Source organism: Polynucleobacter sphagniphilus, from assembly GCF_001953355.1.
Taxonomy (GTDB): domain Bacteria; phylum Pseudomonadota; class Gammaproteobacteria; order Burkholderiales; family Burkholderiaceae; genus Polynucleobacter; species Polynucleobacter sphagniphilus.
This window is the reverse complement of sequence record NZ_MPIY01000003.1, coordinates 1-114,341: the sequence shown is the minus strand read 5'-3', so window position 1 is coordinate 114,341 and position 114,341 is coordinate 1. Positions and strand designations below refer to the sequence as shown.

115 protein-coding genes and 3 pseudogenes (1 of these 118 running past the window's edge) are annotated in these 114,341 nt (G+C 46.0%); 45 read left to right on the top strand and 73 right to left on the bottom strand.

Annotated elements, in window-relative coordinates; translation table 11 throughout:
• The 6 genes and pseudogenes from hemF to rng all read left to right on the top strand — a co-directional run.
• Nucleotides 1-381 carry the 3' portion of an oxygen-dependent coproporphyrinogen oxidase gene (hemF, locus tag BOQ04_RS04265; protein WP_076023833.1) on the top strand. It extends 531 nt beyond the left edge of the window, so the window shows 381 of its 912 coding nt (coding positions 532-912); its start codon lies off the left edge, out of view; it ends in the stop codon at nt 379-381.
• A gap of 1 nt (nt 382) precedes the next feature.
• Nucleotides 383-1,073: pseudogene (gene nadD, locus BOQ04_RS04260) on the top strand (nicotinate (nicotinamide) nucleotide adenylyltransferase).
• Between the two features lie 38 nt (nt 1,074-1,111).
• Nucleotides 1,112-1,504 (top strand): annotated as a pseudogene (gene rsfS / locus BOQ04_RS04255) (ribosome silencing factor); the annotation flags it as partial.
• A 43-nt stretch (nt 1,505-1,547) separates the two neighbouring features.
• Complete coding sequence (gene rlmH / locus BOQ04_RS04250) at nt 1,548-1,991, top strand: 23S rRNA (pseudouridine(1915)-N(3))-methyltransferase RlmH (protein WP_076023542.1); 444 nt, start codon at nt 1,548-1,550, stop codon at nt 1,989-1,991.
• Entirely contained in the window at nt 1,984-2,613 is a 630-nt protein-coding gene (locus BOQ04_RS04245) for a Maf family protein (protein ID WP_198929281.1), read from the top strand. Before rlmH ends, BOQ04_RS04245 begins: the two co-directional genes overlap by 8 nt.
• A complete protein-coding gene (gene rng / locus BOQ04_RS04240; protein ID WP_076023541.1) occupies nt 2,610-4,073 on the top strand; it encodes a ribonuclease G in 1,464 nt (487 codons plus the stop codon). The genes BOQ04_RS04245 and rng overlap by 4 nt, the downstream gene beginning before the upstream one ends.
• Here rng and msbA read toward each other — a convergent pair.
• Nucleotides 4,070-5,833, bottom strand: coding sequence for a lipid A export permease/ATP-binding protein MsbA (msbA, locus tag BOQ04_RS04235; protein WP_076023831.1), 1,764 nt, complete (start codon nt 5,831-5,833; stop codon nt 4,070-4,072). The two genes, rng and msbA, sit on opposite strands and share 4 nt — an antisense overlap.
• Before the next feature lie 10 nt (nt 5,834-5,843).
• Between msbA and BOQ04_RS04230 the strand changes: the two genes are divergently transcribed.
• From BOQ04_RS04230 to BOQ04_RS04220, 3 genes are read left to right on the top strand one after another with little or no spacing between them, the layout of a single operon-like run.
• On the top strand, nt 5,844-6,605 hold the full coding sequence (locus tag BOQ04_RS04230; protein WP_076023540.1) for a glycosyltransferase family 2 protein: 762 nt from the start codon (nt 5,844-5,846) through the stop codon (nt 6,603-6,605).
• Nucleotides 6,575-7,384 (top strand): glycosyltransferase family 2 protein, encoded by an 810-nt coding sequence (locus tag BOQ04_RS04225; protein ID WP_233126632.1) that lies wholly within the window; start codon nt 6,575-6,577, stop codon nt 7,382-7,384. Before BOQ04_RS04230 ends, BOQ04_RS04225 begins: the two co-directional genes overlap by 31 nt.
• Before the next feature lie 10 nt (nt 7,385-7,394).
• Complete coding sequence (locus BOQ04_RS04220) at nt 7,395-8,561, top strand: glycosyltransferase family 9 protein (RefSeq protein ID WP_076023538.1); 1,167 nt, start codon at nt 7,395-7,397, stop codon at nt 8,559-8,561.
• On the opposite strand, the gene dnaE is transcribed toward BOQ04_RS04220, so the two are convergent.
• Nucleotides 8,558-12,187: a DNA polymerase III subunit alpha gene (dnaE, locus tag BOQ04_RS04215; RefSeq protein ID WP_076023537.1), complete on the bottom strand. Its 3,630-nt coding sequence runs from the start codon at nt 12,185-12,187 to the stop codon at nt 8,558-8,560. The two genes, BOQ04_RS04220 and dnaE, sit on opposite strands and share 4 nt — an antisense overlap.
• A gap of 3 nt (nt 12,188-12,190) precedes the next feature.
• Here dnaE and gluQRS point away from each other — a divergent pair, with 3 nt between their 5' ends.
• Complete coding sequence (gene gluQRS, locus BOQ04_RS04210; protein WP_076023536.1) at nt 12,191-13,159, top strand: tRNA glutamyl-Q(34) synthetase GluQRS; 969 nt, start codon at nt 12,191-12,193, stop codon at nt 13,157-13,159.
• Here the strand turns inward: gluQRS and BOQ04_RS04205 are convergent.
• Nucleotides 13,146-14,543: a DEAD/DEAH box helicase gene (locus BOQ04_RS04205; protein WP_076023535.1), complete on the bottom strand. Its 1,398-nt coding sequence runs from the start codon at nt 14,541-14,543 to the stop codon at nt 13,146-13,148. The genes gluQRS and BOQ04_RS04205 overlap by 14 nt on opposite strands.
• A 6-nt stretch (nt 14,544-14,549) precedes the next feature.
• Nucleotides 14,550-14,957, bottom strand: a complete 408-nt coding sequence (locus BOQ04_RS04200) for a GlcG/HbpS family heme-binding protein (protein ID WP_076023534.1) — start codon at nt 14,955-14,957, stop codon at nt 14,550-14,552.
• Between the two features lie 92 nt (nt 14,958-15,049).
• On the opposite strand from BOQ04_RS04200, the gene BOQ04_RS04195 reads away from it, so the two are divergent.
• Nucleotides 15,050-15,991, top strand: coding sequence for an ABC transporter ATP-binding protein (locus BOQ04_RS04195; protein ID WP_076023533.1), 942 nt, complete (start codon nt 15,050-15,052; stop codon nt 15,989-15,991).
• Nucleotides 15,981-16,748, top strand: a complete 768-nt coding sequence (locus BOQ04_RS04190; protein WP_076023830.1) for an ABC transporter permease — start codon at nt 15,981-15,983, stop codon at nt 16,746-16,748. Before BOQ04_RS04195 ends, BOQ04_RS04190 begins: the two co-directional genes overlap by 11 nt.
• A gap of 30 nt (nt 16,749-16,778) precedes the next feature.
• Here BOQ04_RS04190 and BOQ04_RS04185 read toward each other — a convergent pair whose 3' ends face one another.
• The 3 genes from BOQ04_RS04185 to BOQ04_RS04175 form a co-directional block, all read right to left on the bottom strand.
• Nucleotides 16,779-17,720 (bottom strand): 2-keto-3-deoxygluconate permease, encoded by a 942-nt coding sequence (locus BOQ04_RS04185; protein ID WP_076023532.1) that lies wholly within the window; start codon nt 17,718-17,720, stop codon nt 16,779-16,781.
• A 252-nt stretch (nt 17,721-17,972) separates the two neighbouring features.
• Nucleotides 17,973-18,875 (bottom strand): 2-hydroxy-3-oxopropionate reductase, encoded by a 903-nt coding sequence (gene glxR / locus BOQ04_RS04180; protein ID WP_425338950.1) that lies wholly within the window; start codon nt 18,873-18,875, stop codon nt 17,973-17,975.
• Between the two features lie 45 nt (nt 18,876-18,920).
• Nucleotides 18,921-20,336: a short-chain fatty acid transporter gene (locus BOQ04_RS04175; RefSeq protein WP_076023530.1), complete on the bottom strand. Its 1,416-nt coding sequence runs from the start codon at nt 20,334-20,336 to the stop codon at nt 18,921-18,923.
• A gap of 235 nt (nt 20,337-20,571) precedes the next feature.
• Between BOQ04_RS04175 and BOQ04_RS04170 the strand changes: the two genes are divergently transcribed.
• The 5 genes from BOQ04_RS04170 (at nt 20,572) to BOQ04_RS04150 (ending at nt 26,233) form a co-directional block, all read left to right on the top strand.
• Nucleotides 20,572-21,360, top strand: a complete 789-nt coding sequence (locus BOQ04_RS04170; protein ID WP_076023529.1) for an ABC transporter ATP-binding protein — start codon at nt 20,572-20,574, stop codon at nt 21,358-21,360.
• A gap of 136 nt (nt 21,361-21,496) precedes the next feature.
• Nucleotides 21,497-22,174 (top strand): ABC transporter permease, encoded by a 678-nt coding sequence (locus BOQ04_RS04165; protein ID WP_076023528.1) that lies wholly within the window; start codon nt 21,497-21,499, stop codon nt 22,172-22,174.
• 27 nt (nt 22,175-22,201) lie between these two features.
• Complete coding sequence (locus BOQ04_RS04160) at nt 22,202-23,176, top strand: ABC transporter substrate-binding protein (protein ID WP_076023527.1); 975 nt, start codon at nt 22,202-22,204, stop codon at nt 23,174-23,176.
• 59 nt (nt 23,177-23,235) lie between these two features.
• Entirely contained in the window at nt 23,236-24,537 is a 1,302-nt protein-coding gene (locus BOQ04_RS04155; RefSeq protein WP_076023526.1) for an amidase, read from the top strand.
• Between the two features lie 97 nt (nt 24,538-24,634).
• Nucleotides 24,635-26,233 (top strand): gamma-glutamyltransferase family protein, encoded by a 1,599-nt coding sequence (locus BOQ04_RS04150; RefSeq protein WP_076023525.1) that lies wholly within the window; start codon nt 24,635-24,637, stop codon nt 26,231-26,233.
• Between the two features lie 80 nt (nt 26,234-26,313).
• On the opposite strand, the gene oxlT is transcribed toward BOQ04_RS04150, so the two are convergent.
• Nucleotides 26,314-27,582 (bottom strand): oxalate/formate MFS antiporter, encoded by a 1,269-nt coding sequence (gene oxlT, locus BOQ04_RS04145; RefSeq protein ID WP_076023524.1) that lies wholly within the window; start codon nt 27,580-27,582, stop codon nt 26,314-26,316.
• A 166-nt stretch (nt 27,583-27,748) separates the two neighbouring features.
• On the opposite strand from oxlT, the gene BOQ04_RS04140 reads away from it, so the two are divergent.
• A complete protein-coding gene (locus tag BOQ04_RS04140; RefSeq protein ID WP_076023523.1) occupies nt 27,749-28,450 on the top strand; it encodes a haloacid dehalogenase type II in 702 nt (233 codons plus the stop codon).
• Between the two features lies 1 nt (nt 28,451).
• On the opposite strand, the gene BOQ04_RS04135 is transcribed toward BOQ04_RS04140, so the two are convergent.
• On the bottom strand, nt 28,452-30,026 hold the full coding sequence (locus BOQ04_RS04135; RefSeq protein ID WP_076023522.1) for an MFS transporter: 1,575 nt from the start codon (nt 30,024-30,026) through the stop codon (nt 28,452-28,454).
• Between the two features lie 126 nt (nt 30,027-30,152).
• On the opposite strand from BOQ04_RS04135, the gene BOQ04_RS04130 reads away from it, so the two are divergent.
• Nucleotides 30,153-31,415, top strand: a complete 1,263-nt coding sequence (locus BOQ04_RS04130) for a peptidase U32 family protein (protein ID WP_076023521.1) — start codon at nt 30,153-30,155, stop codon at nt 31,413-31,415.
• A 7-nt stretch (nt 31,416-31,422) separates the two neighbouring features.
• Here the strand turns inward: BOQ04_RS04130 and BOQ04_RS04125 are convergent, their stop codons facing one another.
• Nucleotides 31,423-32,307 (bottom strand): cation diffusion facilitator family transporter, encoded by an 885-nt coding sequence (locus BOQ04_RS04125; protein WP_233126631.1) that lies wholly within the window; start codon nt 32,305-32,307, stop codon nt 31,423-31,425.
• Nucleotides 32,308-32,462: 155 nt separating this feature from the next.
• Between BOQ04_RS04125 and BOQ04_RS04120 the strand changes: the two genes are divergently transcribed.
• The 5 genes from BOQ04_RS04120 (at nt 32,463) to BOQ04_RS04100 (ending at nt 41,140) form a co-directional block, all read left to right on the top strand.
• Nucleotides 32,463-33,728 carry an MFS transporter gene (locus BOQ04_RS04120; RefSeq protein ID WP_076023519.1) on the top strand — a complete coding sequence of 422 codons (1,266 nt, stop codon included), beginning with the start codon at nt 32,463-32,465 and terminating at the stop codon, nt 33,726-33,728.
• Between the two features lie 146 nt (nt 33,729-33,874).
• The gene (locus BOQ04_RS04115) at nt 33,875-37,270 is read left to right on the top strand and encodes a transglutaminase family protein (protein ID WP_076023518.1); all 3,396 of its coding nucleotides are present in this window, start codon (nt 33,875-33,877) and stop codon (nt 37,268-37,270) included.
• Nucleotides 37,271-37,281: 11 nt separating this feature from the next.
• The gene (locus tag BOQ04_RS04110; RefSeq protein WP_083657510.1) at nt 37,282-39,885 is read left to right on the top strand and encodes a circularly permuted type 2 ATP-grasp protein; all 2,604 of its coding nucleotides are present in this window, start codon (nt 37,282-37,284) and stop codon (nt 39,883-39,885) included.
• A gap of 8 nt (nt 39,886-39,893) precedes the next feature.
• Entirely contained in the window at nt 39,894-40,814 is a 921-nt protein-coding gene (locus BOQ04_RS04105) for a transglutaminase family protein (protein ID WP_076023517.1), read from the top strand.
• A gap of 98 nt (nt 40,815-40,912) precedes the next feature.
• Nucleotides 40,913-41,140 carry a hypothetical protein gene (locus BOQ04_RS04100; RefSeq protein ID WP_076023516.1) on the top strand — a complete coding sequence of 76 codons (228 nt, stop codon included), beginning with the start codon at nt 40,913-40,915 and terminating at the stop codon, nt 41,138-41,140.
• Nucleotides 41,141-41,183: 43 nt separating this feature from the next.
• Here BOQ04_RS04100 and BOQ04_RS04095 read toward each other — a convergent pair whose 3' ends face one another.
• Nucleotides 41,184-41,999 (bottom strand): foldase protein PrsA, encoded by an 816-nt coding sequence (locus tag BOQ04_RS04095; RefSeq protein WP_076023515.1) that lies wholly within the window; start codon nt 41,997-41,999, stop codon nt 41,184-41,186.
• Nucleotides 42,000-42,094: 95 nt separating this feature from the next.
• Between BOQ04_RS04095 and BOQ04_RS04090 the strand changes: the two genes are divergently transcribed.
• On the top strand, nt 42,095-42,715 hold the full coding sequence (locus BOQ04_RS04090; protein WP_076023514.1) for an SOS response-associated peptidase: 621 nt from the start codon (nt 42,095-42,097) through the stop codon (nt 42,713-42,715).
• 63 nt (nt 42,716-42,778) lie between these two features.
• Here the strand turns inward: BOQ04_RS04090 and BOQ04_RS04085 are convergent, their stop codons facing one another.
• Nucleotides 42,779-44,119: a dicarboxylate/amino acid:cation symporter gene (locus tag BOQ04_RS04085; RefSeq protein ID WP_076023513.1), complete on the bottom strand. Its 1,341-nt coding sequence runs from the start codon at nt 44,117-44,119 to the stop codon at nt 42,779-42,781.
• Between the two features lie 193 nt (nt 44,120-44,312).
• Between BOQ04_RS04085 and BOQ04_RS04080 the strand changes: the two genes are divergently transcribed.
• Nucleotides 44,313-44,525: a hypothetical protein gene (locus BOQ04_RS04080; RefSeq protein WP_076023828.1), complete on the top strand. Its 213-nt coding sequence runs from the start codon at nt 44,313-44,315 to the stop codon at nt 44,523-44,525.
• A 15-nt stretch (nt 44,526-44,540) separates the two neighbouring features.
• Here BOQ04_RS04080 and BOQ04_RS04075 read toward each other — a convergent pair whose 3' ends face one another.
• Nucleotides 44,541-45,266 (bottom strand): pseudouridine synthase, encoded by a 726-nt coding sequence (locus tag BOQ04_RS04075; RefSeq protein ID WP_076023512.1) that lies wholly within the window; start codon nt 45,264-45,266, stop codon nt 44,541-44,543.
• An 88-nt stretch (nt 45,267-45,354) separates the two neighbouring features.
• Here BOQ04_RS04075 and BOQ04_RS04070 point away from each other — a divergent pair, with 88 nt between their 5' ends.
• On the top strand, nt 45,355-45,909 hold the full coding sequence (locus tag BOQ04_RS04070; protein WP_233126630.1) for a DUF2889 domain-containing protein: 555 nt from the start codon (nt 45,355-45,357) through the stop codon (nt 45,907-45,909).
• Nucleotides 45,910-45,915: 6 nt separating this feature from the next.
• Here BOQ04_RS04070 and BOQ04_RS04065 read toward each other — a convergent pair whose 3' ends face one another.
• Nucleotides 45,916-46,686: an SDR family oxidoreductase gene (locus BOQ04_RS04065; protein WP_076023511.1), complete on the bottom strand. Its 771-nt coding sequence runs from the start codon at nt 46,684-46,686 to the stop codon at nt 45,916-45,918.
• A 43-nt stretch (nt 46,687-46,729) separates the two neighbouring features.
• Here BOQ04_RS04065 and BOQ04_RS04060 point away from each other — a divergent pair, with 43 nt between their 5' ends.
• A complete protein-coding gene (locus tag BOQ04_RS04060) occupies nt 46,730-47,539 on the top strand; it encodes a hypothetical protein (RefSeq protein ID WP_083657509.1) in 810 nt (269 codons plus the stop codon).
• Here BOQ04_RS04060 and BOQ04_RS04055 read toward each other — a convergent pair.
• Genes BOQ04_RS04055 through msrP form a run of 4 tightly spaced genes read right to left on the bottom strand, consistent with a single transcriptional unit; the run spans nt 47,536 to nt 50,579 of the window.
• Nucleotides 47,536-48,459 (bottom strand): MBL fold metallo-hydrolase, encoded by a 924-nt coding sequence (locus tag BOQ04_RS04055; RefSeq protein WP_076023510.1) that lies wholly within the window; start codon nt 48,457-48,459, stop codon nt 47,536-47,538. The genes BOQ04_RS04060 and BOQ04_RS04055 overlap by 4 nt on opposite strands.
• 1 nt (nt 48,460) lies before the next feature.
• Complete coding sequence (locus BOQ04_RS04050; protein WP_076023509.1) at nt 48,461-49,033, bottom strand: lipocalin family protein; 573 nt, start codon at nt 49,031-49,033, stop codon at nt 48,461-48,463.
• Nucleotides 49,030-49,614 (bottom strand): protein-methionine-sulfoxide reductase heme-binding subunit MsrQ, encoded by a 585-nt coding sequence (locus BOQ04_RS04045; RefSeq protein ID WP_076023508.1) that lies wholly within the window; start codon nt 49,612-49,614, stop codon nt 49,030-49,032. Before BOQ04_RS04045 ends, BOQ04_RS04050 begins: the two co-directional genes overlap by 4 nt.
• 29 nt (nt 49,615-49,643) lie before the next feature.
• Nucleotides 49,644-50,579 (bottom strand): protein-methionine-sulfoxide reductase catalytic subunit MsrP, encoded by a 936-nt coding sequence (msrP, locus tag BOQ04_RS04040; RefSeq protein WP_076023507.1) that lies wholly within the window; start codon nt 50,577-50,579, stop codon nt 49,644-49,646.
• Nucleotides 50,580-50,708: 129 nt separating this feature from the next.
• Here msrP and BOQ04_RS04035 point away from each other — a divergent pair, with 129 nt between their 5' ends.
• The 3 genes from BOQ04_RS04035 to BOQ04_RS04025 are packed head-to-tail and all read left to right on the top strand — an operon-like array spanning nt 50,709 to nt 52,757.
• A complete protein-coding gene (locus tag BOQ04_RS04035; protein ID WP_076023506.1) occupies nt 50,709-51,683 on the top strand; it encodes a D-2-hydroxyacid dehydrogenase family protein in 975 nt (324 codons plus the stop codon).
• A gap of 5 nt (nt 51,684-51,688) precedes the next feature.
• Complete coding sequence (locus tag BOQ04_RS04030; RefSeq protein WP_076023505.1) at nt 51,689-52,240, top strand: chromate transporter; 552 nt, start codon at nt 51,689-51,691, stop codon at nt 52,238-52,240.
• On the top strand, nt 52,233-52,757 hold the full coding sequence (locus BOQ04_RS04025) for a chromate transporter (RefSeq protein WP_076023504.1): 525 nt from the start codon (nt 52,233-52,235) through the stop codon (nt 52,755-52,757). The genes BOQ04_RS04030 and BOQ04_RS04025 overlap by 8 nt, the downstream gene beginning before the upstream one ends.
• Here the strand turns inward: BOQ04_RS04025 and ygiD are convergent.
• The 3 genes from ygiD to BOQ04_RS10705 are packed head-to-tail and all read right to left on the bottom strand — an operon-like array spanning nt 52,750 to nt 53,891.
• Nucleotides 52,750-53,529, bottom strand: coding sequence for a 4,5-DOPA-extradiol-dioxygenase (gene ygiD / locus BOQ04_RS04020; protein WP_076023503.1), 780 nt, complete (start codon nt 53,527-53,529; stop codon nt 52,750-52,752). The two genes, BOQ04_RS04025 and ygiD, sit on opposite strands and share 8 nt — an antisense overlap.
• Nucleotides 53,530-53,541: 12 nt before the next feature.
• Nucleotides 53,542-53,679, bottom strand: a complete 138-nt coding sequence (locus BOQ04_RS10795) for a hypothetical protein (protein ID WP_198929280.1) — start codon at nt 53,677-53,679, stop codon at nt 53,542-53,544.
• Between the two features lie 44 nt (nt 53,680-53,723).
• A complete protein-coding gene (locus tag BOQ04_RS10705) occupies nt 53,724-53,891 on the bottom strand; it encodes a hypothetical protein (RefSeq protein ID WP_158025475.1) in 168 nt (55 codons plus the stop codon).
• A 28-nt stretch (nt 53,892-53,919) separates the two neighbouring features.
• Between BOQ04_RS10705 and BOQ04_RS04015 the strand changes: the two genes are divergently transcribed.
• The 3 genes from BOQ04_RS04015 (at nt 53,920) to BOQ04_RS04005 (ending at nt 57,376) form a co-directional block, all read left to right on the top strand.
• Entirely contained in the window at nt 53,920-54,582 is a 663-nt protein-coding gene (locus BOQ04_RS04015; RefSeq protein ID WP_076023502.1) for a site-2 protease family protein, read from the top strand.
• A 20-nt stretch (nt 54,583-54,602) separates the two neighbouring features.
• Entirely contained in the window at nt 54,603-55,808 is a 1,206-nt protein-coding gene (locus tag BOQ04_RS04010; RefSeq protein ID WP_076023501.1) for an MFS transporter, read from the top strand.
• Between the two features lie 95 nt (nt 55,809-55,903).
• Nucleotides 55,904-57,376: a M23 family metallopeptidase gene (locus BOQ04_RS04005; protein WP_233126629.1), complete on the top strand. Its 1,473-nt coding sequence runs from the start codon at nt 55,904-55,906 to the stop codon at nt 57,374-57,376.
• A gap of 6 nt (nt 57,377-57,382) precedes the next feature.
• Here the strand turns inward: BOQ04_RS04005 and BOQ04_RS04000 are convergent, their stop codons facing one another.
• A complete protein-coding gene (locus BOQ04_RS04000) occupies nt 57,383-57,823 on the bottom strand; it encodes a universal stress protein (protein ID WP_076023499.1) in 441 nt (146 codons plus the stop codon).
• 87 nt (nt 57,824-57,910) lie between these two features.
• Between BOQ04_RS04000 and BOQ04_RS03995 the strand changes: the two genes are divergently transcribed.
• Together BOQ04_RS03995 and BOQ04_RS03990 are read left to right on the top strand one after the other, a co-directional pair.
• The gene (locus tag BOQ04_RS03995) at nt 57,911-58,312 is read left to right on the top strand and encodes a DUF2177 family protein (RefSeq protein ID WP_076023498.1); all 402 of its coding nucleotides are present in this window, start codon (nt 57,911-57,913) and stop codon (nt 58,310-58,312) included.
• A gap of 28 nt (nt 58,313-58,340) precedes the next feature.
• Nucleotides 58,341-59,984 (top strand): SulP family inorganic anion transporter, encoded by a 1,644-nt coding sequence (locus BOQ04_RS03990; RefSeq protein WP_076023497.1) that lies wholly within the window; start codon nt 58,341-58,343, stop codon nt 59,982-59,984.
• On the opposite strand, the gene BOQ04_RS03985 is transcribed toward BOQ04_RS03990, so the two are convergent.
• Nucleotides 59,958-60,677 (bottom strand): sulfite exporter TauE/SafE family protein, encoded by a 720-nt coding sequence (locus BOQ04_RS03985; protein ID WP_076023496.1) that lies wholly within the window; start codon nt 60,675-60,677, stop codon nt 59,958-59,960. The genes BOQ04_RS03990 and BOQ04_RS03985 overlap by 27 nt on opposite strands.
• 80 nt (nt 60,678-60,757) lie before the next feature.
• Between BOQ04_RS03985 and BOQ04_RS03980 the strand changes: the two genes are divergently transcribed.
• Nucleotides 60,758-61,513, top strand: coding sequence for a helix-turn-helix domain-containing protein (locus BOQ04_RS03980; protein ID WP_076023495.1), 756 nt, complete (start codon nt 60,758-60,760; stop codon nt 61,511-61,513).
• 3 nt (nt 61,514-61,516) lie between these two features.
• Here BOQ04_RS03980 and BOQ04_RS03975 read toward each other — a convergent pair whose 3' ends face one another.
• From BOQ04_RS03975 to BOQ04_RS03920, 12 genes are all read right to left on the bottom strand, one after another.
• Nucleotides 61,517-61,774, bottom strand: a complete 258-nt coding sequence (locus tag BOQ04_RS03975) for a hypothetical protein (protein ID WP_076023494.1) — start codon at nt 61,772-61,774, stop codon at nt 61,517-61,519.
• A complete protein-coding gene (locus BOQ04_RS03970; RefSeq protein WP_076023493.1) occupies nt 61,771-61,959 on the bottom strand; it encodes a FixH family protein in 189 nt (62 codons plus the stop codon). The genes BOQ04_RS03975 and BOQ04_RS03970 overlap by 4 nt, the downstream gene beginning before the upstream one ends.
• Nucleotides 61,960-61,988: 29 nt before the next feature.
• Nucleotides 61,989-63,446, bottom strand: coding sequence for a cytochrome c oxidase accessory protein CcoG (gene ccoG / locus BOQ04_RS03965; protein ID WP_076023492.1), 1,458 nt, complete (start codon nt 63,444-63,446; stop codon nt 61,989-61,991).
• The gene (ccoP, locus tag BOQ04_RS03960) at nt 63,447-64,376 is read right to left on the bottom strand and encodes a cytochrome-c oxidase, cbb3-type subunit III (protein WP_076023491.1); all 930 of its coding nucleotides are present in this window, start codon (nt 64,374-64,376) and stop codon (nt 63,447-63,449) included.
• The gene (locus BOQ04_RS03955; RefSeq protein WP_076023490.1) at nt 64,373-64,540 is read right to left on the bottom strand and encodes a cbb3-type cytochrome oxidase subunit 3; all 168 of its coding nucleotides are present in this window, start codon (nt 64,538-64,540) and stop codon (nt 64,373-64,375) included. The genes ccoP and BOQ04_RS03955 overlap by 4 nt, the downstream gene beginning before the upstream one ends.
• A gap of 21 nt (nt 64,541-64,561) precedes the next feature.
• The gene (ccoO, locus tag BOQ04_RS03950; protein ID WP_076023489.1) at nt 64,562-65,212 is read right to left on the bottom strand and encodes a cytochrome-c oxidase, cbb3-type subunit II; all 651 of its coding nucleotides are present in this window, start codon (nt 65,210-65,212) and stop codon (nt 64,562-64,564) included.
• A 13-nt stretch (nt 65,213-65,225) separates the two neighbouring features.
• Nucleotides 65,226-66,662 (bottom strand): cytochrome-c oxidase, cbb3-type subunit I, encoded by a 1,437-nt coding sequence (gene ccoN / locus BOQ04_RS03945; RefSeq protein ID WP_076023488.1) that lies wholly within the window; start codon nt 66,660-66,662, stop codon nt 65,226-65,228.
• Between the two features lie 159 nt (nt 66,663-66,821).
• Nucleotides 66,822-67,010 (bottom strand): cbb3-type cytochrome oxidase assembly protein CcoS, encoded by a 189-nt coding sequence (gene ccoS, locus BOQ04_RS03940; RefSeq protein WP_076023487.1) that lies wholly within the window; start codon nt 67,008-67,010, stop codon nt 66,822-66,824.
• 9 nt (nt 67,011-67,019) lie between these two features.
• A complete protein-coding gene (locus BOQ04_RS03935) occupies nt 67,020-69,458 on the bottom strand; it encodes a heavy metal translocating P-type ATPase (RefSeq protein WP_076023486.1) in 2,439 nt (812 codons plus the stop codon).
• Nucleotides 69,455-70,696 carry an MFS transporter gene (locus tag BOQ04_RS03930; protein WP_076023485.1) on the bottom strand — a complete coding sequence of 414 codons (1,242 nt, stop codon included), beginning with the start codon at nt 70,694-70,696 and terminating at the stop codon, nt 69,455-69,457. Before BOQ04_RS03930 ends, BOQ04_RS03935 begins: the two co-directional genes overlap by 4 nt.
• Nucleotides 70,697-70,701: 5 nt before the next feature.
• Nucleotides 70,702-71,457, bottom strand: coding sequence for a 2OG-Fe dioxygenase family protein (locus BOQ04_RS03925; RefSeq protein WP_076023484.1), 756 nt, complete (start codon nt 71,455-71,457; stop codon nt 70,702-70,704).
• A gap of 41 nt (nt 71,458-71,498) precedes the next feature.
• Nucleotides 71,499-72,836, bottom strand: coding sequence for a TAXI family TRAP transporter solute-binding subunit (locus tag BOQ04_RS03920; protein ID WP_076023483.1), 1,338 nt, complete (start codon nt 72,834-72,836; stop codon nt 71,499-71,501).
• A gap of 111 nt (nt 72,837-72,947) precedes the next feature.
• Between BOQ04_RS03920 and BOQ04_RS03915 the strand changes: the two genes are divergently transcribed.
• Nucleotides 72,948-73,709 (top strand): SDR family oxidoreductase, encoded by a 762-nt coding sequence (locus tag BOQ04_RS03915; RefSeq protein WP_076023482.1) that lies wholly within the window; start codon nt 72,948-72,950, stop codon nt 73,707-73,709.
• A gap of 35 nt (nt 73,710-73,744) precedes the next feature.
• Here the strand turns inward: BOQ04_RS03915 and ccmI are convergent, their stop codons facing one another.
• The 19 genes from ccmI to BOQ04_RS03820 form a co-directional block, all read right to left on the bottom strand.
• A complete protein-coding gene (gene ccmI, locus BOQ04_RS03910) occupies nt 73,745-74,938 on the bottom strand; it encodes a c-type cytochrome biogenesis protein CcmI (protein ID WP_076023481.1) in 1,194 nt (397 codons plus the stop codon).
• Nucleotides 74,935-75,396 carry a cytochrome c-type biogenesis protein gene (locus tag BOQ04_RS03905; protein WP_076023480.1) on the bottom strand — a complete coding sequence of 154 codons (462 nt, stop codon included), beginning with the start codon at nt 75,394-75,396 and terminating at the stop codon, nt 74,935-74,937. The genes ccmI and BOQ04_RS03905 overlap by 4 nt, the downstream gene beginning before the upstream one ends.
• A 3-nt stretch (nt 75,397-75,399) precedes the next feature.
• Nucleotides 75,400-75,930 carry a DsbE family thiol:disulfide interchange protein gene (locus BOQ04_RS03900; RefSeq protein ID WP_076023479.1) on the bottom strand — a complete coding sequence of 177 codons (531 nt, stop codon included), beginning with the start codon at nt 75,928-75,930 and terminating at the stop codon, nt 75,400-75,402.
• Between the two features lie 21 nt (nt 75,931-75,951).
• Complete coding sequence (locus BOQ04_RS03895) at nt 75,952-77,874, bottom strand: heme lyase CcmF/NrfE family subunit (protein WP_076023478.1); 1,923 nt, start codon at nt 77,872-77,874, stop codon at nt 75,952-75,954.
• Nucleotides 77,874-78,305 carry a cytochrome c maturation protein CcmE gene (ccmE, locus tag BOQ04_RS03890; protein ID WP_076023477.1) on the bottom strand — a complete coding sequence of 144 codons (432 nt, stop codon included), beginning with the start codon at nt 78,303-78,305 and terminating at the stop codon, nt 77,874-77,876. Before ccmE ends, BOQ04_RS03895 begins: the two co-directional genes overlap by 1 nt.
• On the bottom strand, nt 78,302-78,493 hold the full coding sequence (gene ccmD / locus BOQ04_RS03885) for a heme exporter protein CcmD (protein ID WP_076023476.1): 192 nt from the start codon (nt 78,491-78,493) through the stop codon (nt 78,302-78,304). Before ccmD ends, ccmE begins: the two co-directional genes overlap by 4 nt.
• Entirely contained in the window at nt 78,490-79,224 is a 735-nt protein-coding gene (gene ccmC / locus BOQ04_RS03880) for a heme ABC transporter permease CcmC (protein ID WP_233126627.1), read from the bottom strand. The genes ccmD and ccmC overlap by 4 nt, the downstream gene beginning before the upstream one ends.
• Before the next feature lie 32 nt (nt 79,225-79,256).
• Nucleotides 79,257-79,922 carry a heme exporter protein CcmB gene (gene ccmB, locus BOQ04_RS03875; RefSeq protein ID WP_076023474.1) on the bottom strand — a complete coding sequence of 222 codons (666 nt, stop codon included), beginning with the start codon at nt 79,920-79,922 and terminating at the stop codon, nt 79,257-79,259.
• Nucleotides 79,919-80,572 carry a cytochrome c biogenesis heme-transporting ATPase CcmA gene (gene ccmA / locus BOQ04_RS03870; protein WP_076023473.1) on the bottom strand — a complete coding sequence of 218 codons (654 nt, stop codon included), beginning with the start codon at nt 80,570-80,572 and terminating at the stop codon, nt 79,919-79,921. Before ccmA ends, ccmB begins: the two co-directional genes overlap by 4 nt.
• 117 nt (nt 80,573-80,689) lie before the next feature.
• On the bottom strand, nt 80,690-83,377 hold the full coding sequence (locus BOQ04_RS03865; protein WP_076023472.1) for a bifunctional acetate--CoA ligase family protein/GNAT family N-acetyltransferase: 2,688 nt from the start codon (nt 83,375-83,377) through the stop codon (nt 80,690-80,692).
• Nucleotides 83,378-83,589: 212 nt separating this feature from the next.
• Nucleotides 83,590-84,165: a YceI family protein gene (locus BOQ04_RS03860; RefSeq protein ID WP_076023471.1), complete on the bottom strand. Its 576-nt coding sequence runs from the start codon at nt 84,163-84,165 to the stop codon at nt 83,590-83,592.
• A gap of 39 nt (nt 84,166-84,204) precedes the next feature.
• Nucleotides 84,205-84,780, bottom strand: a complete 576-nt coding sequence (locus BOQ04_RS03855; RefSeq protein WP_076023470.1) for a YceI family protein — start codon at nt 84,778-84,780, stop codon at nt 84,205-84,207.
• A 1-nt stretch (nt 84,781) separates the two neighbouring features.
• Nucleotides 84,782-85,333, bottom strand: coding sequence for a cytochrome b (locus tag BOQ04_RS03850; protein ID WP_076023469.1), 552 nt, complete (start codon nt 85,331-85,333; stop codon nt 84,782-84,784).
• The gene (locus BOQ04_RS03845; RefSeq protein ID WP_076023468.1) at nt 85,333-85,887 is read right to left on the bottom strand and encodes a flavodoxin family protein; all 555 of its coding nucleotides are present in this window, start codon (nt 85,885-85,887) and stop codon (nt 85,333-85,335) included. The genes BOQ04_RS03850 and BOQ04_RS03845 overlap by 1 nt, the downstream gene beginning before the upstream one ends.
• A gap of 25 nt (nt 85,888-85,912) precedes the next feature.
• Nucleotides 85,913-86,326, bottom strand: coding sequence for a MarR family winged helix-turn-helix transcriptional regulator (locus BOQ04_RS03840; protein WP_076023467.1), 414 nt, complete (start codon nt 86,324-86,326; stop codon nt 85,913-85,915).
• 64 nt (nt 86,327-86,390) lie between these two features.
• Entirely contained in the window at nt 86,391-87,245 is an 855-nt protein-coding gene (locus BOQ04_RS03835) for a metal-dependent hydrolase (RefSeq protein WP_143742150.1), read from the bottom strand.
• A 143-nt stretch (nt 87,246-87,388) separates the two neighbouring features.
• Nucleotides 87,389-88,018: a lipid-binding SYLF domain-containing protein gene (locus BOQ04_RS03830; protein WP_143742149.1), complete on the bottom strand. Its 630-nt coding sequence runs from the start codon at nt 88,016-88,018 to the stop codon at nt 87,389-87,391.
• Between the two features lie 39 nt (nt 88,019-88,057).
• On the bottom strand, nt 88,058-88,480 hold the full coding sequence (locus tag BOQ04_RS03825; protein WP_076023464.1) for a hypothetical protein: 423 nt from the start codon (nt 88,478-88,480) through the stop codon (nt 88,058-88,060).
• 144 nt (nt 88,481-88,624) lie between these two features.
• Nucleotides 88,625-89,605 carry a quinone oxidoreductase family protein gene (locus BOQ04_RS03820; protein ID WP_076023463.1) on the bottom strand — a complete coding sequence of 327 codons (981 nt, stop codon included), beginning with the start codon at nt 89,603-89,605 and terminating at the stop codon, nt 88,625-88,627.
• A 162-nt stretch (nt 89,606-89,767) separates the two neighbouring features.
• Between BOQ04_RS03820 and BOQ04_RS03815 the strand changes: the two genes are divergently transcribed.
• Both BOQ04_RS03815 and BOQ04_RS03810 read left to right on the top strand, forming a co-directional pair.
• Complete coding sequence (locus tag BOQ04_RS03815; protein ID WP_076023462.1) at nt 89,768-91,597, top strand: putative nucleotidyltransferase substrate binding domain-containing protein; 1,830 nt, start codon at nt 89,768-89,770, stop codon at nt 91,595-91,597.
• Complete coding sequence (locus BOQ04_RS03810) at nt 91,594-92,250, top strand: 3'-5' exonuclease (protein ID WP_076023461.1); 657 nt, start codon at nt 91,594-91,596, stop codon at nt 92,248-92,250. The genes BOQ04_RS03815 and BOQ04_RS03810 overlap by 4 nt, the downstream gene beginning before the upstream one ends.
• A 74-nt stretch (nt 92,251-92,324) precedes the next feature.
• On the opposite strand, the gene BOQ04_RS03805 is transcribed toward BOQ04_RS03810, so the two are convergent.
• Both BOQ04_RS03805 and BOQ04_RS03800 read right to left on the bottom strand, forming a co-directional pair.
• Nucleotides 92,325-94,049 carry a cation acetate symporter gene (locus BOQ04_RS03805; RefSeq protein ID WP_076023460.1) on the bottom strand — a complete coding sequence of 575 codons (1,725 nt, stop codon included), beginning with the start codon at nt 94,047-94,049 and terminating at the stop codon, nt 92,325-92,327.
• Nucleotides 94,046-94,354: a DUF485 domain-containing protein gene (locus BOQ04_RS03800; RefSeq protein ID WP_076023459.1), complete on the bottom strand. Its 309-nt coding sequence runs from the start codon at nt 94,352-94,354 to the stop codon at nt 94,046-94,048. Before BOQ04_RS03800 ends, BOQ04_RS03805 begins: the two co-directional genes overlap by 4 nt.
• Before the next feature lie 167 nt (nt 94,355-94,521).
• Here BOQ04_RS03800 and BOQ04_RS03795 point away from each other — a divergent pair, with 167 nt between their 5' ends.
• Nucleotides 94,522-95,160 (top strand): response regulator transcription factor, encoded by a 639-nt coding sequence (locus BOQ04_RS03795; protein WP_076023458.1) that lies wholly within the window; start codon nt 94,522-94,524, stop codon nt 95,158-95,160.
• A gap of 12 nt (nt 95,161-95,172) precedes the next feature.
• Here the strand turns inward: BOQ04_RS03795 and panD are convergent, their stop codons facing one another.
• The 10 genes from panD to BOQ04_RS03745 all read right to left on the bottom strand — a co-directional run bounded on the left by panD (nt 95,173) and on the right by BOQ04_RS03745 (nt 104,130).
• The gene (gene panD, locus BOQ04_RS03790; protein WP_076023457.1) at nt 95,173-95,538 is read right to left on the bottom strand and encodes an aspartate 1-decarboxylase; all 366 of its coding nucleotides are present in this window, start codon (nt 95,536-95,538) and stop codon (nt 95,173-95,175) included.
• 128 nt (nt 95,539-95,666) lie between these two features.
• Entirely contained in the window at nt 95,667-96,230 is a 564-nt protein-coding gene (locus BOQ04_RS03785; RefSeq protein ID WP_076023456.1) for a phasin family protein, read from the bottom strand.
• 163 nt (nt 96,231-96,393) lie between these two features.
• Nucleotides 96,394-96,792, bottom strand: coding sequence for a COG4315 family predicted lipoprotein (locus BOQ04_RS03780; protein WP_076023455.1), 399 nt, complete (start codon nt 96,790-96,792; stop codon nt 96,394-96,396).
• Nucleotides 96,793-96,814: 22 nt separating this feature from the next.
• Nucleotides 96,815-97,354 carry an OmpA/MotB family protein gene (locus BOQ04_RS03775; RefSeq protein ID WP_076023454.1) on the bottom strand — a complete coding sequence of 180 codons (540 nt, stop codon included), beginning with the start codon at nt 97,352-97,354 and terminating at the stop codon, nt 96,815-96,817.
• Nucleotides 97,355-97,464: 110 nt separating this feature from the next.
• Nucleotides 97,465-99,177, bottom strand: coding sequence for an amidohydrolase (locus tag BOQ04_RS03770; protein ID WP_083657508.1), 1,713 nt, complete (start codon nt 99,175-99,177; stop codon nt 97,465-97,467).
• Between the two features lie 113 nt (nt 99,178-99,290).
• Entirely contained in the window at nt 99,291-99,908 is a 618-nt protein-coding gene (locus BOQ04_RS03765) for a flavin reductase family protein (RefSeq protein ID WP_076023453.1), read from the bottom strand.
• 17 nt (nt 99,909-99,925) lie between these two features.
• Nucleotides 99,926-101,377 (bottom strand): efflux transporter outer membrane subunit, encoded by a 1,452-nt coding sequence (locus BOQ04_RS03760; RefSeq protein ID WP_233126626.1) that lies wholly within the window; start codon nt 101,375-101,377, stop codon nt 99,926-99,928.
• Complete coding sequence (locus BOQ04_RS03755) at nt 101,364-102,302, bottom strand: efflux RND transporter periplasmic adaptor subunit (RefSeq protein WP_076023451.1); 939 nt, start codon at nt 102,300-102,302, stop codon at nt 101,364-101,366. The genes BOQ04_RS03760 and BOQ04_RS03755 overlap by 14 nt, the downstream gene beginning before the upstream one ends.
• A complete protein-coding gene (locus BOQ04_RS03750) occupies nt 102,292-102,993 on the bottom strand; it encodes an ABC transporter ATP-binding protein (protein ID WP_076023450.1) in 702 nt (233 codons plus the stop codon). Before BOQ04_RS03750 ends, BOQ04_RS03755 begins: the two co-directional genes overlap by 11 nt.
• Nucleotides 102,994-104,130, bottom strand: a complete 1,137-nt coding sequence (locus BOQ04_RS03745; protein WP_076023449.1) for an ABC transporter permease — start codon at nt 104,128-104,130, stop codon at nt 102,994-102,996.
• 147 nt (nt 104,131-104,277) lie between these two features.
• Between BOQ04_RS03745 and BOQ04_RS03740 the strand changes: the two genes are divergently transcribed.
• Both BOQ04_RS03740 and BOQ04_RS03735 read left to right on the top strand, forming a co-directional pair.
• Nucleotides 104,278-104,865 (top strand): chromate transporter, encoded by a 588-nt coding sequence (locus BOQ04_RS03740; protein ID WP_076023448.1) that lies wholly within the window; start codon nt 104,278-104,280, stop codon nt 104,863-104,865.
• Nucleotides 104,862-105,428, top strand: a complete 567-nt coding sequence (locus tag BOQ04_RS03735) for a chromate transporter (protein ID WP_076023447.1) — start codon at nt 104,862-104,864, stop codon at nt 105,426-105,428. The genes BOQ04_RS03740 and BOQ04_RS03735 overlap by 4 nt, the downstream gene beginning before the upstream one ends.
• Nucleotides 105,429-105,494: 66 nt before the next feature.
• Here the strand turns inward: BOQ04_RS03735 and BOQ04_RS03730 are convergent, their stop codons facing one another.
• Together BOQ04_RS03730 and BOQ04_RS03725 are read right to left on the bottom strand one after the other, a co-directional pair.
• Nucleotides 105,495-106,697 (bottom strand): DUF3300 domain-containing protein, encoded by a 1,203-nt coding sequence (locus tag BOQ04_RS03730; protein ID WP_076023446.1) that lies wholly within the window; start codon nt 106,695-106,697, stop codon nt 105,495-105,497.
• Nucleotides 106,698-106,822: 125 nt separating this feature from the next.
• Nucleotides 106,823-107,407: a hypothetical protein gene (locus BOQ04_RS03725; RefSeq protein WP_076023445.1), complete on the bottom strand. Its 585-nt coding sequence runs from the start codon at nt 107,405-107,407 to the stop codon at nt 106,823-106,825.
• 115 nt (nt 107,408-107,522) lie between these two features.
• On the opposite strand from BOQ04_RS03725, the gene BOQ04_RS03720 reads away from it, so the two are divergent.
• Nucleotides 107,523-108,881 carry an APC family permease gene (locus tag BOQ04_RS03720; protein ID WP_076023444.1) on the top strand — a complete coding sequence of 453 codons (1,359 nt, stop codon included), beginning with the start codon at nt 107,523-107,525 and terminating at the stop codon, nt 108,879-108,881.
• On the opposite strand, the gene BOQ04_RS03715 is transcribed toward BOQ04_RS03720, so the two are convergent.
• The 5 genes from BOQ04_RS03715 to BOQ04_RS03695 form a co-directional block, all read right to left on the bottom strand.
• The gene (locus BOQ04_RS03715; RefSeq protein ID WP_076023443.1) at nt 108,878-109,240 is read right to left on the bottom strand and encodes a c-type cytochrome; all 363 of its coding nucleotides are present in this window, start codon (nt 109,238-109,240) and stop codon (nt 108,878-108,880) included. The genes BOQ04_RS03720 and BOQ04_RS03715 overlap by 4 nt on opposite strands.
• 12 nt (nt 109,241-109,252) lie before the next feature.
• Nucleotides 109,253-111,022, bottom strand: a complete 1,770-nt coding sequence (locus BOQ04_RS03710) for a GMC family oxidoreductase (RefSeq protein ID WP_076023442.1) — start codon at nt 111,020-111,022, stop codon at nt 109,253-109,255.
• Between the two features lie 9 nt (nt 111,023-111,031).
• The gene (locus BOQ04_RS03705) at nt 111,032-111,757 is read right to left on the bottom strand and encodes a gluconate 2-dehydrogenase subunit 3 family protein (protein WP_076023441.1); all 726 of its coding nucleotides are present in this window, start codon (nt 111,755-111,757) and stop codon (nt 111,032-111,034) included.
• Nucleotides 111,758-111,802: 45 nt separating this feature from the next.
• Nucleotides 111,803-112,858, bottom strand: coding sequence for an alpha/beta hydrolase (locus BOQ04_RS03700; RefSeq protein ID WP_233126625.1), 1,056 nt, complete (start codon nt 112,856-112,858; stop codon nt 111,803-111,805).
• Nucleotides 112,859-113,050: 192 nt separating this feature from the next.
• Entirely contained in the window at nt 113,051-113,338 is a 288-nt protein-coding gene (locus tag BOQ04_RS03695) for a DUF2408 domain-containing protein (RefSeq protein WP_076023439.1), read from the bottom strand.
• A gap of 71 nt (nt 113,339-113,409) precedes the next feature.
• On the opposite strand from BOQ04_RS03695, the pseudogene BOQ04_RS10610 reads away from it, so the two are divergent.
• Nucleotides 113,410-114,247: pseudogene (locus BOQ04_RS10610) on the top strand (transposase); the annotation flags it as partial.
• Between the last annotated feature and the right edge of the window lie 94 nt (nt 114,248-114,341).

The window sequence follows — 114,341 nt, the reverse complement described above, 5'->3', positions numbered from 1 at the left end:
CGCGAGGAACCTCGTGGTATTGGCGGCATCTTCTTTGATGACTTTAACTCCCTTGGATTTGAAGCCAGTTTTGCGATGACACGTGCTGTTGGAGATGCATTTGTTGATGCCTATTTGCCTATCGTTGAGAAGCGCTATAAAACACCTTTTACAGCGGCAGAAAAATCATTCCAAGAATATCGTCGTGGACGATATGTGGAATACAACCTCATTTTTGATCGCGGCACTATTTTTGGGTTGCACTCTGGTGGTCGCACAGAATCTATCCTGATGTCGATGCCTCCAGTGGTCCAATGGCGCTATAACTGGCAACCTGAACCAGGAACCCCAGAAGCACGGCTATACGATTTTTATTTAAAGCCGCGTGACTGGTTAGCTTAATTTGAATACCCTGAAGAAAATTGGGATATTGGGTGGGACTTTTGATCCACCACATATTGGACACCTCAAACTTGCAACCCATTTTGCCAAACTGCTCCACTTAGATGAATTGCTGCTCATCCCGAGTGGTCAACCATGGCAAAAAAAGCGACACCATCACATCTGCTCAAGTGCGCTTTAGTTTGATTGAGGCTGCTGCCATCGATTTAGCTAGGGCTTTTCTGTATTTGAAGATTCCAACCAAAATCGGGGTAGATCGGATTGAGATTGATCGGGCTGGCCCGAGCTACGCAATCGATACCGCGCTTTCACTTAGGGAGCGTTACGGCAAAGACGCTAGCCTCATTTGGTTAATGGGGGCAGACTCCCTAATTGGGCTGCCCAGTTGGAAATCTTGGAAAGACCTGATCAATCAAGTCAATATTGCTGCAGCCAGCCGACCCCATCATGATCTACAGAAAGAATTGAGCCCAGAAATGGCGCAATTACTGAAAAACCAAGGTGCCAATGGGCTTGAGGTACTTGCAAATCAAGCATATGGCCACATATATATTGATAACAAGCTTTCGATCGATCTCTCATCTACCGAACTGAGAAATCACCTTAAAACAAGCGCTCGGACTACGGTGGCCTCCGAGCAAATCCCTGCACATGCTTTTGAAATCATCACAAATCTAGGCTTATATCAATAATCAAGCTAAGATCACCCTATAAAGATAACTGAGAAATTATGGAATTACGCAAATTACAACGTGTCATCATTGACGCACTAGAGGACGTCAAGGCGCAAGATATTCGCGTCTATGACACCACCAAATTAAGCGAGCTATTTGATCGGGTCATTATTGCCACTGGCTCTAGTAATCGCCAAACGCGCTCTTTGGCGATGTCCGTTAAAGAGGATGTGAATGCCAAGGGCGGCGAAGTCATTTCTGTTGAAGGCTTGGAAACTGGTGAATGGGTTTTGGTCGACTGCGGAGATATCGTTGTTCATATTCTGCAACCGATGCTGCGCTCATACTATCAACTTGAGGGTATGTGGGGTGCAAAACCGGTCCGAGTGAAGCTGGCTGGCGAAAAGGGCTTAGTGAAAGCAAGTGAGTCTAATGATGAGGATGACGATTAAGTCTTCTCATCTTTAGTTCCTAACTGGTTCAATTGGGCTCATGCGCTTAACAATCGTTTCCGTTGGTCATAAGATGCCAGACTGGGTGATAGCTGCTACCCATGATTACATCAAGCGCATGCCTGCCGATTGCAGCATTGAAATTAAAGAGATCAAGCCAGACTTAACGCCCGCTAAAGAGGCAATTAAAATCGCTGCGGCAATACCAAAAGGTTCACGAGTCATTGCACTTGATGAGCGCGGCAAAGATCAAACCACCCAAAATCTAGCCACTCAATTAGCGAACTGGCGACAAGAGGGTTTTGATATTACCTTCTTAATTGGTGGTGCTGATGGTTTAGATCCAAGCCTCAAGCAGACAGCGCAAGCCATGTGGCGCTTATCAAGCTTAACCTTGCCCCACGCCATGGCACGCGTTCTGTTGGTTGAGCAGCTATATCGAGCCTGGACGATTCTGCAGGGACACCCCTATCATCGTGAATAATCATTCCTTCATCTATCTCGCCTCTCAGAGTCCACGCCGGCAAGAGCTTCTCAAGCAGTTAGGGGTGCAATTTGAGATGCTGCTGCCAAGTCCCGAGGAAGATAGCGAGTCTATCGAGATACCCCTGCCCCATGAAAAAGCCCGTGACTATGTAGAACGTGTCACCTTGGCCAAAAGTACTGCGGCCTTGCAACGCTGGAAGGAGCGTCAATTACCTTGGGCCCCAATCTTATGTGCAGATACTACCGTTAGCCTGCCAGATGATCCCAAAGGAGAAATCCTAGGTAAACCAGCAGATGCATTGGATGCAGATCGCATTTTGACCATGCTCAGCGGCAAAGTACATGAAGTACTCACTGCGGTTGCGATCACGCCTGCCCTAGACTTCAAGCCACTGTGCATCGTGCAAGTTTCGAAAGTTCAATTTGCCGCGCTTTCAGAGCAGGATATAGCCACTTATATTGCCAGCGGTGAGCCATTTGGCAAGGCTGGCGCCTATGGCATTCAGGGTCTTGGGGGATCACTCATCCCCAGCATTGAAGGCAGCTATAGCGGTATTATGGGACTTCCGCTACATGAAACCAGAGAGCTACTCAATCGCGCTAAAGTGACACGCAAATGAATGAAGAGATACTGATTAACATCACCCCCCAAGAAACTCGGGTTGCACTCATTCAACAAGGCGCTGTCCAAGAATTGCAAATTGAGCGTACTCGTCAACGCGGCATCGTTGGCAATATTTATTTAGCAAAAGTAGTACGCGTTCTCCCTGGAATGCAGTCTGCTTTTATTGAGATTGGTCTCGAGCGCACTGCATTTATACATGTTGCTGACATCACCCAAAACAATCCACAGGCTCAAATAGAAAAACTGCTATTTGAAGGTCAAACTTTGCTAGTGCAAGTTTTAAAAGATCCTCTAGGGACTAAAGGCGCTAGATTAACAACCCAACTGAGTATTGCCGGCAGAAATCTAGTGTATCTCCCACCTGCTGGTAGCGATCTTGCGGTAGAAAAATATATTGGCGTATCTCAGCGCATCGATCAACCAGAAGATCGTGAGGCTATTAAGGCCCGCTTAGCGCGTTTAATGCCTCCTGATGAGAAAGGGGGTCTAATTGTGCGCACCAGCGCACAAGATGCCAGCGATAGCGAACTTGAGCATGACATGCATTACCTACGAACGACTTGGCAAAATATTCGGGCGGCAGCCAATCATCAAGCTGCACCAGCACTGCTTTACCAAGACCTCAGTCTCGCTGAGCGGGTTTTACGAGATGTCGCTGGCGAAGATACATCTCAAATTCGGGTGGACTCGGCAGAGAATTTTGAAAAGTTAAAAGCGTTTGCCACGCTCTATATGCCAAATCTTTTGGATAAATTAACCCTGCATCGTGGTGAGCGCGCCCTGTTTGATTTATTTGATGTTGATGCCGAAATCAATAAGGCGCTGGGACGTCGCGTTGATCTTAAGTCTGGCGGTTATCTCATGATTGATCAAACGGAGTCCATGACGACTGTTGACGTCAATACCGGAAGTTATGTTGGGGCACGCAATCTCGATGACACGGTCTTTAAAACCAACTTAGAAGCAGCCCAAGCAATTGCACGCCAGCTCCGTCTGCGCAACTTAGGCGGTATTATCATCATTGATTTTATTGACATGCTTGGCAAAGACTACCAAGAGTTAGTTTTACATGAACTCAAACGTAATCTAGAGCGTGATCATGCAAGAACTTCAGTCAGTGATTTTTCCGCTCTTGGTTTGGTTGAGATGACTCGCAAGCGTACCCGTGAATCGTTAGCACATATTACCTGTGAGCCTTGTTCTAGCTGCGCTGGCAAAGGCGAGGTAAAAACTGCACAAACCATCTGCTATGAGATTTTTCGAGAAATTGTCCGTGAACATCGTCAATTCAACCCGAGAGAATTTCGAATTGTGGCCGCACCCGATGTCATTGATTTATTCCTTGAAGAAGAAAATCAATTCTTAGCTCAATTAGGCGACTTTATTAATAAGCCAATCAAACTTCAATCAGAAAGTAGTTTCCGCCAAGAGCAATACGATATCGTTTTAAGTTAAGCATTCGAAAACTGGATGCGGTGCAAGTTAGCATACAAACCATCACGCCCAATCAGCTCAGCATGCGAACCGGCTTCTGCGATCTCGCCTTGCTCTAAAACCACTATTCGATTGGCATGTTCAATAGTCGACAAGCGGTGTGCAATGACTAGAGTCGTTCTGCCAACCATGAGGTGCTCTAAAGCATCCTGAACCTGACGCTCAGACTCCGAATCCAAAGCCGAAGTAGCCTCATCCAAAATTAAGATGGGTGCATCTTTATATATTGCCCTAGCAATAGCGAGACGTTGACGCTGACCGCCAGATAAACGATTACCGTTATCCCCAATCAAAGTATCTATACCTTCAGGCAGCTCCTGCATCAGGGCAGACAGATTAGCAGCCTCCAAAGCCTTGATGACACGAGCACGATCCACCCCTTCATCGCCCACTGCACCATATGCCACATTGGCTGCAATAGTGTCATTAAATAAAATCACATCCTGGCTAACAAATGCGATTTGCTTTCTGAGGTCTGACAAACGAATTTGATCCAAGGGAATACCATCTAACAAGATGCGCCCACTAGTAGGTATATAAAAACGTGGAATGAGACTTACCAGAGTTGATTTACCACCACCGGATGGGCCCACAAACGCTACTACTTCGCCCGGTTCAATTGTTAAGTTAATTTCCTTTAGCGCATCTTGTCGCCCTACTTCCTGCGCATAAGAAAATCCAACATGCTCAAATGTAATGGCACCACTAGCTTTATCCAAGCTTTGCATTGCTTGCTGCCGCCCCTCATCTTCCTCAATCGGCTCATCCATCATGGCAAAGATCATTTCTGCGGCAGTTAAGCCTCGCTGTAGTGGTTGATTGACATCAGCCAAATGTTTTAGCGGCGAAATGACTAACATCATTGCGGTAATAAAAGCTGCAAACCCACCAACAGTCGTACCTTCAGAGGTAGACTGCATCAAGGCAATCACCAAAACAATGGACAGTGCCATAGAGGCAATCAACTGTGTAATGGGTTGATTTAAACCGCCAGCTACCGCTGATTTCATGGCAAATTGGCGTAAGCGTTCAGCCTTATTCATGAAGCGCCGCATCTCATACTCTTCTGCACCATGCACTTTGACAACTTTATATCCAGCCGCAGATTCTTCAACGATATATGCAAGGTCACTGGTTAAGGTTTGCTGCTCACGATTTAGAGACCGTAGGCGACGATTAATTTTGCTCATAATGAGCGCAATGACCGGGAAAATAACCAAGACAACTAGCGTCAATTTCCAGTTCAAATAAATCAGATAACCCATTAAACCAACTACGGTGAGAGAATCGCGCACCAAACTAATCAGCATGCTGCCCATAATGGTGAGTACGTTATTCACCTCAAAAACCACTGCATTAATTAAGTTGGAAGCAGAATTTTTCTGAAAAAAGGCTGTTTTAGCGCGCAGCAAAGTATGAAACATTTGCTCTCGTAGCTTTAAAAGCACTTCATTAATCACGCGAGTTAATAAATAATTAGATAAAAATTGAGCCAAACTACGTACTAGAGCCAAGCCAACCAAAAATACCGGCACCTGCCAGAGCTTGCTATTTAATTGGCCTGTGAAGCCACGATCCAGCAAAGGCTTCATTAAGGCAGGGATGGAGGTTTCAGCGCCCGCCACCAAAGCCATAGCCAATAAAGACCCAATAATCAGGCCAATATGGGGTTTGAGGTAGGCAATTAAGCGATTTAGAGCAGTACGGTCTTGAGCATTCATATAATGAATTATGCCCACCTTATCCGTCATACTCATCACCCGCAATGAAGAGGCCAATTTAGGCGACTGTTTAGCCTCTCTAGAGGGGATTGCCCAGCAAATTGTGGTGGTAGACACCAATAGCAGCGATCGCACCCTAGAAATCGCTAAAAACCATGCTGCCGTCATCTCCAGCCCACCAGATTGGCCCGGTTTTGGACCCCAAAAGAACCGCGCCCTTGATTTGGCTAGTGGAGACTGGGTTTTATCCCTGGATGCCGATGAAAGGCTCACGCCCGCCCTCAGAGCTGAAATTCAGAGGGCTATTGCCCATAGCGCTCATGTTGACTGCTTTGCGATCCCGCGCCTGTCTTGGTATTGTGGGCGATTTATCCGCCATTCGGGCTGGAGTCCCGACTATGTGAAGCGCTTATTCAAGCGGGGTACAGCACGATTCTCCGATGACTTAGTCCATGAGCGACTAATCCCCAGCGGTCAAGTTGCGCGACTAGAAAACCCCATGCTGCATTTCAGCTTTATGAACTATTCGCAGGTTTTACAGAAAATCGACCGCTACTCGACTGCATCCGCCCAGCAAGCTTTTTTGCGCGGTAAACGAAGCAGTCCATTAAAAGCCATTCTCCATGGCGCATGGGCATTTTTTAGAACCTACTTCTTCAGAGCAGGCTTTTTAGATGGTTATCAAGGCTTGACTCTAGCGATTTCCAATGCAGAAGGTAGCTACTACCGATATATCAAAATTTGGCTTCTGCAAAACAATCAAGAATTATGAAAATCAGCATTGTTCTAGCAACATACAATCGAGTGGATGCGTTGCGATTCGTTCTTGAATCCCTTGAAACACAAAACGATCAGAATTTCGAGGTCATCATTGCTGATGATGGCTCCAAAGAAGAAACTCGTCATTTTATTGATGCCTTTAAGCTGCAAACCAAACTAACTATCAAACATGTATGGCATGAGGATTTGGGGTTTCGCCTGGCGCTGATTCGCAATCTTGCTATCGCTTCTGCATCCGGTGACTACCTGGTATTCCTAGACGGTGACTGCATAGTGCAGCCGGACTTTGTGATGCGTCATCGCCAACTCGCCAAGCCTGGTTATTTTGTTACTGGCGGCAGAGCATTGCTAAGTCAAGCCTTAACTAAAGAAGTTCTATCGTGGCCACATTGGGACTTTGGGCGATTTAATAAAGAGCTGCTACGCCACCGGGTTCATCAGGGAATCAACAAATATTTATCCTTGAGACTGAAACTAGCAGATGGTGCATGGCGCAACTACAAAAAATTTGTCTGGCGGCGTATCAAAGGCTGTAATCTGGCATGCTGGAAAAGTGATGCCCTCAAAATCTATGGCTTCGATGAAACCATGACCGGTTGGGGTCACGAGGATGCAGATTTCGTTTTTAGACTCACTAATATAGGTCTCATCAGAAAATCAGGCTCTTGGTCAACTGAAGTGCTGCATCTCTTTCACAAAATAAATGATCAATCCCAGGCTGCAGAAAATGCACGGCGTGTTCGTGAAAAAATTATGGCTAAGGTAAAGTAAGGTTATTTTCATGCCATCTATCAAGCGATTTTCTCCTTTAAAGCCTAAAAAAGTTCTATTTATTGCTACTCGGCAAATTGGGGATGTTCTCGTTACCACCCCCTTAATTAGTAAAGCACGTGAATTATGGCCAGACGCTGAATTTCATTTTTTAGGCTATCGCGGCAAGCTCGATATGCTCAAAGGCAATCCAGACATCTCAGAAATCATTGAGACTTCAGATCGCCCTGGTTTTTGTGAATATCTGCGCTTATTCAATCGCCTCTTTCAACGCTATGACTTAGCATTTGTGACGCAGCCAAGTGATCGCGCCTATGTGTATGGCTTAGTCTCTGCCTTTCACCGAGTTGGCGTACTGGGCGGACACCCCCAAGGCCTCACGGAGCAAGATAAAAGTAAAAAAAGTAAGAGTGAACAACAAAATGCTTGGAAAAAAGCGATTTGTCTAGATGTCGTTGATGTCGACTATTTCAATCAACATGTCATTGCAGAAAAATTACGTCTACTGAGTGTTTTTTATAAAGACCCTCAAGAGCTATTTAGTAAGCCAATTTCAGTGACGCCTCCATGTGGTGAGAGTATTCCACCTGACATTGCGATGCAACTACATGCTCCTTATGTAGTCGTCCATCCGGGACCGCTTACTGCTTATAAGCGCTGGCCTTTGACATATTGGCAAACTCTGATTACATGGCTTTGCGAGCAAGGCTTGCAAGTTATTTTGAGTGCTTCACCAGCCAAGCAGGACCTACAACTCAATCAGGACATCCTGTCTTTACTTGATCAAACTACTAGAGACAAGGTAACTGATACCAATGGCTCGCTCTCGATTCCGCAGGCCGGCGCACTGATTCGCAATGCTGTGCTGTACATTGGTGTAGATACCTCTATTACCCACTTGGCGGCAGCCTGTAATACCCCCACCATTGCTTTGTTTGGCGCCACTCCGCCGACGAACTTCGGACCTTGGCCAAATGGCTATATTGGGCCACAGCCATATCAACTGCGTGCGCGCTCACAAACCGTTGGAAAAATTACTGTCTTACAAGGTCCGGGGGATTGTGTGCCTTGCCGCAAAGCAGGCTGTGACGATCGGGCTGATAGTCGCAGTGCTTGTTTGGACTTATTGGAGCCGGCGCAGGTGATAACAGCAGTGAAGCTGGCTCTTCAGACTTAGTGGTACTGAACTTCCACAGCAGAGGTCCGCAGGTTACTTTGTTTATGGGACAAAATTTGATTGAGCCCATGCAAGCATGCGTCATCTGGATAAACGCGTAATTCCTCAGGGAATTGCATCAAGCACGCCCCGCCCCCGGTAGTCACTGCAGCAGCCAGTAATAAGCCCTTCACGCCATCATTGATTGCAGAGGCCCCTGGTCCAGCGGGCCCCAGTTTTGGATCACGAATGCGATTGCTCATCAAGTAGGGATTGATTTGGCTACGCAACAGCTTGAGATCGGTTGCCGAATCAATACACAGGTGCAAGTTACGGGCAAAACGCATGCGTGCCCCCGTAATATCCATGACCGCTTCTGACACAATTCGCATGCCACCCGAGAACTTATCGGGAGTAACGTTCACTTTTGCAACGAGAAGCTCATCTTCTTTAAGCCAAGAACGATTGGGTTCATACACTTCGCTATAAAGGGTGACCTCTATTGCTGCCGAGCCATCATCGATCGTAGCGATCATCATGCGACCGCGTTGCCCGGTCAACATGCGTGCCGATGTAATGATGCCAGCAATTAATTGATCCTTACCTTCAGCAATCTTTGCCAATGGCTGGCGAATAAAGTGCGCAGTCTCATCACGATATGCATCAAACATATGGCCAGTTAAACAAAGACCTAAGGCATTTTTTTCTTCTTGCAGACGTTTTTTCTCTGGCCATATAGGCTCGCGAACCAGCTCAGGCAGATGACGCTCAGCTTCACCGGCAGCCTCAAATAAACTCACCTGATGAATTGAGGCTTCCGCTTGTTCCGCAGCTTCAATGGCTCTTGCTAATGAAGCAAGCAAAGTGGACCGGATATCGTATAAATTTCCGCCAGCAGGAACAGTGTCACGATAGAGGCTATCGAATGCCCCGGCACGCATCAGCGCCTCAATTGCACGCCGATTGACTTGGCGCCGATCAACCCGAGCGCAAAAATCAAATAAATCTTTGAAGGGGCCACCAGCGTCGCGTGCTTTCACAATCGCCTCAATTGCCGCCTCACCCGTGCCACGAACGGCACCTAAACCATAACGAATATGGCTTAAAGGGCTATCAGGCGCAGCGTCGGGAGCGCGCAATGGGGTGAACTCATAGACCCCAGTATTGATGTCTGGTGAGAACACTCGAATTTGATTGGCCATGCAATCGTCATACAGAATCTTCACCTTATCGGTGTCATCCATGGCGAGTGATAAGTTGGCCGCCATAAATTCAGCGGGGTAGTACGCTTTTAACCAAGCGGTTTGATAGGCTAGTAATGCATATGCAGCAGCATGTGATTTATTAAATCCGTACCCCGCAAAACGCTCCATCAAGTCATAGATTTCATTTGCTTTGCTTTCAGTAATGCCACCTGCTTTCGCGCCATCACTAAAAATCTTACGGTGCTGAGCCATTTCTTCAGGCTTTTTCTTACCCATTGCCCGGCGCAACATGTCTGCACCGCCTAGAGAGTAGCCACCGATCATCTGAGCCATCTGCATTACCTGCTCTTGATAGACCATGATCCCGTAAGTTTCTTTCAGAACAGGCTCGATACGTGGGTCCGGATACTCGACTTTTTGACGACCATGTTTGCGCTCAATAAAGTCTGGGATGAGGTCCATCGGGCCCGGGCGGTATAAAGCCACAAGCGCAATGATGTCCTCAAACCGGTCAGGCTTGGCCTCCCGTAGCATGCCTTGCATGCCGCGACTTTCAAGCTGGAAAACTGCAACAGTGTTAGCCTTTTTCAAAACCTCAAAAGCCCCCTGATCATCGAGCGGTATTTCACCGATATTCCAATCCTTGCGATCAGTATGTAAGGCCTTAATCCAACGTTCAGCAGCCGCCAGAATGGTTAAGGTAGTTAAGCCGAGGAAGTCGAACTTCACCAAGCCAATGGCCTCCACATCATCCTTATCAAACTGACTGATTACAGAACTGCTATCTTGATCTTTGGATTCTTGAGTGTAGAGCGGACAAAAATCCGTTAGCCTGCCTGGCGCAATCAATACACCCCCAGCATGCATACCGACATTTCGGGTCATCCCCTCCAGCTGTTGCGCCAAAGATAGAAGTTGACGGACTTCATCTTCATTTTTCTCGCGCTCGGCTAATTGCTTCTCTTCCTTCTTAGCCATTTCAATGGTCATGTATTGACCTGGCTTATTGGGAACCAACTTGGCGATCCCATCAACAAAGTTATAGCCCTGTTCTAAAACACGGCCGACGTCACGGATAGCTGCCCTAGCAGCCATTGTTCCAAAAGTAGCAATCTGACTTACCGCATCTTTGCCATACTTGTCTTTAACGTACTGAATAACGCGATCGCGCCCATGCTGGCAAAAGTCAATATCAAAGTCGGGCATCGATACCCGCTCTGGATTCAGAAAGCGCTCGAACAGCAAGTTATAACGTAGTGGATCTAGATCGGTAATTCCCAGGGAGTACGCAACCAAAGATCCCGCACCAGATCCACGACCAGGGCCGACTGGTACGCCATTATTTTTGGCCCAGTTAATAAAGTCCGCCACAATTAAAAAATAACCTGGAAAACCCATTTGAGAGATCGTCTTCACCTCAAAGACCAAACGTTCGTGATAACGCCCCTCTTCCTTGGCACGCTCTTCCGGATCTAGAAAGTTGCGCTCCATGTGGCGCTTCAAGCCAATTTCAGATTGCTGCAATAAATAGTCGTCTAAGGTGATTCCTGGCGGGGTTGGAAAATCTGGCAAGCGCGGCTGCCCTAATGTCAGCGATAGATTGCAACGCTTGGCAATCTCCACAGAATTAGCCAAAGCCATTGGTAAATCAGCAAAGCGCTTTTCCATCTCTTCTTGAGACAAAAAGTATTGCTCTTCATTAAATTTCTTTTGACGACGTGGATTGCCGAGTAACTCCCCCTCAGCAATGCATACACGCGCCTCATGTGCCGTGAAATCACTTTTTTGCATAAACTGCACTGGATGGGTCGCAACAACTGGCAAATCGAGCTCACTTGCCAAATGGCAGGCTAGTTGGAGATGTTGTTCGTCTTGAGTGTGCCCACCGCGTTGAACTTCGATAAAAAATGCACCTGGAAAAAGTCCTGCCCAACGCAAAGCTGCTGTTTTGGCTTGTTCTTCTTGGCCGGCTAGTAAAGCCATACCTACATCACCCATGCGCGCACCAGACAGGGCAATCAAACCATGCGCTAAAGTTTTATTAGCCGCTTTATCCGCAGCCTTAGCAGCGGGCTCTGTAAACCAACTGGGGTGCACTTCAGCCCTACCCCGGGATTGATTTTCCAAAGAGGCTCGACTGAGAATTTGGCAGAGATTGAGATAACCCGAATGGTTTTGTACCAAAAGTAATAAGCGGTAAGGTTGATCAGGATCTTGTAGATTGCTGACCCACACATCGGCTCCGGCGATCGGTTTAATGCCACCTGAGCGAGCGGCGCTATAAAACCGCACCAAACCAAACAAGTTACTCAAATCAGTGAGCGCCAAAGCACCCATTTCGTCTTTTTGAGCCGCTGCAACTGCATCATCAATACGCACCACCCCATCCGTAATCGAAAATTCGGAGTGAACGCGTAAATGGACAAAACGGGGCAAAGACATGAGATGATTTTAGCTGTGTCTACTGATCAAAACCCTTCATCCCCAACCTACGGGTATCGCGGGCGATTTGCCCCCTCACCTACCGGGCTACTGCATGCTGGATCGCTCGCGGCCGCGCTAGGAAGTTGGTTGGATGCCCGTAAAAATCGGGGGAAATGGCTTCTCAGAATCGAGGATGTAGATCAAGCTCGTTGCATTCAAGGGGTTGATCAGGAAATCATGGCTCAACTGCAGGCTTGCGGTCTCCAATGGGACGAGGAAGTGGTCTGGCAATCCAAACGTCAAATACAGTATGAGAGCGCCTTAGAGCGCCTGAATGAGCTTAATCAACTCTACCCCTGTACTTGCTCTAGATTAACCATTGCAAAGGCTCTTGCAGCGCTGGGTAAGCCGCCTGATCGCAATCAAGAAATGGTTTATCCAAGAACCTGCCGACCTACACATATATCCCCTTATAAATTAGGGGAATTACAGCATGGTCAGTCAGCTTGGAGACTGGCCCTACCGCTAGATCTTCAGATTGAGTTTGAGGATCTTGCTCTAGGACCACAATCCCAAAACCTCAGTTCTGAAATCGGTGATTTTGTCTTGCGTCGCAGCGACGGCCTCTTTACCTACCAGTTGGCGGTAATCGTAGACGATGCTGCCCAAGGGATTACACATGTCGTGCGAGGCGAGGACTTATTAAGCAATACTGCCCGCCAAATTTATCTCCAGAACTTGCTGGGCTTGGTAACCCCCAAATACCTTCACTTACCGCTAGTGCTCGATGAGCATGGTGAAAAATTAAGCAAACAAACTAAAGCCACCCAAATTAATACGCAAGATGCCAGTCATTCATTGGCAGCGCTGCGTCAGGCAGCTGAACATTTAGGTTTATATGGACTACCAGATGGGAAGAGCATCACCATTGCCCAGTGGCTATTAGCGGCTACCCAGGCATGGGCAATCAAGCCGCTTACTTCTTTTTAAAGCCACCCAATAAGGCGCCGACTGCTGGCTTCGCTGAAACGATGCCAACCTTCTTGGGTTCGGTAACCGAACTCTGAACCGGATCATTTGACTGAGATGGCTTGGTAGCCTCGTAAGGCTTATAGAAAAATGGGTCTGAGGTTTGTCCTGGCTCTTGCTTGAAATTAGGAAGCGCTGCCACCTCCAACTTACGCTTCATTAGCTTTTCAATATCATCTAGCAAGCGTTTTTCGCTGTCATCAACCAAAGCTATGGCATCGCCCTTGCTACCAGCGCGCCCGGTTCTGCCGATACGGTGAATAAAATCTTCCGCATTAAATGGCAACTCGTGATTAATCACGCAAGGCATTGATGGGATATCCAAGCCTCGCGCTGCGACATCGGTTGCAACCAGCACCTCAATGGCGCCTGACTTAAAGGCATCTAGCGTTAAAGTGCGCTCGCCTTGGCTCTTATCACCATGAATCGCACCCGCTTTAATACCATCGCGCTCTAATGCACGGGCTAAACGGGCGCATCCCAAGCGACTGTTAGTAAAGATAATGCATTGGCGCGATAAACCTTGGCGTGTGCGAGCCTCAAGTACCTTCACAATTGCACGCTGTTTATCCGCAGAAGACACCATGTGCACTACTTGCTTAACGGTATCAGCGGCTGCATTTTGGCGAGCCACTTCTACGGTTACTGGAGTACGTAAATAGCTTTGCGCTAACTTTTTAATTTCTGGGGAGAATGTTGCTGAGAACAATAAGGTTTGACGTTGCGCAGGAATTAAATCAATGATGCGTTGCAGATCTGGCAAGAAACCCATATCTAACATGCGATCAGCTTCGTCTAAAACCAGAATCTCTACCTGGGAGAGATTGGCTACTTTAGAGCCAATGTGATCCAGTAAACGACCAGGTGTAGCAATCAGAATCTCTACACCATTGCGCAGCAAGCCAACCTGCTCTTTCATATCAACGCCACCATACACAACTGCAGTACGCAAATCGGTATGCTTTGAATAACTTGCTGCATTTTCAGCAACCTGCACAGCTAATTCGCGAGTAGGTGTGAGCACCAAAGCACGAATTGGATGGCGCGCAGGAGAGGCGCTACTACTTGCATGGCGCAAAATCTTTTGAATAATTGGGAGCACAAAGGCTGCCGTTTTGCCAGTCCCGGTTTGGGCGGCGCCCATCAGGTCGCGCCCTGTTAATACATGGGGAATTGCCTGTGCCTGAATTGGAGTGGGGGTGTTATACCCCTGCTCTGCAACCGCCTTTTGGATCAGTGGATCAAGACCAAAATCAGCAAAAGTGATTTCAGCGGGAGTATTGGCAGAGTCAATTGACTCTGCAGGTATAGCAGGGGTGTTTAGTTCAGGCGCAGTATTTGTCAAGGTAACTTACAGAATAGCCGCAAGACCCGCCTTTGCAGTGGCAGCATCCTCGGTCGATTTAACGCCGGAAACGCCGACTGCGCCGATGGTAAAACCATTTACCTCGATATTGACTCCACCCTCTAACATCCCAGAAATATGTGGGGCTGATAAGAAGGCAGTACGTCCGTTATTAATAATTTCCTCATAAACACGAGTCTCACGCTTGCCCATCGCAGCAGCGCGTGCTTTTTCTTGAGCAATATAAGCAGACACAGGAGCACAACCATCACGACGAGTTAAACCAAGTACATGGCCACCATCATCACAAACGGCAATGGTTACTGCCAAGTTATGTTCAGCTGCGTATTTATCTGCAGCAGCCAAGATTTTTTGGGCATCAGCTTGAGTTAAGTATGGTTTGGTAGCGAACATAATTTGCCTGTCTTTCCGTCTCGAAGTTTTAGAAACCTATTCATTCGCACAATAAATCAAGCAATTACAGCCTTCAGGTAATATGACCCCCAATGAATCAGATCCTATCCATTTCCCACCTATCAAAAATCTATCAGTCTGGCTTTCAGGCCCTCAAAGACATCAATCTTGAAATTGCTAAAGGCGAAATCTTTGCCCTACTTGGTCAAAATGGTGCTGGCAAAACAACCCTCATTAGCATTATTTGCGGAATTGTGAACCCTAGCTCTGGCCGAGTATTGGTTGACGGGAAGAACATCATTGGCAATTACAAAGAGGCGCGCTCCTTAATTGGTCTTGTTCCACAGGAACTGTCTACCGATTCCTTCGAAACTGTCTGGAATACCGTCGTATTTAGTCGCGGCCTATATGGTAAGCCGGCTAATCCTGCGCTCATTGAGAAGATCCTCAAAGACCTTTCACTGTGGGAGAAGCGTAATAACAAGATCATGACGCTCTCAGGCGGCATGAAGCGCCGACTCATGATTGCTAAGGCCCTATCGCACGAGCCCAAGATCCTCTTCCTAGATGAACCCACAGCTGGGGTGGACGTGAGTCTTAGACGCGATATGTGGGAATTGGTCAGAGATCTCAAAAATAACGGTACCACTGTGATTCTGACGACGCACTATATTGAAGAAGCAGAAGAGATGGCCGATCGGATTGGCATCATCCGCAAGGGTGAATTGATTTTAGTAAAAGAAAAATTAGCGTTAATGAAGCAACTCGGTAAAAAAGAACTCATACTGCAATTGCCATTTCCGCTTGAATCGATTCCCTCAGGTCTCGATATTCCTGGTCTTAGCCTTTCTACAGACAAATTCGAATTGACCTACACCTATGATGCAAATAGTGAGCAAATGGGCATAGGGGAAGTCTTACGCAGACTTTCTGAGGGTGGGATTACCTTTAAAGACCTTCATACCAAACAAAGCTCGCTTGAAGAGATCTTTGTCAATTTAGTGAATGCTGGAGCAAGTTCAAATGAATCTTAATTTTTATGGCATGCGGGCCATTTTCAAATTTGAGATGGCTAGAACCAGACGTACCCTGATGCAAAGCATCATTGCGCCAGTGATCTCCACCTCTTTGTATTTTGTAGTGTTTGGTTCAGCGATTGGTTCACGTATTAGTGAGATGGAAGGCGTTTCCTATGGCGCATTTATTGTGCCTGGCTTGATCATGCTCTCACTACTCACACAAAGTATTTCTAATGCTTCTTTTGGTATCTACTTTCCCAAATTTAGCGGCACCATCTATGAATTACTTTCTGCACCCCTATCCCCCCTAGAAATCATCATTAGCTATGTGGGTGCAGCAGCAACCAAGTCCATCATCCTGGGTCTCATTATTTTGATCACAGCAACCTTTTTTGTAAACATCAAGATAGATCACCCTATTTGGATGCTGACTTACCTTTTGCTGACTTCAGTCACCTTTAGTTTGATTGGTTTCATCATTGGTATTTGGGCTGATGGCTTCGAGAAACTTCAAGTGGTGCCCTTACTAATCATCACCCCGCTGACATTCTTGGGGGGTAGCTTTTACTCTATCTCAGTATTGCCACCATTCTGGCAAAAAGTGGCCTTGCTCAATCCAGTGGTTTACCTCATCAGCGGTTTTCGCTGGAGCTTTTATAGCATTGAGGATGTGAACCTATGGGTCAGTCTGGGAATGACTTTGAGCTTTCTAGCGGTTTCTGTCGCCGCGGTCATCTGGATATTCAAGACCGGGTATCGCCTCAAAAAATAAAGGCAAAAGCGAAACCGCTAGATCAGAACATTACTGCGCCTCTAGCTTCTTCTTATTGCGACGATAGATATAGGCCGTAAGTACCGGGGTCAGCACTGCAGTCACAATCACCGAAGCGGCCACTTGAACAGTCGCTAAAGGTGCAATTGCTGCAAAAGATGGGTCAGCCAGTGCAACTGCTTGCGGAGTGCCGGTGGCATTGCCTGCCGTGCTGGAAGCTGCGGCACCCGCTACGCCAGAGCCGCCTAATAGGCGATCAGCCAAGATGCAAACGATTCCAGTAATGACCAATACTGAGAGGCCAAGCAAGATGCCCGGCAAGCCGGCGGTCGTTACCGCTGACAAATTGATACCTTGACCCAGTGTGAAGGCCATAAAGGGAATAATGATTGGCTCATGCTTACCAAAGAAATCCCTGAGATCGCTATCTAGATTTCCAAGAATCGCTCCAGCAATAATTGGGGCAATGACCGAGAACATCGTCATCCAAGGAATGACCGCCAGGCCTGCTCCGACTAAAACTAGCATGGTTAAAAATGGTCCAGTTTCTATACTTTGTGGCACGTAAGTGCCCGCATCTTCTTTGCTACCGAAGGTGCTAGTTAGAGCAAGAAACATACCGCCATTGGTATCGTTCATGGCTGCCAATACTGCTAAGGTAGTGAGACCAACAATGTCGCCATTAAAAAAGTGGGCGATCGCCAAAGAAATAGCAATTGCGATACCGACCTTTGCAAACAAGATACCAAAACCACGTTTGAGCATCGTTGGCGCTGCATTGAGCGTCATCTTTGTGCCAACGGTAAATAGATACATCGCCAAAAAGGTTGGGTAGCCCTGATTAGTGAGAGCTTGTGTAAAACCGCCTATCTTTAAGGCATTTGGCGCAAACGTGTTGAGTAGCATGCCAATAAATAAGGGCACAACCATTAACCCGCCCGGTACTTTATTGATGGTTTGATAAATCTTCATCTCTACCTTTCTGTAGCAGCCAATAAGCCGCCCTGTCTCTCGCTGGCATGATTGCCATATGTAATTAGTTATTTTTGACTTCGTTATTACGAAAGTCGTCGAGTCATTAGATCAAGTAGAAATAAAAAAGCAATTGATTCACATCAACTCCTAGCGAAAACACCTAGGCAATAAAAAAGCCCCATCGTAGATGAGGCTCTGAACACTATTGCTGCTATTAGTGTATTGCACTGCAATAAATACACTCGGGCTTTAGTCAGCCTTTTGCCCGACTTCAAAGTTAGCCATGCCTTCTAGGGCCTTCACCATTGCAGAGTGATCCCACGCCTTACCGCCATGGGCTACGCAAGAACTAAAGAGGGCTTGGGCGGTTGCCGTATTTGGCAACGATACCCCAAGTGATCTAGCGCTCTCAAGAGCTAGATTTAAATCCTTCTGATGCAACTCAATACGGAAACCAGGATCAAACGTGCGCTTCACCATGCGTTCACCATGCACCTCCAAGATCTTGGAACTTGCAAAGCCGCCCATTAATGCTTGGCGAACCTTGGCTGGATCTGCGCCCGCTTTGGCTGCAAACAGCAGGGCTTCAGCTACTGCCTCGATATTAAGAGCAACAATAATTTGATTAGCCACTTTTGCAGTTTGACCATCGCCATTGCCACCAACTAAGTTAATGTTTTTACCCATTAACTCAAAGACAGGCTTCACTTTGTTAAATACTGCCTCATCACCACCAACCATAATTGAAAGCGTGGCATTTTGAGCACCCACTTGTCCGCCTGATACAGGCGCATCTAAGTAGTCACACCCTAATGCATTGATTTTTTTAGCAAACTCTTTAGTGGCAATCGGGGAAATTGAACTCATATCCACCACTGTCTTGCCTTTGGTGAGGCCCGCTGCCACACCATGCTCACCAAGTAATACGCGCTCCACATCTGGGGTATCAGGCAGCATCAGGAAAATAATATCCGCCTGCTTGGCAACTTCTTGTGGATTAGCACAAACAATTGCACTCGATGCTGCAATTTCTGGGGCTACTTTGCTGCGAGTGGCTACATAAACTTCATGACCCGCCTTAATCAAATGAGATGCCATTGGAGCACCCATGATGCCAAGTCCAACAAATCCTAGTTTTAATTTTTCACTCATTATTCATCTCTTTTTAATATGTATTAAATCAATATGTTTTAAGTATTAATGCATCGGTGGGATATAAGCCAAGGTGTTACCCAGCATCCACAACAAGAACAGCACCAAAGGTGTATGCACTAGCAACTGTACAAATGAGAAACCAATCACCTCACGTGCCTTGATTCCCAAGATGCCCAACAAAGGCAACATATAAAACGGATTAATCAAGTTTGGCAATGCTTCAGCAGCGTTGTAGATCTGCACAGCCCAACCCAAGTGATATTGCAAGTCATTAGCCACTTGCATGACATAAGGCGCCTCAATAATCCACTTGCCGCCACCCGATGGAATGAAGAAGCCCAGAACTGCAGAGTAAATACTCATGATGATGGCATAGCTGTCATGCGATGCAATATGCACAAAGAAATCAGAGATATGCGCAGACAAGGTATGCGCATCAACCCCTTTTACTTGGGTCATCAAAGCGGCAATCGAACCATACAAAGGAAACTGAATCAATACACCCGTAGTCGTTGGAACTGCTTTTGAAACCGCATCCAAGAAACTTCTTGGACGCCAATGCAGCAAAGCACCAACCATGATAAATAGGAAGTTATAGGTATTGAGACCAGAAATCGCCGTAATAAAAGGCTTGGTAGTGAACTCGTTATACAACCAGCCTGCAGCCAACAAGGCCAGCAAAATAATTAATAGCGGGCTGTATTCCAACCACTCCCCAGGACGGGTGCGCTCAGCCAGCTTAGGAGGAGGCAAGCTCACATCAACACCGCAACCAGCGGCATCACGAGCAGCCTGAGGCCCGGGCGCTGAAACATAAGACACAATCAAAGAAACAATAAACAATGCAGCGAGCAAAACGCCAGACTGCCATAAGAAAATAGTTTCAGTAAAGGGGATAACGCCTGTAATTGCCAACACAGATGGTGGCAAGCTAGCTGGATTGGCCTGTAGTTGAGCGGCCGAAGATGACAAACCAAGCGCCCAAACAGCGCCGAGGCCTAAATAAGCAGCAGCGCCTGCAGCACGATAGTCCATCTTCAAATCAGTCCGTCGTGCCAAGGCCCTTACCAGTAAACCACCGAAAACCAAAGAGAGACCCCAGTTCAACAAAGAAGCTGCCATCGAAATACCTGCGACCCAGCAAACGGCGGAACGACCATTTTTAGGAATTTTGGCCATTTTTTCAATTAGCTTAGTTGCCGGTGGTGAGCTAGCAACTACATAGCCACCAATCACCACAAAAGCCATTTGCATAGTGAAAGGAATGAGAGTCCAAAAGCCATTACCGAAAGCCATGGCCGCATCGCTTGGGGTGGCGCCAATGTATAGCGTGGCTAAGGCCACAACGATGACAGCAACTACGGCAAATACCCAGGAGTCCGGGAACCAACGCTCAGCCCAGTTTGCGCAGCGAATGGCAAATCGCGCAAAAAAACTATTCTCAATTGAATTACTCATATATCTCCGTACTTTTTTATCAAATTCCAACAAAAATGCTCATCAGAGGCAATTATCGCCTAAGGTAAAAATGAGTGCCCAAAGAGGCTCTCACTCAGGAAAGCCCCACCTTGGTTCAGGAAATACCAAATTGATGCATTGCTGCACCATAAAAAAATCCTCCCCTACTTTGGCCTGAACTAAGAATGTAAGTATTACTACCTACTTCGCACCAATTTAGATCGCCATTAAAGACATGACTAATCAAGCTATTCAACTCTCTATTAACGGGATTCATAAATCCTTCAGCTCGAAGTCGGGGCCTGTTGAGGTGCTTAGCGGCCTGACATTTGATGTCCACGAGCAAGACTTTGTCAGCATCATTGGACCAAGCGGCTGCGGTAAATCGACTATTTTTAATATTATTGCCGGCTTACTAGAGGCAGATCAGGGGTCTCTTATATATAGAGGTGAAAAAACCACCAGTCTGCGGGGTCGTATTGGCTACATGATGCAAAAAGACCTACTTTTTCCCTGGAAAACAGTGCTTGATAACGTTTTACTGGGGCTAAAAGTGCGAGGGGAAGATGGGCCCCGGGCAGTTGATATGGCCAGAGAATATCTATCTACTTTTGGTCTATCTGGATTTGAAAAATCTTACCCTCAAACCCTTTCTGGTGGGATGCGTCAACGGGTTGCCCTGATCAGAACCTTGCTAATGGATCCGGATATCCTTCTATTAGATGAACCTTTTTCTGCACTTGATTATCAAACTCGATTGTATTTAGAGAGCGTCTTACTTGAGGCTGTTGCTACCTTTAAAAAGACAGTCATCCTAGTGACGCACGATATTGATGAAGCAGTAGCCCTATCCAAGCGTGTTGTTGCGTTAAGTGGCAGACCCACTACCGTAAAAAATGTACATGAAATAGAAATAGAGCGTACATCCCCAATTGATGCAAGGGCTCATAAAAACTTTTCTGAGTACTTCAACTTACTCTGTTCTGAGTTAGATATTCAAACCAAAAAGGATGCTTCAGTATGAACTCAAAACCATCCTTGCTAAGTTCTTGGCTTAATAGCGGCACAGGCAAATCATTTATCCAATTACTTTCTGTAGTTCTTTTTTTTGTGCTGCTTGGCAGCTGGGAGCTGAGCTTGGATTTATTTCAGAATTCCTAGTGGGAACGCCAGCAGGTATTTGGAAATGTTTTGTTGCAAGTGTGCTGAACTACTCCATCTTTATTGATACAGGCTATACCCTTTGGGAAGCACTGCTTGGTTTTGTGATCGGCACCATCATTGGTACGGCACTGGGACTCTCCCTTTGGTACTCAAAATGGGCCGCACAAATTACAGAACCATTCATAGTGGCTATTAATAGCGTTCCCAAAATTGCCCTTGCACCAATCATATTGCTCTGGTTTGGAACGGGATTGGGAGCTAAGGTTGTATTGGTGGTTTCGATGACAGCAATCATTGCACTCATTGCAGCCCACCAGGCAACCAAGGATGCTGATAAAGATCTGCAATCACTATTGTTTTCAATGGGCGGTAATAAGCATCAAATATTTTTTGAAGTCATTGCGCCCTCTTCAATGCCGGTGATTGTTTCTAACTTCAGAATTAATGTGGGCTTTGGCTTGGTTGGTGCAGTCGTGGGTGAGTTTATCTCCTCGAAAGCTGGCTTAGGTCACATGATTTATAACGCTTCAAGTCTATATGAGCTCAATTCAGTATGGGTTGGCCTCTTCATGCTAATGATTGTTGGCTTCTTTCTCTATCACGCGATTGATGCACTGGAAAAATGGATGTTCCCTTGGCGCTCTGATAACGGACGCACCCAAATTCGAATGTAATTTATTAACTCATTGGAGGTATTACAAATGCAATCCATCTTTAAGAAATTAAGCACTATCGCATTAGCAGCGGGAATCGGCATGACTTCACTATCGGCATCAGCAGAAGTGAAGACCGTCACGATCTCTCAGGCTTTTCAGTCAATGCTGTATTTGCCCTTATATGTGGCGATTGATAAAGGCTTCTTCCAGGATCAGGGTTTGAGCGTGATTAAAGAAACTGCTGGCTCCCCAACTGCAGCACTATCCTCTGTTTTGTCTGGTAGCTCACAGTTCTCCATTCATGGTCCAGAGTGGACTGCGATAGCAGCGTCCAAAGGTGCTAACGTGGGAATTATTAGCAATGCAGTCAATGGCGCAGCAGTTTGGATTGCTACTGCACCAGATGTCAAATTCACTTCAATCAAGGATATCAAGGGTCAAAAAGTAGTCACCGGCCTCATGCCAACAACCAGCACATCTTTATTTCTGAAGTTGCTTAAAGAAAATGGCATGAATGAGAAAACCGATATTGATATGATCCAAGTACCTCTCGGTACCGAGCCAGCAGCCTTACTAGGTGGACAAGCTAAGGTAGCCGTCCTATATGAGCCAGGCTTGGATCAAGTTGCGATCAAGGGCATGAAAGTTGTCTTAGGCTTTCCAAAAACCTATGGTCCTTATGCCTTCTCGTCAATTACCGCTATGAAAACAGTCGATCCAGTAGTTGCCCAAAGAATGGTTAATGGCATGGAAGTGGCGCTGCGTTATATGGCCAAAGACCCCAAAGGCGCAATTGAAATCGCCAAGAAAGAGTTTCCTTCACAAGACCCTCAGGTTGTTGAAAATGCAGTGAACCGCATGATGAGTGAGAATGTGTTCCCTAAGAGCGTACAAATCACGCCACAAGCGCTAAAGATTGCAATGGAAACCCAAATTGCACTTGGAAATCTGAAGGAGCAACCAGCTTATGACACCTTCATCAATCAAACCTATATCAAGAACGCATTAACATTGAAGTAATCAATCTGTTTAGGCGGTCTTAGACTGCCTAAACAAACAACCATAAGACATCGATGCATATGAAAAAAATACCTGGCCTAAGAGAAGCTTGCAACAAAATTCAAGCGGGTGAGCTCACCCCCCACGAACTATTGTCACAATGCTGTGACCAAGCTGATCTCTTAGAGCCCAGTTTGCATGCATTTCTGGTGAGAGGCTCACTGGAAGATCTTGCTAAAGAAGTTAAGCCGGGGCCACTTAGCGGTATTCCAGTTGGCGTCAAAGATATTATTGCCACAACTCAGTTCCCTACTACTAATGGCTCTCCAATTTACAAGGGCAATATTCCCAAAGAGGATGCGCCCATCATTGCAAAAATTCGCCAGCTTGGCGGTGTGATTTTTGGCAAAACTGTCACTACTGAATTTGCTTGGCGCCACCCTGGCCCCACAACGAATCCCTGGAATGCAGAACATACCCCTGGCGGCTCATCCAGCGGCTCAGCAGCATCCGTGGCAGCCGGCATAGTACCTCTGGCACTCGGATCACAAACGCAAGGATCCATTGTGCGTCCCGCTGCCTTTTGTGGTGTGGTTGGATTCAAAGCTAGCTTTGGCGCTGTAACGCGCGAAGGGGCTCACCCCCTAGCCGGCTCCCTCGATCACATTGGGTTTTTCACCAGATCAGTTGATGACGCGGCGCTGGCTTTTCAGTTACTCAAGAATGACAGCCTGGCTGAAGAAGATGCAATTATTTTGCCCGATCTGGTGTTAAACGAAAAAACGGGTATCGCCCCTTTTGCAACACCTCGCATTGCAAAAATTGTCACTCCACACGATCACCTGCTAAGTGCAGAGCAAAAACAAGCGCTCGATGCTGCAGCAGATCGGTTGCGCGCTGCAGGCGCTATTGTCCAAGAGCTGACGCTACCAACCCAATACTGGGATGCCATAGCTGATATGAACTTGATGATGGATTGCGAGGCAGCGCAGATTCACGAAACCCATCTCAAAGAGAACAAGGAACTCCTCAGCCAACATATTATTGATTTAGCCGACAGAGGCTCTAAGCACTCTTCCGAAGCCTATCTTGCTGCTCGCGCAAAACAAATAGAATTAAAACAATCTATTGCTGCATTTTTTGAACAATACGATGGATTCTTATCGGTACCAGCTAGTGGCGAGGCGCCCAAGGGATTGACCTCTACTGGAGATCCCATTTTCTGCGCCCTCTGGAGCTTTTTGGGAATGCCTGCGATCAATCTTCCTTTTACCAAATCAGGCAATGGCTTGCCTTTAGGCATTCAATTGATTGGACAATACCAGGAGGACGCCAAACTCCTATCTATTGCTAAGTTTGCAGAAATTGCTTTTGCCAAGTAATTAAAAATCTTCAGATCCAAATGGTCCTAAAGGCACGGATCTGAAGCCCTATAATCGGATTGAGATAATTAAAAAAATAATCAATCCGGAGAAATCTATGCAACAAAAATGGGGTATTCGTGGAATGGCCGTAGCGCCCCACTCCCTGGCATCTGAATCTGCTTTGGCAGTTTTACGTGAAGGTGGTAATGCCCTTGAGGCCATGGTTGCGGCAGCAGCCACTATTGCAGTGGTGTACCCACATATGAATTCCATTGGTGGCGACTCCTTTTGGGTGGTGCACTCCCCTGGTAAAGCCATGGGTGGCATTGATGCCTGTGGAGCAGCGGCTGGCCTAGCGACAAAAAACTGGTACGCAGAACGCGGTATTACCAAGGCGATTCCGTTTCGTGGAGCGGTTGCTGCCAATACAGTTGCCGGAACCATCTCGGGATGGGGTGCCGCACATCAATTATCCAAACAAGGTTTGGGCGGAAAAATTCCACTCTCCCGTTTATTGGCTGATGCAATCTATTACGCAGAAAAAGGGGTGCCAGTCACTCATAGCCAATCGAGCTTAACTACTAAAAAGACGGCCGAACTCAGTCCCATTCCTGGATTTGCAGAAACCTTTCTAGTGGACGGCAAAGCGCCCCAAGTTGGCAGCATCTTCAAACAAGAGCGCCTCGCTAAAACCCTGCGCCAGATCGCCAGAAAAGGAACGGAAGATTATTACCGCGGTGATCTGGCTGACTTACTCGCCAAAGAATTGACTGAATTGGGTAGCCCTTTGCGTTTAAGTGACTTACAGCGCCATCAAGCAAAACTGATTGATCCGCTAGAGCTCAAGCATAGCCTGGGTAATGTCTACAACATGATCCCACCAACCCAAGGTTTAGTCTCGCTGATGATATTGGGAATTTTGGATCAACTTAATCTCAAGCGCTTCAAAGTGGATAGCGCCGAGTACGTCCATCATTGCGTTGAGGCTACCAAACAAGCCTTCAAAATTCGCGATCAATTTGTTACTGATCCTGCCTATATGAAGCGCAATGCGCAAAATTTCTTAGCGCCCGCCTTCCTCAAAAAACTAGCCAAAAATATTGATCCTGAAAGAGCACTGCCATGGGGTCAAGGCAAAGGTCCGGCTGACACCATCTGGATGGGAGTCATTGATGGGCAGGGTAACTGTGTTTCATTTATTCAAAGCATTTACCATGAGTTTGGTGCCGGTATTGTTCTACCTACATCTGGTGTTAATTGGCAGAACCGCGGCTGCAGTTTCTCCCTAGATCCAAAAACACTCAATCACCTTGAGCCTTATCGCAAACCATTTCATACGCTCAACCCCGCTATGGCGTTATTCAAAGATGGTCGCTCTATGGTCTACGGCACGATGGGTGGAGATGGCCAACCCCAAACACAATGTGCAGTCTTTACACGCACCGCTACTTATGGTCTTGACCCGCAAGATGCGATTAGCCGCCCTCGTTGGTTGTTAGGTCGCACCTGGGGACAAACCAGCGATAGCCTCAAGCTTGAATCGCGCTTTAGTCCATGGGTTGCTAAAGAATTACATGCCTTAGGCCATGAGATTGAGATGCTCGATGCCTTTGATGAAACCGTAGGACACGCCGGTTGCATCATTCGAGAGCCCTCTGGCACTTTACGAGGCGGCTGGGATCCGCGTAGCGATGGTGCAGTGAGCTCCTTCTAAGCCCTGATGCTGCAACAAAAAAGGCTGCCAATGGCAGCCTTTTTCTATTGCACTATGTCTTAACTACTGATGCATTGCTTTTATGCAACCTTAGCTTGCAAATACTTTGCGCGCATTGGACGCAATACAAAGAAGGCGAGTAATGCAGCCGTTGCATCTAAGGCAATCATGATTGCAAACACTGGCAGCCAACTTTCAGTTTGACTGTGAATGTAGGCGGCAATAGGACCACCAATAATCGAACCTACGCCCTGCGCCATGTATAAAAATCCATAGTTGGTTGTAGCGTGCTTTTGACCAAAGGTATCTGTGAGCGTAGATGGGAATAAAGAAAAAATCTCACCCCAACCAAAGAAGACTACACCAGACATCAATACAAAAATAAGCGGGTCAGAGCGCGTCATCACCCATACAAACATAGCCGCTGCTTCTAGACCAAATGCAATTGTCATAGTGTATTCACGACCAATACGATCAGATACCCAGCCAAAGAGTGGGCGCGTTAAACCATTGGTAATACGATCAATACTCAAAGCCAAAGGTAAAGCTGCCATGCCAAAAACCATTGCACCAGTTACACCAAAGTCCTTGGCAAATGCACCCATCTGAGAGATCACCATCAAACCAGAGGTGGACATCATCGACATCATCAAAAAGAGCAACCAAAAAATAGGGGTCTTGAGCATTGCCATGGGTGACACACCAGCCGCTGCTGCCTCAATCTGGCCAGCAGTTTGCACACGATCAGCATGCGGTACACGAATGCCTTGCGCAGCCAATAAACCAACTGCGCCAATGATGTAGCCAAAGAATGTGAGGGTGCCTTGCAGGCCAGATTCAGCGAGGCTATTAGAGATTGGGAAGGTGGTCAATAAGGCACCAATACCGTAACCTGCAGCAACCATACCCACAGCAAAGCCGCGATTTTGCGGAAACCAGCGCACCATCAAACCAACGACGCCAACATAAACAATACCGGTTCCCAATCCACCCAATACACCATAAGTTAAGTAGAGATCAGAAACTGTAGCAACATTAGCAGATAGCACCCAGCTTAAACCGGTCAATACAGTACCGATCGACAACAACAGGCGAGGACCAAACTTATCAACCAAATAACCTTGAAAGGGCGAGAAAAAAGTTTGCAACACAATCAAGATCGAAAAGGTAATCTGTAGCTCAGTTAAGCTGACTCCCAGCTGACCCATGATTGGTTTTGTAAAGAGTGCCCACACATATTGAGGGCTTGAAATCGCCATCATGCAAATGACGCCTAGGGCTAACTGCACCCATTTGGACTTCAAGGGATTATTCGCACCCTCTGAAGCACCCATCGCTACTGAACTCATAAAACCTCCTGTTTTTATTTGATAGATCTATCAAAGTAAATTTTGCTGTTTCATTATTAATCGATTAGCAAGGGTTTGCACTAATATATTCACTAAATTGGTGCGTATATTTAATTAAGATACTTTATCCTGCACCACTAAGGGTGACCATATAGGAATTATTGGAATGACTAAGCAAGTAAAGGTACTGGCATTTGATGTTTTTGGCACAGTGGTGGATTGGCATGGATCAATTGCCGCTGAGGTTAGAAAACTCAAGCTGCCTGTAGATCCTGATGCATTTGCGACCGCCTGGAGAACAGGTTACAAGCCAGCCATGGCCCGCGTTCGTTCAGGGGAATTGCCTTGGACCAAGATTGATGATTTGCATCGCCTGATTCTCAATGACATTCTGAAAGACTTTCAGGTTAACGCTCTTTCTGAACCCCAAATACGGGATTTAAACCTGGTTTGGCATCGCCTTACTCCCTGGGCTGATACGGTGGCAGGCCTTACTAGACTGAAAAGTAAATTCATTATTGTCACCCTCTCAAATGGAAACTTAGGACTGTTGGCCGAGATGGCGAAAAATGCAGGCTTGCCATGGGATCTGATTCTTTCGGCTGAAGTCTTTCGGCATTACAAGCCCGATCCAGAAACATACCTGGGGGTGGCTGATATTTTTGATGTGACTCCAGATCAGGTCATGTTAGTAGCTGCCCATAAAGATGACCTCGTGTCTGCACAAGCCTGTGGCTTACAAACTGCCTTTATAGAGCGGCCGATGGAGTTTGGGCCTCAGGTTGTCAGGGAAGATCTACAGCGCGAGGAGTTCACTACATATCATGCTAAAGATTTGAATGAGCTAGCAGCACAATTGGGCTGCTAGCTTACAAATAATCATCCGACGTTTCCGCTAAGGTATCGCTGACATTGGCATGTGGGTTGGTAATATTGGGTAGCTTTAGACCTACATAGATGGCGACAATAGCAATACCGCTGGCCAACCACAATGCGTGATGAATTCCATTAATCAAATAGAGACGCCCCTGTTCAATCAGTTCAGCCGCATTTAAATGAAGGCTAGCCGCGAGTGCTTGAAGTTGTAATTGATCGCTAACCCGAATCAATATTTGCGGGGTTTGAAAGAGACTGGATACTCGAGAGTCGCTGATTCCCAACTGATTTAAATGGGCACTAATCGCATGATTAAAAGACAGGTTTACCACCAAACCCCCAATACTAGCGCCGAACATGCTGCCAACCGTTCTAAGCGTCTGCACCAGGGCCGATGAAGAGCCCAAGTCAGCTCTAGCCACTGCAGATTGCATTTGCAGAGTCAGATTTGGAATCTGAAAACCAAAACCAAAGCCGCACAATGAGAAGGCAGTGAGCAAATAGATGGAGGCCGTTTCCTGACCTGCTTGAGTCAGCATAAAAAGACCTCCCAGTAAGCACGCCACACCCGCACAATACACATAGCGCGTGCGTTTAATCCGCATAATCACCCGGCCATTAATAATGCTCCCGACAGTGATGCCAAACAAAATCGGCGTCACCATCCCCCCTGCTGTTTTAGGCGATAAAGAGAGGCCAGCCTGCAATAAAAGGGGCATGTAGAAAACCAGAATGAACAACATTAAGCCACTTAAGAAGGACAGAATCGATAACAGCTGCACTGTGGCATGCTCCAAAAGATGTGGGGGCAAAATAGGTTGTTGGCTTTGAATCTGATGTCGATAAAACAGGTAAGCAAAAATCAATGAAGCAGCCATTAAAGCCCAAAGTGTTGGATTGAGAAAACCCAATGAAGCCCCAAGCTCTGATGTCAGTAGTAAGGCAAATAAGGTTGCCACTAGTAAAGCCACTCCTAACCAATCTAGGCCCGACCTCTCTTCCTGGTGGTGAATGATTAAAGGCAAATAGCGCCACACCATTACTAAGGCAAGAATGCCAATTGGCAGATTGACATAAAAGACACTACGCCAACCAAAATGCTCCGTCAGCACTCCGCCAAGTGCGGGACCAACAGCTGACGCAATACCAAAAGCAGAAGACAGCATCACCTGCCAACGTACACGCTCTTTTAGATCGGGAAATAAATCTGGTACGGATGCAAATGCGGACCCTACTAACATGCCACCGCCAGCCCCTTGTAAGGCCCGAGCAAAAACCAACTGCATCATTGAACCAGCTATACCGCAAAGCATGGACGCAATAGAGAAAAGCGCAATGGCCCCAATTAAGAATGGCTTGCGGCCATGAATATCCCCCAAGCGTCCAATAATTGGAATAAAAATAGCATTGGTTAAAAGATAAACGGCGGCAATCCAAGGGTACAAACTATAGCCCTTTAAATCAGCCACAATACTGGGCAAAGCCGTGCCAACGACGGTTTGATCCAAGGCAATCAACATGATTACCAAGGAGATGCCAAGCATGGCTGTAGCGGGGTGTTGTTTCATGAAAAGGTGCTAAAAATAGAAACTGTATTTTGAACGCGTATTTGCGTAAATGGTGATTTTAAGGACAGAAACCGAACTACGTGAGCTTCTCCGGCGAAGTCTTGTACAAGCCTCTAAAATGGGTCAATGAACAAAACACCTGAACTTTTAGCCCCAGCTGGCAGCCTAGATATGCTGCATACCGCGTTTAATTTCGGCGCAGATGCAATTTATGCTGGACAACCACGCTACTCATTACGCGTTCGCAACAATGACTTTGGAAAGAATGATGTTCTCAAAGAAGGTATAGATACCGCGCATGCCTTGGGGAAGAAATTTTATTTAGTCTCCAATGTAATGCCGCATGGCTCAAAAACGCGTACCTACATTAACGATATGAGCCCGGTAGTTGAGCTCAAACCGGATGCGCTCATCATGTCGGATCCAGGCCTAATTATGATGGCGCGCGAAGCATGGCCTGATATGCCCATTCATTTATCTGTCCAGGCCAATACCGTGAATGGTGCAGCGGCAAAATTTTGGCATAAAGTGGGTGTCACTCGAGTCATTCTCTCGCGTGAACTGTCTTTTGATGAAATTGAAGCCATTCGTCAAGACTGCCCTGAAATGGAATTGGAAGTGTTTGTTCACGGCGCTTTGTGCATGGCCTACTCTGGACGCTGCCTTCTTTCTGGGTACATGTCGCATAGGGATGCCAATCAAGGTGCTTGCACTAATGCCTGTCGCTGGGATTACAAAGTAAAGCCCGCAGAAGAAGATGCTTCAGGTGATGTCTATCTGATTGAAGAAGCAGGCAGACCAAATGAATTAATGCCTATCGAAGAAGATGAGCACGGCACTTACATCATGAACTCAAAAGACTTACGTGCCATCGAACATATTGAGCGATTAACTAAGATGGGTGTGCACTCATTCAAAATTGAAGGTCGCACCAAATCCCCTTACTACGTAGCACGTACTTGCCAGTCCTATCGCGCAGCCATAGATGATGCCGCCGCAGGCAAACCCTTCAATCCAGCTCTACTGGGTCAATTGGAAGGCTTAGCGAACCGTGGATATACCGATGGCTTCTACCAAAGGCATCACGATAGCGAGTATCAACACTATTTAAGAGGCCACTCTTTATCGGGCAGAAGTATGTATGTCGGCGAAGTGCTTGAGTACGACCAGGCAAGCGGCCGCGCTAAGGTGGATGTTAAAAATCGCTTCGCTGTTGGCGATAAGCTAGAAATTCTTGAGCCAGAAGGAAACCACGATATCACTCTCGATGCCATGTGGAATCTAAATAATGAAGCGATCGATGTCGCTCCAGGCTCAGGCCACTTTGTTTGGATCAAACTCCAGCCTAAAGGCAAGCACATCTATATTGCACGTTACGTCAACGAATAAACGCGCTTTATACCGGATCCACGTGGGTCATCACATTCAGAATTGGTAGGCTAGCTAACACTCGGTTGGCAGCCTCCTGGGCAATATCATGTCCAACTTGGACAGTCTCATTACCATCAACTTCAATGTGAACATCAACCAAAATGAGATCGCCCATCTTGCGCGTCCTGAGGTCGTGACATCCCTTCACTCCAGGTGTTGATTGAATAATCTTTTCAATCTTCTGATGCTCCTCCAGAGAAACCGCTCTATCCATTAAGTCATGAAGCGCCTCCCAGCTAAAGTTCCAACCAGTCCTCGCAATCATGAGGCCAACCACTAGGGCGCCCACAGAATCTAAAATTGGATAACCCAGCAAAGCGCCAACAATACCTAAGGCAACCACCAATGAAGAGGCAGCATCTGATCGAGCATGCCAAGCATTAGCAACCAACATAGAGGAGCGTGCACGCTCAGCCACAATCAGCATGTATCGAAACAAGAGTTCTTTGGCAACAAGAGCGCCTAAAGCAACATATAAAGCCAAAATCTCAATTTGGCCAACCGCTGTAGGGCTCACAATTTTTTGACCCGCCGACCAGAGCATGCCCACGCCAACAAAAAGAAGTGATACACCCAAGAAAAGTGAGGCTGCGGTTTCATAGCGCTGATGTCCATAACGATGATCCTCATCGGCATCTTTACTGCTATGGTGATTAGCAAGTAGCACTACAAAGTCGGCGACCAAATCGGTTAGGGAATGAATACCATCGGCAATTAAACCCTGTGAGCCAGAAATCAAACCCGTAAATACCTGGCCCACCGTTAACGCAAGATTAACGGCAACGCTCACTAGCGTACTTTTTTTGCCGGCCGCTTGTTTTTCGACTGAATCTGATTGCGGGCTGTTCATTAAATCATCCATCCCCGCATATTAACGCCACGGACCCTGAAATGGGGGGATCTCATTAAAACCAGCACCTAGGTCAATTCCTAGCTGCAAAAAAAATAGAGACAAGGTAGGATATAGGCAGTTTTAATTAATTACCCCTATAAAAACTATAAATAATGAGACCAGCTAAAAATTCTGCAACACGCGTTCTACTGGCTAGCTTAATTGGCACCACCATCGAATTCTTCGACTTTTATATATACGCCACTGCTGCGGTGTTAGTGTTCCCGAAGCTATTTTTTCCTTCAAGTGACCCCACATCAGCAACCTTACAGTCCCTTGCCACTTTCGCTCTAGCGTTTTTTGCAAGACCGGTTGGCGCCGCCCTATTTGGTCACTTTGGTGATCGTATTGGGCGCAAAGCCACTTTAGTAGCAGCGTTGATGACCATGGGACCATCAACTGTTGCGATCGGTCTGCTGCCAACCTACGCCAGTATTGGCATCATGGCCCCAATACTCCTCGCACTGTTTCGTTTTGGTCAGGGCCTCGGCCTTGGTGGTGAATGGGGCGGCGCAGTCTTACTTGCCACAGAAAATGCCCCTCCTGGAAAACGCGCCTGGTATGGCATGTTTCCGCAACTGGGGGCACCCATCGGCTTTTTACTGTCGACCGGGACATTCTTATTGCTCAGCAATACCTTAAGTGATGAGCAGTTCTTTAACTTTGGCTGGCGCATTCCTTTTGTTGCCAGTGCCATACTGGTTTTCGTTGGCCTCTATGTACGCTTGAAGATCGAAGAGACTCCAGACTTCATTGATGCTATGCAGAAGAACGAGCGCGTTAAGATGCCAATGCATGATGTCATCTTTAAAAATACCCGTATCTTATTTTTTGGCACGATTGCCGCTACTACGACCTTCGTCATTTTTTACCTGATGACAGTTTTTTGCCTCAGTTGGGGTACCTCTGTCTTGCACTACTCTCGCTCAACCTTCTTGTTAGCTCAAATGGTAGGGGTTCTTTTCTTTGCCATTGGTATTCCAATTGCAGGCTTGCTGGCAGATAAATATGGCCGCGGCAATATATTGATTGGGGCTACTGCAATCATCTTCTTGTTCGGCCTAGTCTTTGCGCCACTCTTTTCTACCGGCAGCCTCTTTTTAACCATCGTCTTTTTATCGATCGGCTTACTGTTGATGGGCTTTACCTATGGCCCACTGGGTGCTGCTCTCGCAGAAGTCTTTCCTACAGCTGTTCGCTATACCGGAGCCTCACTCACCTTCACATTGGCAGGAATCCTGGGGGCATCGCTAGCGCCTTACTTGGCAACTTCTCTGGCAACCCAATACGGTCTTGAGTACGTTGGCTACTACTTATCGACTTGCGCCTTGTTATCACTCTTGGGCTTTATTAAAGTGCGCCGCTTAATGCAGGACTAAGATAGTTCACTGACCACAGCATTAAAAAGAGGACAAATGCCCTCTTTTTCATAGGGATTACCCATTTGTGGGCGTAAATCCCTATTACGCACTATTACTGTGCCTAGCATCTTGTAAATGTAACGTCCTCCCCATAGACTTTCACTATGTCTATTCACGCTGCCCTCCATCACGTCACCGAATATAAATATGACCGCCCCGTTAAATTGGGCCCCCAGGTCATCCGCTTGCGTCCTGCACCCCATTGCCGCAGCCATATTCTTTCTTATTCATTAAAAGTGGAGCCTGCGGGGCACTTTGTAAATTGGCAGCAAGATCCTTACGCCAATTACCAAGCGCGCCTGGTTTTCCCAGAAGCAACCAACCACTTCAAGGTCACAGTCGATTTGGTGACGGAGATGGCGGTCTATAACCCCTTTGATTTTTTCTTAGAGCCGGATGCTGAAAACTATCCGTTTAAATACAACTCAGAACTCAGAAGAGAGTTGCGTCCTTATCTACTGAAAATGCGCAATTCTGATTTGAACAAATATTTCAAGACAATTGATCGTAGTGAAATGCGCACGATTGATTTCTTGGTCAAACTGAATCAGCAAGTTCAAAAAGATATTAACTATTTAATTCGGATGGAGCCGGGTGTACAAACTCCAGACGAAACCTTAACGCTGCGCAGTGGCTCATGCCGAGATTCTGCATGGTTGATGGTTAACTTGCTACGACTATGTGGTTTAGCAGCACGCTTTGTCTCTGGCTACCTGATTCAACTCACACCCGATGTCAAATCTTTGGATGGCCCTAGTGGCACTGAAGTCGACTTCACCGACCTACATGCTTGGTGTGAAGTCTACCTACCAGGGGCAGGCTGGATTGGCCTGGATCCAACTTCCGGACTGATGGCTGGCGAAGGTCATATTCCCGTAGCCTGCACACCAGAGCCTTCTGGAGCCGCCCCGATTGAAGGTGGCGTAGATGAGTGCGAAGTTGAATTTACGCACACAATGGATGTCACTCGCATCTACGAATCTCCCCGGGTTACTAAACCCTATACCGAAGATCAATGGGAAGCCATTGTTGAGTTAGGGCACAAAGTCGATAAGCAATTATTTGCCGATGATGTTCGCCTTACGATGGGTGGAGAGCCAACCTTTGTTTCAGTGAACGGTCGCGATGAGCGCGAATGGAATGTAGATGCTCTTGGACCAACCAAACGCGGCTATGCAACCGACTTGGTCGAGAAGCTCCGCGCAGAATACGGCGATGGCGGCTTTCTCCATTTTGGTCAAGGCAAATGGTACCCAGGCGAACAACTTCCGCGTTGGGCTCTTTCGATCTATTGGAGAGCAGATGGCGAGCCGATTTGGAAGAACCCCAAACTCTTTGCGGATGAACGTAGCCCGATTACCTATACAAGCAAGGATGCAGATTTATTTATTCGCACACTGTCTGGCAATTTAGGTTTACCTGATCGGTTTATTGAGCCGGCATATGAAGACACCTTCTATTACCTCTGGCGTGAATCAAAATTACCGGTCAACGTAGATCCATTTCACTCTAATCTCGATGATGAGATGGAGCGCACCAGATTGAAACGCGTCTTCACTCAAAAACTAGACTCTGTCATTGGTTATGTGCTGCCAATCGAGGCGGCACATGGTCAAAATTATTTTGATACCAAATGGAAAACAGGACCATGGCTATACCGGGAGGACCGACTCTATCTATTGCCGGGCGATTCTCCCATGGGCTATCGCCTGCCACTCGATTCTTTACCTTGGACCAGCAAGGCTGACTACCCTTACCTGATTGAGGAAGACCCTTTTGCGCCACAGGTGGCGCTGCCATCTGCCGCAACTATTGAGCAGCAATATCGCCCGCTAGGCAAAGACAGCGCAACTTCCAGCAAGAGTGTTTGGAGCACCTCTCAAGAGGTACGCCTCCCCCAAAGACAAGAATCTGCTAGCTGGATCACTAGAACGGCCTTGTGTGTTGAAACACGTGACCCTATGCGCTCCAATGGGCCTAAAGCAGAAAATGAACATGGCGGCAAAAATGGTGCGCTTTATGTCTTTATGCCGCCACTAGCTAGGCTTGAAGACTATCTCAATCTTTTGCATGCAATTGAAGCCACCGCAGAGCAATTGCAGTTTCAGATTGTGCTCGAGGGCTACCCTCCTCCGCGCGACCCTAGATTAAAACTCTTACAAGTTACACCTGATCCAGGCGTCATTGAGGTGAACATACATCCGGCGCATAACTGGAATGAATTGGTTGAGCATACCGAATTCTTATATAAAGCTGCCTTTGAATCCCGCCTTTCGGCTGAGAAATTTATGACCGATGGCCGCCACACTGGCACTGGCGGAGGGAATCACTTTGTAATGGGTGGCGCCACTCCAAGTGATAGCCCTTTCTTACGCCGACCTGAATTATTGGCCAGCCTGATTCTGTATTGGCATAACCACCCTAGCTTGAGCTATCTATTTAGCGGCATGTTTATTGGGCCAACGAGCCAAGCGCCGCGTGTAGATGAGGCGCGCAATGATCAACTCTACGAGCTCGAAATTGCTTTAAAGCAAATACATGAAAATCGTAAAAAGTATGGTGACAGCATGCCGCCGTGGTTGGTCGATCGCACCTTACGTAATATCTTGATTGATGTTACAGGCAATACCCATCGCAGTGAGTTCTGTATCGACAAAATGTATTCACCAGATAGCCAAACTGGCCGACTCGGTTTGCTGGAATTACGTGCTTTTGAGATGCCGCCTCATGCCCATATGAGTATCGTACAGCAACTCCTGATTCGTGCCTTGATTGCCCGCTTCTGGAATGAACCTTACCAAGCGCCAGCAACTCGCTGGGGGACTGAGCTGCATGATCGCTGCCTATTACCAACCTTCATCAAGATGGACTTTGCCGATGTCATTGAAGAAATGCAGCAACTCGGCTACGCATTCAAAACAGAATGGTTTGCACCGCATTTTGAGTTCCGCTTTCCATTGATTGGTCAAGTACAAACCATGGGTACTGAAATTACCCTACGCAATGCCTTAGAGCCTTGGCATGTGATGGGCGAAGAAGGTGCTCCTGGAGGTACAGCTCGTTATGTAGATTCCTCACTCGAGCGTATTGAAGTGTGTGTGACCGGCCTCAATCAAAGTCGCTACACCGTTACCTGTAATGGCAAGCCACTACCGCTACAGCCAACCGGCATTGCTGGTGAGTATGTAGCAGGCGTTCGCTATAAGGCATGGAATCCACCCTCCAGCCTGCATCCAAGTATTGGGGTACATGCACCTCTAACATTTGACGTTATTGATACTTGGATGAAACGCTCTGTTGGAGGGTGCCAGTACCATGTTGCTCATCCAGGCGGCCTGAATTACGACACTTTCCCTATTAATGCCTATGAAGCCGAAAGCCGCAGATTATCGCGCTTCTTCCGCATGGGACATACACCGGGAACAATCGCAGATTTGAGCGCCAATATTGAGCTGGCTGTTAGTCGTGAGTTTCCATTTACGCTGGATATGCGACAGTGAGACAATAGGCCGTGGACTATCCTCAGCCTGAACTACCGCACATTTATACCGCCTCACTCATCGATGAGGTGCGTGACCTTGCGCCCAGGGCTGAGCCGGGTCACTACGAGGAACTTCGAAATAGTTCAGGTGAACTAGCTTCGCATTGGAAGACATTTTTTGAGCAACTCGAGCCTACGGGTTTGGCAGACTTAGATCAGCGTACTCAAGAGCTAAATCGTCAAGTACGTGAAAACGGGATCACGTACAACGTATATGCCGATGAATTCGGTCCTCAACGCCCTTGGTCCGTAGACCTCTTTCCGCTGATTATTAATACCCAAGCCTGGCAAGAGATTGAATCAGGAGTACTGCAAAGAGCACGCTTACTTGAGGCAATCATGTCGGATGTCTATGGCCCTCAAACCTTACTTAAGGAGGGTTTGATTCCTCCTGCCTTAGTGCATGGCCATCCCGCTTATATACGCTCGATGCATGGTGTAAACCCGCCGAGTAGTAGACACCTGCACATTATTGCCTTTGATTTAGCTAGAGCGCCAGATGGCAGCTGGTCAGTGCTGTCTCAGCGCACACAAGCACCATCCGGTTTAGGCTATCTACTCGAAAATCGAAATCTCATTGCAAGACAATTTCCTAAGGCCTATCAAGCCATACAAGTGGCGCCTTTAGCGAACGTTTACAGAGACCTCATTGATTCACTTAAATCCCAGAGTCCAGCTGGTTCCAATGCGCATATTGCCCTCTTAACACCAGGGCCATATAACGAGACTTATTTCGAGCATGCTTATCTTGCACGCTATCTTGGCCTTACTTTGGTTGAAGGTGGGGACTTGACAGTGAGAGATCGTCACCTTTTCTTAAAAACAGTGAAAGGTTTAGAGCCGGTTCATATTCTCTTAAAACGTCTTGATGATGAATTCTTAGATCCACTGGAGTTGCGTGCCGACTCTACACTTGGCGTTCCAGGATTACTTCAAGTGATCCGGGCTGGCAATGTCATCCTTGCTAATGCGCCAGGTTCAGCCTTTTTAGAGTCACCCGCTTTATTGGGCTTCCTTCCCGGCATCAGTGAGCGCCTGCTGGGCGAGAAAATCCAATTACCTGCGATGGATACGTGGTGGTGCGGAGAAAGAGCCGCACTAGAGGCCGCGATTCCGAACCTGGGAATGAGTGCTATTAAACCGACCTACTCCGGCGCTCCAGGTCATGAACAATATGAAGCAACCCTAGGCGCTTCGCTAAACCAAGCGCAGCTAGATGAATGGGTTGGGCGCATTACCCGTCAACCCGATGAACACACAGTGCAACGCTATATTCCCCTGGCGCAAATGCCGGTATGGCTCAATGCCTTCAACCTGAATAATGCGTCTTTAATTGAGCCCCACTCTTACATGCTCAGAGTGTTTGCACTGAGTAATGGCTCTGATAGTTGGCAAGTTCTACCAGGAGGCTTGGCACGCATCGCCTCATCGGACCCGGGTATTGCGTCGATGCAGCGCGGTGGCAGCAGCGCCGATGTTTGGGTGCAAAGCCACCACCAAACAGCTCAAGAGCCTCTCGCACCACAAACACTGCATAAAGCGCCAATTTCTCGCAAACGCATTGTCACTAGTCGCGCCGCAGAAAATCTTTACTGGTTTGGCCGCTATACCGAAAGAAGCGAGAATCTTTTGCGTTTAGCTAAGTTCTATCTTGAAAGCGTCAATGCTGACTACCTCCCTTCTAAACATCTTTGGGTTTGGTTGGGTAGCTTATGCACCCAATACGGCCTGGTGCCTGACGGTGTGCCAAGCAATTTCGAGCATGGCGATGCACACCACCGTATCTTCGAGCGTACCCTGATTGATTGCCTTGGGCATTGGCAACATGCCACTAGCGTTGGCTTTAATCTTCAAGCCATGAAACGGACAGCCTCTAATGTAAGGGAGCGACTTTCAACCGAACAGTGGGGTAGCATCAATGCCTGCATCGATCAATTTCAAGCAGATTGCCATAAAGCAACCGCCTTTCAGGATTTCTCGTCCTCCCTGGCAATAGAAGCATTAAATCGCGCAAATAGCTCGCTAGCCGCCATTACTGGGGCACAAACTGATCGCATGACGCGTGATGATGGCTGGCAGCTTTTAACTATCGGCCGCTATATTGAACGTTTGTCTTTCTTAACAAATGCCTTGGACAAAGCAATCACATCGGGCTTACTAAATAATCCCAATGCCGATAGCTCTGGCTATATGGCCCTACTGGCTTTATTTGATAGCACCATTACTTTCCACGCCCAACATCAACAAAGTCGTGAAATTGAACCCCTCGTCAGCCTCCTGGTACTCGATGATGAGAACCCCCGCTCATTGGCTTGGGTGACTAAAGCATTGCGAGCTAGACTTTCCAAGCTAGCAGGTACTGAACGCAATCATCCAGATGAACTAACCAGTAGCGTCACTAATTTCCAAAATTATTCACTGGATGCGCTTTGCACGCTTGATTCACAGGGAAATTTCTACAACTTACGCGATTGCCTGCAAAACTGCGCTAATGCTGCCTGGAATGTGTCAGATGAAATTAGTGCGCGTTACTTTAATTTGATTCATCAGAATCACTATCGAGTACAAACCTAGCCCATATTATGTTGCTCGAAATTACCCACGATACCCACTATAGCTACGATCCCAACGTCGAGATTGCGCAACATCTTGCCCATCTAAAACCTGCTGAAACAAGTACTCAGAAAATCCTGAAATCAAATATTCATATTGATCCATCACCGGCCTGGCAAGATCAAAGTATTGATAACTACGGCAATGTATGTGATTTTTTTTCTCTCCAAAATCGACATCGTGAATTAACCATCTCTGTTCAATCCCTGGTCGAAACATTACCCCGCCAGACCCAAGCACCAGACCCAAACAAGACACCAAGCTGGGAAGCGGTACGAGAATACTTTAGGTATCACTCGGGCACCCGTTGGGATGCTGCTTCAGAGTTTTTATTTGCCTCCCCTTTTGCCCCTATCAGATCTGAGTTTGCCGAATTCGCAAGAGTAAATTTCACTCCTAACAGACCTATTTTGGAAGCAGCTATCGACCTGATGCGACGCATCCATAGCGAATTTCATTACGTGAGCAAAAGTACTGATATTGATACTCCAGCTCATGAAGCACTCAAAAAGCGTGAGGGGGTATGCCAAGATTTTTCGCACATACTGATTGCCAGCTTGCGCAATCTTGGTCTACCCGCCAAATACATCAGTGGCTATATCCTTACCAATCCACCGCCCGGTCAACCGCGCTTAATTGGTGGGGACGCCTCGCATGCTTGGGCAGCTGTTTACATTCCTCGTTTAAATGATCAGGGCCAACTTACTTCGGGGTTTTGGTGCGATCTTGACCCAACTAATAATCGCTGGGGTATTGATTCCCCGGGTGAAGATTATGTGAACTTAGCCCAAGGTAGGGACTATGGTGACGTTTCACCGATTAAAGGCGTTATTCATGGTGGCGCCGATCACAAAATGAATGTAGCCGTTACGGTAATGCCTGCGGAATAATTGGGCATCTGCAATCAATAAGTTCCAATTTGGTGCATACCATTTAAAAAGTGTGCGCATCAGAATTTCTGACGATATTCAGGAACTTAAGATACGGTATGCGTATCAAAATTACTAAAAGCCTGTTTATGAAAGCCCGGGAGCTTGCGGCGTCCACAGATGAAGGAAATCAGCCATTATTTTTCATGGAGGGTGAGTATCCTGCCATCCTTACGCCCGATGGCAAGATTGAAGTAATCAGCACCTCAACCATTAAAGCCTACTTCTCCTTCTCTCAATTTCGAGAGCGTATTTCTTTAGGTGAATTTGTCATCCTAGAGGCCTAATAAAAAAAGCCCCAGCAACGGGGCTTTTAAATACTGCAGCTGTCTACTGAACTACGATATTGGCGTTCTGACGAATTTGGGTTAAATAGTCATACTGTCTTTTCTGGATGAGGCCAGCTCGAATCGCTGTTTTGGCCGCTTCAAATGTAGGTGGCTTGCTGGTTTTTTTATCTTCCAATTTAACCAAGTAATATCCTTCTGGCATTTTGATAGGCTCAGGTGATACCTGGCCTTTGGAGAGTGTGGTCAGTACACTCGCAATTTGCGGTAAGGTTTGCCCGGCTTGGATCCAGCCTATCGCTCCGCCATCTTTCTTGTTGGGGGCTAATGAAACGCTACTGGCCACTTTTGCAAAGGGCTCCCCTTTTTTAATTCTGGCTAAAGCTGCCTCGGCTTCAGCCTCAGTAGCAACTGCGATATCCGATACTTTGTACTGAACAATCTCACCACGTGGGCCGAGCGATGCAATCTCGCGGTCGTACTCAGCCTTAACATCCTCATCGGTAACAGGGTGCTGGGCAAGGTAATTTGATAGCTCTAATTCAGCTAAATAATTCTGACGCATTAATGCAAGCTGACTATTGGCTTTATCAGAGTTGGCTAAACCATCTTTATCGGCTTGCTGGGCAAGCAGCGAAACTTCAATCAACCTACTCAAAACTGCATTACGCAAATCAGGTGAATCCTTTTGGCCTTGGGCCAGCGCAGTCTTAATACCCTGCTCAACCATGTCATTGGTAATAATCAGGCCATTTACAGAAGCAGCTGCATTAATGGGTGGTACCTGTCCATGAGCGCTGGCTATGCATGCCGCAGCTAACAAAGATGCCGCAATAAAACGAATGTTGATAGAAGTCATATTTTCATTCTTTTTAATATAGATGCCTTATAGTAACAGGACTATATGGCGAAACCAACTAGGCACCCCTCATCAATCATCTGCAGGTTTTAGCGATGTGCGTTCAATATCTCACCACCGCCAACGCAGACTGGGTCAAAACTACTTTTGATTTGGAATTGCCCAAGACGCAAGTACACGACGTCTTTCCTACCTATCCCGGCCCAATCATTCTACGCAGCCATCAAACCAATCGTTCCGCTATTGGGATGGCGCGATTTGGATTTCTACCCTCATGGGCTAAAGAAGAAAATTTTGGTAGACATACCTATAACGCACGCGCAGAAACCGTGGATGAGAAACCATCCTATCGTGCCGCCTGGAAGAATCGACATTACGCCCTTGCTCTGGCAGATCAATTTTATGAGCCTTGCTATGAAACTGGTAAATCGGTCCGCACAGGTATTAAGCAAGTCAATGGTGAGCCAATGGCGATTGCTTCGATTTGGGATACCTGGACTGAGCCAGATACAGGCGAGTTGATTGTGTCTTTTTCCATGCTCACCATTAATGCCAACGACCATCCAGTGATGCAGCGCCTTCACAAGCCAGAGGAGGAAAAACGCACTGTTGTACCTTTGCGCCCGGAACTGTTTAATGCCTGGCTCGATGCCACCCCCGAAAGCGCACGCCAACTACTGAGCATTCAATCCATGCCAGAACTACAAATCTGCTAGCTCGAGGCAATAAAAAACCACCCCGAAGAGTGGTTTTTTAAATCAGAAGAATGTATTTCTCAATTAGCTTGCCATTTTGTCTTGCTGTTTATCTAGAATCACCTCAGGGTCTTGCGCAGCAACCCAGGATGGATTGTCCAGGCGATTCTTGAGAATATTTTTATCTAACTCGCCAGTCCAGTTGGCAACCACAATCGTGGCCACACCGTTACCAACCAAGTTAGTTAAAGCACGCGCTTCAGACATAAAGCGATCGATACCCAGAATCAATGCCAAACCAGCAACGGGTAGATTTCCAACGGCAGATAAAGTAGCGGCCAAGACAATAAAGCCACTACCAGTTACCCCTGCTGCGCCTTTTGAAGTCAAGAGCAATACCAAAAGCATGGTGAGCTGTTGAGTCAGCGACATCGGTGTATCCGTTGCTTGGGCAATAAATACCGCTGCCATCGTCAGGTAGATCGAAGTGCCATCAAGGTTAAAGGAATAACCCGTTGGAATGACTAAGCCAACACAAGCTTTATTAGCACCGAGGTTTTCCATTTTTTCCATCATGCGTGGCAAGACAGATTCTGAAGAGGAAGTTCCCAATACGATGAGAAGCTCTTCTTTAATGTAACGCACGAATTTAAAGATACTAAATCCATTAAAGCGAGCAATAAGGCCTAAAACAATAAAGATAAACAATAAGCAGGTCAGATAAAAAGACCCCATTAATTTACCCAAGGAGAAGAGGGAAACAATGCCGTATTTACCAATCGTAAATGCCATTGCACCAAAAGCACCTATTGGGGCAAACTTCATGATGAAACCAATCATGTCAAACAGCACATGGGATGTTTTTTCCACCATATCAAATACCAGCGTGCCGCGCCCACCAAAGCGATGCAAGGCAAAGCCGAATAAAACGGCAATGAACAATACCTGCAAAATCTCGCCTTTGGCAAAAGCCTCAACAGCGGTATTAGGAATGATGTTGATTAAAAAGTCAGTAGTAGTGCCCAACTTTCCAGGGCCTGTATAGGCAGCAATACCTTTGGTATCAATGCTTGCTGGATCAATGTTCATTCCAACGCCAGGCTGGAGAATGTTGACCACCATTAAACCGATGATCAAGGCAAGGCTACTGACGATTTCGAAGTACAAGAGGGCCAGGCCACCAGTTTTTCCGACCTTCTTCATGTCTTCCATGCCAGCAATTCCGAGCACGACAGTACAGAAAATAATCGGGGAAATGAGCATTTTGATTGCCTTGATAAAGGCATCGCCCCAAGGCTTCATCGCCACACCCAATTCAGGATAAAAGTGTCCGAGCAGTACGCCGGTGATCACTGCAAATATCACCTGAAAGTAAAGAACCCGATAAAAGGGAAGTTTTTTCTTAGCCAGAGTATTGGAACTCATGTTGCTCCCAGAATAGTATTAAAGGCTTTATTAAAACAGATTTAGCTCTCTGCCTCTACTGAAATTGCGAAATAAAAAGTATCCCGAAAAATATTGCTGTGCAGCATATTTTAAGGATCAACATCCACACTTAGCAGAATGAAACCCGGCATCTTTTTTCTTTGCTATGCTCAAGCTTCTACAGAGGATAAACATGACAAACGACAATCAAACCCAAAACGACGAAGACTTCGACTATGGGTGTGAATGCGCCATGACACTGCTCAACGAACCTACCGAAGATTGTTTAAATGATCTGATTGACGAGCTAGATGAAGATGGCATGATCTCAACTGAAGTGGTTTATGGTCTGTTAGCCACTATCTTAATGAGCATGACATCTGAGGATGGCGAAGAAGAGCATTAAGCGGTAAGGCTAGCTTTAAGCATCTACGCTTTTAGCCAGCCTAAGCAAATCGTCCGGGTAAAGCCAGCGCCACTCCCCTTGGGCCAAATCACCTGGCATGCTGTATTGACCGATCTCGGTGCGATGAAGTTTGGCCACATGATTCCCAACGGCTGCCATCATCCGCTTCACCTGGTGATAGCGCCCTTCTACTATAGTCATAGCCAGCTTTCGCTCATCGAGCTGTCGACAAGCTGTCGCAAAACATGGCTTAGGATCATCATCCAACACCACGCCATTGAGCAAGTGATCTATTTGCTTTTGCGTTATGGGTTCTGGAGTGGCAATTTCATACACCTTGCCGATATTTTTCTTCGGACTGGTCATCTTATGAATAAATTGCCCATCATCTGAAATTAACAAAAGACCTGTTGTGTCGTAATCCAGCCTTCCTACACATTGCAAGCCACGCTCGACAAAAGGCCTTGGCAATAAACCATACACACTAGGGTGGTGAGTTGCCTTATGTGAGCACTCATAGTCAGGGGGCTTATTAAAAGCGATATAGGCTTTTTCATGAAACTCCCAATCCCGACCCTCGACATTTAATATCAAACCTTCAGTTGATAAACGCTCCTCAGGGTCTTGCGCCAACTCTCCATTGACCTTCACTAAATCTGCATAGACCAAGTCACTGCAGTAGCGTCTCGTTCCAAAGCCTTGGCTAAATAGAATTTTTTCTAAAGAAATTGGTTTTGCCATATATCGGGAAGGATACTACAGGGGTTTCAATTGGAGATTATCTGATTATCATTGAAGCCAGTTTGCTGTTAAACCAATCCTCTATTGAATGCTGAAAGATCGAATGCTTCCCACCCCCTCACCTCGCTCCCCACTGCATCAGCGCACAATCAGCTTAAATGGCTATGCACGTGAAGATGGCCTATGGGATATCGAAGCACATTTAGTTGATACCAAATCACATGTATTTAACACCGGCACCATTCAGTGGGAGCCGGGCCAAGCAATCCACGATATGTGGATTCGACTAACTGTAAATCAGGAATTGGTTATTCAGGCGATTGAAGTTGCCATGGATAGCCACCCCCATCCCGAATGTCCGGAAGTAATTCCCCCTATGGATAGCCTGATTGGCGCAAGACTTGGCAAGGGCTGGAGAAAAACGATTGAGCTTCACCTAGGCGGCATCAAGGGCTGCACACACTTGAGAGAGTTACTTGCCAGCATGGCGACAGCAGCCTTTCAGGCGGTACCTGGCGCGCTGTTTGATGCCGATGAGAATAAACCACCACTCTATTTAGGTACTTGTAAATCTTGGGATTTTGACGGGGCAGCTGTACTACGCCACTACCCCAAGTTTTATCAATGGAAGCCTAAACCTTAAGAGAGCTTAGGCCTTTGTACGATAAACATTAAATGGGTTGAAGGCTTGTTGCACTGGCATCACCTCTAATACGTTAATGTTCATATGACTAGGCAAAGTGGCAGACCAAAAAATAGCTTCAGCAACATCGTCCGCGCTTAAGGCTTTCACTCCGGTATAAACCGTTTCTGCTTTGGCATCATCTCCTTTAAAGCGCACATTGGAGAATTCAGTACCAGAGCACATACCAGGCTCTATGCACGTAACACGAACCGGAGTACCAACCAAATCAGCACGCAAGTTCAAGCTAAATTGCTTCACAAATGCCTTTGTACCACCATACACATTACCACCAGGATAAGGGTAGTTTGCTGCTACTGAGCCCAAATTAATCACATGCCCACACTTGCGCTCAACCATGCCGGGTAAAAATGCGCGCGTCATATGAACCAAGCCTTTAATGTTGGTATCAATCATCCGATCCCAATCCGATAGATGAGCTTGATGTGCGGGCTCTAGACCTAAAGCCAGGCCGGCATTGTTGACTAAGATGGTCGCGTTGGCAAAATCTGTAGGCAAGCTAGCAGCCAATTTTTCGATCGCTGTGCTGTCGCATACGTCGGCGGCTAAGGTCAATAATTTGTTTTGCTGCTCTGCAGGAAGTGATACCTTGAGTGCTTCTAGGCGCTCGACCCTTCTTCCTAAAGCAATGACCTTGTGGCCATGAGCCAAAAACCGGCGGGCTGTGGCCTCACCAAATCCAGCGGTAGCGCCAGTAACTAAGACAGTGTGTTCCATATTCTCTCTTTAGGGTTTCTAATAATTTAATATTAAAGCCTATATGAAAATATTGCCGTCCTTCTTCTGCTTATTGCTTTGCTTGTCTGCATTTCCAAGTTGGGCAGATGATGGCAAGCCAACTAATGACTTTTTAGGGCTGCAGTCTGATCCAAACCCCTTCTCTAGCCAGCATATTCTGGAATTCTGGGGTTATCACGACTACCAAGGTTCAGGCGATTACAGCAATACACTTAGATTACGTTACTACCAACCAGCAGCGCTCGATAGCTGGCGCGGTACTTTGCGTCTTGATACCGCGTATGTAGCAAATTATGGTCCATCCGAAATAAATCAGTCATCTCGAAGCTATTCGGCGGGCAATACTATGCTGACTGTTTGGGGCAATCACCCTGGATTTTTGGAGAACTGGGGAGGCACCCTAGGTGGACGAATCATATTTCCATTTGGAAACAATGGTCAGTGGACTCTTGGACCGCAGGTAGGACAGGTCTTTCAATCGGTGGAGGGGAGTCATGCACTCTTGAACGACTTTTCCCCTCTGATGCGCTATTTATACGGATTTGCAGCAAGTGGCACACCACTATCTAATCAACCCCCTCCACTGCGAAGATTGGGTCTCTACCCAACCCTTGGATTTAATATCACACCAAACACACAGATACGTCTTTGGGATGAAAACGGCGTGTACTACAACACTGCTGGTGGTGGATGGTTTGTACCGATTGATGCAATGGTGACGCACCGCTTTAATAAAGATTTTTTAATTGCCATAGGTGCAAGTAAGCAAGTAGTTCAAACCTACCAAGAATATAACTGGTCGGTTTACGGCAAACTCTCTTTTAACTTTTAGCCTATATTCACCAGGCAGCCACTCTCGATGGTGGCAACACCTGACTGCACTAGGGATTGTGGCAGCCAAAACGCCAGTTCATCCAAATCCATACTGAGTTGCTGTGCAATATTTTTGAGAGTTGGTGTATTTTTGACCCAAGCATTTACTTCATCAAGCGACTTGTTACGCCACTCTAGCAATTTGTACTTGAGTAAAACCTTTGCGCCGTGGCGGGCATTGCGTGTGGGATCAGAAGACAAATAATCTAAGCGGGAATATGCGATAGCTATCGCTTTTGCAATATCGGTAAAGGGCTTGCCATGCCCCGGAATAACTAATTGGATTGGCAACCCCTCAATCAATCGAAGTGTTTGAGCCACTTCCTCAAAGCCACCCTCACCCCATAGCTCTGGAAATACCACACCAAAACCGGATTCCCATAATGCATCTGCAGAAATCAGTATTTGATAATCCGCCTGATACAGCATGATTGAGTGCGGATCATGCCCAGGTGCACTGAAAATTTTCCACGGATATTGTCCAAGCCAAATACTCTCTCCCGGAATCAAAACACCCTGCGCCTTGAACCGTGGACACTCTTGACCCAGATTCTGATAGCTCAGCAAATCCTCATTCCACTCTCGCACTGCAATTTCTTCGGCCTGGGGAATATAAATGTCACAAGCAAACTCCTGTGATAGCGCTGCATTGCCGCCACAGTGATCAGAGTGAAGGTGGGTATTGACCACTTTTTTTAGTGCCTGGAGTCTATGTGACTGAAGTGCATGCTTTACCAGGTCAACGGTCATGGTCTGATGAGCGCAGTAACCACTATCTACCAGGGAGACATCATCATCTCCAAAATGAAAAATAGAGTTTGCTGAAAGCCAGCCTCTCTCAAAAATTTCAATGCCGGGAGGCAAATAATAAGAAGCCATCCTATTGGGCCTGTGGTGTGATCTCTAATTTTCGAATATCAAAGTGCTGCTTTTCCAAGCGCTGTAATAGCTCTTGATAAACCTTATTATCAAGCTGGGGATTTCTGGAGAGCACCCAGAGATACTCGCGCTTGGGATCGCTCACTGCAGCCACCTGGTACTGGGGATCAATATCAATCACCCAATAATCACCCCAAACAAAAGGTAGAAAATCTAGCCATGCTGGTGCAAAGCGTACCTCTAGTTTTGGGGAGTCTATCGGGCCGATTTGACGGGCCAAGCCTTCTGCCTGAGTTATCTCACCGCCAGCAGTTTTACAGCTATTGAGCACTTGAATGCCCGCACCATCCTTTGGCGTATAAATCGCCTTGGTATTAGCAACGCATTTTTTCTGAAACCAATTTGGAAATTTAGCAATCTCATACCAAGTACCCATATAGCGCGGCACATCAAGCGTAGCAATGGTTTTCACAGGCTCAGCTTGTTCAGCCATTTGCGCATAACTTGGGGAAATGCTGATGCAGCTCAGGACCAATGAGAGCACATATGCTGTTTTAATCAAAGTGAGCTTCATCTAAATAGGCTTTGAACTTTGGTTTTGATGGATGGGATTCTGCACAACAACAATAGCGCCAAGATAGTCGCGTATATCTCCACTATATTGACATCATTTTTCCCGGCCTTGTGCCACCAATAGTGCAAGATCACAGTGCCGACAATGAAATAAATCAATCGATGCAATAAAGCCCATCGTCGACCTAATTTCTTTTGCGCCCAATGGTTTGATGTCAGTGCCAGTGGAACTAAAAGCAGGTAACTTAAAAATCCCATTGTGATGAAAGGTCGCTTCACTACATCGTGGAGCATGGCATCCAGGTCAAAACCTTGATCCAAAGCCAACCAGATTAAGAAATGCAGGCTAGCGTATAAGAAGCAAAACAATCCAAGCATGCGTCTTTGCTTGATCCAAAAGGTCGAACCGGTGATCAGTCGTAAGGGTGTCATGGTCAAGGTGATACAAAGCAATACGAGTGCCCAAGTACCTGTAGACCGCGTGATGAATTCAATTGGATTAGCGCCTAAACCATCACTCATACCCAACCACACTAGACGGCCCAATGGGAGTAAAGCAAACAGAAAAAGAAGCATCTTCATCAAATTGAAACCAGGAGATTTAGCAGTGCTTAATAGTATTTTTTTAAATCCATGCCGCTGTACATACTGGCAACTTGATCACCATATCCGTTAAACATCTCGGTTTTAATCTTGGGGGCAAATACACCTTTCGAATCACCAATACGACGTTCAGTAGCCTGGCTCCAGCGAGGATGATCTACCGTAGGATTCACATTAGAGTAGAAACCATATTCATGGGCATCAAACATATTCCAACTGGTCTTGGGCATCTCTTCGGTTAAGCGAATTTTGATAATTGACTTTGCACTTTTAAAACCATATTTCCAGGGCACTACTATGCGAACGGGTGCGCCATTTTGCTTAGGCAATAACTCGCCATACATGCCAAACGTTAGTAAAGTCAGTGGGTTCATTGCCTCATCTAGCCGCAGGCCTTCACGATATGGCCACTCAATGATAGAACTCTTTACTCCGGGCATCTGCTTACTATCAGCAAGTGAAATGAACTCCACATACTTAGCTGATCCAAGTGGCTCGACTTTGCTCAATAATTTAGATAAGGAATAACCGTCCCAAGGAATCACCATCGACCAACCCTCAACACAACGCATGCGATAAATACGTTCCTCCATGGGGGCTAGCTTTAATAGGGCATCAATATCCAAGGTCTGGGGCTTTTTAACTAGACCGTCAATGGTGATAGTCCAAGGACGCGTCTGCAAACTGGAGGCATAAGCAGCTGGATCGGTTTTATCTGTCCCAAATTCATAAAAGTTGTTGTAGGTGGTCGCTGACTTATATGGCGTCACATCAACTTTGCTGGAATAGAGGGGGTTTGCAGTGGCCGCGAGTTTTTCAGGCGCCATAGCGAGCGCTTCCCGCGAAAACCATGAGGCCAAACTCAGACCAAAACTACCGGCTGCGGCAGCTTTAATTAATTCACGCCGTTGATCAAAAATTGACTTAGGTGTAATTGAGTCCATAAAGATACCTTTATTTTCTTAAACAGCTTCATTTTGCGCTTCTTAAGAATTTATTGCACTACTTTAAATTGAATCTCAACAGTAGAATTAGAATGAAGGATCACAGAAATCAATCACAGTCAAATTCCTATGAGCATACTACCCAATATCGTTATCCTCGGGGATTATGAGTTTGCGCTCCGTCGCTACTCATCTTGGGAAAAAATCGACAAGCTGGCGAACGTCATCATCCACCATGAGCCATTGCGTGGCGAAGCTTTATATCAAGCCACAGAAAATGCGGATGCCATAGTCATTGTTCGTGACCGCACCCCATTTGATAGCGAGTTCATTGCCCGCTTACCAAAATTGAAATTCCTGATGTTTACCGGTATGCGCAATGGGACGCTTGCCTCAGATGCATTGATTTCCAGAAATATTCCGATTGGCTGTACCCCAGGAGGCCCATCAAAAGAAACCACCACCGAATTAACTTGGTCTTTAATTTTGGGTGCATCTAAGCGCTTAATTGATCAAAATAATCTAATAAAAACAGGCGCGTGGCGCAACGAGCATTCTGTGCTACCCATACTTGCTGGTGAGCGTTTAGGCATCATAGGACTTGGCGCTATTGGTAGTCGAGTTGCAAAAGTAGGTATGGCCTTTGGTATGGAAGTAGTTACATGGAGTCCGAATATGACCCATGAAAGAGCCCAAGCAGAAAATGCGAGTTACGTCAGCCTAGAGGAGTTATTAAGAACATCAAAGGTAGTTAGCTTGCATTTGGTATCCAGCCCCAAAACCCAGGACTTATTGGGTGCACAACAACTATCCTGGATGCGACCCGACTCTATTTTGGTAAACGCCTCGCGCTCAGCATTAATCAAGATGCAAGATCTCCCAGCGGCGCTAGCCAAGGGCAGACCTGGTCAAGCGGCTATTGATGTGTTTGATATAGAGCCACTAGCTTGCAACGATCCCTTACGAAACACCGCCAATCTCTTGGCGACACCCCATCTTGGATTTGTTGCTGAGCCTATTTTTCAAACCTTCTCCAAGGGTATTACAGAAACCCTCGAGGCCTGGCTAGAAAATAAACCTATTCCTTATCCTTACTCTCCTTAGTTAGCATGGATAGCCATCAAAAAAAACTGAGCCCCTCCGAACTCTTTACTGGATTTTGTAGAATTGGCCTTTCTGGGTTTGGGGGCGTCTTACCCTGGGCAAGGCGCACTATCGTAGAAAAAGAAAAATGGCTTAGCCCTGAAGAGTTCAGTGCGATGCTGGGCATCTGTCAAATTGCGCCCGGCCCGAATATTATGAATTTAGCGGTTTGTGTTGGCAGTAAATTTGCGGGTGTGCGTGGTGCTGTTGCAGCGGTGACTGGCCTGATGTTCGCACCCATCATCATCGTAGTTCTTCTGGGCATGCTGTATGAGAGCTACAGCTTTATGCCTGCAGTCCAAGGCTTGCTGCGCGGCATTTCTGCAGTAGGAGTGGGGCTCATTGCCAGCACCGGCCTGAAGATGCTTCGCACTGAATTTCGTTATCCACCAATGCTCGTGGCCGTAGCCCTAACCATGATTATTGCGATCTACTTTCATTTAGCACTGGGTTGGGTAGTTCTGATTACCGCCCCATTTGCACTATTAATCGCATGGCGGAAAACAAAGCATGATTAGTCCACTAATTAGTCTTTTCCTAAAACTGTCTGCATTCTCTCTTGTAGCTTTTGGAGGAATTAATGCCCTACTCCCAGTTCTGTTAAAGATTACAGTAGAGCAAGAACACTGGATAGATGTACAAACCTTTTCTGATTTTTTTGCTATTGCCCAGGCTGCGCCAGGGCCAAATGGCCTGATTGTTGCGCTGATTGGATGGAAAGTGAGCGGTTTGCTGGGGGCATTAGTCGCCACCCTGGCCATCTGCTGGCCGTCATCGATCATGATTTTTTTCCTGCAGCGCTACCTCAATAACATGCAAGACTTACGCGCCCAAAGAACCATTCAATTTGCTGCTGGCTCTCTCGCAGTTGGTTTGGTGCTTTCCTCTTCTTGGGAGCTAGCTTTACAGATTGATCAGAGCATGGCTGCTTATGCATTAACAGCGCTCGCGGTAGCTCTCACTCTCTTCACTCGCTGGCACCCACTCTATCTCATTGCGCTTGGCGGCTTACTGGGGGTTTTAGGTTTTATTTAACAATAAAACTCAACATACCAATAGAGCTCATCTCAATCCCATCAATCAGAATCTGAGCTTGCTCATGCTCATCCTGTAGAGCCAAGGTATACAAGGCTGGCCAATAGTGTTCCGGTGTTGGAATGGAAAGATGGGCGGCATCACCAAAATCCTCCCACGCAACCAATGGTGCGTGCTCTCTGGAATGCATGCGTGAAATAAAAAATTGGTTAAATTGATTGGCCCACGGATACACTTTGGCATCATCATGCCAATCAATAGTGCGCAAATTATGCACAACATTGCCGCTACTCAGCATCAAAATATTTTCATCGCGCAGTGGCCGGAGTTGCTTTGCAAGCTCGTAATGCTCACTAGCCGACTTAGATCCATCTAAACTCAATTGCACAACTGGTATATCAGCATGGGGATAAAGATACTTCAGGACAGACCATGCACCATGGTCTAGCCCCCACTCATTCTCTTCAAGCGTGACAGGAATATTCAAAAGTTCTTGCACTCGGTCAGCCAGCGCAGGGCATCCTGGCGCAGGATACTGAACATCGAACAAGGCTTGCGGAAAACCGCCAAAATCATGAATTGTTTTAGGTTTACTCATGGCGGTAACCCAAACACCTCGAGTTACCCAATGAGCAGACACTACCAAAATCGCATCAGGGCGCTTTAGGGATTTTCCTAATGTAGTCCAAGCCGCAGTGTAGCGGTTGGGTTCAAGTGCATACATTGGGCTGCCATGGCCCACAAAGACAGCGGGCTGGCGTTGACTCAACATCAGCTAATTAGCTTAACCAAACACGTAGCCAATATGCGCCGCAACCAATGCAAATAAGATAGCCAAACTAGTAGCAATAGCCAACATCACAACCAAGGTAATGATTTTTTTGTTGATTACTTCTTTAGGCTCGTGTTGCCATTCATTCATATTCAATCCTCTGTCATTCCATTAATCAATGGGTTAATTATCCACTATCGCCCGCGGCCAGCCTTACGCATCATGCCTTTTCCACCCCCAAAACCAGCCTGAGGCCGTCCACCGGCACCTTGCGGGCCTTTGGGCGCCGCTGGGCGGAGGGGAGGCTTGGCCGCTACAGTGCGCACCGGGGTTTTTGTATCAGTTTTCTTATCTTCAGTCACTTTTTGCTCCTATGGATATCATATTGCCATGATTACTGACTATTCTATCCAAGCTATCGCAATAAATGCGATTCCTTTGATTTTCGCCATCACCATCCACGAGGCAGCCCATGGTTATGCTGCCCGCAAATTGGGGGATAACACTGCTTACGTACTAGGGCGCGTTACCCTCAATCCTGCCAAGCACATCGATCCAGTTGGTACTATTTTGCTACCTCTGCTCCTCATTTTAACGGGTTCACCATTTTTGTTTGGTTACGCCAAACCGGTTCCAGTGCGCTTTGATCGCTTACGAAACCCCAAAATCGATTCAATTTGGGTCGCCTTGGCTGGACCAGGGGCTAATTTTATTCAAGCGCTCGTTTGGGCGATTATTTGGGTTTTACTCAAACTGATGGATATTCAGGAGCCTTTCTTTACCAAGATGGCACAAGCCGGGGTGATGTGGAACATTGGTCTGTTGGTCTTCAATTTATTCCCCATTCCACCCTTAGATGGCGGTCGCATTCTGGCCGGCCTATTACCAGCCAGACAATCCATCGCCCTTGGAAGAATTGAGCCCTGGGGATTTTTTATTGTGATGGGTCTGGCCTTTACCGGCATCATTGGAGGCCTATGGATGGAGCCCTTAAGTCATTTTTTCCTTTGGCTCATCAACGCACTAGTTTCGCCTTTATTAATGTTGTTTTAAATGAAAAATAACATCCATTAATGCATACAGGCAAAGCCTTTAGAACCCTATTGCTTTATCGCGTAGGTGCAACGCTGAGTTACCAAGTTTTAATGGTGGCGGTAGGCTGGCATCTTTACAACATTACCAATAGCGTGGTGTCACTTGGGTTGATTGGCCTAGCGGAGCTTGTTCCTTATTTCGCATTCGCCCTCTATGCCGGTCATGCGGTTGATCACTACTCCCGTAAAGCAATCTCAGCAATTGCTTGCCTAGTACATATTGGGGTTGCCCTTTTTTTAGTGGCAATTGCTTTAAATTGGTTTACCAACCCAGTGCCCTTAATCTATACCGCAGTTGCCTTTATTGGTATCGGGCGCGCTTTATTGCGACCCTCTTTTCATGCTCTGTTTGGACAAATTATTCCCAGGGAGCATCTATCACGCTATACCGCCTATTCCACCTCAGCCTTTCAGTTTTGCGTGGTTGCAGGACCCGGCCTAGGTGGCCTAATGATCGGGTTTGCAGGCTTACAGTGGACCTATGGGCTGGCAGCATTCTGCGGATTTATTGGCTTATATGGGGTGAGCTTTATCCAGGCTCACAGAGAAAAAGCAGATCGCCCCACCACGCACTTCGTTAAGAGTTTCTTAGAAGGCTTTCATTATGTTCGCAAACATGAACTTATTCTAAGTATCATGGCGCTGGATATGTTTGCAGTCTTATTTGGAGGAGCGGTTTCCATTCTGCCGGCTTTTGTTAAGGAAGTGCTCAATGGTGGCCCCGAAATACTGGGCATCTTACGTGCAGCACCTGCTGCCGGCGCCGCCATTGTTGGAATCTATTTAGCACGCCGCCCACCACTATCGGACTCTGGTAAACAACTCTTTATTTCTGTTTTAGGTTTCGGGCTAGCCATCATTGCCTTTGGCTTTTCAAGCACTCTCTGGCTTTGCGCTTTTTTCCTCTTTATTTCAGGATGTTGTGACTCGTATTCGGTAGTTATTAGAACCAGCATCATGCAATTAACTACACCAGATCATATTCGTGGGCGAGTCAGCGCAATCAATGGCATCTTTATCGGCTCATCGAATGAATTGGGTGCTCTAGAGTCTGGAATTGCGGCTAGCTTAATGGGCTTGGTTCCCTCAATTGCTTTTGGGGGATTCATCACTATTCTTGTGGTACTGGCAACCTATCGACTAGCGCCTCATTTGCGCACCCTGCATTTAAAAGACCTCTCTTAACACCACATGCATGAGGGTTAAGCAGCCCGCATATCCCCCATTACGGCGCAGAACAAATATCAGGACGGCAGCTCACATTATTAGATAATGGCAACGTGAAGAAAATAGCTCAACATCCATTCATCCTCAAGAAAAGAGGGTTACAGCTTTTAGTAGCATGTACATTTGCCCTAATTCAATTCATTGGTATAGGTGTTTTTAATCGTGCACTGGCTCAAACCACGATAGATAATAAAAAACCACAGGTTCATAAGCGCACCCATAGTCAAAGCACTAAGCAAATGGGTCTCAAGGACTTATCGTCGCGCGCCCCAGCCATGAGCATGAGCCTCAATCCCGAATTATTCCAGCGCAAAAGCGCCAACTCCTTAACGGGCGATATCGATGGGAATTTGGATTATCGAATTGAACGCGGCTGCCTAGCTAGAAGCTTCTTTGAAGATAATTTACCCGCTAAGGTTGGCATTACCGACAAACCATTTTCTGAGTTTTTTAAAGAGCAAACCAAAACTTTTTTTGATCATATGCGTGGTAACTGCATTCCTTATGCAGTGGCATTTGGCACTCGCAATCGCTTTGACTCTCTGAGCATCATGAATGGCCCTATCCAAGATAGCAAAACCGAGATTTGGACTTTTACTCCGCTTGCTGCCGGTGGCTATCTAATTGAGCAAGACTATCTCAAAGATGAAGCAAAGCGTTTCACCGAAATAGATATCTCCTTACGCGATGTTTTATATGACCCTCGAAAGGTGGGCGACAAACTACCTGTTGAACTTGTTTGGGAACTAAATTCTTTAATAAAACAAATTTACCCTGAGGATAGTAATTCTCTTGAAAATACCAACAGTGTTGTGAGATTAATTGTTGATTTTGGTGATCGTGAACATTGGGCGCAAATTTGGGCGGCTGAAATTATTGACCCATCCAATGGTGAAGTATTTTCAAGTGCCTACTGGCTGGAACGCGGCGACATTCCAGGTGGTTTTTATACCGCCACCGGTGAAGCTCTGGAACGCTCTTTCTGGACAAACCCCTTAAGCTATCGAAGGATCTCTAGAGGTGTAGGACAAGTTCCAGTAACTGGCAGTAGAAAATCATCCAAATCAACTAAATCAACTGTTGTTGCCTCAAGCAAAACCAAAATGGGTAATCCACCTGGTCAGCGCTATCGTGCTCATATGGGGATTGATTACGCCGCTCCAATTGGTACGCCTGTATTTAGCGTAGCAAATGGCAAAGTGGTTCACCTTGGGTATAGCGGTGCGTATGGCAATTTGATTGTTCTGGAACATGCCGGCGGCTATCACACTTACTATGCCCATCTGAGCAGTTTTAATCCAGAACTAGAGATGGGCAATGAAGTGAGGCGTGGCGTTGAAATCGGCTCCGTTGGAACCACTGGAAGATCAACTGGGCCACACCTACATTTTGAATTAAGAAAAGATGGGGTATATGTTGACCCTTACTCTCCTCGCATGCAGCTCGATCTCTGGTTAATGCGAGATGGAGATAGTAGCGGCCTCACACGAGAAATTCTGCTGCTGGGCACCCCCATTAAGAACTAATCTGCCCTACCCTAAAACCAAGACTGGTAGCTTGGAGTGTACGATGACCTCATGTGTTTCACTGCCCAAGAGGAATCCTGTAATGCCGGTACGCTTATGGGATGCCATGACGATCACATCTGCTTTTGCTTTCTTGGCGCCATCCAAAATGCCTTCTGCTAAATTTGAATTCGAGATGTGTACTGATTTAGCATTTATCTCGGCACCCAATTGAGCGCTAGCCTTTTTAAAAACCTCTTTAGCAAAAGCATCGCAAGCGCTTAAGTGCTCCTTCTGGGTAATGCTGTAGCCCATGGTGCTATCGGAATAAACCAAGGGAGGCGTGGGATCTGAAACATATACCAAGGTAATTAATGCGCCATCACTTTTTGCTAAGGCAGCTACTTTTTTGAGTGCTTTTTTGCTTACATCTGAACCATCTACCGGTACCAATAAATGCTTAAACATATAAACCTCCTGTAAATTCAACTATGAAACACATCCATACCTCATAATGTTAATTATGTCCCCTTTATTGCGCAAAGGAAATCGAAAGTGCTGACATACCTTACGGTTTATTTTTCCTTCCTAGTGAGCCTAGTTGCCATTGATTTAATTTGGCTTTTGGGAATAGCTAAAAATCTCTATCGAGATGACATGGGCACCCTCATGTCTGGTGAGCCCAAACTATTTGCTGGCCTCGCCTTTTATATTCTGTATGCGTTGGGCGCAAGTATTTTTGTCATCATTCCGGCCCTCTCAAAACAGTCTTGGTTATCCGCCTTGCAATATGGAGCCCTGTTTGGCTTCTTCTGTTACATGACTTACGACTTAACCTGCTTGGCCGTGATACGAGATTTTTCAACCAGGCTGGCCATCATTGATATGGTTTGGGGCAGTTGCGTTTCTGCATTAGCAGCTCTGATTGCATATCACCTGGGTAATCGAATGGGCTAATAAAGAGCCTCTTTCTAATCCGTCATTCATGTTCTTTTACCCAAAAATAGTCAACTCCTTTAAGGGCTATGATCGAGCGCTCTTTTTAAAAGATGTTTTTGCTGGCTTAACTGTTGGCGTAGTGGCACTTCCGCTAGCAATGGCTTTTGCGATTGCCAGCGGACTAAAACCTGAAGCAGGCATTTTTACAGCCATTATTGCAGGTGGATTCATTGCCCTACTGGGTGGCAGTCGCGTGCAAATTGGCGGCCCAGCCGGGGCCTTTATTGTGATTGTCTATGGCATTGTCGATCGCTATGGCGTCTCCAACCTCTTGCTGGCCACGGCCATGTCGGGTATTTTTTTATTTTTGATGGGTGTGTTTCGTCTCGGTACATTGGTTCGCTTTATACCGATTGCGGTGATTATTGGTTTTACTAATGGCATTGCATTCTTAATTGGTTTATCTCAGATCAAAGAGTTCTTTGGTTTATCAATTGCCAAGATGCCCGCTGAATTTTTTAATGCAATCCATGCCCTGTATGCTGCTGCCGATACATTAAATCCTTTTGCATTAACACTTGCGCTGGCCAGTCTTGCTATTTTGGTGATTTGGCGGGTATTTCAGAGCCGTTTAGGATGGTTAGGGCATATTCCAGGAACTGTCATTGCGATGATCTTTGCCACCATCATCACTGCCGCATTTAGTTTGCCGGTTGACACTATAGGAAGTCGCTTTGGCGGTATTCCATCTGGCTTACCAAGCTTTGAGTGGATTCCGATCAACTGGAGTACTTCACAATTTGTCATTACACCCGCACTCACTCTTGCATTACTTGGCGCAATTGAATCCCTGCTGTGTGCCAGGGTTGCAGACGGCCTCATACATGACCGGCACAACTCCAATCAAGAGTTAATGGCGCAAGGCATCGCCAACTTGATTTGCCCCTTCTTTGGCGGTATGCCGGCCACCGGCACCATTGCACGCACCGTCACCAATATACAAAGTGGTGCCACCACCCCCATCGCTGGTATCGTGCACTCTCTTACCCTGTTGATCATTGTGTTATTAGCAGCACCATTAGCGAAAGAAATCCCCCTCGCCTGTCTTGCCGCTATCTTGATGTATGTAGCCTGGAATATGGGCGAATGGAAAAAGTTTTTTGAGCTCAGGCAATTTCGCCTGCCTTATCGCCTCACTATGCTCAGCGTATTTTTCTTAACCGTCATACTTGATCTCACAGTAGCAGTTCAAGTAGGTCTATTGTTAGCGTTTGTCACTTTCATTTACCGCATCTCTAGCCTTTCTCGCTGCGAGCGTACGAATACCCATGATTTTCCTGAATTAGAAAATCAACAAGGAAAAATAGACGCATATCGAATTTATGGCGCTATCTTTTTTGGTGCGGTCAAATTAGTAGAAACCATTGAAGACAATTTACCTAGTGATGCGCTCATTCTAGATTTGAAGAATGTGATCTATATTGACTCATCAGGCATGGAGGCGATTCTTGAATTAAACCGTCTGTGCAAAGCCAATCAAATCAAACTAATTATTTGCGGCCTAGAACATCAACCTCATGGTATATCAGTGCGCAGTGGCTTCATTGAGTCTTTGGCGCCCAATTGTTTATTTGCGAACCTAAAAAATGGTATTGAAGCAGCCCTAAGTAATACAGAAGCCACCTTTTAATAAAGCCACAGGAAGTACCCAAGCTCGATATAAACCAAAAGCGCCTGCAGCGAACAATAAACTCGCCGCTAAATAACGCACCCAACTATATTGAGCAAATTGAGTTAAGACCGCTGAAAATTTAGAGATGAGCAGTAAGTTAGGCAGTGTACCCAAACCAAAAGCTAGCATTAAAGTGGCGCCAGTCAATACATCCCCAGATAAAAATGCCAAGGGCAGAACGCTATAAACCAGCCCGCAAGGAACCAAACCCCACAACATACCGCTAAACCAGCGAGACGAACCGCTAGCGAAATGCCCCAGATATTTAGCCCAATAACCGGCCACTGTTGAACTAAACCACCGACTACCCGGCAAAGATCTGCTCGGTCTTTGTTGTAGCAAGCGATAGGCCATGAATATCAAAATGACAGAAGTGAAAGCAAATAAGGGTCTCTGTAGGGGAATGATATTTTGCTGCCATACTGCCACGCCAATCGCTGCAGCGATCGAGCCCAATAAGACGTAGGTGGTTAAACGCCCTAAGTGCATGATTAATTGAAGATAAAACAGTTGAGAGGGGGTTTGGAGCGGCCTAGCAATCTGAATAGGTCGCTCAATTGCTGCCGCAATCCCACCGCACATTAAGGCGCAATGCCAACCACTCACGAGGGCACCCAGGAAAACCGCCAATAGTAGACTGCTAGTGAGCATAAATACCTGTCGAAATATGCATTAATGAAAGGTTAGGATTCACCCTAATAGCATAAACTTGTCTGATAATTAGATCCATCATGAATTTCTATCACTCTGATAATCCCGCCAGCAAATGCTCAGTATGTGTATTGGGACAGTTTTGCTTACCAGTCGGAATTACTGCAAGTGATATCAGCAAAATTGATACGCTCGTCAAAGAAAGAGTACACCTCAAAAAAGGGGAAAGTCTATATCGCCATGGTGATCCGCTCAGCTCAGTTTACAGTGTGCGCTTTGGTACTCTGAAAACAGAATATGCTCTAGAAGACGGACGCCAACAAGTCATTGGATTTCATCTACCGGGTGAAATTATCGGCTTAGATGGCATTGGTGAGGGTCAGTATCAATCCGAAGCAATTGCGGTAGAGGAAAGCGAAGTCTGCATTATTCGCTACGAAGCTTTTGAGGACCTGGCTCGCCAAATACCGGCACTGCAACAGCAATTTCACCGCATTCTGAGTCGCGAACTCACACAAGACCAACGCCACCTACTCTCCCTAGGAACCATGCGCGCTGAAGAGCGCTTGGCAGCTTTTTTGCTCAATTTATCACAACGTTTAGCTGCCCGAGGCTACCTCAATCATGAATTTGATTTACCAATGAGTCGCGTGGAAATTGCTAGCTATCTGGGAATTCAGATTGAGACTGTAAGCCGCATGCTTTCTCGTTTTGCTGAATCGGGGTTAGTGCAAATCAAACAGCGTCACATCAAACTCATTGATGTGGACGGACTCTACGAACTTGCCGGAATACCAAATCCTGAACGAGCCCGTATCCTCAAAAAAATACCGTAAGCCCTACAAGAGCCCTCGATCTTTTCCAGCACTATCGGTATCAATTCCAGGCAATATATAAGTGGTTAAGGCGCTTGAAAGCGCGCAGAAAATCCAAATAGCAAAAAATCCCAAGGTATAAATACCCTCATCAGAAATATTCGGATGATGACCAAAAAATACCAAATCGTCGGGCTGGACAAAGCTAAATAGAAATCCCTCTGCGAGACCAGAAACCAAAAAGGATGGCCAAAGAATCCAAAGGAGGATGCGGTATTTCACTTGCTAACCTGCTCAACTTTAAGACCCTGCTTGACGATCCCCTCATGCAAGGAAACATCCGCGTAAAGGTTATAAGCCAACCAAATAGTAATTGCGCAGCCAATCACAGCTATTGCTGGTCCACTAATTAATAGCCAAGGCCAAAGCTGTTTCCACCAGGGTTTATTGCTCTCTTGATATGACATGCTCACCTCTCCATCTTTCGCTGTAAGGCTTAACGGGGAATAATAAAACTAGATTTTTCATCACGCGTATGAATGATTAATTTTGCACCATCCTGCTCTTGCGCACTAACATCAAACTGAATTGGGTAAGTTCCCGGCGCATCTTGACCAATCTTTGCACTTACTTTAACCGGCAATAGTTGGTTGCTTGCTGGCTCAACGATGATTTCTTTCACTTCATTGCCTTGCGAATTGAGAATCATCAGATCCTCCAGCCCCTTGGCTTGCATGCTCACCTTCAGTGGATGCTCAGATGCATTCATCATCTGAATTCGATAGACATTCTCAATGCGAGCACCATCCACCTCGCGTGCCAAAGCTCCGCGATCACGCATCACATCGACTCTCAAGGGATTACGGGTCACGAGAGAAAACATGAACGCCGACGTTAATATCACAATAAAGGCGGTATAAATCAATACACGTGGTCGCAAAATATGTCGAATTGCGCTTTGATTGGACTCCTTAAACTCAACTGCATTCTCGGTGGTGTAGCGAATTAAACCTTTTGGATAGTTGACTTTTTCCATCACCTGATTGCAGGCATCAATGCAAGCTCCGCATCCGATGCACATATATTGCAAGCCATCCCGAATATCAATGCCCGTGGGACATACCTGAACGCAGATGCTGCAATCAACACAATCACCCAAACCTAAGGCAGTATGATCTACGGACTTGCTGCGACTCCCACGCGGATCGCCGCGTACCTTATCGTATGTAACTAAAAACGTATCCTTATCAACCATCACACTCTGGAAGCGCGCATAGGGGCACATATATTTACAAACCTGCTCGCGCATAAAGCCTGCATTGCCCCAAGTTGCAAAAGCATAAAAACAAAGCCAGAAAGTCTGCCAAGGTCCAAGCGTCAGGTGCACAAGCGCCGCACCCAAACTATCGATTGGGGTGAAGTACCCTATAAAAGTAAACCCAGTCCAAAAAGCGATGAGAAGCCAGAGGAAATGCTTGGTGACCTTTAAACGCCACTTCCGGAAACTCCATGGCCATTCCTCCCCATCTAGGCGGATGCGGGCAAAACGATCGCCCTCAACCTGGCGCTCGATCCACATAAAAATTTCGGTATAGACCGTTTGCGGACATGCGTAACCACAAAACAGGCGTCCTGCGATTGCCGTAAATAGGAAGAGCGCAAGAGCTGAAAGAATCAACAGTAGAGTCAGGTAAATAATATCCTGTGGCCACAACACCAGGCCAAAGATATAAAACTTACGCTGCACCAAATCAAAGAGAATAGCTTGACGACCATTCCAACTTACCCAAGGTAATCCATAAAAGAGTAACTGGGTAGCAATGACTAGGATAAGACGCCAACGCGCAAAGAGGCCTGAAACAGAACGAGGGTAAATCTTTCGCCGGACCTCATAAAGAGATTCCTCTATTACATCAATTGGAATGGGCTTCCCCACCGGCGAATTTTCTAACATTTATTGCTTTGATTGAGAAGGCTTATTGTTAGAGAGACTCCATACATAAGCAGTTAAGAGTTGAATTTTTTCAGGACTTAATACTTTGTCTTGAGCGGGCATCACACCATTTCTGCCTTTGAGCAGTGTTTCGGTAATAGTATTCTCAGAGCTACCGTATAACCATGTTTTATCGGTTAAGTTAGGTGCGCCAATAACAATATTGCCCTTAGCATCTGCGCCATGGCAAGCAACGCAATATGTCTTAAACACTTCAGCACCCCTAGCTGCTTTTAAATCATCTACAGGCAGACCGGAGAGGCTACGAATGTAATTTGCAACATCTTTAATTTGTGCACTAGTGAGAACCGCTCCAAATGCAGGCATTGCTCCTCCGCGGCCATAAGTAATTGTTGCCTTAATGTTCTCTGGAGAACCGCCATAAAGCCAGTCACCATCGGCGAGGTTTGGAAAGCCTTTAGCTCCACCGGCATCAGAACCATGGCACTGGGCACATGAATTTAAGAATAAACGCTGACCCATTTCGAGGGCTTTTGGATCGGCAGCTACGTCAACAATATCCATATTGACGTACTTGGACATCACCGGCTTTAACTCCTCATTCGATGTTTCCATCGACTGCATCAAAGAGCCACGGGTGCTATAGCCCATGATTCCAGGAAAAGAGCCTAGACCTGGAAAGAGTACTAAATATACCAAGCCAAAAATACAGGAGAACAAGAACATCCACATCCACCAACGTGGCAATGGGTTATTTAACTCCCGTAAATCTCCATCCCATACGTGGCCGGTATCTGCCACTTCGCCATCCGGCGTATGAACGACCTTGACTTTGCGTTGAGAAAATAAGAGCCAAATACACCAAAAAATACCTAATAGAGCCACTAAGGCAATGTAAGTACTCCAGCCACTACTAAGAAAGTCACTCATGATTCGTCCTTACTAAATTCATCTGGAATATCGAATGGAAGTTCGGCAGACTCTTGATTGGCCGTCTGTCTTTTAGACGACCAAGCCCACCACACAATTCCTATAAAAAAAATCAAACCAATTACCGTGGAAGCGGCGGATAAATAGGGGGTTATGTCTTGCATGACTATTTAGTTGTTAAGTACCTACTTAACAACTACCTCATCTATAGTGATGTAACGGCGATTAATTCCAAGTCCCTGAAGATAGGCAATTAAAGCATCTAACTCTGTCTTGCCTTCCAGCTCCTTGGATGCATTGGCAATCTCATCATCGGTATAAGGAACACCCAATCGACGCATCGCCAGCATGTGTGACGAAATACTAGATGCATCAGCAGGACTCTTGGCCAACCAGGGGTAGCTTGGCATGATGGACTCGGGCACTACATCCCGCGGATTATTTAAATGAATTTGATGCCACTCATCGGAGTAGCGCCCTCCAACACGCGCCAAATCTGGACCGGTACGCTTACTACCCCACAAGAATGGATGATCAAATACAGATTCACCAGCCAAGGAGTAAGGCCCGTAACGCTCAACCTCAGATCGCAGAGTACGAATTTGCTGCGAGTGGCAGTTCACGCAACCTTCCCGCTGATACACATCACGCCCAGCTAAACGCAGTGCGGTGTAAGGCACTACACCTGGGCTTGGCTCTGTAGTGGAGTGCTGGAAGAACAAAGGGATAATTTGCACTAAGCCAGCAAAAGAAACAGCAATGATTGTGCAAATGATTAACCAACCCACATTCTTTTCAATGGTTTCATGGGAAAAGAATTTATTTTCTTGAGACATTTTCTTCTCCTGATTAGTGTTGAATGGTTAATGGGATTGGAGGATTCACGAACTTTTTACCTTGAACGGTTTTAAATACGTTGTAAGCCATCAATAGCATGCCTGCGAAGTAGCAAAGCCCCCCAACTAAACGAATGACATAGAAGGGATAGGTCGCTTTGACAGACTCAACAAAGCTATAAGTCAAAGTTCCATCAGGCTCAAAAGCTCTCCACATCAAACCTTGCATAACACCTGCGATCCACATTGCAGCAATATATAAAACCACACCGATTGTTGCGATCCAGAAATGCAACTCAATCCAACGGGTGCTGTACATATCTTTTTGACCCACTAAGCGAGGAATTAAATAGTACAAAGAGCCAATTGTGATCATGCCAACCCAGCCCAGTGCACCAGAGTGCACGTGACCAATCGTCCAGTCTGTGTAGTGAGACAGACTATTGACGGTCTTAATCGACATCATTGAACCTTCAAACGTAGACATGCCGTAGAAGGACAAAGCCACTACTAAGAACTTTAAGATAGGGTCGCTACGTAATTTATACCAGGCACCCGACAAAGTCATGATGCCGTTGATCATGCCACCCCATGATGGTGCCAACAAAATCAAAGAGAAAACAGTACCAAGAGACTGGGTCCAGTCAGGCAATGAAGTGTGCTGCAGATGGTGAGGGCCTGCCCACATATATGTAAAGGTTAAGGCCCAAAAGTGGACAACTGATAAACGATAGGAGTAGATGGGGCGCTCAGCTTCCTTTGGAATGAAGTAATACATCATCCCCAAGAAGCTCGTAGTCAACATAAAACCAACTGCATTATGACCATACCACCACTCAACCATCGCATCTTGCACTCCCGAGTATGCGGAATAGGATTTCCAAAGACTTGCAGGCATCTCCAAATTATTAAAAATATGAAGAATGGCAATTACCAAGATATAAGCACCGAAGAACCAATTCGATACATAAATATGTTTTGTTTTGCGTTGAATAATCGTGCCAAAAAAAACAATTGCATATGCAACCCACACAACGGTAATCAATAAGTCGATAGGCCATTCAAGCTCTGCATATTCTTTGGAGGAGGTAATACCCAGCGGCAAAGTCACTGCTGCTAAAACGATGACTGCTTGCCAACCCCAAAAAGTAAAGGCAGCCAATTTATCGCAGAATAGTCGCGTTTGACAGGTTCGCTGAACAATATAGTAGGACGCGGCAAATAAGCCTGAGCCACCAAACGCAAAAATCACTGCATTGGTATGTAATGGGCGCAAACGTCCAAAACTAAGCCAAGGGATGTTAAAAGTAATTTCTGGCCAGATGAGTTGGGCTGCGATGATAAGCCCCACCAGCATGCCAACAATTCCCCAAAGTACGGTAACCATGGCAAATTGACTGACAACCTTGTAGTTAAAGGTATCTTGATTACTCCCCACGGTAATTCCCATGGTCTCTCCTTTTGTTGTGACCAAACAGCGACATAATCCAAATAGACTGGATTGATTATCAAAGCAAGGTCTTGGAGCCGGTTTGATCTATATCAAACAGGATGGGACTAATACAAATTTGATGGAAAACCCTAATCAATCTAAGCAAAGCCAAGGAGATTAGTCGGGTAATTGATCTGGGTTCTCTTTTACCTGCTTTAAATCAGGCGTATCGTCATCCATCAAAATAGCTTGGCCAGGTCCATTGACGTCGTCATACTGACCACTTTTTACTGACCAGCGTAGTAACCAGGCAGAAAAGGCCACTAAACCTAAAGACAAGGGAATGAGCAAATACAGACTTTCCATGTGAGTAGTCTAAGCCTTTCTTAAACGCCAGGCATTTAAAGTAACCGCTAAAGACGATAGTGACATGCCGATGCCAGCTACCCAAGGATTGACCCACCCCATCATGGCCGCCGGAATAGCCAATGCGTTATAAACAAATGCCCAGATTAAATTCTCTTTAATGATGAACTGCGTTTTATCAGCCAATAAAAGTGTTTTAGCCAAAGGACTCAAGGAACTGGCTGTCAAGATTGCGTCAGCACCTGCTGATGCAAGCGGTGCACCAGATCCAACAGCGATCGAAACATCCGCCTTAGCAAGCAAAGGAGCATCATTAACGCCATCGCCAATAGCCCAAACAAGGCGCCCTTCTGTTTGCAGCGCCTTGATGAAGTCATACTTATCCTCAGGACTACATCCACCACGGTAACTTGTAATGTTGAGCTTCTCAGCCCACCAAGCGACGGTGGCAAGGTCATCGCCCGATATTAAGTGAATAGTAATTTTTCTCGATTTTGCAGCATTCAATAAATCACTTAACCCCGCTCTCGGGGTATCCAAGAAAACAAAGCTGGCAATCAGGCCTCGCTCATCAACCAAGTGCACCTGCCCATATTGACCTGCAGCAGGATCTTGCATGACGCCAGTCCATGCTGCGCTACCCAAGCGATAAGCCCCACACCTTAAACCCTTACCCAATTGATTGGTGATTTCATCTCTGAGAATTGGTAGATTCAGTCGACGTAGCTGGGTGGCGCGCAATAAAGATAGAGCCAAAGGATGGCGTTGACCCACTTCCATCGCACTGGCAAGCGCGAGCGCATCTTGCTCGGTATAGTCATTGCGCAGATTCATAATTTGTGTAAGTTCTGGCTCACCCATCGTCAATGTTCCCGTCTTGTCCAACACCAGGTCAGTTGTCTTCACCAAGCCTTCCAAGACATGCCCCCTCACAATCAGCAAGCCCAAGCGGGTAACTGCGCCTTGGGCTGCAGCCATGGCGGTAGGAACGGCCAAGGACAAGGCACATGGGCAACTCGCTACTAATACCGCTACCAATACAGTCCATGCACGACTTGGATCTATATATAGCCAAATTAAGGAGGAGAGCACTGCACTGAATAACAAAAAACACACAAAATAAGCAGCCCACTTTTCAGCAAGGCTAACCATTAAAGGCTTTGCAATCAATGCCTGATCAAGAAGTGAGGCAATTCCTGCAATTCGAGTAGATTGCCCCACCGCATCAATTCTCATAAAGATTGGATTGAGGATGTTGTGGGTGCCAGCATACAAACAATCCCCCACTTTTTTATCAATCGGCTTAGATTCACCAGTTAATAATGATTCATCTACAGCACTTTCTGATTCCAACAAAATTCCATCCGCTGGAATAATCTCACCAGGAGAAACACGTAGTACCTCTCCAGGATGGCAGTTGACAACCGGAACGACTTCAATCGTTTTTAAGTCAGGATATGCCAAAGTCCGCTCGCAAGTAGCGGGCAACTGTTTTGCTAAGGCCTCTGCCCCGCCTTGGGCATCTTGCCGAGCCAACAACTCCACATAACGCGCTGCCAAGATAAATGCTACAAACATAGTGATTGAATCAAAGTAACTTTGACCCAAACCCGTCAAGAGGTTAATTGTTCCAGCCAAAAATGCGAGAGCCAAGGCTAAAGCGATTGGCACATCCATACCCAACATGTGTGTTCGCGCAAATGAATGAACACTGCGCCATGCCGATTGGAATATAGGGCCAGCTGAATACACCATCACTGGCACAGTTAAAACCCAGCTTGTCCAACCTAATAGCAGATCGTATTCGGCTGGAATACGCTCCTGACTAACATAAGTTGGCCAGGCATACATCATGACCTGCATCATGCCCAATAGCGCTACCCCGACTCTAGTGAGGAGTTGACGCTTTTCCTTTTTAGCCTTTTCTTGCGAGAGAGAAGGTTCGAATGGCCATGCCTCGTATCCAATACGCTCTATCTCAAATAACAAGCGCGCCAAACTTGTTTTGTCTGACTCATAAATCACTTTTGCTTTTTGGGTAACGTAATTAATTTGCACATCACGCACCCCCAATATCCTACGTAAATGCTGCTCACATAACCAGACACAAGCAGCACAGCGAATTTTTTCTAAGCGCAGTGTCGTCTCAAGCAATCCTAACTCACCACTTGGACGGGTATAACGCCCCCGTAAAGAGAGATCGTCATATGCCAATAAGCTTGCAGGAATTTCGTTACGAGCTAAATACTCAGCCGGCTTCTCACTACTTTGTGCGCGCCTGGCATAAAACACTTCTAGACCTTCCCCATGAATTGTTTGCGCAATTGCCATGCAGCCAGCACAACAGAAAATCCTAGAAATACCTCCGAATTGCGCCTTATATTCATCCTGCGGTAAAACCAATCCACCGCAGTGATAACAAGAGCTGGGCGCAAAAGAATCTTTCATGAATTCGTTTTCAACCTACCTGACCAACCATGACGACGTTCATAGAGAACAAATAAAACACCCCAAATCACAACTGAAAAATAAGCCCATACCCAAGAGATTTGTGAATGTTTTGAGGCGGACAGATCCAATACAAAACCAAATAGTGCAGGCCCCAGCATACCGCCACCAAATCCCATCAGGGAGTGCAGGCCCATTGCAGCGCCTTTGATATTTTCCTGAGCGCTAATCACCAGGCCAGCAGTCAGTGTTGCAGAATCAGCCATGATGAAAACAGTATGCGCTATTGCAAGCACCACAATCACCCACCAAGATTGGCCGGTGGATAAGGCGAGAACGATACCCATCACTGCGCTGCCAAGCATCACTAGGCAGATCCATTTTTGCCGACCCATACGTAAGGCCATTTCATTTCCAAGAATAGAGGAAGGAACGCCAAAGAAATTGACTAAACCAGCCAAGGTGGTAGCAGCAAAAATAAAACCATCACCGGATACAGTAGCGCAAAATCCAAAAAAGGCTACGATCCAACTGCGAGATGCAAAGAGTTCAATACAGTGGGCGGTATACCCAAATATAAAACCAGCTGCATTTTTATCTTTTAACACCTCCCGCCATTTAGCAATCGGGAAAATATCGCGCAAACGAATATGTATGGGGCCATTCCATTTTTCATGGGTAAGGGCAGGTATAAAGCAAAGAACGATCAAAAAAGCACTTAGAGGGCCCAGAGCAATCAAGCCAAAGACATAACGCCAACCCAGTCCATGCAAGATCCAGCCGGATGCTAAATAAGAGATACCTGTACCAATACCAAAAAACGCAGTGTAAAAGGCAATATGGCGCGTTAGTTCACCAGCCTGAATACGATCGGATAATATTTTCAATCCCGGCATATAGGTGCCCGCTAGACCAGCCCCATTTAACACCATAAAACAGAGCCCTGTTTTAAAGCCACTTGCAAATAAACCCATTCCAAGCAAGCCAGCACTAGCTGATAGCGCGCCAAGCAGATAGACCTTGCGTGCATCAATCCGATCAGTTAGTGCGGTAGCCAATGGAACGATCAGCATATAACCAAAAAAGAAGGCGCTTGCTATTAAACCTGACTGCAAATTACTTAATTGCCATTCCACTTGCAAGGGCATGAGAACTACTGCATAACACCCAAAACCAAGCAAGCCACAGGTTTGTGCCAGGAGCATAAAAGGGGTATACCCAATAGAGCGAAAACGCATCGTATTTATTGCTGGCTACTCTTGGGTGAATCTTGAAAACCGTTGGATCTAAAAGTAAGCACCAAGGTGTCTCGGTGTCCATAATCCCCAATTGGCTGAATTGGCGTGGACTCATGAATCATGCGTTCGTCATTCATTAACAATAAAGACCAAGGTTCAGTTAAGGTAAAACGTAAGCCAGCTGATCCAGCAGATTCAAAGATACGAGTTTCGCCACCCTTAATATTGACTCGATCAAGCAAAAATACTGCTACAAAATCAACGCCATCGCGATGAGCCCCCTCTGGAGTTGGCCTACCGATTCCATCGGTTGTATCTATCCGAAATTGATGGGCCTCGATAAACCACGTATTTACTGGCTTAAGACTGCTCAAGAGATGAGCCATTCCCAATAATAGAGATTGCCAGGCCGAATTATTTTCGACATCAGGCGAGATGGGATCGAACCACCGCTCTATCCCACCATGCAGGGCATTATAAGAAACAGACTGCCAATGGGCTCGATGTGGCACCCTCTGTAAAACGCCACTCTTAACCTCATAACTTCCATGGCGACGATAACGGTAACGCCCACCATCTCGTAAATAAGGGTCACGGGGCATACCTTCCCAGGTAACTGCAAGACTTTGGAGATCGGCTAGAGAGGTATGTGTTATTTGCGCGACACTATCAGCGCCGATGATTACATAGCCCTGGCTTTTTAAGGAGGGAATGATCTCGCCAACTGGAGTCAAGAGAGGCGCTAAGTTTGCGATAGTCATGGGCTTATTTTAGGGCAATCAGTAAGGGCTTCAATAAGCGCCTATTCATCGTTTTTAAACATAGCAGGCGTTTGATTCGCTGCGCTATATAAATTGAGTCTGACACGGACATTGGCAACATGCCCCTTTAAGTCATAGAGCTCTTTGGCATCTAAGGCAGATACCTTGATATTGTCAACACGACGCTCAATGTCAGCAATTTTTTGATAGTTCTCAATTTCCATATTCAGATTGCTAGCATTTTTTTCAACCGCCTTAAGCTCTTCGTACACTCTAGAAAGCTTTAGACGTAAAGCAAAATTTTTGATTGCAGGCACATAGGTAAATACGGGGATCAAAATAACCAAAAGAGGAATAACAATTTTGACAAAACGCCCCACCCAAACTGCAGTCCAGAATGGCAAATGACGATGCAAGAATGAGGGACCATCATTGAGGTAAATTTCTGCATCAGCCTGTAATGGAAAATCCAAGTTTTCACCGGAAGGGAATTGATGTGCTTTTTGTAAATGCGAATATGTTTTGAGAATATCGTAGGTATTGCTTAACAAAAGCGTGACCAAAGCCGGACTCATATCATCATGCCCCACTAAAGTAGCCGTAGGAGCAAGCACTGTGATATCTCGACTTGGAAGATCATGCTCAATACTTAATAAGCCGCGAGGCACATTGACTCGGGCTAAATAAGGCAAGCGCCTTGAATAAGCCTCAGCCTGATCAAAGCTCATCAGACGAATGCCTGGGACTTTGTAAAACTCTTGCAGCAAGGGCGCCTCGGCAGCGCTAACCAATATCACCACATCGAGCTCCCCCCTCTTGAATTGCTCTAGGGCTTTTTCAGGGTTTAGCATCTCCGCATGAAAATCACTTTTTTCAAGCCCACCCTCATGAAGCAATGCATTACTCAATACCAGAGTACCACTCCCGATATTACCTATAGAAACACGCTTTCCTTTTAGCTGACTTAAGACACTTAATTCGCCTTTTTCCTGAGCGAAAGACGATGGCCTATACCAAACCCACATAGGCTCATAAAACATACCTGCAATAGAAACTAAATGCGGGTACTGGGCTACGTCTGCTACCCCACCCTGAATCAATGCAAAATCAACTTTTGACTTTGGGTCACTTAAAAGTTTTAAATTATCTAAGGTGCCGCCTGTCGAGCGCACTTTGAGCTCGACACTTTCTTTGGCTAATTCTTGCTTCAGTCGTTCGCCAAAGTGGTAGTACAGCCCAGTTGGAAAGCCCGTAGCAATTTCAATCTTCTTGGGTGGTGGAATCATGATCCACAAAGCACTAAACAATAAGCCAATCAATACCAAGATCGCCACTCCAATGGCAATAGGATTACGTCGATAGCGTCGAATCATGTTCATAAGGTCTCTTTTTCTTTTAATTATGCCCGCTTCATCAGATCAGATCTCGATTCAAAAGGAGGCACAAAATCAAGATAAGATAATGCTTTTTAGGCTCTTCTGGCGATATCAATGACTACAGCACAAAATAGAGTTGCCCTCATCACAGGCGCAGGCACCGGAATTGGTAAGGCTGCAGCCAAAGCACTGCTTCAAGGAGGGTATCAAGTGGTTCTTACTGGTCGCACTCTAGACAAGCTAGAAAAGGCCATTACAGATATCGGCGGTAACAGCGAAAACTGCTTAGCAGTCGGCTGTGATGTTGGCAAGCCTGGGGATGTAAAACATCTTTTTGAATCCCTAAAAGTGAAGTTTGGACGCATTGATGTACTTTTTAATAACGCTGGCATGGGCGCCCCAGCCATTCCCATGGAAGATTTAAGCTACGAGCAATGGACTAGCGTAGTCAATGCCAATCTGACGGGAGCCTTTTTATGCTCCCAAGCAGCAATTCGCATGATGAAAGACCAAACACCCCAAGGTGGCCGCATCATCAATAATGGATCGATTTCAGCTTCAGCACCACGCCCTTTCTCGGCTCCTTATACTGCAACCAAACATGCTATCAGCGGTTTAACGAAATCCATTGCCTTAGACGGGCGACCTTTCAATATTGCCTGCGGGCAAATTGATATTGGTAATGCCGCCACTGAAATGACTGAGCGTATGGCAGCTGGTATTTTGCAGGCAGATCACTCCATCAAGGTAGAGCCTCGCATGGATGTCAATCATGTAGGGGAAGCAGTCTTGCACATGGCTCAGCTACCCCTAGAAAGCAATATTCTTTCAATGACAATTATGGCAACTAATATGCCTTTTGTTGGGAGAGGGTAGCAGTTGCGCTTAGGGAATTTCTAAAAAAGAAATCTCTACGGTCGAATCTGGTCTACCAATACTTTTAGATTCTTTGCCCCTACTTTAACAGTCTGCGTCGTCGAATAAAGATCTCCTGGCTCTGGCATTGCCTGCCCAGTCTTGGAGATCCTGACCTCAAGCGTGACCTCTTTTAAATTGGAAATCAAAGCGCTAGGAGTCATCGCCAAAGAATCATTTAAAACAAATTGCAAGGGCAGCTCTGAAGCGTGCGCCTGCATAATAGCAACAGGCATTCTGACGCCAAGTGCCTTTGCAATTACCATGACAACATAATCAGGCTTCACTTTTGATTTCAGATCAGCCTTTAACTCCACGATTCCACTCACACTTTGACTGCTTGATGAAGCCTGCTTGGCAGCACCCGGTAAATGTCCTTTATCGCGAGCCTCGGCAATCGAGCTCTCAATAATTTTTGCATCCTCAGAATTCGGTGGGAACCTCTGAACTAGATGCTCCCAAAATTGAACTGCCCCACGAAAATCATTCTTACTAAAAGCCGCCGCGCCTGCCAGCCACAGCGCCATCATATTATTGGGATCAAGTTTGAGGGCTTTATTAATCAAAGCTTGCGGCTTGCCAGTAAAATTTCCATTCGCATTATTGGCAGCCACATCAGCATAGTCGGCTAATAATTGCGGATCATTATCAATGTAAGCGCCTGCACGTTCAAACGCTTTTTCAGAATCCCCAATACGTCCCAATGCTTTATAAGAGCGAGCCAAAATGACCCAGCCTTTTAGATCGCCGGGGTTTTGCTCCATCTTCACAGAGAGTGCTGACACCATTTTTTCAACATCTTGTTGACTCATTTGTGGCCGATTGGATACTTGGGCTATTTGCTGTGCACTCCCAAGCCACCAATACATTAAGACTGCAAATAAAGGAATAAATAAACCAATTGCAATCATGGTCTTTTTAGGCGAGTGTAAGACCAACACTTTCTCTACCTCGACAGTATCCTGATGCAGGCGCTGACGAATCTCAGCAAGCGCCAGGCTGTATGTATCTTGATCGATCAGCCCCTCTTTTTGATCCGCCTCTAATTTTGAAAGCTCATCACGATATATAGCAGCATTTAATTGCTGCCGAGTAGCGCGTGAACTTTTTAATTTCCATAGATAGGGATGAAATAACCACAATAAAACTAAGGAGGTTAGTGCTGCAGCGGCAATATAAAAAGGAATCATTTTTCTTCCCGCAATAGTTCATCAATGCGTTGGTTATCAACATCAGAAAGCGATATTTTAGGGGCCGCAGTCTTTCTGCGACGTACGTATAACAAAAGGGCAATCAAACCACCAAGCAACAATACAAAAGGCCCGACCCAGAGCACCCAAGTGAGCGGTTTGACTGGTGGGCGGTAGAGCACAAAGTCACCATAGCGCTCAACCATAAATTCCCTGATCTGCTGATCCGATTTACCCTGTTGTATTTGCTCACGAATTTCCCTGCGCAAATCTTGCGCCAAATCAGAGCGTGATCCGGCAAGCGATTCATTCTGACATACCAAACAACGCATTTCTTCTGAAATAGCAATCAGACGCTGCTCGACTATCGGATCTTGCGCCAGAGGAGCTGCTTCATTCGCTAGAGATGCGCTGGCTACACTGCAGATGAAGATCGAAATTAGTAATTGTTTGATCATTACTTATTCGCTTTTCAATTTAGCGATGGTTGGATAAATCAACTTCTCCAATATCTCGGGAGTAATTGGTCCAATTTGTTTGAAGCGAATCACCCCTGCCTTGTCGATGATGTAGGTTTCAGGCACACCATAAACCCCATAATTAATGCCAACACGACCATCTGCATCAAAGGCTGAAAGTAGATATGGATTGCCTCGCTCCGCTAACATTGCAATTGCATCAGGGCGCTTATCCTTGTAATCCAAGCCAATTAATGGCGCCACATTAGCTTTTCCAAGCTCTATCAACATCGGATGCTCTTCTCTACAAGCAATGCACCAAGAGGCCCATACATTCAAGATCCATACCTGACCCTTCATTTGCTCTGGAGAGAAAGATACAGTGGGCTTAGCCAGCTGAGGAACATTAAAAGCAGGGGCTGGCTTATTAATTAATGGGGATGGGACCTCATGCGGATCCCTATTTAATCCAACCAGTAAGAACCCTATTAAAACCACAAATAGGATCAAGGGAATAATGAACTTTGCCTTCATGCCTGATCGATTATTTTTAAATTAATTCTTGATACGTAAGCGATAACGCTTATCCATTACCGCAAACAATCCACCTAGGGCCATTAATAAACAACCGCCCCAGATCCAGTCAACAAATGGTTTGTAGTACACCCGGACAGCCCAAGCATGATTATCTAAGGGCTCACCCAAGGAAACGTAAATATCCCTCGTGAACCCAGCATCAATCGCCGCCTCAGTCATCGGCATTGCCGAAGAGTCATAGTTCCGTTTTTCAGGGGATAAAATTCGCTCTACATTGCCATGACGGCCTACCTCAAAGTTGCCGCGAGTTGCTTGGTAGTTTGGTCCTTGGGCTGGCCCCACATCGATCAAACGAATCTGATAACCACCAACCATCACAGTATCATTCGGCGCCATACGCACATCTTTTTCCTCTTGATATGCACCGACCATCGTGACGCCAATCACAAATACAGCAATACCAATGTGACCCAACTGCATACCAATAAAGGAACCGGTAGGTTTACCAACCCTGACTTGACGAACAATCTGCAACACACCGGAAGCAATAATCCAAAAAGACAGCAAGAAACCCAAACCAGTCAACAGGGTGAATTCGCCCATCATGCGGGGAATCAAGATCGCCGCAACAAACGCTACGACCGCTGCGCCCCACAAACGTTTTACAAGCTGATTTAAGCTGGTACTCTTCCAATTCGCCCATGGACCAACTGCCAATAGGAATAGCACCGGAATCATGATGGGTACAAACACCGCATTAAAGTATGGAGGGCCAACCGAAATCTTGCCTAAATTTAATGAATCAATTAGCAAGGGGTAAAGCGTTCCGAGCAACACTGAACCGGAAGCAACGACCAAGAAGACATTGCCTAACAAAATAAAGGTCTCGCGAGACATTAATGCAAATGCACCACCAAGAGTGCTCTTTGGTGCGCGCAGCGCGTAGAGCAGCAAAGAAGAGCCCACTACCAGAGTAAGCAAAATCAAAATAAAGATGCCACGACGAGGGTCCGTAGCAAAGGCATGAACTGAGGTCAATACTCCTGAGCGCACCAAGAAAGTTCCCAGTAATGACATTGAGAACGCGATGATGGCCAATAACACAGTCCAATTTTTAAAGCCGCCGCGCTTTTCAGTGACCGCTAAAGAATGGAGTAAGGCGGTGCCAATTAACCAAGGCATAAAAGAGGCATTCTCCACTGGATCCCAGAACCACCAACCGCCCCAACCCAATTCGTAATACGCCCACCAAGAACCTAAAGCAATTCCAAGGGTTAGGAAGATCCACGCTGTAGTGGTCCAAGGGCGCGACCAACGCGCCCATGCTGCATCTAATTTTCCAGAGAGCAAAGAGGCAATTGCAAAGGCAAAGGCTACTGAAAAACCAACATAGCCCATATACAGCATGGGTGGGTGAAATACCAAACCAGGGTCTTGCAAAAGTGGATTTAAAGAACGTCCATCTTGTGCTGCTGGTAATAAACGCTCAAAGGGGTTTGAAGTAGCTAATACAAACAATAGCAAACCCGATGCAATCAGGCCCAATACACTCAGTACGCGCGCGATCATGAACTCATCTAAGGTTTTTGATAGTTGTGCAACCGCAAAAGCCCAGCCAGTCAGCAAGAAAATCCACAGCAGAAGCGAACCTTCGTGACCGCCCCAGACCGCACCAATTCGATAAACGGTAGGTAACAAAGCATTGGAATGCTCGGCCACATAAAGCACTGAGAAGTCATTGACATAAAAAGACCAAGTCAACACTCCAAATGCAATCGCCAATAAAGCAAATGAAATCTGAGTGGCTGGCCTTGCGAGCATGAGCCACTCTTGACGTCCTTGCTGTGCGCCAACCAAAGGAATAATTCCCTGAATGAGAGAAACCCCGAGCGCAAGAATTAAGGCGAAATGACCAATCTCAGGAATGGTGAGTTGCCACATTATTTAGCTCCATTCTTCTGGGCTTGCTCTAAGGCATGTTTTGCCTCTGGAGGCATGTAATTCTCATCATGTTTAGCCAGCACTTCAGTTGCCACAAACTGACCATCCGCATCAAGCTTACCCTGAACAACCGCTCCCTTACCTTCTTTAAATAAATCAGGCAGGATGCCTTTATAAGAAACAGGGATTTCTTTCACCAGGTCAGTAATCACAAAGTGCACTACCAATTCATCGCGCCTTAATGAGCCTGCTTTTACCAGACCACCAATCCGAAAGGCTTGACCTTGCGGCGCCTTGCCAGCAGCCACCTCACTAGGAGTGACATACAAGGCGATATTACTGTTGAGGGCATTTAATATCAGAACGGCGGCAATTGCCAATGCGCCTAAGGCACCTAAAATTAATAGCGCCCGCTTATGTCGTGGCTTCACTTCATTCCTTCTTGATCAAATTTCTCAGCACGAATTTCATATTGCAATCGCTTCACAATTGCTTGGTGACGCATGCTAATGCCAACTAACTCAGCAATTAATACGAGCGCGCACATACCAAAACTACTCCAGACATACAGGGCGTAACCACCCATGGCAAAAAAATCGCCAACTGAATCCCAAATCATGATTGGAGCGCCTTTAAATTCTTCACCCAGTCTGAATGTGATTCACGCTCCAAAATAATGACGCGCACTCGCATGAGGGCGATCGCAATCGAATACATCCAAAAACAGAGTGCCATTAAGAGCATTCCCCACAACATCGTATGCGCCATCGCTGGAGCCTTAGTCATTGAAACAGATGACCCCTGATGCAAAGTGTTCCACCACTTTACTGAGAAATAAATAATAGGCACATTGACAATACCTACTAAGGCCAAAATTGCGCCCGCTTTATCTGCACGCCTTGCATCATCAATTGATGCCTGCAAAGCCATGAATCCCAAAAAAAGAAACAATAAGATTAATTCCGAGGTAAGACGGGCGTCCCACACCCACCATGCGCCCCACATCGGCTTACCCCAAAAAGCACCCGTCCAAAGGGAGAGAAAAGCCATCAAGGCGCCCGTGGGTGCCAGTGCCTGAGCCATCATTGCCGACAGTCTTGTATTAAAAATTAAGCCGATCGCAGCCCAGGCGGCCATCACCATATAAATGAACATCGACATCCAGGAGGCTGGTACATGTACAAAAATAATTCGATAACCCTGGCCTTGAACAGCATCAGCTGGAGCTACAAAAAAACTAATCCACAAGCCAGCCACTCCTAAAAGTGTAGCTAAGACCCAAAATAATGGAATGAGCTTCCCCGCCAAGGGGTAGAACGTAGCTGGACTAGAAAATGAAAACCAATTCATCAAGCGATTGCGAGGAGATGAATACATAAGCGTTATTCAATCGCAATTCGAATGGAAGCGGCAGTAGCCCAAGGTGCAAAAGCAAGGGATAAAACCAATAATGCCGCCAATAAGGAGAAATGGCCACTTACGTCCAAGCCAACACTGGATGCAAAAACGGCACCCGCTCCAAAAATCAGCACGGGGATATATAAGGGTAAAACCAAAAGGCTGAGCAAGACGCCACCGCCCCTCACCCCCAAAGTAAGCGCTGCGCCAATAGCGCCAATCAAAGACAAAATCGGTGTACCTAGTAATAAAGCCAAAATCAACGTCCCTAAGGTCTCTGAATTCAAATCAAACTGAATTCCTATGACTGGAGCGAGCAGCACCAAAGGGAGGCCGCATACGATCCAATGCGCTGTAATTTTACCCCCCACCAACAAAACGAGTGGGGTCGGTGATAAAGTCATTTGCTCTAGAGTTCCATCGGCATAATCGCTGGTAAATAAGCGTGAAAGCCCCAAGATAGTGGCCAGCAAGGCTGCTACCCAAATAATGCCCGGCGCTATTTTGCGCAAAAGTCCAGAATCAGCTCCAATCCCCAGCGGAAATAGACTGGTCACAATGATGAAAAAGAACAAAATTGTCAGTACCTCGCTTTTGCGACGAAACACCAGCAATAAATCACGGCGAATGATTGCAAAGAAAGCGCTCATAAAGACAGCACCTTTGCATTGGGCAACGGGATGGATTGATGGCTCGTTAATACCGCCATTCCACCGCTAGCAAGATGCTCTGCAATTAAGTTGGACAGCAATTCAACCGCCCTACTATCCAAGGCATTAAAAGGTTCATCCAAAATCCAAAGCGTTGCCTTGCGAAGTAAAAGGCGAGCCAAAATGACTCGACGCTTTTGGCCGGCTGATAGGCAACTGACCGGCAAAAGTTCACGCCCTCGCAAGCCAAAGCGGCAGAGCGCGCTCAATGCCTGGTCCTGAGAAACGGCTGAGCCGTCCAAGGCCGAAGCAATCAGCACATTTTCAAACGCGGTTAGATCATCTTTGAGGGCATCACGATGACCTAAAAAGAATAACTCACGTCGGTAACTGGTTGGATCTGCCTCTATAGAAATGCCGTTCCAATCAATACTTCCTTCAAGAGGTTTTGATAGGCCGGCTAGCAATCGTAATAGGCTTGTTTTCCCAACCCCATTTTCACCGCGTACATGGAGCCACTCCCCAGCCTTTAATTGAAATCCGATGCCAGTAAATAGCATGCGATCTCCGCGCATACACGACAATCGATCTGCCTGAAAATTATGATTAATCAGTGATTCAGGCAGGGAGGTGGAAGAGAGGGTAGTCATGGATAGAAAGACTGGGCATTAAGCGCCCCAATCATTGTCCAAGAGCCTTCAGAGCCTGTCAAACCCTTAATTTCTTATTTGCCCCTAGATTAGGCTCCCACCAAGATCGCCATTGATTTATAGGGCATGTTTTACCAATTTGAAATCTGGATCCTCTGCAAACTCATTGATACTAAAGCCCAAGCTAGACATCAATTTCAACATTCCTGGGTTATTGGCAAGTACTAAGCCATCAATCTCTTTTAAGCCCTTATCACGAGCAACATCCATGATGCTCATCATTAAACGGGAACCTAAACCTTTGCCATTAAATTCATCGGCAACCAACAGGGAGAACTCACAACTGATGGCGTCTGGATTGGTAATGTATCGAGATACACCAATAATTTTTTGCGTCTCCACTGAAATTCCCTCTTCATTGACTTTTCTCTCTCTCAAAACAGCAACTAGAGCCATTTCACGGTCATAGTCAATTAAGGTAAAACGCGCGAGCATAGCTGGTGATAACTCAGAAATAGTCGCCACAAAACGGAAGTAGCGACTTTCTGGAGATAAACCACCCACCAACTCCTGCAACATCGTTGCATCATCGGGATGAATAGGGCGAATGACATACTCGCCGCCACCTTTTAATGACCATGTTTGCTCGTAACGCAAAGGATATGGAAGTATAGAAAGGTGTCCATAGGAGCCCGATTGACCATCACTTAGCGTACTAGTGCGATCAATCACAATGCGCGCATCTACAGCCACCGCACCAGACTCATCGACAATGATCGGATTGATATCCATCTCACGCAATTGAGGCAACTCGCACGCCATCTCAGAAACCCTGAGCAATATATGCTCCAAGGCTGTTATGTCTACTGCCTTGGCGCCACGCCAATCACCTAATGTTTCAGCAATCCTAGCCCGCTCAATCATGCGATGTGCGAGATACTGATTTAAAGGAGGCAATTCCATCGTGCGATCGTTAAACAATTCAATCATGGTGCCGCCGGCACCAAACGCAATCATGGGGCCAAATGGTTCATCATTCACCAAGCCAATATAGAGCTCTCGCGCTCTTTTATTTCTTACCATTCTCTGAACGGTAACTCCATTAATGCGGGCTTTAGGCGCCATGATGGCAACATTCTCAATAATATTGCCGAAGACATCTCGCACTCCTGCAGCATTCATGACATTTAATGCCACTCCATTCACATCCGATTTATGACTAATATCGGGTGAGTCAATCTTTAGAGCAACCGGATAACCCAACTGGGTTGCAATCATCATTGCCTCGTTTGCACTAGAAGCCAAGATGGTTTGAGTCACTGGTATGTGAAACGCCGCCAAGAGTGCCTTAGACTCCATCTCAGTAAGAATATTGCGCCGCTCTGAAAGGACATTCTCAATTAATAAGCGTGCCCCCTCTATATCTGGCTTAGCGAGATCCGATAGGGGTGGCGGCGTTTGCTGCAATAAAAGTTGGTTCTGATAAAAACTAGCAATATTGCCAAAGGCACCCACGGCTGCCTCGGGCGTTCTAAAGCTTGGCATGACTGCATGTGCAATCAGTTCACGCGCTTCCAGCACAGTGGAGTCACCCATCCAACAACATAACAAAGGCTTACCGATATCTTTCTTCACATCAACAATCGCCTGTGCAATTGCTAAGCCATTGACCCCTATTTTAGGAGAATGGATCACTAGAATTCCATCAATACTTCGATCATGATTCGCCGCCTCAATTGCAGCAGCATAGTGCTCAGGAGTGGCCTCTTCAGATAGATCAATTAGGTCAGATAGGCTGGCATTAACGGATAGCTTTGACTTAAGAGCTTCCATCGAGTCAGCGGACAGCTTGCCAAGCTCAAGACCAATCTCAGAAATCCAGTCTGCCGCTAATACGCCAGGTCCACCGCCATTGGTAATGACAGCCAAATGCTTACCCACAGGACGATAGCGCGATGCTAAACATTTCGCTGCAGAAAATAGCTCCACAAAAGAACTCACCCTGACTGCACCCGCTCTTCGCAAGGCTGCATCAAATACTTCATCACTACCGACAATTGCCCCGCTATGCGTTTGTGCAGCCCGATTGGCTGCGGCCTTTCTGCCCGCCTTTAACACCACTACAGGCTTCGCTCTCGCCGCCGAACGGAGCGCACTCATAAATGCCCGTGCATTGATAATGCCTTCCATATAAATCACAATGCTGTGTGTATGCCCATCAGAAGCTAAATAATCAAGCACTTGAGCAAGATCCACTTCAGAATGAGGCCCAATAGAAGTAACGATTGAAAAGCCAACCTGATTTTGCGCAGCCCAATCCAAAATAGATGCGGCCAAAGCACCAGATTGAGAAACCAATGCCACCGGGCCAACACTTGCTAAAGGCCCAATGACACTTGCATTCAAACCAAGCAATGGATTTTGAAATCCCAGGCTATTTGGACCGAGCATATGTATGCCATGACGACGCGCAGCTTGCGCTAAAGCCTGGGCTAACTCATGCGAAACACCAGATCCAAACGCCAGGACCGCCCTACATTTCATGCGTGCGGCCATTTCTAAAGTACTCAACATATCAGCTGGCGCTACAGAAAGAATGGCTAACTCAGGGTGTGCCTTTCCAGGCCCCACCAAGGTATCGGGCAAACAAATATCAAAATAAAAAATTGGTCCCTCAAAATGACTCGATCCCAAGATCTCCAGTAAGGCTCTCGAATAATCAACGCAGTCATCACCTTGAGGCGATCCTGTGAAAACAGCAATGGATTTTGGCTTAAATAAATAAGAGAGGTAATGCTGATCCATAGTCGCTTTATTTCCAGTTTTGAACAGGTTCAGTATGAAGGCATTTAAGGCATAGTAATTTGATTTAAAGTAAATTGGACAGCACTGCGATAATAAATACGGACAGCAAGAGCCAAAAGCCCGACTAAAAGTTTCTAAGGCATCTACAAGGTGGTTTAGAAAGCAAAAAGCCACCTCATCGGGTGGCTTTTTACCCTACAACTACAGAAAAATTACTGCTTATTCACTGCTTCGATTGCGATCAGGATAGTGACATCATCGCCAACAGCCGGTACATATTTAGCCATACCAAAATCACTGCGCTTAACCTTAGTTTCCGCGTTAGCACCACAAGCATCAACGCCACTCATTGGATGCTTTTTGCAAGCAAAATTGGTAATGTTGAGTGTTACTGGCTTGCTTACGCCCTTCAATGTCAAAACACCTTTCAGTGCGACTGGTTTATCGCCCTTGAAAATCATGTCATCAGACTGAAAAGTGGCCGTTGGAAACTGAGTGGTAGATAAAAAATCTTCGCCTTGGATGTGACCATTAAAGACTGCAGATCCAGTATCCACAGACTTGGTATCGATCGTGATATCTGCACTCCCTTTTTTTGCAGCTGGATCAACAGTGACCGTACCAGTAACCGTATTGAAACGACTAGTCTGATTGGAATACCCAAGATGGTTATATTCAAACTGAGCAAAAGTATGATTTGCTTCAGCGGTATAAGTTACTGGGGCGGCAATGGCTGTCATACTCATGCCAAGGGTTGCAAATAAAGCAATAAGTAATTTGGATTTCATTCATTTCTCCGTTAATAAAAAGAATAGCTAAATTAAGATTTATTTCTGATTTAAAACTAAATGCACTTTGACCGGAACCTCATTTGCTACTGCAGAGGTGTCTGACCAACTTCCTGAACCTAAGGCGTACTGCAATCTTAGTAACTGAAAGTTAGCATCAAAGATCATTTGCTTGCCCTGCACATGGTAAGCGGCACTAATCAAAACAGGCTCGCTCTTGCCCTTCATAGTTAATACACCATGAATTTCCAACTTTCCAGCGCCCAAATTTTTGACTGACTCACTGACAAAATTAGCGGTGGGAAAGCTTTTGGTATTAAACCAATCCTTACCTTTAGCCTCTTCTTGCAATTCCTCACCTCCTGCAGTAAAGCTGGCAATATCTATCGCTAAGCTAGCCTTCGCTTTTTCTGGTTCATCAGGATTAAAGGTAACCTTGCCAGAAAACTTGCCAAAGCTTCCACTTAAGTTCGATCCCATTAGCTTACTAGCAAAAGAAATCTTACTTTTAGCGATATCAATTTCTGAGTATTGGGCAGCAAATACCTGGATTGCAAAAAGGGTAGCCGCTATCGCCACCGAAGCTCTTAAGGTCGATGCAAAATAATTTTTCATATTAATCCTTCTTCTTGCTACAAGAGCAAAACGACATACGAGAAAGCAAACCGTCTTTATCGATAAATTGATGCTTTAGCGCTGCAAGCACATGCAAACATACCAGAGCAACCAAAATATCCGCTAGGTACTCATGCAAGTCTTTCAGTTGATGTCCCAAAGCTTTATCTTTAGACAGTAGATCGGGCAACTCAAATAATCCAAAATAATTTACTGTATAGCCTTTAGCAGAGCTCATCAGCCATCCAACTAGGGGTATTACCATCATCAATAAATAAAGGGCAAAATGGGTTAATTGCATCGCCCGCTCTTGCCAGACTGGCATTTTTATTTCGAGTTGAGGTGCAAGGTGCGTTGCCCGCCAAACTAGGCGCAGTATCACCAAAAAAAATACCGTCACCCCAAGCCACTTATGCCAACTATACCCAGTAATGCGCGCAGGACTCAAAGGCATATCACTCACAACTATCGCAATAGACCAAGTTACCACAATAATTGCAGCCATTAGCCAATGAAATGCCACCGAGATTGGGTTATAGCGAACGGTACTCATTAGCCACGCAACTGCTTTGTAATTTTCGCGATACGCTCGCCATACAAACGAGCCGTCTCTAGGTCACCCTTATTGACCTCGTCAGCACTGGCATCGGAAGGGGTTTGCATCATCGCGCCCGTAGATGATCCAACATAATTGACGTCATCGCGCTTTGCCGCCTTTGAATTTGAAGGCATTAAGCCAGTGCCAACCCATAGACCAGAATGCTGCATCGCCAATGTAAAGAAATAATGCAAAGAGGAATGCTTGTCACCATTCATAGTGGCTGAATTTGTAAATCCGCCAAATACCTTGTCTTTCCATTGCTGGGTAAACCACTGCTTTGAGCTTGCATCAGCAAATTTCTTAAATTGCCAACTCACTGAACCCATATAGGTTGGAGAACCAAAAACAATTGCATCTGCTGCATGCAAAATTTCCCATTGAGCATCTGTTAAGTTACCTTCGGCATCAATTGCAATTAATGTACCTGCAGCCCCATTAGCGATCGCTTCGGCTTGTTTAAGGGTATGGCCATAACCACTATGAAATACAACGGCGACTGTAGTCATTCTCTTATCCTCACTTGAATTTAAATTAAAAAATGCTGTTTAACTTCTTTAAAGCATGTTGAATTTCCACATTCTCTTCATTCGATAATTTAGAAAACGCTTGATTCAAAAAATCTAAATGCTCGGGGAACACTTTTTCAAATAACTGTTGACCCTCTTTGGTCAGGGCAATCAATTGACTGCGACCATCCCCAGAATTTGCCTCACGAAAAATGACCCCTTTAAGCTCTAAACGTTCAAGCACTCCTGTAAGAGTCCCCTTAGTTACCAGGGTCTTCTCCCCCAACTCCTTGCATGTCATGGGCGGTTGATTTCCCAGCGTAGCAATGACATCAAACTGAGTCATCGTCAAACCCAAAGCCTTTATATTCGGCGCTGAATAACGCTCAAAGGCTTGGTAGACAATAACTAAGTCTCTTAAGGTTGGTAAAAAGTTCACTGTTTGCTAATTTAGTTCGTATTAGAACTATTTTAGTACTAACTCGAACTAAATGCAAGCCCCATTAAAACTGGACCGTTTGACCCTCTGTCATCGGCACAATTTTGATGCTACTGCCCTTCATAGCCTCTTGAAATTCAGCCAAAGTCCCTTTGGTCATCGGATTGGAGTTGTAATGCATTGGAATCACCATCTTGGGCTTAATCCAAGTGCGTAGAGCGTATGCCGCATCAGCTGGACCCATTGTGAAATTGCCCCCAATAGGAACCATCACCAAATCAGGCCTGTAATGTTCGCTAATAAATTTCATATCACTAAAGAGGCCGGTATCACCCATATGCCAAATCTTGAAGCCATTTTCAAGTTCAATGATGTAGCCTACTGGTTCTCCGGCAGGATGCGCCTCTGGTTTATTGGTTGCTGGATTCTTCCAAACTAATAATGAGGAGTGATCGGCGTGCACTGCGGTCACCTTGATACCCGGTGCTGGCGTTACTTGACCAGACTTATTAAAACGATGCCCAAGCTCGGCAGGCAAGATGCCAAGGGTAATTAAAGGCGTCACCATATCAGCTGGGCCATAGAGCTTAATGTTATTTGTCTTAGCTACCGTAGGGGCATCACCCAAATGATCTACGTGAGCATGGGTTACCAGCAAAACATCGATGGGGCCAATTGCAGATAAATCATTTTTATAGATCAACGGGGTTTTGGGTCCTTCTGTGATCCACGGATCTATCAAAATCATTTTCCCCTCTGGGGTCTTAATCCGAAAGCCGGCCTGGCCAAACCAGAGAACGTCTGTTTTGGCTGTTGCTGAAGCGTCTACCGCCTGCACATAAGAAGCCATTCCGAACAAAGACAGGGTCAATAAACCCGCCTGAATCATCTTTTTTGTTGAACTGAACACGCTGCGCATACGCTATCTCCGATTGTGAATTGGTTATTCAATCAGAAAAGGATAACGCAGAATCCACTTTTGAATCGGTGCGGCAACGCACCAATTTACGCAAAGAAATTGAAGTTGGGTGTGCGCCCCATTAAGAGCGCATTGAAATAACCTTACTTGCTGCTGGCAGGCTTGCTAGGTAAGGACTGCAGGGTCTGAGCATCGTTTAATTGCTTATCCACCAGATAGAGTGTGCCGCCATAGTTTGCTTGCAAGTCATACCCAGAGAGGCCTACTGTATAGAAGGTAATTTCAGGATTAAAAGAGCGAATCTCTCCGCCAGACCCAGCTGAGAAATTGGCATCCACATCCACGCCACCCTTTTGTCCATCAATGGATGTCAACAAAAATTGATCAATTGCGCCAGGTGTTTTAAAGAAGATGATTTGATATTGCTCTTGATAACCAGCACCAACACCTTCACCTGTTTTGAGAGCGTCCATGAAGACAGGATCTTTACGGCGCTTGTCATACAAAACCCCTTGGCCCCTGGCAACCACCAACAATACGATATTGACATTGGTAGTATTAAATACTGCATAGCCTGCAGATTCAGAAATGAGTTTTTTAGCGGTAGGATCTTGCTTGAGAAATGCCGCCAAACCGGTCTGGGCCATTTTGATACTGGCATCCCGCTTTTGCACAATCTCGGTCGGGGTGAGCGGCTTACCATCTTTGCCGGTAGATTGGCATCCGATTAACAAAAAGGAAAGTGCAATGAGGGGGTAGGCAATTATTTTCATGAAGACATTGTCCAACTATTTAAAGTTGGATATTCCAATTTATTTCCAAAAGAGCGAAAGTTTTTGAGCTTGCCCAGAAGCAATAGAGACTGAGCGCTTTTGCTCTACACCCTGATAAGCAGCCTGAATCAGGTATTGACCGGGATCTAGGTTGATCAAAATATATGGTCCCTCCGCCACAGCATCAAAGACCAGCCGCTTGCCATTAAAAATACTAATGCGGGCACCAAAAATCCAAATTCCCCTGCCGCCATCGAGCTGCGAAAGCTCCAACATGAGAGGCCACTCTTTGGCTTCTGCCAATATTGAGTCGGCCTCACCCTCACCCACACCACCTGAAATATAGGCAACTCCCATAGAGTGTTGTGTATCTGGAATTTGCCCATATGCAATTTGGCCAATAAAACAAGACAGGCTCAAAAAGCTGGTGGCCAATATATGTTTAATCAATTTCTGATTCATTGTCATTCTCCATTAGGGGGATGCAAAACGGGAACATTTATCCCTTTTATCTTAATGCCAACAGGAGACATTGAGCCCAATTCATTATAAAAAAACCCCGTTAAAACGGGGTTCTCATTTACGTCCGATGTGAAGTCGACAGAATCACGGAACCAAAATAATGGCGCCAGATAATTTTCTACCCTCAGCAGCTCGATGCGCATCAGCAGCCTGCTCCAGCGGAAATCTACCACCAATTTCAACCTTGATTTTGCCGCTTTCAATCGCATCAAAAACGGCTTTAGCATTTTCTTGAAATAGTGCTGGAGTAGCGTTGTGCGGGAATACAGAAGGTCTCGTTAAAAAGAGGCAACCTTTTTTATTCAGGATATCCGGGTTAATGTCAGGCGCCGGCCCTGAAGCTGCGCCAAACAGAGCTACCGTACCAAAAGGAGCCGTGCAATCTAAAGAGCCCATAAAAGTGGTTTTGGCAACAGAGTCATAGACCACATTCGCCTTACGACCACCAGTGGCCTTCAATACCTCTTCAGGCCAAGTGGCATTTGAGTAATCAATTACCGCATCGCATCCCGCCTCCTTAGCAGCAGCAAACTTGGCTGGAGAACCTACCGTACCAACCACAAACGCGCCCAATGCCTTTGCCCAACTCGCTAAGATTTGACCGACCCCGCCAGCAGCAGCATGAACCAACACCACATCACCTGCTTTAACTTTATAAGTTTTTTGCACTAAATATTGTGCGGTCATTGCCTTAAAAAAAATCGCTGCTGCCGCTTCATCCGAAACCCCTTTGGGAATGGGAACTAGTTTTTCTGCAGGTACATTACGAGCGCTGGCATAAGCACCGAGGCCAGCATTCATATACATGACATGATCACCGACTTTGAAGTGTTCAACACCCTCACCAACAGCTTGAACAATACCTGCCGCCTCGTGACCTAAGCCAGTAGGCAAATCCAATGGATACACTCCCGAGCGTTGATAGACGTCGATGAAGTTAAAACCAATCGCTGTTTGGCGTAATTGAACTTCGCCCTTTGCTGGAGGCGGCAGTTCTTTATCAATCAACTTAATTACATCTGCACTACCCATTTCAGTAAGACTTACTACGCGTGCTGTTGTCATGTGTCACCTATTTATTTTTCTTGAAAAATAATCATACATTAAGCCATTCATTCCCGTTTATCAGTTGCATGAAAATTGGTTTTGTGGCGCTAGAAGCTTGATTTACATAGGGGTTTTTGCCTAGGTCGCACCATTAGCACCACCTAAGCAATAAAATGAAACATGCCTAACGCCTTTCCTTTTTCCGCCTCTCCTTTTGACTGCCTTAACAAGCAGGAGCAAAGGCTAGTTGCCGATAGTGTAGATATCGCCTACTTCAAACAAGGCGAAATTATTCTGGACATTGGATCAACCCCAACCCATCTCTTTGTCATCATCAAAGGATTTGTGCGTCAATACGAAAATGATGAAGAATTGGCTGTATTTGGCCCAGATGATGCCTTTGATGGTCGAGGCTTAATGGCGGGTAAAGTGTCTAGTCAATTTATTGCTGCTGAAGAAGTAATTGCCTATCAATTAGCAAAGGCAACGGTGCGAGAGCTGATTTCAGACAACGCTACTTTTGGCGCCCTCATCTTTGCTGACCTCTCCAACAAATTAAATGCCTTGGCAAAAAGACGTAGTCAATATGAGATGAACTCCCTGAGCCTAGCTCAAGTGAGTCAAGCTTTTTTACGCCCAGTGAATATAGTTGATGCCAAAACCAGCATCTATGAAGCGGTAGAAATTTTTCAGAAACATCGGACCACTAGCGTGCTGGTAAGAGAAGGCGCCCGGGAAGGTGCCGGACTTGGGATCTTCACAACAACTACCCTACAAAAAGCGTTATTAGCAAATCTTCCGATTCAATCGACTCCAATAGGACCATTGAGTATTTACGAGCTCATTACTGTTCAAGCAAATGATCACCTGTATGAGGCATTAGCCACCATGATTCGCCATTCAGTTCATCGCGTAGTGGTGATGGATGGCAGCGAAGTCATGGGCATCTTAGAGCAAGTAGATTTACTCAGTTTTATTGCAAATAGCTCATCTCTCGTTGCTCAAAAAATATTCCAAGCAACGACACTGGATGATTTAAGACTACCGGCAGAACAAATCACGAATCTCATTAGCCTATTGCATCGTAATGGCACCAAAGTGGGCATGATTGCACGTTTGGTGCAGGAGTTAAATGCCAAATTATTTGAGAGGGCCTGGACCTTAATTGCTAGCCCAGAACTCTTTGAGCATAGCTGCCTTTTTGTGATGGGAAGCGAAGGTCGCGGCGAGCAAATCTTAAAGACCGATCAAGATAATGGATTAATCCTTAGCAATGACTACCCCATTACGCAGGAAGTAATCAATGCTTGCGAACAATTTTCCCTGGCCTTAACGAGCTTTGGCTATCCAGAATGTCCGGGAAGAATCATGGTCAATAATGCTGACTGGCGCATGTCTGAGAGTGAATTTAGCAGTACCAGCAAAAACTGGTTACTCAATCCAACCCCAGAAAGCCTCATGAATTTAGCCATCTTTCTAGATGCGCATGCAGTCTGTGGTGACATACAATTATTGAAGATAGTCAAAGAAGGTTTGTTTGACCTCATCAATGACAATCAAATATTGCTCGCGAGATTTACTTCAGCAATTGAGTCCATCTCTTCCGAGGTAGGCTGGTGGAACCGCCTACTCACCTTGAGCGGCGAGCATTCTGAGAATCGCATCAATCTCAAAAAAGCTGGAATCTTTGCGATTGTTCATGGTGTTCGATCGCTTGCCCTAGAAAACCATATTTGGGCCAACTCAACCGAGGGACGCGTCCACGAACTAGTCAAGAAAAATAAGATCCCCAAGGATCTTGCCAATGATGTGATTGAATCACTGCATGTCTTAATGGGACTCAAACTTGATAGTGGTTTAGCCGAACTAGAAACAGGTAAGCCAGTTAGTGGCGAAGTGAACATGAGTGCCCTCTCCAGTTTAGAGCGTGATCTTCTAAAAGATTCCCTGAATGTAGTGAAGTCATTCAAGCTATTTTTACACCAACATTTTCGTCTCGACTTTGCATGAGTAAGTTAGCCCCAGGAGTGATCCGAAAGCTATATCGCTCCATTTGGCGAGAATGGCTACTGTTTCATTTGGCAGATCAGCAGTATCGCTTCATGTTCGAGCCACCTCCCCAAAATGAATGGGTAGTGCTTGACTGCGAAACAAGCGGACTAAATGTATCTAAAGATGAAATCATCTCGATTGGGGCAATCAAGATTGTAGGCAATACCCTCATGACCAGTGAGCGCCTAGAGCTATTAGTGAAGCCAGAAAAAAGAGTTTCTCCTGAGAGCGTCAAAATTCATCGCTTACGGGAACTAGATGTTGCCAATGGCTTAAATCCCGAAGTGGCCGTGAGTCAATTGATGCACTTTATTGGTAGTCGACCCATTGTCGGCTACTACCTTGAATTTGACTTGGCAATGCTCAATAAAGTGATCTGGCGTATGCTGGGATTAGGCCTACCCCAACCTAAGATTGAAGTATCCTCCTTGTACTATGACTATAAAAATCGTCAATTGCCCAGCAATGAACGCAATGGCAATATTGATTTGCGCTTTAACAAAATCATGTCTGATCTAGGTCTACCTGTCAGAGATGCGCATGATGCCATCAATGATGCGGTTATGACTGGCATGGCATTTATTAAATTGCGGCAGCTACTTAAACTTTAAAAATAAAAATGGTTTGCCCAATAAAAAACCAGGATTGCTCCTGGTTTTTTATTTATAGAGTAACTAATTAGCAATTAGTGACCCGACGCTCCTGATGCACCAAAGCCAGTTTCTGAACGAACTTGCTGCGCTTTAAATGCGGCACGTTCATTTTTTGCATTCTGGCTATTATCGAGTACAGAGAACAACCATACCCCAACAAAGCCGACTGTCATTGAGAACAAGGCAGGTGATGAGTAAGGAAACCATGCACTGCCTTTAGGGTTGCCCAATACTGCTTCCCATACCGCTGGAGAGACAATCGTCAAGGCTACTGAAGATGCTAAGCCGAGGAAGCCACCAATCACGGCACCCTTCGTAGTGCAATCTTTCCAAAGTACAGATAAAAACAATACTGGGAAGTTTGCAGAGGCAGCGACAGCAAATGCTAAGGCAACCATGAAAGCTACGTTCTGCTTTTCAAAAACGATGCCGAGCAATACCGCAATTGCACCCAAAGCAAGCGTGGTCAAACGAGATACTCGCAACTCAGATGCACTATCAGCATTCCCTTTTTTGAACACGGTTGCATACAGGTCATGTGACACTGCAGACGCGCCCGACAGAGTCAAGCCAGCAACTACCGCCAAAATCGTAGCAAATGCTACCGCGGAAATGAATCCGTAGAACACGTTACCGCCTACAGTTTTAGCTACCAATACCGCAGCCATGTTTGCAGAGCCAGCGCCACCGTTAATCACGCCCTTTGCTACATCAGCCATCTCAGGATTGGTCAGCACTAAAGTGATAGCACCAAAACCAATAATGAAGATCAACACATAGAAGTAACCGATCCAAGTGGTTGCCCACAGAACAGATTTACGTGCTTCTTTTGCATCAGGTACGGTAAAGAATCGCATCAAAATGTGTGGCAATCCAGCAGTACCAAACATCAATGCCATACCAAAAGAAATTGCAGAGATTGGATCTTTAATAAATCCTCCGGGGCTCATGATACTCATCCCGGCCTTCAATGCCTCTTCTGGAGTTTTACCAGCATTGGTTGCAATGGTTGTTTTCACCTCTACTGCTTTTGCAAATAAAGCTGCTGGACTAAAACCATATTGAGACAAGACCATAAATGCCATGAACGTTACACCGGCGAGCAGCATGCAGGCTTTAATGATTTGCACCCAAGTTGTGGCAGTCATACCGCCAAACAAGACGTATATCATCATCAAGCAACCCACAATCACCACTGCCATCCAGTAATCAAGGCCGAAGAGTAATTTAATTAGTTGGCCAGCACCCACCATTTGAGCAATCAAATAAAAGGCAACTACAATTAAGGTGCCTGAGGCTGCAAATGCACGAATTGGACCCTGCTGGAAACGATAGCCTGCCACGTCGGCAAAAGTAAATTTACCCAAGTTACGCAAACGCTCTGCCATTAAGAAAGTAATTACTGGCCAGCCAACTAAGAAGCCAATAGAGTAGATCAAGCCGTCATAGCCGTTAGCCATTACCGCTGCAGAGATGCCTAAGAAAGAGGCTGCTGACATATAGTCACCAGCAATGGCTAAGCCATTCTGGAATCCCGTGATACCACCACCTGCCGTGTAGAAGTCCGCTGCAGACTTAGTACGCGATGCCGCCCACTTCGTAATAAACAAAGTAGCCACTACGAAGGCGGTGAACATCCCAATCGCAACCCAGTTAGTTGCTTGCTTATCAATTTGACCGACATCACCAGATGCGAATGCAAACAAAGGCAGCGCCATGAGCGCCAAGGCGCTGAGTAATTTTTCGATACGTTTCATTTGGAGGCTTCCTTCAGGATTTCAGCTGTCAAAGTGTCGTACTCACCATTCGCCCGACGAACATAGATAGCGGTAATCAAAATAGTGAAAACAATTACACCCATACCAATAGGAATACCAAGACTAGTTACACCATCTCCGAATTGTTGAGCCAAGAATGGTTTATCAAATGCAATTAAGGCAATGAAGCCGTAATAAACGATAAACATCAAGATACAGAGGGTCCAACCAAAAGTGCTGCGCTTATGCTTGAGCTCTTGGTATTTTGGATTTGCCTCTATGCGTGCCACGACAGCATCAGACATACGCTTCTCCTAGTGAATAAGATTAATAATGTCGCCATTTTATATAGGGAAATACGAAAAAAAAGGCTATTTAGCTTTAGCTTAGGGAATGTCCTATAAAGGTATGCCCTAAAAGACTATTGGGCTAGTAATGGCAATATGGATAGTCCACCTATTCACTGCCGATCATGTTTACAGAAAAATCCCGCACCCCCGAAATCGTTTACGTGATTGATGATGATGAAGCCATGCGCGATTCACTACAATGGCTGCTTGAGGGTAAAGGTTATTCGGTGCGCTGCCACGAGAATGCAGACCGATTTTTACAAGCCCTACAAAACACTGATCAATCCGCCATTGCATGCGCCATTATGGATATTCGTATGCCCGGCATGTCAGGCATGGAGTTGCATACAAGGCTCTCAAAATCAGAGCACCGCATGCCAACTATTTTGATGACAGGGCATGGAGATATATCAATGGCTGTAGAAGCCATGAAACAGGGTGCAATGGACTTTATTCAAAAGCCCTTTCGCGAGGAGGAGCTTGAAAACGTGATTGAACGCATGCTCGAACAAGCTCGTCTTGACAACAAAAAAAGCTGGGAGTCGAGTGAGGCTCAAAAACTGCTGGCCACATTAACCCCCCGTGAAAATCAAGTCTTAGAGCGTATTGTGGCCGGGCGAATTAATAAGCAGGTGGCCGATGATTTAGGAATTTCCCTCAAGACTGTTGAAGCGCATCGCTCTAACATTATGGATAAACTCAAAGTAAGAACCGCTGCTGACTTATTGAGGACAGTCATTACCAATCAAAAACCAGCCTAAAAACTAATACAACTAACTTGGCTGCTTGATTTCTTTAATGGTATTGCCCTCGCCCACCAGAACAATTTTTGGAAAGTGCTGGGCTACTTCAGCATCGCTTATTTGCCCATAAGTGCAAATGATTAGGTGATCACCAACATGAGCCTTCCGGGCGGCTGCACCGTTTAAAGAGATGGCCCCTGAGCCACGATTTGCTTTAATAATGTAAGTAGAAAAACGCTCGCCATTATTGATGTTATACAACTCAATCTTTTCGAACTCACGCATTCCAGCGGCATCCAATAGATCCTCATCAATTCCGCATGAACCTTCATAGTGCAGATCAGCTTCTGTCACGGTTGCGCGATGAATTTTAGACAACAACATAATGCGGTTCATATGAGATACCTATTTTCAAAAACACTCGTACAAAAAACTTAAAACCCCAGCTATTTCTAGCCAGGGCCTTGTTTAAAGCTAGCAAACAATGCTCTAGAAGGTATTTTATACCCTCTGGAGTACAGTAATTACTTGGTGCGACGCTTGGCTGCAGGTTTAGCAGCTTGACCAGCAAATTGACCTTTCGCTGTATTCATTGCAGTTTCAACGCTTTTCTCGAAGTTACTGAATGCATCTTGAGCGGTAGAGCGCACTTGATCAAAGTTTTGAATGGCTGTGTTAAATGCATTTGTAAAGGCACTGACATAGGCTTCAGAGCCAGCTGGGGCTTTAGATGCAGCAGCTGCCATAAATTCTTTCAAATCTTCTTGTGATTGATCGATAGCAGCTTCAACTGCCTCAACCAACTCTTGATTGCCGCGACGCAATACTTCAGCAACCTTCTTTTGATATTGGGCAACTTTAGCGACAGCCTCTTGAACTTCTGGGCTTTGTAACAACTCTAAAGCCGCTTTAGCATCTTTTCCTTTAAGCAGTTCAGCTGCTTTTGCCTGGGCTTGAGCAACTGCTTCTTGCGCAGCTTGGTAATTGATTTGAGCTAATTCTTGAGCATTTTCTAAAGCGGTTTGGCCTAAAGCACGAGCTGTTTCGATCGACTTAGCTTGGTTTTCTGCGAATTGATTTTTAAACATGATGATCCTTTGGTAATTGGTTATGTTGCATTGCACCATAATAAATACCCCTCAGGCCAATAGCAAGCAATATTTGCTGCAAAGCAACAATTATTTGATAAACCATTGTTTTTAAATGAAAAAACCACCCGAAGGTGGCTCTCTCATGTAATAAAACGATGATTTACGGCTTAACGACGTGCCATACGTTATTGACGTTCTCACCAAGTTGATCGCCTGGCTTGCTATCTTTCGCATAGAAATACAAAGGCTTGCCCTTGTAGGTCAATTGTTTCTGGCCATCTTTGCGAGTAATGAAATTAAAGTCGCCAGACACTTTGATGCCAGGCTCTACGTAGACAGGTGGCCAATTTGTGGCGCAAGTCATTACGCACTCAGATACTCCAGAAGCAGGCTGATCCTTGTCAAAGGTATACACGGTTTTGCCATAGCTGCTGGTCATGATGCCGTTGTTAATCTTCATAAAGTCGGATGAAGGTGTAGCTACATCTGGAGTGGTTGAGCATGCGCTCAAGGCAATTGCAAAACAAATGCCTCCCAACACTTTCCATTGAAAGTTCATATTTTTTCCTTTAATCGTTTAATTAGTTACCAGGACCAACCAAGGTAATCTCGATGCGGCGGTTTTGAGCACGGCCTTCAGCAGTGGCATTAGATGCGACAGGATTGGACTCACCCATACCTTGAGCAGAAATCAAACTCTGTGACACGCCTTTTTTGATCAGATAGTCCACCACGTTATCTGCACGTTTAGAAGAAAGATCTAAGTTGGTGCGAATGCCGTATTTGTGCATATCTGCACCAACTGGCACGTTGTCGGTGTAACCCTTAACAACCACCTTGGTGTTTTTAAACCCAGACAATGTAGGAGCCATTTTTGCTAGAACTTGATCAGCCTTTGCATTTAAGTTAAAGCCGCCCTCAGGAAAGAGGATTTTGTCCTTGATCGTAATGCGCAACTCACCCTGCAGCTGGCGAATTTCTACCTCATCACCTTGGTAAGCTTGCTGTAACTGTGAATAAGCCCTATCAAGATTGTTATAACTGGATTCAGTTACACAGCCGACCAAAGAGCCTAAAACCAACATCATTAATGCTATGAATATCTGTTTGCCAAAACGCATAAATAACCCTTTTAGTTAAATAAATCAAAATAAACGAAGTTGCTAGCCTTGCTAACTTCAATGATGAATAGGAGTTAGCAAATATGACAGCCTTTGCATCAGTATAGTATTTACCAACTCTGTTTTTTGCCATCAATCCAAGTTTCCTGAACCTTGATGTTACGAATTTGGTCAACGGGTGTCGTACGTGGATTAGCCCCCAAAATAACAAGGTCAGCCTGCTTACCCACTTCTAAGCTACCGATCTTGTCGTCTGAAAACATTTCATAGGCCGCATTGATGGTAACCGCACGAATTGCATCATCAACTGTCACGCGTTGATCTGGACCCAAGACTTCACGTGGTGGTTTTTGCCATAGGCGGCCAGCACCCTCTGAGATGTAATTCAATGGGCTTACATTAGAAACCGGTGAATCACTATGGTAAGCAAAGCGGCCACCCTCTTTCTTAAATGCTGCTGAGGGATCAATGCGATTGGCACGTTCAGGACCAACAATATGGTTATGGAAAGCCCCTCCCCAATAATCAACATGTCCAATCGTAAAACCAGGAATGACGCCTAACTTGACTGCCTTTTTTACCTGCTCAGGCGTGTTGATAGTGAAATGCTCGATGCGTAAGCGCCGCTCCTCAGGATGCGCATTACCAGCCAATAACTCTTCATAGTTATTTAGCGTTTGATCAATTGCACTATCACCATTGGCGTGAACGGCTATCTGCCAACCTTGATCGAAGTAAATCTTCATTTGCTGGTAAAGATCTTCTGTGCCGTAATCTAAGGTGCCCCGATTACTCGTATTGCTTGGATAGTCATAAGGCTGATTTAGCGCAGCAGTTAATCCCTGAGTGGAACCATCTGAAATAAATTTCACACCAATAAAGCGCAGGCGATCATCCCCCTCATTGGGTTTTATACCATCATAGCCAGCTGGAATGGCAGGTCCATAGAGGTAAGCGCGTACTCGAATTGGTAAACCCTCATTGGCCGCTAAGTCCTTGTAGAGCTTGACTTGCTCCTCGAGAGGGGAATCAAACCCCACGGTAATCTCAGCCGAGGTAGTCACGCCAGCAGAGGCAATATATTGAGTGGTTTTTTTGATGGCCTTGATCAAATCAGCCGCGGGAGGAGCAGGCATTTTTGCCATAAACGGCGTGAATGATGGTGGCTCAATTAATTTACCCGTTAACTTACCTTGAGCGTCTTTTACATAAACACCGCCACCAGAGGGGTTAGCAGTGCTTTCTGTCACGCCGGCCAGCTCCAAAGCTTTGTGGTTCACATAGCCAATGTGGCCAGACTGATTAATAATAAAAATAGGTACAGTAGTTGAAACTTTATCCAAATCATTAGCGGTGAGCTCCGCCATAAAAGGGGAGGTTCGCGAGGGGTCTACTCCAAATGCAAATAACCATCCGCCAGCTGGAATACTGCTGAGGCGCGCACGTAACTTTGCCTCTATGGTGTCTAAGGTGTCATAAGGCAATGTAAAGTTGGATAAATTTAATCCCAACCCCTCTGATAAAGCGGTGCCAATAATATGGATATGGGGCTCAACAAAACCAGGCATTAGGGTTTGACCTTTTAGATCAATCAATTGGGTTGTATCGGTCTGCCATCTTTTGCTTACTGCAGCCTTTGTACCCACTGCCACAATCTTCCCGCCCTGCACTGCTAGAGCCTGGACTTCCTCATTCTTAGAATTGACAGTTAAAACTGGTCCGCCATAAAAGATTATGTCTGCCCCAGGGCTGGCGGCGACAGTAGCTGACTGGAAGATGCCCAATAAACATGTCAAGAAAGTGAGGTTGCGAATTAATTTCATTTCAAAGCCCTTAAGTAAAGATTGGGTGCATTAATCCATAGTAACCATATTTTTTGACTGCTTAAATAAGGAAAACCCCAGCAAGGTGGACTGGGGTTGTATTGTCGATCTACTTATTTCGGCCGATTTAACTTAAATAACTGTTCAGGCCCAATAGTAAAATAATCCCCAGCGCCTCCAGCGCGCAAAACATGGCCTACTTCAGCAGTTTGGTAGATACCATCCTTAAGGCAAGTTTGATCAATATGAATCTGCACCACTTCGCCCAGGACCAGCCAACTCTCCACCTTTGATCCACTGATGGTTTCTAGCTGAATGATTTGAGTCGCCTTGCACTCAAAGGACACTTTTGATTCTGCAACGCGAGGAGGCGTAACAATAGTTGAATCCATTTGAGTCAGACCGGCCATCTCAAACTCACTCACTTCTGGAGGGTAAGGTGCGCAGGTTTGATTCATCGCTGCAACCAAGTCCAATGTCACGAGGTTCCAAACAAACTCTCCGGTCTCCTGAACATTTCTGACTGTGTCTTTATAGTCAATGCTTGAGAAGCCAATGATGGGGGGAATGTAATTGAAGGCATTAAAGAAACTGTAAGGCGCTAAATTACATACACCAGCCCTACTCTTGGTTGATATCCACCCAATCGCCCTTGGACCCACAATCGAATTAAATGGGTCGTGCGGCAAGCCGTGGCCATTCTTTGGCTCATACGAATAAAAAGAGTTCACTGTTTCACCTCAGTTGTTTAATTTTTAACCTCGCCCCAACCACCACCAAGCGCTACATACAAAGCAACCGTATCTTGATAACGCTGAGCCAAGGCTTGAACGTAAGCAATACTAGCTTGATGATATTGAACATCGGCGATTAATACGCTGAGGTAGTCAACCAAACCAGCGTTGTAATTGATTTGCATTAGCTTTAATGCCTCTGCGGCAGCTGTTTTAGCATCTAGCTGACCCTGCACAGCCTGGGCATCATGCACCAGAGCCGTCAAGCAATCGGCCACCTCTGCAAAAGCATTTAATACAATCTGCTTATAACTAGCCTGGGTCTGCTCATAAGCATCTAGAGAGGCCTGCCTTGCATAGTAGAGGCTACCGCCCTTAAAGATAGGAATACTTATGCCAGGACCGGCAGACCAAAATTGCTGACTTGGCCCAGAAAGACTAGAGAATGTATTGCTAGCTACCCCATAAGTGGCATTCAGACTTACACTAGGAAACATCTCGGCAGTAGCCACCCCAATGTTGGCACTAGCGACATGCATTTGCGCTTCAGCAGCCAAAATATCGGGTCGATTGCGCACTAAATCAGAAGGAAGGGTCACCGGAATATCGGCCGGTAGGGTCAAACTCTCTAAAGTGATCGTGGACAGAGTAACGTGAGAAGGATCAACCCCCTCAAGAGCTGCCAACAAATGCTCTGCTTGACTGACACGCTGGCGCAATGACGCAATCGACGCCTCATTACTAGCGATAAGACTCTGAATACTTAACACCGTAGCGTAAGCAGCCGTACCTCCCGTCACCTGTGCCTGCGCTACCTTCAGTTGCTCTTTTTCCAAAGTGATTAATTCTTCAGTAACCTTAATTTCTTCTAAGTAGCCAGCCCGAGCAATACTGGTGTTCACCACATTGGCAGACAGCATCAAATAAGCCGCATTGGTAGAGTATTTTTGATAATCTACTTGCGCTCTTAGAGCCTCTACTTGCCTGCGCTCACCACCAAATATATCGAGCACGTAACTCACGCTGGCACTAGCAGTGAGTAAATTAAATATAGATCCCGGCGCAGCAGAGCCTAACTGCATAGGGGCATTCGCTATCCTGCTTGCACCCAAACCGACGGAGACCTGAGGAAAGAAGACGCCATAGCCAGCACGCATTAAATCCTGACTTTGCTTTAAGCTTGCTTCAGATGCCAGTAAAGATGGATTTTGTTTTAGAGCTTGCTCCACTTCTGCATTTAAGGTTTCTGATTGAAACATCATCCACCAATTTGCATCGGTCCATGTTCCAGAATGAAACATTTGCGTCTTGCCATCTGCACGAATGGTTTGCCAAGGCTCATCATTTTTTAGATATGCAGCCCCCTCGGGAGCTTGGGGTGAGACAAAATCAGGTCCAACAGCACATGAGCCCAGAAACAAGGCAAGCAGAATAATAAAGAAGGGCTTATGTTTATTGACTTGCACGTTTGCCCACATACACATCAACTAATTGACCAGGATAAATCGTCAATTCTTTTGGCTTATCAAAACTAAAAATGACTGGCAGTACGCGCACATCGACACGCTCCGTACGTTGATTAGATAACTCAATTTTGGGTGACACATTGGGCTGAAAGCGAACAATTTTCAAAGGCACCTTGGTATTGGATCCGCGAATAAACATATACGCATCAATATCAACCATACTTGGTAGCTTTTGCAGCAAGACTTCATCTATATAACAGCGCACTGCAAGAGCATCTCCGCTTGCCCCAAGTACCATGATGGGCTGATTTTGCTGCGTATAAGTGTCATACACACCTTGCGCAGAAATATAACTTCCTAGCGCGGTATTGATAGAGATGACCTTACCCGCAGATAGCGCGTGAATATGGTACTTGGCCAATAAACTAGTAGCAGTCTCATATTGCCTTTGACTAACATCTAAGTTTGCCTTAGCCAGCCCCACCGCATCTCTAGCACCATCTAAAGCGTCTTTGCTAACCGCTCTCGGATCAATATCTGCTGCCGCTTTTTGTTTTTGATATGCATCTTCTGCCGTTTTTAGGGAGGCACGCGCTACTGCAATTTGCGCCTTTGCTTGCTGTGTTGTTGCTCGCTGCACCGAATCATCCATTGATAAAAGAGGTGCGCCAGCAGCAATGTCTTGCCCCTCTTTGACATTGATCTGATTTACGGTGCCAGCCACTTCGGGATAAATATTGACATTGGATCCGCTGGCTTGCAAGGCCTCAACAATACCCTCGGCATAAATACCATTCTCATAGGGATTAGAGGCTGGAGTGAAAGCTGGTGGCAGAGGATTTTGACGTTGACCCCAATAAAAGGCCGTTCCTATTGCCAGTACAACCCCTAGGATCGCTAAGGCAATAATGATTTTATTTTTCATTTGCCAGTCTCTCTATTTCGATTAATTTTCCATCTTCCATCTTCATCATGGCATCAGCATATTCAAATATACGGCTATCGTGCGTAACAATAATGATGCACCGATTCGGATTTAAGATTTCTGCCCTAATAAATTCGAGTATCTTCCTGCCGGTATCGCCGTCCAAAGAGGCGGTAGGCTCATCAAAAATCAAGATATCTGGTTGTGCAGCAATCGCTCGCGCAATAGCCACTCTTTGTTGCTCGCCGCCACTTAACTTCATTGGCGGAAGATCGGCCTTGTTTTTTAAACCCACAATGTCCAAATACTTGCGAGCCGTATCTACTGCCTCAGCCCAGTTTACCCTTCTCAGAATGAGAGGAATTGCCACGTTCTCTGCAGTTGTGAGCCTGGGGAATAAATGAAAGTCTTGAAATACAAAACCAATTTTATTGAGGCGGAAATTAGCCAATTGATTGGGGGTAAGTTTCCATAGATCACTTTCACCGACCCATACCTCACCAGAGTTAGGCTCTAAAATTCCAGAAATCATACTAAGCAATGTCGTTTTGCCGCTACCGGATGGACCGACAATAAAGAGAATCTCGCCAGCATAGGCCTCGAAACTGATATCCCTCACAGCAAAGGTTTTAGCCTCACCCTCACCAAACCACTTGCTCAGCTTACTAGCTCTTAGGGCAACTTTTTTCATTTAACCCCTAAAAATATCAAATGGTTGGATTTGCAATACTTTTCGAATGCTGATGTAGCTCGAGAAGATGGCAATAATGATCACCAACAAGAAGGCCAAACTTAAGTTAGGGTAAGTGACTTGTGCAGCGTAATCGGGCATCCTTAATTTAGCCAAAATCATTGCTGTTGTAGCCAAACCCACACCCAGTCCATAACCCAAGAGGCAAGTGAAGGTGGATTGCACCATGATCATCCATACCAACTCACGCCCTTTGGCGCCTATTGCCTTTAGGGCTCCAAATTTATCTAAGTTCTCCAGCACAAAGCTATAAAAAGTTTGGCCTGAGATTGAAAGCCCAACAATGAAGCTAATAATGGTCATGATTAATACATTCATTCCCATGCCAGTTTTAAATTTATAGAAGTCAGAAATCTTTTGGGTAAATTGCTCTCGAGTTAAAGCCTGATAGCCCAAATCTTTAACCTGCTTTTGGATGTAAGAAATATCAGCAGCTGTCTTGGGCTCTACTAGCACGAAAGACATGGTGAAGCGAGATGAGGGTATGTAAGTAATCGCACGGTGATACGTTGTATAGAGGGTTGGCACCCCAAACAAACCAGATTGCGGAACCTGGGCAATGCCCACAATTTTTCCGCGATGATCATTTAATTCAAATTCGGTGCCAATTTTTGGGTTTTCAAGCTTGTCGTATTCCGCATCTTTAACAACAATAAAACCATTTTCCGCAAAAATATCTTCTATATTTCCCTCTAACAACAGAGGGCGTCCGTATAGGGTGACATCATCTAGACCAATTACATTGACGCCTTGATAGGTGCCATCGCTCAATTTAACGAGAGCACCACCAAAATAAATTGGCTCAGCGTGTTTCACCCCGTGAATACTTTTTGCAAAATCCAGAACGTAATCCGGCATAGGGATGCTACTGGAAACATTATTTACAGCAGGATCAATGATCCAAATTTGTGCTCCAACATTTTCAACCGAAGAAGATGCCCTTAAAAGAATCCCCGAGAACATGGACATCATCATTACCATCAAAAAAACAGCAAAGGTGACCCCCATTAACAGGGCTGAAAATTTTCCCCTGTCATTCATAAGCAACTTCAAAGCCAGCCTGAAAATACCGCCCATCTTTCATCCTTGGACCCAATACCCCATACTAACTTTATTGCATTGCAAAAGGAAGTCGGGCTATGACCTATATCAATAGATGCATACCTTTTAGCACCGCCCGGATAGCTGCAAGCGCTATTGACTATTTTCGGGGAAAATCCAATGATGAACGAGCAGCCATTAAACACCCCAAAATCCCCTAGCGACCTGTTTTTCTCCTTTGCAGGACTTTCCATTAAGGCCTTTGGGGGGATCATCGTCTTTGCAGAACAGATGGTGGTAGAAAAGAAAAGATGGCTCTCACGCAAAGAGTTTCTAGAGGATTGGGCTGTTGCTCAGACGATGCCCGGTGCCCCCGTAATGAATCTAAGTATCATGATTGGCTCTAGACACTTTGGCGTTATGGGTGCACTAGCAGGACTAACGGGCATTCTATTGTTGCCTCTCATTTTGATTTTGCTATTAGTGTGCGCATTTGCTTATTTCGGGGAAGACCCCCGGATTGTTGGCGCATTACAAGGAATGGGCGCCGTATCTGCTGGACTTTTGATATCCACAGGCGTGAAATTAATTAAACCCCTGAAAGTCAATCCCCTCGGTAAAACTATTTGCGCTATTTTGGGCTTGTCTTGTTTTGGGTTAATTGCACTTGCACATTACCCCCTAGCGACCGTTCTTATTTGTCTTGGGCCCTTGGCATGCATCTTGGCCTATTTTAAATTTGCCTCTAGCGTACCCAGGGAGTCAGCATGATTCACATACCCGACTGGTCGGCCCTCTTTTTGCATTTCGGCATACTCTCACTCTTCTCGGTGGGTGGACCGATGGGATTAATCCCTGACATTCATCGCTACCTCGTCACGGAGCATGGCTGGATCAGTAATGCTCAATTTACCGATTCCATCGTCATTGCGCAGGCATCACCAGGCCCCAATATTTTATTTCTGGCGCTACTGGGATGGAATATGGGTCTGCAAGCCGGTGGTTATTTCTTAGCTCTACTCGGCGCTCTTGGCTGTCTATTTGCTTATGTTGTTCCCAGCAGCATTCTTTTTTACATCACAGCCAACTGGGTGGAAAAGAATAGAAGCAGTCGCTTAGTGAAATCCTTCAAGGCTGGCATGAGCCCAATTGTGGTTGCACTGCTGATTTCTTCTGGGATCGTATTAGCGGGCGCCAATGGGAATGGTCACAATGATTTTAAGCTCTGGCTATTGGCAGGCCTAACAGTGCTAATGGTTCTTCGCACCAAAGTGCCCATGCTACTACTGCTTTTAATCGGCGGCTGTATTGGTGCTTTAGGGGTGTTTGCATAAACTCTGACCGTGGGCGAGTAATAAAAAACCACCCGTAGGTGGTTTATAAATTCATACGCTACTGAGTTATCTCCGGAATCCACCCTCGCGCATTTCACCACCACCTCTAAACTCTTCACGGGGGGCAGCATTCACGTGTGGAGCGCCTGTTGACCGATTATTTTGTACAGCTTTTGTAGTGTTTTGTACGGCTTGCTTTTGTTGTGCACTAGCGTTACTCCAAGCTTTTTGAGCGTTCTCACGCGTTTGTTGCGCAGCCTGCTTTTCCTGAGGGCTGGCATTTTGATTCCAGTAATTACGGGCACTTTGTTGACGTGCCGCCTGGGTCGCAGCCTGATGGCTTTGATTGATATTGCCGTAACGATTATTTAGTGCAGGGTTGGAATAAGGCACGTTAGCGCGATGCGCTGGGTTGTACTTCCAATCACTTTGATTGCCGTAATGATTGGGACCCATATTGGCGGCATTGTTATAGCCATGATTGAAATTATTGTAGGTGGTGTTGTTGATTACCACTGATCCGCTACCCCAATGCGGCGTCGCCCAAAGAGCAGCACCAACAGCCAAACCAACACCAAAGGAAAAGAACATGCCGCCTGGCGATGGTGCATAAGGATAGAAGGGTGGCGGATAGTAACCAGGATAAGGCCAGGGGCCATACACTAAATACGGGTTGTACGCAGGCACATAAATCACTTGAGGATTGGTAGGTTGAATCACGATGATTTTTTGGCCATCCTGATTTTCAGTGCTAACTGTTTGCTGTGGACCAGATTTGAGATTATTTGCACCCTGCGCTTTAGCCCGCAAAGTCTGCACTGCCTGAAATAAATCCTTTGGTTGAGCCAGATAAGCATCGCCTAATTTTTGAGTCCACGCCAAATCCTTGCCCATTAAGTTCAATGCATCGGGAAATTCAATTAAAGATTTGACACTGTTATCCCAGGGCTGAGTCTTTAATGCCTCTTCTCTAGCGCTGCCAGTAAGCTGTGCATTATTGCGCAGCCAATTATCAGCTTCAGCCACTTCCAAAGGATAAGTTGCGGCAATGAGAACCTGGGCTAATAATGAATCTGGGTATAGAGCAACGGGTGCCACTAAAGATCCCAGTTGGGATTGATTTAAGATCGGCCCACTCGGAGTGGCAGCGGAAGGTGCATTTGGATTGGGTTGTGCCTGCACATATGCCAGTGGGGTACCGGCAATGAATCCTGAAAGTACAGTAACAAGGAGCTTCTTCGAAAATGGGGTGTGTGGGTTTGTAATCATTAAATTACCCTTCTTTAAGCAATATCTAGCTCTATCTTACGCCCGAAATCAAACCATGCCAATTGGATGTACTCAAAAAAACACCAATCCGTAGATTGGTGTTTATGAATCAAATCAGCATTCCATTATTTCTTGGGAGCTGTGATTGCTGCTTTCATCTCGTCAAAATAAATCACCTTAATTTGATCATGTAGCGCAATTTGCTTAAATAATTTCTTATTCTTAATGTGGATGACATGAATCTCTCCATCCATCCCTTTCACTGCAATATTACGTTTGGCTTTATCAATCTCCATGACATCAGTAATCACTGATGTAGTGTTAGTTACAGCACCGGCTGGCTTGTCACCAGGAGCCGCAGAAGTAACGGTAGTAGTTTGATCTTCTTTGCGGATATTGCCCTTGGAATTGAGCAATTCAACAGCAACACCGATCTCAAAAGTGATATTTAAATGATCGCCAACTTTGATTTGGGGAAAGTTCTTAATGGCATGACTAGCAACAAACTGTGTTTCGCCTTGCTCATTTTTTAATGTGACTGTGCGAGTGGCAGAGTCGATTTTTGTTACTGCGCCCTCCATGACTGAATACTTTTCAGCCACTACGATGGCATCCTCAACCAAGGGCTTGGTGCTATCGGCATAGGCCGCATGGCCCATCAATATAAATGCAGTGCCAAGTGAAATGAGTACTGAACGTGTAAGTGCCATATGGATTCCTATTAAAGTATATGTAATTCAATGCTGGGATAATCAGCTTCTAATAATAGTAAATCAATTAAAGATATTCTTGGCAAACTTCTAGCTCTCGTAAGATAATTTAACGATGACATCAGAGCTTAAAAAAGATACGTTAGGCATTTTTCAGTCCCTCATTATTGGGGTTGCCGGCTCAGCCCCCTCTTTTAGTATTTCGGCAACGATGGCAGCCCTCATAGCTGCCGTTGGCGTCCTGGCGCCAGCCAGCCTTCTGTATTGCGGCCTCATGATGGTCGGCATCGTTTTAGCCTATATGCATTTAAATGCGCACCGCCCAAATTCAGGTGCATCCTTTGCCTGGGTTACCGAAATATTTGGCACCTCCCTGGGATTTTTTGCTGGCTGGGCATTGCTAGTTGCCTCTGCCCTATTTATGGTCTCAGCTAGCATTCCTGCAGGGGCTGCCACCCTGCTGCTATTGCGCCCCGAATATGCCGACTCTCAAGTGGCAGTCACCCTGTGTGCAGTTGCTTGGCTTACTCTAATCACCATCTTAGTAGTCAAGGGTATTGGCCTGACCGCCAAGGTTCAGATTGTGATGACCTTAATTGAATTACTTATTTTGTCGGGCATTTCTCTGTTAGTGATTTTCCGCTTTGGGGGCGCAGCGCTCCATGAACTTTCTTGGCATAGCTTTTCGCCCTCCGCCTTTACGCCCAGTGGTTTTGCAAACGGCGCTGTCATTGCACTCTTCTTTTTTTGGGGCTGGGATGTTTCGATTAATTTGAACGAAGAAACTAAAAACCCAGAGAAAGCGCCAGGTTACGGAGTTGTCGGAGCCATTTTGGTCATCATTGCCGCCTTCACGGCGTTTGCAACCATCTCCTTACTTGCACTATCTAACGAAGAAATTTCTCAATCGGGTACTAATATTATTTTTTCAGTGGCTGACAAGGTGCTTCCCGCTCCTTGGAGTTATCTAGCAGTACTAGCACTCATCCTCTCGACGATTGGCACCATTGAAACCTCCATGCTGCAATTTTCTAGGACGATGTTTTCTAAATCGCGTGAAGGCATCTTTCATATTCGCTGGTCTCAAGTCCATGCCCAATGGAAAACACCTTATGCTGCGACCTTTTTAATTGCCTCAATTGGTGCAATACTTTTGCTGCTATCGATCAGCTCCAAAAGTATTGCTGATGTGATGATGGCATCCATCAACATTATTGGAGTGCAGGCCGCCTACTACTATGGCCTAGCAGGCTTTGCCTGTGCTTGGTGTTTTAGAAGACAGGCGCTCGGATCTATTAAGCTGACCATCACCATGGTCATTTGGCCAGTGCTATCGGCCCTGGCACTTTGGTGGGCTGCGGTGATGGCCATCAAGGGGTTTGATGCCCTCACCTCAACCATCGCTATTGGTAGTTTACTGCTGGGCTTTATTCCGCTCTACAAAAGCATTCGGAAACGCGCAAGTCAAAATTAATTCAGCGTTTTTAAATAAGCGATGAGATTTTTGCGTTCAGCCTCATCAGCCATACCTGAGTAAGGCATGCGGCTACCAGGAACTAAGGCTTGAGGATTGGCAATGTATTGATCTAAAGAACTTTCATCCCAAGTAATACCACTCTTCTTCAAGGCACTTGAATAACGAAAGCCTTCGACAGTTCCTGCCTGACGCCCATACACTCCAGCCAAACTCGGCCCCAATAAATTTTCACCCGGCTTAATGCTGTGGCAAGCAACGCATTCTTGAAAAGCATTCTTGCCTACAGCAACGTCTTGGGCAAACGATGCCTGTGAGAAAAGGCATAAGAGAAACAATGATGATGAAAAATAGCGCATTACTTTACCTATTTAAACTAAAGATCCAGGGTTTTTGATATAGCGATTTTTAATGACATCCACAGTCATATAGGCTAATGCACCAACTGGCCCAGTGGGATTGTAGGCAGCGTTATGCGAGAACAAAGAGGCGCCCATAATGAATAAATTATGCGCATCCCATGATTGGCAGTACTTATTCACCGCGCTATTGGTTGGGTTGGTGCCCATAATGGTTCCACCCGTATTGTGAGTGGTTTGATATGGAACGACCGACCATGGTGCTGTCTTTGCTTTCGCAGGACTCAAGAAGTCGGGATTCAGACTCTTAGCAATTTCATTAATTTTTTGAGCCGTGAATTCCGAAAGACGATGCTCATTGGGCTTGTAGTCAAAGGTCATGCGCAACAATGGCATTCCCAAGGCATTCTTATAAGTTGGGTCTAAATCAAGATAGTTATAGCGATTGGCCATGACGCTACCGGCCGAATTAATTGTCATCGAGCGTGAATACCACTTAGCCATCGCTTCTTTCCAAGCCTTACCCCACTTGGGCGTGCCGGGAGGAACTGGGTGGAAAGCAATCGGACGGCCACCATACATGCCGCCATTTAAAGTGGTACCACCAACAAAGTTAGGGCCGGAGCGATCGAAGTTCCAGTTGCCGTTGTAATCGTCAACTAGCGTTGTCAGGCCGCCAGTGGACATAAAGGGATTGAAGATCTTGTCATTAAAAAACAGTGTGGCTCCAACACCTGTTTGGTAAGCATAATTTTTTCCAATCACACCTTTTTGCGTCACTGGATCGTAGGGCTTGCCAATACCAGAAGTCAGCATCAAATGTGTATTGTTTAATCCATATGCCGCCAAAATCACAATTTTTGCCGGTTGAAAAAACTCTTCCCCAGTCTGCAAATTGGTATAAGTTACACCAGTAGCCACTTTCTTTTGCTTATCCATATGCACTTTACTGACCACACTAAGTGTGCGCAATTCAAAAGTCGGCTGCTTCATTGCAAAAGGGATCACTGTGATTAATGGGCTTCCTTTGGCGTTGGCTTCACAGCCAAAACGTTCACAAAACCCACAGTACTGACATTGACCCAGCTTAGCGCCATCTGGATTGGTATAAGGTCTAGAAGCATTGGCAACTGGCATTGGGAAAGGATGTAGTCCCATGCTTTTGGTAGCGCCAGCGAATAAATCATTTGCCAAGCTACGCTCTAGAGGCGGCAACGGATAAGGTGATTTACGTGGCGCCTCAAATGGATTACCGCCCTCAACTATTTGCCCATTGAGATTACCTGCTTGCCCAGAAATACCTGCAATTTTTTCAAACTTGTCATAGTAAGGCTCGAGCTCTGCATAGGTAATGCCCCAGTCTTGAATTGTCATATCGTCAGGGATGAACTTCTTGCCATAGCGCTCTTCGTACATCGAGCGAATCTTGAACTCCATATCAGTCCAACGCCAAGTATGACCGTTCCAGTGAACACCCGCACCGCCCAAGCCTTCGCCGAGCAAAAATGATCCTAGCTGGCGCATTGGCAATGCAGTTTGACTAGGGTTATTGCGAACCGTTAAAGTGTCTCTGCGCAAGTCTTGCATCAAGCCATGCCGAATACCAAATTGCAGCTCATCACGAATATGCGGCACAGAAAAATCTTCTTCTGCCGAGCGTGGCGCACCACGCTCTAAGGCCACCACTTTTAAGCCGCTCTCGGAGAGCTCTTTTGACAGAATGCCGCCAGTCCATCCCATGCCAACAATTACAACGTCTACTTCTGGAAGTTTTTTTGCCATGACTTTGCCTTAACTGACGTCCGCAATACCCAAGACTTTTCCTGGGTAGAACTTATTTTTATACTCAACGATATTGCGTGCATTGGTTTCAATTACGCCTGGGAAGCCAATCATTTTCCACGCCGCTTTATTGCTATTACCGCCATAAATTGGATCAGCATATAAACCCTCTACAACAGATTTATAGGCAATATCAAAAAAGAACTTGGATGAGAGGCCGCCCTCAAAAACCATTTTTCCAGAATCAAGAGACTTCAAAACCTCTTCTTTTTTAGAAGTATCTAGCAAGTCAAATGTTTTGCCGTAGAGCGATTCGCAGTGCTGATTAGTTGCCGCAATACCTGCGCGATAAACCTGCGATGGCAACAAAGGAGACTGATACCCCTGAGTGGGTAACCCAACTGACCAGGGGCCTTGCATATACATGCGATCCCCTTTACCCCAGCTACCCGCTAAAGCGCGGTCAATAAAAATATTGATACCTAGATCAGTGCCCTTGGGGGTGAATTGATCGGCGGGTACCATATGATCAACGAAGGCCTCAACAAAGCTAGCCTCGATTGGCGTCAGAAAAACATAAGCCGCGATTGGGGCGCTAGCGTCTCCATTCTTTTGAACAAGCAACGATTGTGCGCTGGATACCCCCGGGGCACCCATCACGGCACCACCCACCAGAGCTCCCTTGAGGAGCTGGCGACGTGAGCTATTTTTTAAATCTTGATTTGTATCATCCATCAGAATTCCTTGAATGTGTCAGTCATAAAAAGTAAAGCTTGGTTTTTATTTTTCAGGCTTAAATGTGGTGTCTAAAAATTCTTGCACCCCTGCAAACATGAGCATCCGATTTTTTTCCATGATCAAGGTATGAGTGCCCTCGCTAATTTGTAACATAATTTTGTATGGCGCATTGACAAGCTTTGTATAGTATTCATAAAGCATGTAGCTTGGTAAATCAGCATCCCACTCCGCATGCACCAACATCACTGGCACGTGGATGTTAGCTGGGTCATAAACAGGCTTACCTACAGCCCAATACTCGCGGACATCTTTGACAGTGCCATTGGGGGCGCGCACTTTTTGCGGCGTTTGATTTCTGCCCCAAGGATCGGTATCAAAGGTTGCTTTTGCCCATTGATCAAACCAGCCTTCTGGAATGAGTGTGCTCTTGGCATCTTCGGGCACCCCAGTAAGCCAGCGCGCCTTTGCATCAGCTACCGAAGCCACGCGATACGCTCCCAATACTCCCCCTTTATCCGTGAGGGATGGTCCGCCTTGGCGCAACCATTGCGGTGCATACAGCACCAATTTATTCACCTTATCGTTATGCTCGGTGGTGTACTTGCCCATGATGGTGGTGCCCCAAGACCAGCCAAGCAAATTGAGTTTGGCGATATGGCGTTGCTCGAGAATGTAATTGACAGCGCTCGATACATCCCTCACTGCCACATCGGTAGTTACCAAAGGAGCATTTTGTTCAGCAGGCTGATCCATCTCAGGGGGGCGAGTTGATTTACCGTAACCCCGTAAATCCACCAACCAGACGTCGTAACCTCTGGCGGCCATGTACTCCATCCAAGAGACTCCACCAAGGGGCAGATCAAAAGCCGTTTCGGCGGGGTAGGTTGAACCATGAACATAGAGAACGGTCTTTTCCGGGGAGAATGTCTTCATCCCAGCCAAATGCTTATTGCGCACATAGAGCGAAATCCCAGCGGTATCGCTAGGAATCATGTATTCGGCCATTTGGATTTTGCTTGCTGCAAAGGCAGAACCCAAGCCAAGGCAAAGGGATAAGGCAAGCAACAATTGACTCAATTTCGTCATGCGTAAGGTCACCGCTTATCTCCTATTTCTATATTTTTAGTTATAAATACCCTTTAAGCATCTAGGGAAATCATAGCATTGATAGAAATAGTGATCCTTGACCTGCGGCAAGCCTAAAAAACCCAGCATTGGATGTTTCCAGGCAAAAAAACCACCCCGAAGAGTGGTTGTCAATATCCAAAATACGCCATTGAGATTTTGAATTTAGTTAGATGTCCCTGTTGTGTAATCGTAGGTTGGGACATCTTTAATTTTTTGACCGCTCAATGCCAGACTATGCAATGTCTCGCTAGACTCAACCATTAATCCAGCAGCCTTGGTCTTCATTGCCTCTAATTTCTCGTAAATGCGAGGAAATTTAGGATTGAGCTCATTTGGAATCTGATGTGGATTGTTTTGAGCTTCAATTGATCCATTCATCATGCTTGCCTCTACGCTACCAGTCACCATCCAAACCGCACAGGCAGCTAGAAAGAATCCGGCATATGTCATTGCACGGGTAATCCCCCCACAGGTTAACTGAGCTCAGAGGTAGAATTTTCTCGAATATAGAGGAGTTCTACATGAAGCGTTCTAAATTTACTGATAGCCAGATCATGGATGCCCTAAAACGGGTGGATGCTGGCCTAGCAGTTCCAGAAATCTGTCGTGAACTGGGTATCAGCACTGCTACTTTCTACAAGTGGCGCTCTAAATATGGCGGCATGGACACTTCCATGATGGCCCGCATGAAGGAGCTTGAGGCTGAAAATGCCAGGCTTAAGAAGATGTACATCGAAGAGAAGCTCAAGGCGGAGATCTTAAACGAGGCCATCACAAAAAAGTGGTGAGCCCAATCTCACAGACGTGAGATGGCCCAAAAGGCAGTCAGAGAGAAGGCAATCCCCATTCGATTGGCCTGCGCTATCTTTAGCGTGAGCGAGACCTGCTATCGCTATGAAGCGAAGAACAATGTGCAGAACGAGCTCATTGCCAACTGGCTGATCCGCTTAACGGACAACAACCGCAGTTGGGGGTTTGGCCTTTGTTATTTGTATCTACGCAATGTCAAGAACTACACATGGAACCACAAACGCATCTACCGGATTTACCGCGAGCTTGAGCTCAACCTGCGCATCAAACCCCGTAAGCGTTTGGTGCGAGATAAGCCAGATGCATTGGTCGTGCCGCTGAGTATTAACCAAGTCTGGTCAATCGTCCCGCGGGATTCCCTTCGGTCACTTTATGCATGACCAGTTGCAAGATGGCAGAAGTATCCGTCTGTTTAATGTGATTGATGACTTTAATCGTGAAGCCTTAGGTATTGAAGTGGACTTCTCATTGCCGGCAGAGCGAGTAGTTCGTAGCTTAGATCAGATCATTGCTTGGCGAGGTAAGCCGGCAGTTATACGGGCGGACAACGTACTAAATGCAAGAACTTTTTCCAGCGATAGGCAAAGCCATACCGTAACTGCAATTTGCAGTTAAAAAAATCAAACTTACTACTTGTCTATAC

What these genes read in the sequence shown, in the direction of transcription:
- ccoS (WP_076023487.1), bottom strand. Translation starts at nt 67,010, where the DNA reads ATGGAAAGTCTGTATTTGCTCATTCCCTTGTCTTTAGGTTTAGTGGCC.
- msbA (WP_076023831.1), bottom strand. Translation starts at nt 5,833, where the DNA reads ATGAATGCTCAAGACCGTACTGCTCTAAATCGCTTAATTGCCTACCTC.
- BOQ04_RS04055 (WP_076023510.1), bottom strand. Translation starts at nt 48,459, where the DNA reads ATGGCTTCTTATTATTTGCCTCCCGGCATTGAAATTTTTGAGAGAGGC.
- BOQ04_RS04045 (WP_076023508.1), bottom strand. Translation starts at nt 49,614, where the DNA reads ATGAAGATGCTTCTTTTTCTGTTTGCTTTACTCCCATTGGGCCGTCTA.
- BOQ04_RS04090 (WP_076023514.1), top strand. Translation starts at nt 42,095, where the DNA reads ATGTGCGTTCAATATCTCACCACCGCCAACGCAGACTGGGTCAAAACT.
- BOQ04_RS04050 (WP_076023509.1), bottom strand. Translation starts at nt 49,033, where the DNA reads ATGAAGCTCACTTTGATTAAAACAGCATATGTGCTCTCATTGGTCCTG.
- BOQ04_RS04220 (WP_076023538.1), top strand. Translation starts at nt 7,395, where the DNA reads ATGCCATCTATCAAGCGATTTTCTCCTTTAAAGCCTAAAAAAGTTCTA.
- BOQ04_RS04095 (WP_076023515.1), bottom strand. Translation starts at nt 41,999, where the DNA reads ATGACTTCTATCAACATTCGTTTTATTGCGGCATCTTTGTTAGCTGCG.
- panD (WP_076023457.1), bottom strand. Translation starts at nt 95,538, where the DNA reads ATGAACCGCATTATGTTGTTGTCTAAAATTCATCGCGCAACCGTGACA.
- BOQ04_RS03810 (WP_076023461.1), top strand. Translation starts at nt 91,594, where the DNA reads ATGAGTAAGTTAGCCCCAGGAGTGATCCGAAAGCTATATCGCTCCATT.
- BOQ04_RS04025 (WP_076023504.1), top strand. Translation starts at nt 52,233, where the DNA reads ATGATTAGTCCACTAATTAGTCTTTTCCTAAAACTGTCTGCATTCTCT.
- BOQ04_RS10795 (WP_198929280.1), bottom strand. Translation starts at nt 53,679, where the DNA reads ATGAATGAATGGCAACACGAGCCTAAAGAAGTAATCAACAAAAAAATC.
- BOQ04_RS04100 (WP_076023516.1), top strand. Translation starts at nt 40,913, where the DNA reads ATGCGTATCAAAATTACTAAAAGCCTGTTTATGAAAGCCCGGGAGCTT.
- BOQ04_RS03850 (WP_076023469.1), bottom strand. Translation starts at nt 85,333, where the DNA reads ATGAGTACCGTTCGCTATAACCCAATCTCGGTGGCATTTCATTGGCTA.
- BOQ04_RS04185 (WP_076023532.1), bottom strand. Translation starts at nt 17,720, where the DNA reads ATGAAGATTTATCAAACCATCAATAAAGTACCGGGCGGGTTAATGGTT.
- ccmI (WP_076023481.1), bottom strand. Translation starts at nt 74,938, where the DNA reads ATGATTCCTTTTTATATTGCCGCTGCAGCACTAACCTCCTTAGTTTTA.
- BOQ04_RS03720 (WP_076023444.1), top strand. Translation starts at nt 107,523, where the DNA reads ATGACATCAGAGCTTAAAAAAGATACGTTAGGCATTTTTCAGTCCCTC.
- BOQ04_RS04115 (WP_076023518.1), top strand. Translation starts at nt 33,875, where the DNA reads ATGTCTATTCACGCTGCCCTCCATCACGTCACCGAATATAAATATGAC.
- BOQ04_RS04130 (WP_076023521.1), top strand. Translation starts at nt 30,153, where the DNA reads ATGAACAAAACACCTGAACTTTTAGCCCCAGCTGGCAGCCTAGATATG.
- BOQ04_RS04195 (WP_076023533.1), top strand. Translation starts at nt 15,050, where the DNA reads ATGAATCAGATCCTATCCATTTCCCACCTATCAAAAATCTATCAGTCT.
- BOQ04_RS03725 (WP_076023445.1), bottom strand. Translation starts at nt 107,407, where the DNA reads ATGGCACTTACACGTTCAGTACTCATTTCACTTGGCACTGCATTTATA.
- gluQRS (WP_076023536.1), top strand. Translation starts at nt 12,191, where the DNA reads ATGATTTTAGCTGTGTCTACTGATCAAAACCCTTCATCCCCAACCTAC.
- BOQ04_RS03895 (WP_076023478.1), bottom strand. Translation starts at nt 77,874, where the DNA reads ATGTGGCAACTCACCATTCCTGAGATTGGTCATTTCGCCTTAATTCTT.
- BOQ04_RS03835 (WP_143742150.1), bottom strand. Translation starts at nt 87,245, where the DNA reads ATGCGCAGCGTGTTCAGTTCAACAAAAAAGATGATTCAGGCGGGTTTA.
- BOQ04_RS03795 (WP_076023458.1), top strand. Translation starts at nt 94,522, where the DNA reads ATGTTTACAGAAAAATCCCGCACCCCCGAAATCGTTTACGTGATTGAT.
- BOQ04_RS03990 (WP_076023497.1), top strand. Translation starts at nt 58,341, where the DNA reads ATGTTCTTTTACCCAAAAATAGTCAACTCCTTTAAGGGCTATGATCGA.
- BOQ04_RS03825 (WP_076023464.1), bottom strand. Translation starts at nt 88,480, where the DNA reads ATGAATCAGAAATTGATTAAACATATATTGGCCACCAGCTTTTTGAGC.
- ccmD (WP_076023476.1), bottom strand. Translation starts at nt 78,493, where the DNA reads ATGATTTGGGATTCAGTTGGCGATTTTTTTGCCATGGGTGGTTACGCC.
- BOQ04_RS03780 (WP_076023455.1), bottom strand. Translation starts at nt 96,792, where the DNA reads ATGAACTTTCAATGGAAAGTGTTGGGAGGCATTTGTTTTGCAATTGCC.
- BOQ04_RS04000 (WP_076023499.1), bottom strand. Translation starts at nt 57,823, where the DNA reads ATGTTTAAGCATTTATTGGTACCGGTAGATGGTTCAGATGTAAGCAAA.
- BOQ04_RS03985 (WP_076023496.1), bottom strand. Translation starts at nt 60,677, where the DNA reads ATGCTCACTAGCAGTCTACTATTGGCGGTTTTCCTGGGTGCCCTCGTG.
- BOQ04_RS03785 (WP_076023456.1), bottom strand. Translation starts at nt 96,230, where the DNA reads ATGTTTAAAAATCAATTCGCAGAAAACCAAGCTAAGTCGATCGAAACA.
- BOQ04_RS04035 (WP_076023506.1), top strand. Translation starts at nt 50,709, where the DNA reads ATGAGCATACTACCCAATATCGTTATCCTCGGGGATTATGAGTTTGCG.
- BOQ04_RS03800 (WP_076023459.1), bottom strand. Translation starts at nt 94,354, where the DNA reads ATGTCTGATGCTGTCGTGGCACGCATAGAGGCAAATCCAAAATACCAA.
- BOQ04_RS03740 (WP_076023448.1), top strand. Translation starts at nt 104,278, where the DNA reads ATGAACGAGCAGCCATTAAACACCCCAAAATCCCCTAGCGACCTGTTT.
- ccmB (WP_076023474.1), bottom strand. Translation starts at nt 79,922, where the DNA reads ATGAGCGCTTTCTTTGCAATCATTCGCCGTGATTTATTGCTGGTGTTT.
- BOQ04_RS04155 (WP_076023526.1), top strand. Translation starts at nt 23,236, where the DNA reads ATGAAAAAAATACCTGGCCTAAGAGAAGCTTGCAACAAAATTCAAGCG.
- BOQ04_RS04015 (WP_076023502.1), top strand. Translation starts at nt 53,920, where the DNA reads ATGATTACTGACTATTCTATCCAAGCTATCGCAATAAATGCGATTCCT.
- BOQ04_RS03970 (WP_076023493.1), bottom strand. Translation starts at nt 61,959, where the DNA reads ATGTCATATCAAGAGAGCAATAAACCCTGGTGGAAACAGCTTTGGCCT.
- BOQ04_RS03845 (WP_076023468.1), bottom strand. Translation starts at nt 85,887, where the DNA reads ATGACTACAGTCGCCGTTGTATTTCATAGTGGTTATGGCCATACCCTT.
- BOQ04_RS03705 (WP_076023441.1), bottom strand. Translation starts at nt 111,757, where the DNA reads ATGGATGATACAAATCAAGATTTAAAAAATAGCTCACGTCGCCAGCTC.
- BOQ04_RS04065 (WP_076023511.1), bottom strand. Translation starts at nt 46,686, where the DNA reads ATGGAACACACTGTCTTAGTTACTGGCGCTACCGCTGGATTTGGTGAG.
- BOQ04_RS03715 (WP_076023443.1), bottom strand. Translation starts at nt 109,240, where the DNA reads ATGCGCTATTTTTCATCATCATTGTTTCTCTTATGCCTTTTCTCACAG.
- BOQ04_RS03830 (WP_143742149.1), bottom strand. Translation starts at nt 88,018, where the DNA reads ATGAAAATAATTGCCTACCCCCTCATTGCACTTTCCTTTTTGTTAATC.
- BOQ04_RS04125 (WP_233126631.1), bottom strand. Translation starts at nt 32,307, where the DNA reads ATGAACAGCCCGCAATCAGATTCAGTCGAAAAACAAGCGGCCGGCAAA.
- BOQ04_RS03900 (WP_076023479.1), bottom strand. Translation starts at nt 75,930, where the DNA reads ATGAAGGCAAAGTTCATTATTCCCTTGATCCTATTTGTGGTTTTAATA.
- dnaE (WP_076023537.1), bottom strand. Translation starts at nt 12,187, where the DNA reads ATGTCTTTGCCCCGTTTTGTCCATTTACGCGTTCACTCCGAATTTTCG.
- BOQ04_RS04080 (WP_076023828.1), top strand. Translation starts at nt 44,313, where the DNA reads ATGACAAACGACAATCAAACCCAAAACGACGAAGACTTCGACTATGGG.
- BOQ04_RS04190 (WP_076023830.1), top strand. Translation starts at nt 15,981, where the DNA reads ATGAATCTTAATTTTTATGGCATGCGGGCCATTTTCAAATTTGAGATG.
- BOQ04_RS03805 (WP_076023460.1), bottom strand. Translation starts at nt 94,049, where the DNA reads ATGAAACGTATCGAAAAATTACTCAGCGCCTTGGCGCTCATGGCGCTG.
- rlmH (WP_076023542.1), top strand. Translation starts at nt 1,548, where the DNA reads ATGCGCTTAACAATCGTTTCCGTTGGTCATAAGATGCCAGACTGGGTG.
- BOQ04_RS03920 (WP_076023483.1), bottom strand. Translation starts at nt 72,836, where the DNA reads ATGAACATGATTCGACGCTATCGACGTAATCCTATTGCCATTGGAGTG.
- BOQ04_RS04170 (WP_076023529.1), top strand. Translation starts at nt 20,572, where the DNA reads ATGACTAATCAAGCTATTCAACTCTCTATTAACGGGATTCATAAATCC.
- BOQ04_RS03750 (WP_076023450.1), bottom strand. Translation starts at nt 102,993, where the DNA reads ATGAAAAAAGTTGCCCTAAGAGCTAGTAAGCTGAGCAAGTGGTTTGGT.
- BOQ04_RS03865 (WP_076023472.1), bottom strand. Translation starts at nt 83,377, where the DNA reads ATGGATCAGCATTACCTCTCTTATTTATTTAAGCCAAAATCCATTGCT.
- BOQ04_RS03815 (WP_076023462.1), top strand. Translation starts at nt 89,768, where the DNA reads ATGCCTAACGCCTTTCCTTTTTCCGCCTCTCCTTTTGACTGCCTTAAC.
- ccmC (WP_233126627.1), bottom strand. Translation starts at nt 79,224, where the DNA reads ATGAATTGGTTTTCATTTTCTAGTCCAGCTACGTTCTACCCCTTGGCG.
- BOQ04_RS04175 (WP_076023530.1), bottom strand. Translation starts at nt 20,336, where the DNA reads ATGAGTAATTCAATTGAGAATAGTTTTTTTGCGCGATTTGCCATTCGC.
- ccoP (WP_076023491.1), bottom strand. Translation starts at nt 64,376, where the DNA reads ATGAGTGACTTTCTTAGTAGTGGCTGGAGTACTTACATTGCCTTAGTG.
- BOQ04_RS04060 (WP_083657509.1), top strand. Translation starts at nt 46,730, where the DNA reads ATGAAAATATTGCCGTCCTTCTTCTGCTTATTGCTTTGCTTGTCTGCA.
- rng (WP_076023541.1), top strand. Translation starts at nt 2,610, where the DNA reads ATGAATGAAGAGATACTGATTAACATCACCCCCCAAGAAACTCGGGTT.
- BOQ04_RS03730 (WP_076023446.1), bottom strand. Translation starts at nt 106,697, where the DNA reads ATGATTACAAACCCACACACCCCATTTTCGAAGAAGCTCCTTGTTACT.
- ccoN (WP_076023488.1), bottom strand. Translation starts at nt 66,662, where the DNA reads ATGGGAATTACCGTGGGGAGTAATCAAGATACCTTTAACTACAAGGTT.
- BOQ04_RS04120 (WP_076023519.1), top strand. Translation starts at nt 32,463, where the DNA reads ATGAGACCAGCTAAAAATTCTGCAACACGCGTTCTACTGGCTAGCTTA.
- BOQ04_RS04135 (WP_076023522.1), bottom strand. Translation starts at nt 30,026, where the DNA reads ATGAAACAACACCCCGCTACAGCCATGCTTGGCATCTCCTTGGTAATC.
- BOQ04_RS03820 (WP_076023463.1), bottom strand. Translation starts at nt 89,605, where the DNA reads ATGACAACAGCACGCGTAGTAAGTCTTACTGAAATGGGTAGTGCAGAT.
- glxR (WP_425338950.1), bottom strand. Translation starts at nt 18,875, where the DNA reads ATGAGTGAAAAATTAAAACTAGGATTTGTTGGACTTGGCATCATGGGT.
- BOQ04_RS04160 (WP_076023527.1), top strand. Translation starts at nt 22,202, where the DNA reads ATGCAATCCATCTTTAAGAAATTAAGCACTATCGCATTAGCAGCGGGA.
- BOQ04_RS04105 (WP_076023517.1), top strand. Translation starts at nt 39,894, where the DNA reads ATGTTGCTCGAAATTACCCACGATACCCACTATAGCTACGATCCCAAC.
- BOQ04_RS03955 (WP_076023490.1), bottom strand. Translation starts at nt 64,540, where the DNA reads ATGCAAGACATAACCCCCTATTTATCCGCCGCTTCCACGGTAATTGGT.
- BOQ04_RS03745 (WP_076023449.1), bottom strand. Translation starts at nt 104,130, where the DNA reads ATGGGCGGTATTTTCAGGCTGGCTTTGAAGTTGCTTATGAATGACAGG.
- BOQ04_RS04140 (WP_076023523.1), top strand. Translation starts at nt 27,749, where the DNA reads ATGACTAAGCAAGTAAAGGTACTGGCATTTGATGTTTTTGGCACAGTG.
- BOQ04_RS03925 (WP_076023484.1), bottom strand. Translation starts at nt 71,457, where the DNA reads ATGACTATCGCAAACTTAGCGCCTCTCTTGACTCCAGTTGGCGAGATC.
- BOQ04_RS03775 (WP_076023454.1), bottom strand. Translation starts at nt 97,354, where the DNA reads ATGCGTTTTGGCAAACAGATATTCATAGCATTAATGATGTTGGTTTTA.
- oxlT (WP_076023524.1), bottom strand. Translation starts at nt 27,582, where the DNA reads ATGAGTTCAGTAGCGATGGGTGCTTCAGAGGGTGCGAATAATCCCTTG.
- BOQ04_RS03755 (WP_076023451.1), bottom strand. Translation starts at nt 102,302, where the DNA reads ATGAAAAATAAAATCATTATTGCCTTAGCGATCCTAGGGGTTGTACTG.
- BOQ04_RS04230 (WP_076023540.1), top strand. Translation starts at nt 5,844, where the DNA reads ATGCCCACCTTATCCGTCATACTCATCACCCGCAATGAAGAGGCCAAT.
- BOQ04_RS04085 (WP_076023513.1), bottom strand. Translation starts at nt 44,119, where the DNA reads ATGAGTTCCAATACTCTGGCTAAGAAAAAACTTCCCTTTTATCGGGTT.
- BOQ04_RS03860 (WP_076023471.1), bottom strand. Translation starts at nt 84,165, where the DNA reads ATGAAATCCAAATTACTTATTGCTTTATTTGCAACCCTTGGCATGAGT.
- BOQ04_RS03735 (WP_076023447.1), top strand. Translation starts at nt 104,862, where the DNA reads ATGATTCACATACCCGACTGGTCGGCCCTCTTTTTGCATTTCGGCATA.
- BOQ04_RS03710 (WP_076023442.1), bottom strand. Translation starts at nt 111,022, where the DNA reads ATGGCAAAAAAACTTCCAGAAGTAGACGTTGTAATTGTTGGCATGGGA.
- ccoO (WP_076023489.1), bottom strand. Translation starts at nt 65,212, where the DNA reads ATGTCTCAAGAAAATAAATTCTTTTCCCATGAAACCATTGAAAAGAAT.
- BOQ04_RS03935 (WP_076023486.1), bottom strand. Translation starts at nt 69,458, where the DNA reads ATGAAAGATTCTTTTGCGCCCAGCTCTTGTTATCACTGCGGTGGATTG.
- BOQ04_RS04070 (WP_233126630.1), top strand. Translation starts at nt 45,355, where the DNA reads ATGCTGAAAGATCGAATGCTTCCCACCCCCTCACCTCGCTCCCCACTG.
- BOQ04_RS04075 (WP_076023512.1), bottom strand. Translation starts at nt 45,266, where the DNA reads ATGGCAAAACCAATTTCTTTAGAAAAAATTCTATTTAGCCAAGGCTTT.
- BOQ04_RS03915 (WP_076023482.1), top strand. Translation starts at nt 72,948, where the DNA reads ATGACTACAGCACAAAATAGAGTTGCCCTCATCACAGGCGCAGGCACC.
- BOQ04_RS03770 (WP_083657508.1), bottom strand. Translation starts at nt 99,177, where the DNA reads ATGAAATTAATTCGCAACCTCACTTTCTTGACATGTTTATTGGGCATC.
- BOQ04_RS04010 (WP_076023501.1), top strand. Translation starts at nt 54,603, where the DNA reads ATGCATACAGGCAAAGCCTTTAGAACCCTATTGCTTTATCGCGTAGGT.
- BOQ04_RS03980 (WP_076023495.1), top strand. Translation starts at nt 60,758, where the DNA reads ATGAATTTCTATCACTCTGATAATCCCGCCAGCAAATGCTCAGTATGT.
- ccoG (WP_076023492.1), bottom strand. Translation starts at nt 63,446, where the DNA reads ATGTTAGAAAATTCGCCGGTGGGGAAGCCCATTCCAATTGATGTAATA.
- msrP (WP_076023507.1), bottom strand. Translation starts at nt 50,579, where the DNA reads ATGGACTCAATTACACCTAAGTCAATTTTTGATCAACGGCGTGAATTA.
- ygiD (WP_076023503.1), bottom strand. Translation starts at nt 53,529, where the DNA reads ATGTTGAGTCAACGCCAGCCCGCTGTCTTTGTGGGCCATGGCAGCCCA.
- BOQ04_RS04150 (WP_076023525.1), top strand. Translation starts at nt 24,635, where the DNA reads ATGCAACAAAAATGGGGTATTCGTGGAATGGCCGTAGCGCCCCACTCC.
- BOQ04_RS03695 (WP_076023439.1), bottom strand. Translation starts at nt 113,338, where the DNA reads ATGACATATGCCGGATTCTTTCTAGCTGCCTGTGCGGTTTGGATGGTG.
- BOQ04_RS04200 (WP_076023534.1), bottom strand. Translation starts at nt 14,957, where the DNA reads ATGTTCGCTACCAAACCATACTTAACTCAAGCTGATGCCCAAAAAATC.
- BOQ04_RS03930 (WP_076023485.1), bottom strand. Translation starts at nt 70,696, where the DNA reads ATGCGTTTTCGCTCTATTGGGTATACCCCTTTTATGCTCCTGGCACAA.
- ccmA (WP_076023473.1), bottom strand. Translation starts at nt 80,572, where the DNA reads ATGACTACCCTCTCTTCCACCTCCCTGCCTGAATCACTGATTAATCAT.
- BOQ04_RS04030 (WP_076023505.1), top strand. Translation starts at nt 51,689, where the DNA reads ATGGATAGCCATCAAAAAAAACTGAGCCCCTCCGAACTCTTTACTGGA.
- BOQ04_RS03855 (WP_076023470.1), bottom strand. Translation starts at nt 84,780, where the DNA reads ATGAAAAATTATTTTGCATCGACCTTAAGAGCTTCGGTGGCGATAGCG.
- BOQ04_RS03905 (WP_076023480.1), bottom strand. Translation starts at nt 75,396, where the DNA reads ATGATCAAACAATTACTAATTTCGATCTTCATCTGCAGTGTAGCCAGC.